The following is a 106,866-nucleotide window of genomic DNA, read 5'->3' on the forward strand; positions in this document are numbered from 1 at the left end:
GTGAATGACAATCAGATTTCTGTTCACTGGTCAGATCTACCGAAAGATGAGCTAACCCGTTTCTGGCAGGATGTCGATGCCGGCACTCAGGGTAATTTCCTCATTGCACCGATCAAAAAACTGACCCGCCGCAAACGCGGTGAGCATTCCACAAAAGCCAAATGTGAGAACCCGGCCTGGTATCGCCCGGAGCATTATAAAAAGCTCTCCGGACAGCTCGGTCATGCCTACAATCGCCTGGTAAAAAAAGACAAAGAAACCGGGCAGGTCAGCCTGCGCATGCATGTTTCGCGTCACCCTCTCTATGTCGCCGGCCGCCGTAAGGCGGGACGTAAATATGGCTTCCGTCCGGAACGTCAGCGCCTGCTCGATGCGCTCTGGCCAGTGCTCATCAGCTTCTGTGATGCCGGCAAGCATACCATTGGCATGTGTATCTCCCGTCTTGCAAAAGAACTCAGTGCAAAGGACGCAAAAGGCAATGTCATTCCGGAAACGGAGGTGACGGTGTCACGCCTTTCACGGCTTATTGAGGAACAGGTAAGGTTTGGCGTTCTTGGCCTTGCGGAAGAACGCACCTGGGATCGTGAATCCCGCTCCTGGCTGCCAACGTATGTCTATATCACCCCCGTGGGATTCCAGATGCTGGGCGTCGATATGGACAAGCTGTTTAAAGAGCAGGAGAAGAAGCTCCGTCAGAGCGCCGAGCGTGAGCAGCTGATCCGGGAAGGGGTGATGAGCGAACATGATGATGTTCAGCCCCACTCCGCGCGGAAATGCTGGTCTGACCGTAAGCGCCGGGAGGCACTCGTTTACCGCCGCAAAAAAGGCGCAGAGCGTAAACGTGCCAACAATCTGATTAAGCTGCCGGCAGATGAACGACTCCATGCAATGTCTGAATGGATTTACCGCACCCTGCCGCCTGACGAAGCGTACTGGTGCACATCTGAGCGCCTGAAGGCTCTGGCCATCCAGCATCTTTACCAGCTGGATCTGGCGCTTTCTCCACCGGACTAGTCACAGACGAAACAAATGTCTTTCTGTTTACAGGCCCCTCACCGGGGCTTTTCGTGCTGGTTTTTTTCGGCCATTATGCTCATTTTTTATCCTTCACTCCTTTCTTCTTCCGGTCACCATGACGTTCTGCCGGTCGTTATGGCCCGCAATGTCCACTGTCTCTTTTTTTTACACAGAAATCCGCAAACGAATAAGTGAAGTAACCCGGAAATGAATATAAGACATTCCGCAAAACAGTCTTACTTCACCTTTTTTATCTCTCTGTTCATTACATTCCAGAGTAGATCTTTGTCTTTGGCCACTCTGTGGATACCGTAAAATGCCTTCGCATGCAGCGGCCTCACGGCCGCGCGCTCAGAAGGAAATCAAAAGTTCCTCCCGTCGCAAGCGCCGGGCCCCGTTCTGGCCACAACCCGGCACCGCATACATATCTGACCCCTGCTAAACCGACGCCGCCCCGGCCCGCAGGGCCGGAACACCCTCGCTTTAAGAGGGATGTTGTAACTAGAAAAAAGAGCAGCTGCAGTTTGAGTCGCGGCAAGCCCGCTGTACACGCTCGTAAGCGCCTGACGGCGCTAACGCGGAGATACAGCCCGTCAGCGGCCTCTGGCCTCGACGTGCTCACTCCGACCGCGCACGTCACTACCAGGCGTGGCGGTTAACGGGTATGGCTTTGCAGGGTAAGGGATGGGACAGGCAGAACCTTTCAAACCGCAGCGGCTTACGCCGGTCACGGCGCCCGTCGACTTCCTCTCCCTGTCTGGCTTCAGCTGGCGCCTCCATGCCGCGATGCGGCATCAGTGAGTTCTGCAGGGCAGTGTGTCCTTTTTTGTTGTCAAAACTCGTATCGGGAATATGCTTTCAGAAACAGATAAGCGAGGCGATAAAATGGACACGTTGCTTTTACCCGGCCAGAATCCCCGTGCCTGGGCGGAAACCATGATCAACCTGGAGGCCAGAAAACTGGTTAACACGGCCAACACGGTGGCGGCCATGCATCTCCAGGATGGTTTTATCCGGATTCAGTTTGTGGATGAGATCAGGGCATTCATCATGGCCCAGTTTGAGGCCGCACGCCGGGCGAAAACGGATGATGACTGTATGGCCTGTTTGCGGGCCTTACGGGCTGAAAATACCAGCCTGCTGGAGCAGTCCCGTTCGCTCAAAACCGGCTATGCAAAACTCTATGCCGAGGTGAAGGTTGTCCGGGACGAGAACAAAATTGTGGGCTACATCATTTCAGCGGTCGACGTCGTGGTGGCCGGTGCGGCCATCTTTGGTGGGATCGTCATGATGTCCTCGATGACGCCGGTGGGCGTGGTGGCTGGTGCGGTGATAGTCGTAAATGGCTTTAACACGATTTCACGGGAAGCCGCGCACAATCTCCTCGGTGATAAACAGACGGAGGGGATATTTGCGGACGGATCGATGGAGTTCGCTGAATTTATGGGCTTCAGCCGGCAGCAGGGGCTGGGAACCTATAAGGCTGTCACACTCTTCAGCGAAGTGTACGGCGCTTATGGCCTGAGGCTGAAACCCGAAGCACAACGGCTGTGGTACTGGACCAGGCCCGATTTCTTCAGGAAAGTATCCGGCACGCCACGTCCCGCAATGGCGCTTAAAATTGCGGGATGGGGAGTTAAAGCCAAAGTGGCGCTTGATTTACTGACTATTGAGCCTTCCGGGAAATAGTCTTCTGCAGGCGGAATGCTTTCCAGCCCAGTACAGGTGGGAAGGTCACCCAGGCAATGATCAGGACGACAAGGGAACTCATGCCCCCGGAAAGAATGTGTGTCCGGCTGCCAGCAATGAGGGTGACCAGCATAACCAGAACCAGCGCGACAGTGATCCATACCGACACCCGGAAGCGCCGTGATAGCGCATCGATGAGATGCTGCATGGTGCCTCCGCCTGCTGCAAGCCGGCCCTGTAAATTGTCCACTTCGCTCTTGCTGAAACCTGCCTCAAGCAGCTCTTTCTCACTGATAGCCATCACGTCCTCCCTAATCAGGCGAAAGTATACTGTATCAGACCAATAATCCCCAGGTGACCGGCGTAAGCATAATAAAAGAAATTACGCGGCATGAAACGCCGGCGGCCGTCCGGACAGATTTGCCTGCAGAAGGAAACTACTGCCAGGGGGAATGCCAGAGTAGGCAGCGTGGCCAGTAATAATGTTTCTGCGGGCATATCCAGGAGATGCGATAACCCGTTTAAACAAATCAGTGACAGCACGGCAGTGATGGCCGCCAGCCGCTGCACTCCGGGTGTATAGCTGCCAGAAACCGTTGCCATACTGATAGCGAGCGTTATTCCTGCCAGCCCGTAGCTTGCCGGCTCCAGTGGCCAAATCATGAGGGCCAGGAGCAGATATCCGGCGAGCATTCCCTTCCGGCCGTGCCGGTACTGAAGGGCATGCAGCTGCGTGACGCCTGCAAACACGAACAGAATGTTCAGGGCCCACCAGGGCTGGTGATGCGAGAAGGCCAGGCTGAACACCGGCTGCGTGATGACTGCCCAGATCCACAGACGACTGGCTCTCTTCTGCAGTCGTTCCGGGGTGCGCTGTACGTTCATCGCCCATATAAGCGTAAACAGGGGGAAGGCCATCCGGCCAAGCGCATACATCACCGGCCAGGCTGGCGACAGAAACACCGTATTGGTGTGATCGATAATCATGGCCAGAAGCGCGAGAAGCTTGACCATATCGAGAGCAGCGGGACTGAGCTGGCTGGCGTTCCGGATAGCGGGAAGAACGTCGGGTACTGAACGATTCATGCTGTAGATTCCCCTGGCGACACGCGGTTAACAGCCAGCTCTGAACATAATGCCAGAATGCCCTGCCGGTATGCGTTGCGACCCTGATCTTAAGTTTCTCCAGAATCTTGCGCACCGCAAATTCTGATTTATCACGCAGCACGCGCATTGCGCCTGCCACATCCTTATTCTGAATACAAATACTTAAATTATGAAAATCGTTCACACCGCCCCCTTTCTTACACTCTTATTATCGGCCGCATGAATATTATATTTAGTGGAGTAGGAAATTTCCTAATAAATTTTTCATATTAGCGCATTAAAACTTAGTCAATTTATCGACTCATTTTAAGTAAGTTAAGACCGTTCATTAATTATCTGTATTGTTTGCTGAAGTCTTTGCTTTGACCAGAGCAAAATCTTCACGAATAGATTTTGCGGCAGGCTTCCACCCTTTAGCCCATTCCTCGCTCATACGACCTTCACTGACAATTTTCAGGGTGATGGCATAAGGGGTGCGCTGCAGCTTCTTCGACAGCCAGAGTATATGATCATCGATTCTGTCATCCGGAATATCAGCAATAATCGAATGAATAAGGTCCAGGTCCTCCGGTGCCCACGGTTTTCCAGAACGCGGAAACACTTCATCAGGAAGGCGTGGTTTTTTTTCCTTTTCTTCTTTTACCTGCTTTCTGGCTTCTTTTTCCGCAGTGATGAGGCGCTGCCGTTCTGTTAACCCACCCAGGGTTGCAACCGTCCTGACCATATTTTCGCGCTGCTCACGCGTAATATTTACTTCACCGCATATAATGGCATTTAACGTATCGACAAGAATTTCCAGTTTGCTTTCGGTTAATTTTAAAGTCATACAATAATTTCCTTAATTTTTATTCGTTTTTAGCTCTTCCTGATGCAGACTACGCCAGCGCCAGGGCTCTGTCTGACCCGGTTCTGACCAGAGTCCGACTGACTGACGGCGGGCTTCGGCCTCCAGAACAGCGTAGTCTGGCTGGACGGGTTTTCCGTGGTACCGGTATGCCCAGGCCATGCCTTTGCGTATCTGTTCGGCATTCACATCCGTCACGCCAAGCCACACGGTACCGAGCACACGTCCATAGCGATCCGTATCACTTCCGGTGACGGTTACATGCCGCTGGGCCACCATCGATGAGAGTTCCTGACGGGAACGCTGGCCGAAGGGCTGACTCTTTTCCGGCGCATCGATACCGGCCAGACGAATGCGCGTCAGTTGGTTTCCTGGCTCAAGCACCTCAACGGTATCCCCGTCCAGCACGCGCACAATCCGGCCGATGATATCTGCACTGGCCGAAAACGCCACAACGAACAAAACCAGCGAGCAGAACTTCCTTTTCATTATTCGTTATCCCCGGTTGTATACACTGCGGTTATTAAGCACGTAAATTTCAACTCGGCTTATCCTCCAACGAGGCTTTTTAAAGGAATACCGAACATTGAATGTAATTTCCTGATCATGGGCAGTGTCAGATTACGTTTACGGTTAAGCACTTCATAGACCCGGTTAGATTTTCCGATTGCCGGCTCAAGATCTTTTACCGTCAGCCCCTGCTGTTCCATCCTGAACTTAATAGCTTCAATCGGGTCCGGCGCTTCGACAGGAAAGTGTTTATTTTCGTATTCATTAATCAGCACACACATGATTTCAAAAAAGTCTCCCTCCGGGGTATCGGCAGGAGGTTCGTTATCAAACATAGGCTCTACGGCGCGTAACGCAGCTTCATAGTCCTGTTCAGTTTTAATTGGTTTAATCTGCATAGGGTTTACTCCAGGCTGACAGTCTCAGCATCTATTTTGTCATATTCTTTATGCGTACCAATGAATTTTATAAACATCCATCCTCGCTGGTATGCAATCGCAACAATTAACCGATAGTCATTTCCCTTAATATTAAAAACCACTCGCCTGTTTTTAAGAATACTGGCACTACGGTACTGTTCTTTGATTTCGGCCGGGGTTTTCCATTCAGCTTTACTGGCCTCATCTACCCAGGCTTTTAGCGGCTGCTCTGCATCGGGATTCGCCGTCCAGAAATCCCTCAGTGTCTTGATAGCGATTATCTTCATGTCATAATGGTAGTCCCATTTTAGGACTATCTCAAGTTTTTTGTCCCATTATGGGACTTTTATTTTTCTGAGGAGACATACCAGGGGTCAGGGCCGGCTATGCTTGCACTGAGTGATTTGATATTTTTTGTTGTCTGCCAGCAGTCGTGACATGACCCTAAGGTACACAAGGCTCAGGATACCCCTGGGCCACAAGGGCACTGTTGCAAATAGTCGGTGGTGATAAACTTATCATCCCCTTTTGCTGATGGAGCTGCACATGAACCCATTCAAAGGCCGGCATTTTCAGCGTGACATCATTCTGTGGGCCGTACGCTGGTACTGCAAATACGGCATCAGTTACCGTGAGCTGCAGGAGATGCTGGCTGAACGCGGAGTGAATGTCGATCACTCCACGATTTACCGCTGGGTTCAGCGTTATGCGCCTGAAATGGAAAAACGGCTGCGCTGGTACTGGCGTAACCCTTCCGATCTTTGCCCGTGGCACATGGATGAAACCTACGTGAAGGTCAATGGCCGCTGGGCGTATCTGTACCGGGCCGTCGACAGCCGGGGCCGCACTGTCGATTTTTATCTCTCCTCCCGTCGTAACAGCAAAGCTGCATACCGGTTTCTGGGTAAAATCCTCAACAACGTGAAGAAGTGGCAGATCCCGCGATTCATCAACACGGATAAAGCGCCCGCCTATGGTCGCGCGCTTGCTCTGCTCAAACGCGAAGGCCGGTGCCCGTCTGACGTTGAACACCGACAGATTAAGTACCGGAACAACGTGATTGAATGCGATCATGGCAAACTGAAACGGATAATCGGCGCCACGCTGGGATTTAAATCCATGAAGACGGCTTACGCCACCATCAAAGGTATTGAGGTGATGCGTGCACTACGCAAAGGCCAGGCCTCAGCATTTTATTATGGTGATCCCCTGGGCGAAATGCGCCTGGTAAGCAGAGTTTTTGAAATGTAAGGCCTTTGAATAAGACAAAAGGCTGCCTCATCGCTAACTTTGCAACAGTGCCTTCTAATCCGACCGCTCGCGTCAACCAGGCAAACGAGGCGGCACGAGTCCAGCCGGTGCGCGACGGCTTCATTAACTCGATGCAGGTCTACCCGTGGACTCAAGGGGCGCTTTATCAAGTCTATACCGCCGTCGGGCAGATCACCGACATCGCGCTCCAACCCGGGGAGCAGCTTGTCGGCGCAGGCCCGGTGGCCGCCGGCGACACAGTGCACTGGATCATCGGCGACACCGAGAGCGGATCGGGGGCAACGCGCCAGATCCACATCCTAGTAAAGCCCACCCGCGCCGACCTGATGACAAACCTCGTCATCAACACCAACATGCGCACCTATCACATGGAGCTGCGCTCGACAGAGCGCACCTATATGGCGTCGGTCTCATGGCAGTATCCGCAAGACCAGCTCATTGCGCTGCGCCGTCAGAACGCCGAGGCGCAGGCGGCCCAGCCGGTGGCGAGCGGCGTCGATCTCGCGAACGTCAACTTCCGCTATGCGATCGAGGGCGACCGTGCGCCGTGGCGGCCGCTGCGCGCCTTCGACGACGGACGCCAGGTCTTTATCGAGTTTCCGCGCGGCATCGGTCAGGGCGAGATGCCGCCACTCTTCGTCGTCGGCCCCGAGGGCAACACCTCTGAGCTCGTGAACTATCGCGTTCGCGGCCACCACATGATCGTTGATCGTCTGTTCGCGGCTGCCGAACTTCGCTTCGGCTCCGGCCGCGAGCAGAAGCGCGTCAGGATCGTCCGCACAGACGGGAGGCCGACCTCGTGAGCGAGAACCCGCCCCGGATTGAGGAAGTGCCGGACGACGATGCGCAGCCCCTGACCGGCGAGCCGGTCGGGCCTGCGCCGATGCGGCTGCGGGCCGAACCGCCCCGCGTCACCCGGTTGTCGCGGAAGGTTCTCGCCGGCCTCGGTCTTGTCGCCAGCGTCGGGCTCGGAGGTGCGCTGATCTACGCGCTTCAGACCCGCGACGCCGGTCGGCCGAACGACGAACTCTATTCGACCGAGAACCGCTCGACCGCTGACGGACTGGCCGGCCTGCCGCGAGATTACAGTGGCGTGCCACAGCTCGGTCCCCCTCTTCCCGGTGACCTCGGCCGGCCGATCCTTAGTACCCAGGATCGCGGACAGCCGGTGCCCACACCCGGGACGGCCACGCCCAATCCCGGCATCAGCCCGGAAGAGCAGCGCCGCCTTCAGGAAATCGAGACCGCGCGCACCAGCCGTCTCTTCTCCGGATCGGAAAGCCGGGGCACACCCGCTGCTGCGGGAGCTGCCCCAGCGCTCGCGCCGGTGCCGGATTTGGCGAGCATTGGCCTCGCTCCGCCGCCCGCCACGCCCTCGGCGCAGGACCGGCAGAACGCGTTTCTGAACGCCGCGGCCGATCGCAGGACGGTTGCGCCCGATCGCGTCGCTGCGCCAGTATCGCCGAACGTCCTTCAGGCGGGAGCAGTGATATCCGCGGCGCTGATCACCGGCATCCGATCCGATCTACCCGGCCAGATCACCGCGCAGGTCACCGAAAACATCTACGACAGCCCAACCGGCCGTATCTTGCTTGTGCCGCAAGGCACTCGTGTGGTCGGGCAGTACGACAACAACGTGCAGTTCGGCCAGAGCCGAGTCCTGCTCGTCTGGACTCGGCTCGTCTTCCCGAACGGGCGCTCGATCGTTCTCGAGCGCCAGCCTGGTGCTGACGCTGAAGGGTTCGCCGGGCTGCAGGATGGCGTCGATTACCATTGGTGGGATCTGGCCAAGGCTGCGGGATTGTCGACACTGCTGAGCGTCGGCGCCGAACTCGCGGTCGACAACGACGATCAGCTCGTTCAGGCGATCCGGAACGGTGGGCAGGACACCATCAACGACGCAGGGCAGCAGATTGTGAGGCGTCAGCTCAACGTCGCGCCCACGATCACTATTCGGCCCGGATTTCCCGTGCGCGTTCTCGTGACGCGAGACTTGGTACTGGAGCCATATGGAGGGTGATGATGTCGAAGCTTAAGCTAGGCCCCATCGCGGACGACAAGCCGCTTAAGGTACAGGTCGAGCTACCTGCAGCTCTCCACCAGGACCTTGTTGACTACGCCCACCTATTGGGCCGAGAGCAAGGTCAGTCCGCTGTTGACCCAGCTCGGTTAATCGTCCCGATGTTACAACGGTTCATCGCGACAGACCGTGGCTTCGCCAAAGCCAGGCGAACGTTGACGCCGGGGAGCGCCGATTAATCCGTGGTCCCCGCTCTAGAGGGGGTGTCGAAACACTTCAGCAGCAACGGCAGAGTCGGGTTGTCGTTGTCACTGGAAGAAATTATAGCGGCCGTCGGCGCCCGCGCCGATGGGAGCGGGATCAACGCGATATCCGGCCGGTAGATCACGCTGGTGATGGTCAAGCCGAAGCCCTGTTCGACCATCGTCAGCAGGGTTTCTCGGCTGACTTGTTGGATCGAGAGTTGAACCGCTCCGTCTCCGGCGCCCACCATGCGCCGGAGTATGCCAGCGAGCTCACGCCCAGCGCCATCCGAGCGAACGAGGAAGACTTCGTCACAAACGTCCTCCCACGACAGCTGTGGCCGTGCTGCCAACTCGTGAAGCGGGGACAATGCCACGAACAGATCTGGTTCGCAGAGACGTCGAACTTGGAACTGAGGGCTCTTGCTCGCACTCAGGCTGATTGCTGCGTCCAGTAATCCGCGCTTCACCCCCAAAGTGTTTTCTTCTGAAGTGCCTTCCTCAAGCTTTACCTCGATCGTCGGATGTCTATTTCTGAATGCCGAGAGAATGTTGATGATCGGGCACGCCGGGAACGCTTCAAGCATTCCAAACCTCACGAGCCCGGTCTTGAGTTTCCGCGCGGAGCGGATCTCCGTTGCGGCGTTACGAAGGTAGCGCGCTCCCACCACCGCTTGTTGAAGGAAGCGCTCACCTTCTGGAGTCAGCCCTGCCCCCGCTCGCGTACGCTTGAAGAGAGAAAAGCCAAGTTGGCGCTCAAACAGCTGCACACGTCGGCTGACGGTGGATTGCGATATCGATAGGCGCTCCGCCGCTCGGCGGAAGCTGCCGGCCTCGGCGACCTGAACGGCGTACTTCAGGTATCGGAGATCAAGAGTCAGGTCGGGCATGAGACCCGTCCGATCATACCGGCGGTCTCATCGGCGAACCGCCTGCGCCCGGTGAGCGGCACCCATGCACGTCCACTTTCATCGAGCCCACCCCCGCTAGCGCCTGGGGAACGAGCACGTCCGTTGATCTCAGATGTGGAATCCGAGCTGAGCCCCTCAATGAGCATGACCATGTCCGAATCTGTCATAGATGCATGCGGCGGTCATACATTTTCACACGCTTGAAGTCTATGCGCGAAGCATATATTCTTGCGGTATGGAGCCTGAGGTCGCCAAGTACCATTTAGGTGCACTCGCGTTGGCCGTTGCAGACAGCATCGCCAGTGTCTCGGCCTCGTTTTCACCAAGCGGCCCGGGGACCGCCGTGATGGTGTTACTCAGCATGGAGCCCGGACTGCCGATCAGCGTTTTGGCTACCTCGATCGGGCTTTCTCATGCCGGGACGGTGCGATTGATCGATAGGCTCGAGCGCGAACAGTTGGTGGAACGACGAAGACAAATCACCGACAGGCGGGCGCGCTTCATTCACCTCACCAATTCGGGGAAGAAGATAACGGACGCCTTGCTCAAGGCACGGGAGCAGGTGATCTCCGAATGTATTTCGCCCCTGTCGCCCAATGACCTCGACATTCTAGGCATGCTGTCGGAGCGGCTCCTTGTGGCAAACGGCTTCGACAAAGATGGCTCGGTCAGCCTTTGCCATCTGTGCGGCTACAGCAGGATCGCGCCTTCCCGTGGTAAAGCTAAGCCGGGGCGCTCGCCACGCTGGAACGTCGCATCAGAAGGCTGACGATATGATCAGGCAGGCTTGAAATAATGGGATCGTTTGCGCTCGAACTTCTTCTATGCGTACTTGCCTTCGGGTTCGGATATGCGGCGAACCAAGGCGGAACCTGTTTAGTGGTGGCCGCTCATGAGTTACACAGAAGACAGCCGCCGAAAATGTTCGTCGGATTTCTCGCAGCGTCGGCAGCGGCAGGCCTGGTTGCGGTCCCGATAGTCTGGACGGGAACACTGGGCGCAACACTCGCACCCTCGACCAGCATCAATTTCCTCCTGCTCATCGGCGCCATCGCCTTCGGCCTCGGCGCACTCATTAATGACACATGCCTGCTCGGATCGCTGGCGCGGCTTGGGGATGGGGAGATGCGACTTCTAGCTCTACCCTTGGGATTAACGATTGGTATCTTGGCTGCCGACCATGGCAGGTTCGGCTACGATTCAACATGGCCAAGCTTAATCTCCAAACCGAGCGCAACAGGCCTCGTTACTCTCCTAGCCTTCCTAGTTGTGCTCGTGCTGGCACTCGTTTTCGTTTCCACGAAGAGCGTTCTGCGAACAAAGCCGGGTTGGTCGTTCGGCGCTTCGATGATTGGACTCGGTATCACTGGCGGACTTCTATATGCACTCTCGCCGGCCTGGACCTTCGCAGACGTGATTCAACGCGCCCTTCCTCTCAGAATGTCCCCGGCCGGCGAGGTCGCGCTCACTGCGGTGATCTCTTCGATCGCAGGCGCCCTAACCGCCTCCTTTCGCCAAGGCAATCTGCGTCTCCAACTGCCGACAGCCAATGGCATTCTGCGATCTGTCGTCGGCGGCACATTGATGGGTATCGGCATCGCGCTCATACCCGGCGGGAATGATGGGTTGATCCTCGCAGCGGTTCCGACTCTTTCACCTGGTGGGATAGTCGCCTACCTTCTGATGACGACGACAATCGTCTTCGGATTTGCAGCGCGTGGTAAGTTATTCCGGCGCTGCCTTTCACGGCCATGATAAGGGCAACAGAGGACTTGCCCTCCTGACATGAGCATTTATCCCGACCGGGAATATCGGCTGACTAGCTCGTATGCCTTTGCAGGCCCTTGGACCATGATGACCACTTCAAAGGCCGCCGGCCCCAGAATCCTGTAGGTTGCATGGTAGGTGTCGTCTCCGCAGGCATAGACGCCACTCGCTTCCAACCCGGTATCCGTCCGCGAGAAACTCAAGCTGAGGAACTGCGTCCCGATATGAGGTCCGTCTGCGAACTCGACGACAACACTGTCCTCGCTCAAGCGATAGCGATACTGCCGGCACGCGGAGAATACTCTGCCATCTGCCAGTGAGAGAATGCCGCTCTCTCGATAAGCGAGCGCGCCTTCGCCGATCGCTGCTACGATTTCGGTGGGCATGGTTATCTCGTCCAGGGCCGCGTCCATCCGTACAGGCTGGACGTTTGCCAACGGGCTATAGGCCCACCTGGAGCGCCAGCCCCATCAAGTCAAAATCCCGCAAAGGTCGCGCGTTTGCTGGGTAAAGGCATCGCCGATGAGGATGGCTTCGTGAGGCAGCGAAGCGCGAGCCAGCCGCTCGACATATCTCGCTTATTAGTATATGGTATATGCGTCGCGCATATACTGCAACGCCTGCCCGAAGCACGTAGACGACGTTCGTGACGTTCCCACGGGACCACTGTTGAGGAATTTTAGATGAGCATTTTCGACCGTTATGAATTTCTTGTCCCCGAGCACGGTCGGAGGGATCTTGGCCTGCTTAGATGGGCTCTCGTGATCGTATTTCTGTGGTTCGGCGCGATGAAGTTCACAGCGTACGAGGCCTATGGTATCGCCCCGTTTATCGAACACAGCCCGATCATGAATTGGCTCGGCATGTTCGGGACGCAGGGGCAAAGCTATTTCATCGGCGTTATCGAGTTATCGACCGGTCTCGTTCTGATCCTTGGTGCATTTCGTCCACTCTTCTCTGCGCTAGGCGCACTAATGTCAGCAGCGACCTATCTGATCACGCTGACCTTTTTCATCACCACTCCAGGTGTCGCGGAGCAGACTGCCGGCGGCTTTCCTGCGATTTCGGCTGCACCAGGGCAGTTTCTACTGAAGGACGCAGTTCTGCTAGCGGCGTCCCTCGTGCTGCTGCGTGCTTCGGTCCGCCACAGAGGGGCGCTTGTGCTCTCGTGACTGTGGTCCTCTCGTGACGGCGGGCGTGCAAATCCTGCAGAACCTCCGCGGGGCATGGATGCTCCGTCGCGATATCGAGCCCGGAGGCGCTCAGCTACATGGCGACGCGGTCTTCGCCCGTTTCGCCGCAATCCCCGACGTCGTGGAGCACGGACTGTTCCTCAATGGGATTGATACAATCGTGATCGCGCGCGGTGACACGATGGAAGTGCGACGCCGGGGGCAAGCTAGGTCTCGCTGATCTGCACCTGCGCGGCCTGGATGACAGCGCTGACGCGGAGTGATTCTCGGGCGCGACCTACGGCGATTCCGAGCGAAAAGGCTTGCCCTATAGCCGCCAGGTATCAACGGTTCCGCGGCCTTAACGAGCCGGACCCGTTTTTTTCGGCGCGCTCAATCAGTCGAAATCCTCCGAAACCCTTCTAAAACAGGACATTTTCCACAAGCCGCGCGGAGGAAGAGGACCACGGTATGGCTTGCTGTCTATGCTCCGCGCACATATAGATGTGGCAATGGATGGACCTCGAGATCGAAACATTTTCGGGGCGTTCGCACTCATGATCAGCGACGACATCGTTCGCGCTAGTTCATCGCGGGCGCCGGAAGCTGGACCCGCCGCCTCAGCGCTGGCGTTGCTCGCGCACAAGCCCGGGCTCTCGATCCGTATGCTTGCGATCGGGGTGGGCCTTTCACATGCTGGAACTGTTCGCCTGGTGGATAGATTGGTAAGCGAGGGATTGATCGAGCGTAGGGAGCATTCGACAGACGGGCGCGCGCGATCCCTCTATCTTACTCCAACTGGCAAGGTCGCGAGCGACGAGGTCCTGGCCTCGCGCGATCAAGTGATTGCCGAAGGGCTATCGATCCTTAATCCAGACGAACTGAAAACCTTATCGGACATCGCTGAACGCGTTCTCCGAAATCGCTTGGAAAACCTCGAGCAGTCATACCGCATCTGCCGCTTGTGCTGCTACGAGGGCTGCACGAACTGCCCCGTCGATGCCGAATTGCATGAGCGAGGTGTGGACCGCGAGAAGAACGACGACGCGTAGGAGACTCGCAATTGCGGCAGCTCAACGCTGCTCAGATGGCGGGGCTTCATAATGTCAGCGAGCCTACCATCAGCCGCATTCTTTTGGCTACGCGTCAAGCCGGCCGATCGGGCATGGCGGTCTCATTCTAATATGTCGGTGATCGCCCCACTTTTAGCCGCTCAATTGATCGGAACGCGGTTTCGGAAGCGGCCGTTCAAACCACTCGCTGCATTCCCATTTCTCTATGTCCGATAGGTAGTTTCGGGGAAAAGCAGTCGGGAACAGGTTTCGGGAACGCATGCTCCGGCAGGAGCGCAGCGCGCGTCCCAAACGCGTTTTCCCGGTAGAGCTTCCCAATCGGCAAAGTGCGGGCCACCTCAGACTGCGAACGCGAAAAACCGCCTGGCTGGTCACTCAAGGCAGGGTAACGACGATTTTCGCTGCGGATACACCCGCCTTCAGGGCTTCCAAGGCAGCCTGGAGCATTTCAAGGCCCTGGCCCACGATCTTCGCCGGAGGGGCGGGGACGAACGTGCGCGCCGCGAGAGCCTGCGGCAGGAATTCGCGGTAGATCATTGGACCAACCTCGTCATCCTTGAGGCTCGTCCCGGAGATGTGCGTCGCCTCGACTCCAAATGAACGCTCGTCGGGCGGGGCCAGCGTCGCTGCCACCCGGCGCGAGCCCTCGCATCTCGCAACTACGGCAAAACAGTCTTTCATGTGACCGGTCGCGTGAAGCGTTCCAGCGAGACTGCGCCCGCGCATTGCCTCAATCACGTCTTCCACGATGGCTGGACTCGAGTGGTCAAGAACCTCGCTTGCACCCAGCTCCTTCAACAGGCCGACGTTGCGCGCCGAAGCGGTGGCGACGCACCTGTAGCCCGACGCCACCGCGAGCTGGATGGCGTTGCAGCCAACGCTCGACGATCCACCCCAGACCAGAACGACCTCTGGACGCGCGGTCGGCGAGTGTAACGGTGGCGCGAGAGCCAACTGTGTCCGTCCGTAGAGCCCGCTTGCGGCGGTGCCAAGGCCAAGCGGGAGGACTGCCGCATCAGCGAAGGCAATGTTGTTGGGGATCGGCGCCGCCATGTGGTCCAGCACGATCGTGTGGTGCTGGAACGCACCCTGCGCAGGTTGATTTACGGTTGTCCCGACCGCCTGTCCGATGACTCGATCGCCGACCTTGAACCGCTCGACCGCGCCACCGACCGCCGCGACCTCACCGGAGACGTCGCTGCCGAGAATCGCGGGATAGTCGAGCCATGGCAAAAGCGCGACGTCCTGCAGAATCCAGTCGAGTGGGTTGATCGCGATGGCCGCGTTGCGGATCAATATCTCGTTCGCCGCCAGATGCGGCAGAGCGGTGACACCGATCCTCAGTGGCTGCCCCGGCGCTTTCTGCCAGGCGGCCTGATTAGTCACGGTTTCGGTCATCATCAACTCTTTCTGTCAAGTATTACAGCTGGGCGTTCGTCTGAGCGGTCCAACCGCCAGGTCGGGCGCACGAAGTGGCAGCTATAGCCCCCAGGATAGCGCACCAGGTATTCTTGGTGCTCTGGCTCCGCCTCCCAAAAGGGTTCTTCTGGGTTGATCTCCGACACGACCGGGCCTGGCCAGCTTCCTGATGCCTCGATTTCCGCGATGGTTGTGAGGGCGACTTCCTTCTGCACTTCGGTGGTGTAGAAAATCGCCGATCGATAGCTCGGACCGACATCGCTGCCTTGTTGCTCGTAGGTCGTGGGGTCATGTATCTGGAAGAAGAGTTCCAAGAGCGAGCGATAGGCGAGAACGGAAGGGTCGAAGGTCACTTCCACTGCTTCCGCATGGCCGTAATGTCTCGCGTAGGTCGGATCAGGCATTTCTCCGCCTGTGTAACCGACACGCGTCGAAATGACTCCCCTGGCTCGGCGCAGCAAATCCTCCATGCCCCAGAAGCAGCCGCCTGCGAGAATTGCTCGCTCTGTCGCGGCCGCCCTATTGCCGGTAGGCGATTGGCTCACAGTCCGTTCGCCCTCCTCCGTGTGCGCCACGGTCAAGCCAGCCTCGCGGGATCCGCAGCCTGACTGGCGCTCAAGAGCTCGGTCTGCACGTCCGAACCCCGGATGAGACTCAGATCGACGGGACACCGATCAGCGATCGCGAGGATCCGAGCGCGCTGATCATCACTCAGCGGCCCATCGAGGACAATGGTGCGGGTGAACCGGTCGGGTGGCATCATGTCCGGCACCTTCTCGTGCTGCACGGTCGTGCTCGCCCGTTCGAGCGGAAAGCCCTTGCGGTTCGCATAGAGACGCATCGTCATCACCGTGCAGGCTGCGAGGCCGGCAGATACGAGTTCGTAGGGAGATAGTCCGGTCCCGAGGCCACCGACCGATGCTGGCTCGTCGGCGAACAGAGTGTGCTCGCCGCTGCGGACCTTGAGCTGGAACGTCCCTGCAAGAGTTTCGGTGGAGACGACGCCCTCCGCAACCTCGACCTGCGGAAGATCCGCGCTGAGTGGTGGGAGAAAGCGGCTCGCCCAAACCGCCACCATGGCCGCGGCGTAGTTCGCGTCCGCGACGTCGGTGAGAAGGTGATCCGCGTTGTCGAGCGAGATGAAGCTTTTAGGGTGCCTGGACGCGACGAAGATGCGCGACGCGTGGTCGATGCCGACCACCTGATCCAGCGGAGAGTGCATGACCAGCACCGGCCGTCGCAGGGAGGCAATGGCCTTCTCGACGTCGATCCCCTCAACCGCCTCAAGGAACCCTCGGCGAATGAGGAAGGGCCTACCGGCAATCTCCACCGAGGCCTCGCCCTCGCTCGCGATGGTGTCCAGATCATTCGGTCCGAAGAGGCGCAAGATATGCTGAAGGTCGGCCGGCGCACCAATCGTCGCTACCGCCGCAATATCAGGCATGTCGGCGGCGGCTACGATCGCAGCGGTGCCACCCAGGCTGTGCCCGACGAGGAGGGACGGTGACATGCCCGCCGCCGCCATCGCATTTGCGGCGGCCCGAAGGTCCTCGACGTCCGACGCGAAGTTCACAGGTTCTCCCGTCCCACCGCCGATCCCGGTCCCGGCGAAATCGAACCTCAAGACCCCGATGCCCGCACGCGACAGCGCGCGCGAGATGTGAACAGCGGCGCGACTGTCTTTCCCGCACGTGAAGCAGTGGGCGAAGATCGCCCAGCCCCGCGGCGTCCCTTCCGGCGGTTCGAGGTGCCCGGACAGCGGAGAGCCAGCCCCACTGACAAACGTAAATGATCTTCCTGCCATGTCCATCAAACCTCCAGCACGCGGCTTGGCGGTTGCGCTCTCAGAACCTTCGACGGAGCTGAGCGGAGCGCACCGCCAACCGGTAATCGTCATCTCAGGCTATCATTTATATGTCTGGCGCATATAGACAAGCCCCTATACCATGATTATATGCGCCAAGCATACTTCTGCGACCTGCTTTCCAAAGGCGGTCTCACGGAAGAGGTATCAGTCAGGCGCGTGGGCCAAAGGACTATGGAACTCAATCAAGTCAGCTATTTCATCAACTTGGCCGAGACGCTGAATTTCACAGCGGCCGCTCGCTTGAGCGGTGTGTCACAGCCAAGTCTGACCCGCGCGATCCGCCGCTTGGAAGATGAGCTTGGCGGGCCGCTGATCTATCGCGACGGGAAGAACAGCCGCCTGACTGGCCTTGGCCATGACGTCGAGGCAGAATTCCGGCGCATGGTGGTCGCGATGAAGAGCGTTCGCAATCACTCGGAGCACTGGGCGATGGGGGGGCACCGCGTGCTGGATGTCGCCGTCGCGCCCACCGTCGGACCAAAGGAATTTACGGCATTCTTCGAGAGCGCATTGGCGGAGATGCCATCCATCGAAATCAAGCTGCACTCGCTCCAGTCGAACGAGGACACATCGGAGGTGCTTTCAGGAAAATACCACGCGTGCATCATGCCGCGTGAAACAAGACCGGAACGCAAGCTGGATGTGCATCCTCTATTTCGGGAGCGCTTCGTGCTCGGCTGTTCTGCAAACCATCCCTTGGCTGCCAACGAGATCGTGCGCGGCGAAGACCTGCTCGAGTTTCCTTTCGTCGATCGCCTGAAATGCGAGTTTCGCGATCGGATCCTCGATCACTTCGCGCGACGGGACTTGCTCATGCGACCTCGCTTTCGATCAGATCGCGAGGACTGGGTGCAACGGGTCGTCGCTGACGGCCACGCCATATGCATTCTTCCGGAACGATCGCCGACCGTGCAAGGCCTCGTCACTCGGCCGATCGACGGATTTGTCTTGGAGCGCGAAGTCGTGATCGCGACAGTATCCGGCTCCACGGCAACGGTCGAGATACGGAACATCGCGCAGCTGGCAGCCCGGTATGAGTGGAACTGAATCACGACGTGAAGAGCTTCGGCGCTATGGAAACTATACGCGCAGCGTATTGGATAAATCTGGGGCGCACTGCTATAGTCGGCGCAATGACTGCAAAGATAAATGACAGTGTGTCGAGCTCTCTAGATTAATTATTGGAGACTATCATGAAGTTTGAGAAGTCACAGGCAGCAGTTGACCGCCTGACCCCCGAGCAACGCCGGATTACCCAGGATTCGGGGACCGAAAGGCCCTTCACGGGCGAGTACAACGACAACAAGGAGCCTGGCATCTACGTCGACATAGTGTCGGGAGAGCCACTGTTCGCTTCGACGGACAAGTTCGATTCGGGTACTGGCTGGCCCAGCTTCACCAAGCCGATCGTTTCGGCAAACGTGAACGAGGTGCGGGACAGCGCACACGGCATGGTCCGGACGGAGGTCAGGTCAGTACACGCAGACAGTCATCTCGGCCATGTGTTCCCCGATGGTCCTTCCGACCGCGGCGGTCTGCGGTACTGCATCAACTCAGCGTCCCTTCGCTTCATCCCGCGCGACGAGATGGAGTCCGAGGGATACGGTGAATATCTCGATCAAGTAGAGGAGGCTTAACATGCATCAGCGCGCTGTTCTCGCAGGAGGATGTTTCTGGGGCATGCAGGATCTGATCCGCAAGCGGCCCGGCATCATCTCGACCCGTGTGGGTTACACGGGCGGCGATATTCCGAACGCCACGTATCGTAATCACGGCACGCATGCCGAGGGGATCGAGATTGTCTTCGACCCGACAGTGACGAGCTACCGGAACATCCTGGAATTCTTCTTCCAGATCCACGATCCGACGACGCTGAACCGCCAGGGCAATGATCGTGGGCTCTCCTACCGGTCGGGCATCTATTATGTCGACGAGGAGCAGAAGCGCGTCGCCGAGGATACGATCGCCGATGTGGATGCCTCGGGGCTGTGGGATGGCAAAGTGGTGACCGAGGTCCAGCCGGTCGGCGAGTTCTGGGAGGCCGAGCCCGATCACCAGGATTATCTGGAGAAGCACCCGGGCGGCTACACCTGCCACTTCGTCCGTCCCGGCTGGGTGCTTCCGAAGCGCCAAAAGGTTGACGACGTACAGCCAGCGGCCGGGACCGCGGCGGAATAGGCTTCACTGCCGTTGCCACTGCGCCGGTCCGGTCCGCAATCTTCGTGACCGCGTCGTTCAGCGACGCGGTCATCGAACCCTACTTCAGAGTGACGGCTCGTTCCAGTCAGTCGCCATCGCAACACCAGGATCGCAGATTTATGCCAGACCTCTCGTCCTTTCCGATCACGCAGCGCTGGCCGGCATCTCATCCCGATCGCCTGCAACTCTACGCAGCCCCTACGCCCAATGGCGTCAAGGTCTCGATCATGCTTGAGGAGACTGGCCTGGCGTACGAGCCCCACCTGATCGACATCTCGAACAACGAGTCGAAGGATCCGGCGTTCGTGTCGCTGAACCCGAACGGACGCATACCGGCGATCATCGATCCGGCTGGCCCTGACGGTAGACCCATCGCCTTATGGGAATCCGGTGCGATCCTCCTCTATCTGGCCGACAAGACGGGTCAGTTCATCTCCACCGAACCAGGCCAGCGTTACGAGACCCTAGCGTGGGTGTTCTTTCAGATGTCGGCCATCGGGCCGATGTTCGGACAGCTAGGCTTTTTCCTGCGATTTGCCGGCAAGGACTATGAGGACAAGCGACCTCGGCAGCGCTTTGTTGATGAATCCAGGCGTCTTCTCGGGGTCCTGGATCACCGGCTGGAGGGCCGCGAATGGATTGTCGATGATTACTCGATCGCGGACATTGCGACGTTTGGCTGGGTGAATGCGCTGGTCGAATTCTACGCAGCGGGCGACATCCTCGGCCTAAGCAGCTATTCGAACGTGCAGGCATGGCTCGAACGCGGGCTGGCGCGACCGGCTGTACAGCGTGGCCTGCGAATTCCTGCGAGGCCTGCATGACCATTATCGCCGCATATTATTACAACGAAGGTAAGCGAGTCCGTGAAATCAGGCTCGATGAGCACGTCGAACTAAACGAGAATCGCTCGGGCTTCTGCTGGATCGCGCTTAGCGAGCCCACCGCAGACGAACTCAGCGCGATCCAGACGACGTATAACCTCCATCCTTTGGCGATCGACAACGCCATGCACCCGCTGTGCCCGCCCAAGCTCGAGGTCTACAACGATGAGTTGTACGTCGTCGCCCAGACCGCCGAGCTGGTCGGCGACCGGATCAGCTACGGCAAGATGGCGATCTTCACCGGTCACAATCACCTTATCACCGTGCGGCACGGCAATGCCGGAGCGCTGGGCAAACTTCGGGAGCAACTCGAGGCATCGCCGACGCAGTTCGGCAAGGGTGTCGACTATGTGCTGCACGCGATCTTGCACCGAGTGGTCGACCAGTATCTGCCCATCTTCGAAATGATCGAGGACGACGTCCTGGCGATGGAGCGACGGTCGCTGCACGATTTCCTCGGGCCAGAAGAGGTGGCGCGAATCTTCGAACTAAGGTCCGAACTCACGCGGTTCCAGCGCACGCTCGGGGCTATGGCCGAGCTGGTGCGAAAGCTCGTTCGCGGCCACTTTCCCTGCATCAGCGCCGAAATGACACCATATTTCCACGACGTCGCGGACCATGTCCACCGCGTGCAGTCCATGGTCGACGGCCTCCTGCTTGTCCTGTCCACGGTCTTCGAGGCCAGCAGCCTTCTGGAAGCGCAAAGGATCGGTGTGGTCACTCGCCAGCTCGCGGCCTGGGCGGCGATCTTGACGGTCCCGACGGCGATCGCTGGAATATACGGCATGAACTTTAAGCACATGCCGGAGCTGGACACGGCCTACGGATACTTTGTCGTGCTCGGAGTGATAGCGATATCGTGCGTTTTCCTATTTGTGCGCTTCAAGAAGGCTAAGTGGCTATGAGTAACGCACTTCGCGAGCTTCTCCGTCCGCCGAGTCACAGCGCGCTTTGTGCGCGAGCGTGTCCAATCCAGTTCAAGATGAAGGTGCTTCCATGACCTCCCAGGTGACCGACGTTCTAGAAGCAGTCCAGTCATTCATCGCCAAAGGCTATGACCGCGAATACCGCGTCAAGGACGGCAATCTCGTCGATCTCGAACTAGGGTCAACCCTCGATGCATGCAGCATTCGCGTCGATGCGGCGTTGCGCCTCGAGAGCGGGGACGACGGCGAAGATGCCTCCAACATCTACGCGATCACCGATCCGGCGACAGAGCATAAAGGGGTCGTCTCAGAAAACGGAATCTATGGTCACTCCCGTTTTTGCAACACCGATTTTGACGACAAGTTGGCTTGCTTGAATCTATCCGGCGTCTGAATGGGATTTTATTCCCGCGCCTCGATGAGTTCCGCGCCTGATGAACCTCCAGAAAATATACGGCTTCAATGAGCCTTTCCGTTTTACAGGTTCCTCAACAGGCCGGTGGGCCGTTAGTATCATCAATATCAGTATTCGCAAAACCAGATGAATGATTGTTTAAACTGGTGTATTTCTGCCTTTATGCTTCGTAAGTTTGCTGTCGCGCCGTCAGTGCCCAGGCTATTCTGGCCAGCTTGTTTGCCAGAGCACAGGTGACGACAAAGTTGCTTTTCCGACACAACAACTCCCTGACCCAGTCGGCCAACTTGCCAGACTGGTGTTCCAGTTTTTGTATGAATACCCTGGCACACTGAACCAACAAAGTTCGGATCTTTTTGTTGCCCCGCTTGCTAATCCCTAACAATGTCGTCCGACCTCCCGTGCTGTACTGTCGGGGTACCAGCCCTGTTGCCGCCGCAAAGTCACGGCTGCTGGCGTACTGCTTCCCGTCGCCAATCTCAGTTGAAATAGTACTGGCAGTCAGCGTTCCAACGCAGGGAATACTCAGCAAGCGCTGTCCAACCTCATCTTCGTCCAACTTTCGTTTCAACTGAGATTCCAGATCTTTAATCTGCTCAACAAGATAGTGATAATGCTGTTGTAATTTCAGCAGTAACTGGCTGAGATAAAGAGGCAAACTACTGTCCTCAAGAAGGGTACTCAGTCGACTAATAACGGCAGCACCTCGCGGAACGCTGATACCAAATTCCAGCAGAAAAGCATGCATCTGATTAGTTGTTTTCACCTTATCCTGAACCAGGGATTCACGGACACGATGCAGAGCTCGCATTGCCTGCTGAGATTCGGTTCTGGGCTGCACGAAACGCATAGATGGACGTGATGCTGCTTCACAGATAGCTTCAGCATCAACGAAGTCATTTTTGTTGCTTTTAACGAATGGGCGGACAAATTGCGGTGATATCAGCTTTGGAAAATGCCCTAACTCTGCCAGCTTGCGTGCCATAAAGTGAGAACCGCCACAGGCTTCCATCGCGATGGTTGTTGCCGGGCATGTCGCCAGAAATTCGATTAGCTTTGGTCGGGTGAATTTTTTACGGTAAACGGCCTTCCCACGATGATCCTGACAATGAATATGGAAAGAGTTCTTACCCAGATCGATACCAATAAGCGCAATGTTTTCCATGATGGTTCTCCGAATGAAAGCCTGTCCTCAGCATAGTACTGGGAAGGAGGGAGTGACCATCTCATTAAATAAAGCACGCTAAGCCGGTTGCAGCGGCCGTAGCGGCCTGAACTTGCCCGCGCCGATCTTGGCGCTGCTGCGCCAGAGGTAATCGCCGGTCAGGTTGATGTGCTCCCAGCCGAGCGGCGACAGGTACTGCAACAGGCCGTCATCGACGGCTTGACCGTGGCCACGCAAGGCGTTCGCGGCCCGCTCCAGATAGACCGTGTTCCATAGCACGATGGCCGCCGTCACCAGGTTGAGGCCGCTGGCCCGGTAGCGCTGCTGCTCGAAGCTGCGGTCGCGGATTTCCCCCAGGCGGTTGAAGAACACGGCGCGGGCCAGCGCGTTGCGCGCCTCGCCTTTGTTCAGCCCGGCATGCACGCGGCGGCGCAGCTCGACGCTTTGCAGCCAGTCCAGGATGAACAGTGTGCGCTCGATGCGTCCCAGCTCACGCAGGGCGACGGCCAGGCCGTTCTGGCGCGGGTAGCTGCCAAGCTTCCTGAGCATCAGCGAGGCCGTCGCCGTGCCCTGCTTGATCGAGGTGGCCATCCGCAGGATTTCATCCCAATGGGCGCGGACGTGCTTGATGTTGAGCGTGCCGCCGATCATCGGTTTCAACGCCTCGTAGGTGGCATCGCCCTTCGGGATGTAGAGCTTGGTGTCGCCCAGGTCACGAATGCGCGGGGCGAAGCGGAAGCCCAGCAGGTGCATCAACGCGAAGACGTGGTCCGTGAACCCTGCCGTGTCGGTGTAGTGCTCCTCGATCCGCAGGTCGGATTCGTGATACAGCAGGCCGTCGAGCACGTAGGTCGAGTCGCGCACGCCGACGTTCACGACCTTGGTGTGGAACGGCGCGTACTGGTCGGAGATATGGGTGTAGAACGTCCGCCCTGGGCTGCTGCCGTATTTCGGATTGATGTGGCCGGTGCTCTCGGCCTTGCTGCCGGTGCGGAAGTTCTGGCCGTCCGACGATGACGTGGTGCCGTCGCCCCAATGCTCGGCGAAGGGATGTCGGAACTGCGCGTTGACCAGCTCGGCCAGTGCCGCCCCGTAGGTTTCGTCGCGGATGTGCCAGGCTTGCAGCCAGGCCAGCTTGGCGTAGGTCGTGCCGGGGCACGATTCCGCCATCTTGGTCAGGCCCAGGTTGATCGCGTCGGCGAGGATCGTGGTCAGCAACAGGTTTTTGTCCTTGGCCAGGTCGCCTGACTTCAGGTGGGCGAAGTGCCGGGTGAAGCCCGTCCATTCGTCTACCTCCAGCAGCAATTCGGTGATCTTGACGTGCGGTAGGATCATCGCCGTCTGGTCGATCAGGGCCTGTGCGGTATCGGGCACCGCCGCATCGAGCGGCGTGATCTTCAGGCCCGACTCCGTGATGATGGCGTCCGGCAGCTCGTTGGCCAGCGCCATGCGGTTGACGGTGGCGAGCTGCGTTTCCAGCAGCGTCAGCCGGTCATGCAGGTACTGGTCGCAATCGGTGGCCACGGCCAGCGGCAATTCGCTGGCCTGCTTGAGGCTGGCGAATTTCGCGGGCGGCACCAGGTAGTTGTAGCGGCTCGCGTTTGAAAACGGGCGTGCTCGCATTCGACGCCGCTTTCGGCTCGAATTAACTGCAACTGACGGCGCGCTGATGCTCACGCTATCTGCAAACGAGCTTGCAATCGACGGCGGCGGCTCGCATTTCATGGCGGCGTGCTCGAATTAATTGCAAGTGAAATGCCGGGTTCCAAGCTATCCAAAATCAATAGATGCAGTGCCGGCTGCCCGCTAACGCCTCTGAGCGGTCAGACGGGGATTGACCTACGCCGCCTCTCGCACGAGACGGATATCGACTTCTCTGTCAACGTACTTCCATTCCTCTGTTGCACGCAGTTCGGAAAGCAATGCGTTGAACTCAGCCTCATGGGTTGGCGCGAACTCGAACCAATTGAGAAAATCGAACGGTTCATTTTCAGAGAGGTCGCGGCAGTGGTGGAGCTTGCGCGCTACTGCAGGCAAGTAGTTGAGCCCGATTTGGATGTGCTTTGACTTTTCGAAAACGCTCCGGCGCTCGTCTTGCGTGAATTCCCACCAAGCTGCGTTTTTTCGGATCGGTATCAACGCAGCGCAAGTTGCTTCTGGGCGCGCTAGCCCTTGCTGCTTCACCACAATTTCGTTCTTCTCTTCGCGCATGACATACCGTTCATTGCTTGTTATTCCGCGAAGTACCCAGGGTGCATTGGTTTCGGGCTGCAACTCTGAGGCAGATATTACGTTGAGCCTTTTGGCTTCAGGCAGTGACTTGCCAACTATGGTTTCGGTTCCAACGATCCGCCAAAGACCGCTGTCTCCGCCGACGAATGCAAATAATCGTGTATCCATTTTACCCCCTTCATGTGAGTGTGTTAACTTTTTTACAGCCTCAAAAAACCTATCTGCCCATCCCATGCTTGTGCATCATCGTCTCGCCTCGCTTAGCGTAGTATTGCATTACGCTTACCAGCGCCCCCAGTTAAATTGTAAATATAGCATCGAATTGGTCTGTGATACAACCGCCAGAAAATAGCCGTTTGTCGCCATTTCAAAAATTAATTGTACCGTATCGGTACGCCCTAACTAGGCGTCAGGCCGGAACCTTGGGCCGCGTCAGGATAGGGCCGATTCCAGCATTTTCTGACGCCTCGCCGGCAACCTCTAGGGCCTCAACCTGACAGGCCGTACGCTTAACGTACGATTTTTAATGAGATGGTCACTCCCTCCTTCCCAGTACTATGCTGAGGACAGGCTTTCATTCGGAGAACCATCATGGAAAACATTGCGCTTATTGGTATCGATCTGGGTAAGAACTCTTTCCATATTCATTGTCAGGATCATCGTGGGAAGGCCGTTTACCGTAAAAAATTCACCCGACCAAAGCTAATCGAATTTCTGGCGACATGCCCGGCAACAACCATCGCGATGGAAGCCTGTGGCGGTTCTCACTTTATGGCACGCAAGCTGGCAGAGTTAGGGCATTTTCCAAAGCTGATATCACCGCAATTTGTCCGCCCATTCGTTAAAAGCAACAAAAATGACTTCGTTGATGCTGAAGCTATCTGTGAAGCAGCATCACGTCCATCTATGCGTTTCGTGCAGCCCAGAACCGAATCTCAGCAGGCAATGCGAGCTCTGCATCGTGTCCGTGAATCCCTGGTTCAGGATAAGGTGAAAACAACTAATCAGATGCATGCTTTTCTGCTGGAATTTGGTATCAGCGTTCCGCGAGGTGCTGCCGTTATTAGTCGACTGAGTACCCTTCTTGAGGACAGTAGTTTGCCTCTTTATCTCAGCCAGTTACTGCTGAAATTACAACAGCATTATCACTATCTTGTTGAGCAGATTAAAGATCTGGAATCTCAGTTGAAACGAAAGTTGGACGAAGATGAGGTTGGACAGCGCTTGCTGAGTATTCCCTGCGTTGGAACGCTGACTGCCAGTACTATTTCAACTGAGATTGGCGACGGGAAGCAGTACGCCAGCAGCCGTGACTTTGCGGCGGCAACAGGGCTGGTACCCCGACAGTACAGCACGGGAGGTCGGACGACATTGTTAGGGATTAGCAAGCGGGGCAACAAAAAGATCCGAACTTTGTTGGTTCAGTGTGCCAGGGTATTCATACAAAAACTGGAACACCAGTCTGGCAAGTTGGCCGACTGGGTCAGGGAGTTGTTGTGTCGGAAAAGCAACTTTGTCGTCACCTGTGCTCTGGCAAACAAGCTGGCCAGAATAGCCTGGGCACTGACGGCGCGACAGCAAACTTACGAAGCATAAAGGCAGAAATACACCAGTTTAAACAATCATTCATCTGGTTTTGCGAATACTGATATTGATGATACTAACGGCCCACCGGCCTGTTGAGGAACCTGTAAAACGGAAAGGCTCATTGAAGCCGTATATTTTCTGGAGGTTCATCAGGCGCGGAACTCATCGAGGCGCGGGAATAAAATCCCATTCAGACGCCGGATAGATTCAAGCAAGCCAACTTGTCGTCAAAATCGGTGTTGCAAAAACGGGAGTGACCATAGATTCGTTTTCTGAGACGACCCCTAGCGGTGCGTACAATGAAGCCTTTATGTTAAATAGGGGCTTTTGTTGTCCGGAAAAGGCTGAGCAAAAATACGATAAACAGTGTCATACCGGTAACCAGCATGACATAGCCGGCTGTTGGGTTATAAGTCAGACAGAAGGCTGTGCAGGCACTGGGGGCGTGTATGCGAAAAAGCCCGGCAAAACACAGACTGGCCGAGAGTCCGTAAAATAACGATCCTGCGATAACGGTCAGCATAATTCTAAACATTGTCCCTTTGTCCCTTTGACCCTAATCATCCTCATCTTTTTTCTAATATGCCCCTTAAAATCAGGATGTTGATTGTTTTGTATGCAAGAAATGGACTAAAGAAATTTGTTTGTGATCCCATTCTCGTTTCTGCATATGAACAAAAAAGCCCCGCACATGGGCGGGGCTGAATGCTGCGAGTCTGCGACGGTGACTTATCCCGGAAGCGTCCAGTCAGGTCGTTCAAAATGGCAGGTATAGCCGTTGGGATTATGCTGCAGGTAATCCTGATGCTCTGGCTCTGCAGACCAGAACTCACCGGCCTGCTCTACTTCTGTCACCACGACTCCGGGCCAGACTCCTGAATCATCTATTTCACGGATAAGCTGGTTTGCCTGCTGCTTTTGCTCCTCTGTGGTGAAAAAGATGGCTGAGCGGTAGCTTGAGCCGACGTCATTACCCTGACGAAGTATTGTTGTAGGGTTGTGAATACTAAAGAAATATTCCAGTAGTTTTCGGTAGCTCAGTTTATCCGGGGAATACACCACCTTCACCGCCTCCGCATGTCCTGGGTGGTGCTGGTATGTCGGGTTATCATTACGTCCGCCGGTATAGCCCACTTCGGTGCTGACCACGCCATTGAGTTTGCGGATCAGCTCCTGGACACCCCAGAAACAACCACCGGCAAGGATTGCCACATCAGTTTTCATGCTTATCTCCTTTCTCAAACAGGGGAAGAAATTCACCGTATCCTTCTGTTTCCAGAGCGCCTTTCGGGATAAAACGCAGTGAAGCCGAGTTAATGCAGTAACGTAATCCACCGGTATCCTGTGGCCCGTCAGGGAAGACGTGTCCCAGATGGCTGTCACCGTGATGGGAACGCACTTCAGTACGCACCATGCCGTGACTGAGGTCGCTCAGGTTGCGGACGTTGTTTTCCACTGGTTTGCTGAATGCCGGCCAGCCACAGCCCGAATCAAATTTGTCCTTCGACGAGAACAGTGGCTCACCGGAGACGATATCCACGTACAGTCCGTCCTCAAAGTGGTCGTCATATTCTCCGGTAAACGGGCGCTCAGTGGCGCTTTTCTGGGTGACGCTGAACTGCAGTTCCGTCAGTGCCTGAATGGTCTGTGGGTCTTTTTTATACGGTTTGTTCATATCGCTCTCCTGACAAATCTCACTCACCGGGACGGGTCCTGCTCATGAATAAGATCCAGATAGTGTTTTTCAAAGTCCGGGTTGGCGGGGAGCGACTTATTTTCCAGGTAGCGCTCTAAAAAGTAGCGGGGAGTGATCCCCGCCCGAAAGGCGGCTTCCATGCCTCTCACCATGAACCCGGGAGTGGTGTCATATTTGCTGGCCAGAAATATCAGGCTGCTGCGTAATTCAGGGTCACCCCATGGCTGACAATGCGTCAGACGAGCGGGGTTTGTGCACGGCGCTGAGTTGCTTCGCCCTCCGGTTAATCAGTGTCCGTCGCAGGTCATGACGCAACAGCACCAGTCCAGCCCCAATCAGAAGAACATCCTTGATAATGAAGCTGTCAATGCGACCCAGCTGCGGCAGAAGGCTCAGGGTGACGATGCCGGTGCCTGCCACCATCAGGGCGCCTGCTGCACCCACTGCCGGCCGGAAAAATCCGGCAATCAGGGCCAGAAGGGTGATATTTTCCACCACGCCGAGTGCGTAGCTGAGCCCCTGAACGCCGAGAGCCGGATACAGCGCACCGAGCCAGGTGCCTGGCAGCAGGTGGTGAAGGGCATTGGCCTCGAAGGCAAACCATTTGTAGGTGCCAAACAGGGCGAAGATGAAAATCACTGACAGCCGCAGAACCATAATGTCCAGGCCTGACGTTTTACGAAGTAACCGGCGCAGTTGTGTCTCGACGTTATTTTTCATGGTGTGTGTCCTTTTATTTTCGTTTTGTGTTTATGCAAACAGCGTGGCGCGGGCATGAACGAAACGGGCCTGCTCAAGCTCAGAAATCAGATAAGCGGCAGCGCCATGTTCAAGGGCTTCGCGGATAACCTCCCGCTCCAGCTCATCCACGGAAGACACCCAGCCAACAGAGAGTGTACGGACCGGTACCAGAGCTGCTTTTTCTTCCTCAGTAAGATCGGATTTGATGATGACCGGTCCATGGGCTTTACGGGTGAAGACAGCGATAACGTCGTTGATAAGTGCTTTCATGATGATGCCCCCTGCATGTCTGTTTTATTGTGTTGTCGTGTTGTTAATATTTATTCTACCTACCAGTAGATAGATTGGCAAGGGGTAACTGGAAATTAAACGCAAGGAAAGTCTTAATGTCTTCTGAGGCCCCCGGAATACAGGCGTTGTCAGCGGTGATTTTTTTGAGTGCTGGCTGCCCCGGTTAAACCGGGGCAGCCACAGGCGTGGCTTTACGGGCGGGAGAGTAGCTGAATAAGCGCGCTCATGGTGCGGGAACAGGCATCATGAGGAGGGATCCGATTGAGCATCAGGGCCCCTTTAATGGCGCTGCCGATGATAATGGCCACGTCAGCCGGCTCAGCAGTAAAAGCCAGTTCACCGCTTTCACGACCCGAAACCAGCACACTGGTCAGGATGCGCAGGTCGGTTTGTGCCAGTCGTGAGGTGGCTTTCTGAAGAGGTTCTTCAAACAGGGCGCTGTCGGACAGCATGGCGTGAATGCCACACATCTGGCCGCTGTCGGCGCATTTGAGAAATGCGTCCATATAACCCTGCAGACGGGCTTTACCCGGTGGCAGCTGTAACAGGGCAGCTTCCAGTTTCAGCAGGCTGGCCTCCTTGTATTCACAATAGGCAAGCCCGAGGTCGGTTTTGGTCTGAAAATGGTAATGGATACTGGCCTTCCGTATTCCCAGACCGTCAGCGAGATCAGCATAGCTGAAGCCCTGGTAGCCGTTCTGCTGGATAAGGGTATCAGTCAGTTCAATCAGACTGTCATGGGTGGACATAATGTTCTCCTGGCACCTGCGGGTGCCTGTTATTCAGACACAACTGCGCCCGGAAACCAGAAGGGTTCCGGGCGCAGTTGCGAGGGTAACGGGTATTCAACGATACAGGACAGCGGTACCGGAAAGTTTATTCATACCGGTGGCACTAGTGATGCGGTAGTGTGTGGCCCCGGCATCAGCGGCTTTCATATCCAGTGAGGCCACCAGGTCATCCAGGGTGGTGAAGCCACCGGAAGAGACCACCCCAATTTTTTGCAGCGATGCTGCTTCGCTGCGGGAAACCATTTGCGGGCTGGCGGCATAGCTCAGTGCGCTGGCGGACAGGGCGATGATGGCAAGGGTGGTTTTGATGATGTTTTTCATGATGACGCTCCTGATGTTCTGTTGTGTGTTTTTGTTTGTGTGTCGTGTTGTTAAAATCAAATATACCAACCAGTAGATAGGTTGGCAAGTGTTAATTGGGGTCCGCTTGGAAAACGAATCTATGGTCACTCCCGTTTTTGCAACACCGATTTTGACGACAAGTTGGCTTGCTTGAATCTATCCGGCGTCTGAATGGGATTTTATTCCCGCGCCTTGATGAGTTCCGCGCCTGATGAACCTCCAGAAAATATACGGCTTCAATGAGCCTTTCCGTTTTACAGGTTCCTCAACAGGCCGGTGGGCCGTTAGTATCATCAATATCAGTATTCGCAAAACCAGATCAGTAATTCTTTAAACCGGTGTATTTCTGCCGTTATGCTACATAAGTTTGCTGTCGTGCCGTTAGGGCCCAGGCTATTCTGGCCAGCTTGTTTGCCAGAGCACAAGTGACGACAAAGTTGCTTTTCCGGCACAGTAAATCCCTGACCCAATCGGCCAATTTGCCAGACTGGTGTTCCAGTTTTTGTATGAATACCCTGGCACATTGAACCAACAAAGTTCGGATCTTTTTATTACCTCGCTTACTAATTCCCAGCAATGTCGTCCTACCTCCCGTGCTGTACTGCCGAGGTACAAGCCCTGTTGCCGCCGCAAAGTCACGGCTGCTGGCGTACTGCTTCCCGTCGCCAATCTCAGTTGAAATAGTACTCGCTGTCAGTGTTCCGACGCAGGGAATGCTCAGCAAGCGCTGTCCAACCTCATCTTCGTCCAACTTTCGTTTCAACTGGGATTCCAAATCTTTAATCTGCTCAACAAGATAGTGATAATGCTGTTGTAATTTCAGCAATAACTGGCTGAGGTAAAGAGGCAAACTATTATCCTCAAGAATGGTACTCAGTCGGCTAATAACGGCAGCTCCTCGGGGAACGCTAATGCCAAATTCCAGCAGAAAAGCATGCATTTGATTGGTTGTTTTTACCTTATCCTGAACCAGGGATTCACGGACACGATGCAGAGCCCGCATTGCCTGCTGAGATTCCGTTCTGGGCTGCACAAAACGCATAGACGGACGCGATGCAGCTTCACAAATAGCTTCGGCGTCGACAAAGTCGTTTTTATTGCTTTTAACGAACGGGCGGACAAATTGTGGTGATATCAGCTTTGGGGAATGCCCCAACTCTTCCAACTTGCGTGCCATAAAGTGAGAACCGCCACAGGCTTCCATTGCGATGGTTGTAGCGGGGCATGTCGCCAAAAATTCGATCAACTTTGGCCGGGTAAATTTTTTACGGTAAACAGCCTTCCCGCGACGATCCTGGCAATGAATATGGAAAGAGTTTTTACCCAGATCGATACCAATGAGCGCAATGTTTTCCATGATAGTTCTCCGAATGAAAGCCTGTCCTCAGCATAGTACCGGGAAGGAGGGAGTGACCATCTCATTAATTATCCCACGCTAAGACTGTTTTTTGTACAAAGCGGTATCGACTGTACGTAATGAGCGGTATTTTCCGGATCCCAGCTTAAGATTATTACGCCAGACGTAATCTCCACTCAGATTGATATGTTCCCAGCCCAGGGGAGAAAGATGAGAGACCAGTTGCTCATTTATCGGGATACCCTTTCGTTTTAGTGACTCAATAGCTCTTTCTATATATACCGTGTTCCACAACGTGATCGCTGCTGTCAGTAATGTCAGCCCGCTGGCGCGATAACTCTGATTCTCCAGCCCACGATCCCTTATTTCACCCAGACGGTGCAAAAAGACCGCTCGCGCAAGGGCATTACGGGCCTCACCCTTATTCAGCCCCGCCTGCACGCGTCGGCGCAGACCGGGATCACGGAACCAGTCCAGCATAAATAGTGTCCGTTCGATGCGGCCAATCTCTCTCAGCGCTTTGGCAAGTCCATTCTGTTTTGGGTAACTGGCTAACTTTTTCATCATCAGTGATGCGGTGACTGTCCCCTGCTTAATCGAGGTTGCCAGGCGCAATACCTCATCCCAGTGCGACTCAATGTCTTTGATATTTAGGCAGGTTGTTGATATGACAGACTGAAGCCCCGGATAGCGCTCGGCCTTTCCATGAATAAACAGCCGCTTGTCATGAAGATCACGGATCCTTGGCGCAAAAGCGAATCCCAGCAGGTGCATCAGGGCGAAAACATGTTCAGTGAAGCCTGCGGTATCGGTGTAATGCTCGGTAATTTCCAGATCGCTTTCATGGTACAGCAGGCCATCAAGCACGTGGGTTGAGTCGCGCACCCGGCTGATCACTTTGGCGTAGAACGGGCTGTATTGGTCTGAGATATGCGTATAAATCTGCACGCCCGGCTCCTGACCATATTTAAGATTGACCTGACCGGCATAACGTCCGTGACTGCCTACCCGAAAGTTCTGCCCGTCTGACGACGATGTTGTCCCGTCGCCCCAGAATGCGGCCAGAGGCCGCTCTTTCTGTGCGTTGACCAGCTCGGCCAGTGCCGCTGAATAAGTTTCATCCCTGATGTACCATGCCTGAATACCTTCGAGTGACGATCTTGTGGCCCCAGGGCAGGATTCCGCCATTTTTGTCAGCCCAAGGTTGATGCCGTCAGCCAGAATGGTGGTCAGCAACAGTCTTCCGTCTTTTGGTCTGACGTTATTATTTTTGAGGTGCGCGAAGTGACGCGTAAATCCCGTCCAGCTATCAACTTCTTCCAGTATCTCCGTAATTTTCGGATGGGGAAGCATGCCATAGACCAAATCTGCAAAGGGCGAAACACCTGAAGGAACGCTGTTCTCCAGTGGAGTGATTTTTACGCCTTTATCTGAGATATCTACATCGGGCAAATCACCGGCAAGCGCCATCGCGTTAACTTCTTCCAGCCGAGATGCAAGAAGAGTCATACGGGCCTGAAGGTATGCCTGGCTATCGGTCTGAACGGCCAACTGTAACTGGTCATTATGTCGGGATTTCTCAAACTCAGCAGTCGGGATGAGATAATCATCAAAATTTTTGTAGCGGCGCGATCCTTTTACCCAGATATCACCGGAACGTAATGCACCCTTGAGTTCATTCAGTACGCAAAACTCGTAGTACTTGCGGTCGATGCCTGAAGGCGTGAGCACCAGTTTTCGCCAGCTTTCAGGGATAAACCCTGTTGGCGCTGATGGCGGCACTTTACGAAGTTGTTTACGGTACATTTCCGTTATGGTGTCCAGCGCATCGCTGAGCGCCTGCGCCGCAGGTGTCGCCATGAACTGCAATGCTGACAGCATACGCGGGGCATATTTACGCAACGTACTGTATTTTTCGGTGATCAGATGAAGCGCGTCGAAATTGCCCTTACGGGAAAGAAACCGCGTTTCTTCCACGCTGTTGATGAATTCCTGCCAGGGAAGGACATCTTCTATTGCAGTCCAGGGATCTTCCCCGGATTCTCTGGCGTTAAGTAACGCCTGCCCGACGGTAACGTACTGCTTCAGCTTGCTCTGAATAAGCTTTCCCGTTTGCTGGAGCCGTTCGGCCTGCGTGCGTTTTGCCCTGCTGAACAGACTACCCAGGATACGCTCGTGCAGATCAATCACTTCGTCAGTCAGGGTGGCCCTGGCCTCTGTTATTATACAAACCAGCGTAGCGTAACGTCTGACATCGGTGAATTTTGCCAGGTCCCTGCTGCTCATTTTCCGGCCCTCACGCGCCAGTTTAAGCAACCTGTTCTGGTGAACGGAAAGTGCAATACCATCAGGCAACCCCAGCGCAGCGATGGAATTAAGCCGGTCGATATGTTGCAGCACATTTTTACCGTTTATTTTACCCGGAGGCTGTAGCAGCCATGCCAGACGGGAAGGTTGTTCACCCTCTGATATGAGCAGGCTGTCGAGTGCTGATTTATGCTGCTTTTCCAGTTGCGCGGTAAGTGTCGAAAATACCGATCTGTTAGCGAGCGTGACGACTTCGGCAAGCGTCCGTTCGATCACTTCAACAGAAGGGAAAATAACATTATTGTTATGTAGCCAGCTGAGCATTTCTTCCGCCAGCATAAATCCTTTGTCAGTTCGCATGGCATAGGGGTGCAGATGACGGATACAGTCTTTTTGCATTGACCGGCTGAACGGGGATAGTTCCAGGTAGCGATAAAGTTCGGTCAGATGTTCCCAGCGGGTTTGCTCTCTGGATGCATATTCCGGCCATAAATCAGGCTGAAGTTTCAGTCGGGAAGCAACCCTGGATACAACGCCATTGTGAGGAGCACTGCTTTTGTCCGGAATAAATCCAGGTCCACGCAGATAACAGAGTAATACAGCAAAGCCCAGGCGATTCGCTGGCCTTCGGTGCTTATTAATGAGCGCAATATCCAGTTCGTTCAGAAAACACATTCGGGTCAGAATAATTTCATCATCTGGTATAACCAGTAAGCGTTCCTGCTCTTCGCTGCTCAGTATCTGTCGCCGTGGCATAAATGCCTCCCTCGCGTATAGTTTTCATCTGTTATTTGTTCGCTGTGACCGAAACCGGTCGGTTTCGTACACCACTTACAGCACATGTCCGAAACTTAGTGAAATTAATTTCGGACACACGTTATAATTCGGACATCCATTTCGTACGGAAAGTTTCCCATGTCACGTGTTTTTGCCTACTGCAGGGTCTCAACTCTGGAACAGACCACAGAAAACCAGCGTCGTGAAATTGAAGCGGCGGGTTTTGCCATCAGATCCCAACGACTTATTGAGGAGCATATCAGTGGCTCGGTTGCTGCCAGCGAACGCCCCGGATTTATCCGGTTGCTAGATCGCATGGAAAATGGGGATGTACTGATTGTCACCAAACTTGACCGTCTGGGTCGTAATGCGATGGATATCCGAAAAACAGTAGAGCAACTGGCGGCTTTAGATATTCGCGTTCATTGTCTCGCACTCGGAGGCGTTGACTTGACCAGTCCGGCCGGAAAAATGACTATGCAGGTAATTTCTGCTGTAGCGGAGTTTGAGCGGGATTTGCTGCTTGAGCGAACGTATTCAGGTATTGCGAGGGCAAAAGCGGCTGGAAAACGCTTCGGTCGCCCCCCCATCCTGAGCGAGGAACAAAAGCAAACAGTGACAGAGCGCCTAAATGCTGGCATCAGTATCAGTGCTATTGCCCGGGAATTTAATACCACCCGCCAGACTATCCTTCGGGTAAAGGCTGGATTGCTGCAAGAGTGAGCGGCTGGGAAGATTATAAAAAAATCAAATGGTTATTATGAAATAAAAGGCACTGTTGCAAATAGTCGGTGGTGATAAACTTATCATCCCCTTTTGCTGATGGAGCTGCACATGAACCCATTCAAAGGCCGGCATTTTCAGCGTGACATCATTCTGTGGGCCGTACGCTGGTACTGCAAATACGGCATCAGTTACCGTGAGCTGCAGGAGATGCTGGCTGAACGCGGAGTGAATGTCGATCACTCCACGATTTACCGCTGGGTTCAGCGTTATGCGCCTGAAATGGAAAAACGGCTGCGCTGGTACTGGCGTAACCCTTCCGATCTTTGCCCGTGGCACATGGATGAAACCTACGTGAAGGTCAATGGCCGCTGGGCGTATCTGTACCGGGCCGTCGACAGCCGGGGCCGCACTGTCGATTTTTATCTCTCCTCCCGTCGTAACAGCAAAGCTGCATACCGGTTTCTGGGTAAAATCCTCAACAACGTGAAGAAGTGGCAGATCCCGCGATTCATCAACACGGATAAAGCGCCCGCCTATGGTCGCGCGCTTGCTCTGCTCAAACGCGAAGGCCGGTGCCCGTCTGACGTTGAACACCGACAGATTAAGTACCGGAACAACGTGATTGAATGCGATCATGGCAAACTGAAACGGATAATCGGCGCCACGCTGGGATTTAAATCCATGAAGACGGCTTACGCCACCATCAAAGGTATTGAGGTGATGCGTGCACTACGCAAAGGCCAGGCCTCAGCATTTTATTATGGTGATCCCCTGGGCGAAATGCGCCTGGTAAGCAGAGTTTTTGAAATGTAAGGCCTTTGAATAAGACAAAAGGCTGCCTCATCGCTAACTTTGCAACAGTGCCTATGCATCGGCCTAAGCCTTTATCGCAAAATCAGTCCAGCATAAACAGCGTCCGATCTCTGCAGAAAATCGCCCTCTGCGCTACGAGTTTGAACGCATTTACTCTGTTTATAGGTAACATTCGCTCCACGATATAATGATATCGGCAACGTATTCAGCATCCTGAGCATGAGTCAGAAGGTGATCCGCCTTACCCAACGAAATGAAACTCTTGGGATGCTTTGCTGCTTTGAATATTTTTTCGGCCTGCTCAATTAACACAGTATCATCTTCAGTCGCATGAAAAATAAGCAGAGGCTTGTTCATGGCGAACACCTTATGAGCGATTTTGTGTTCCTGAATATTGTCCAGCATCTGTTTCTTTAAGGTAAATACCCGCCCGGCCAGCTCAACGGGATAGGCTCCATGCTGGTTAATGTTTTCAACATCATCCTTAAAAAGACGTTTTACGTGTGTCAGTTCTCCGGGTGATCCTATGGTGACAACGGCCTTTGCCTCAGGAACTTCGCCGGCAATAGACAGAATGGCCGATCCCCCCAGGCTATGGCCGATGAGCAAAGAAGGCGCTTCGTACTGTCGGCGGAGATAATCTACCGCGCAAAGCAGGTCCGAAATATTGGATGAGAAGTTGGTGTTGGAAAAATCCCCTTCGCTGTTTCCCAGACCAGTAAAATCAAACCGGAGAACGGCGATAGCATTCTCTGTCAGTTTCCGCGCAATACGCGCCGCGCCTTTGAGGTCTTTGCCACACGTAAAACAATGAGCTAACAGCGCAAACGCTTTAGGATTTTCAGGAAGTTCAAGCAATCCGGCCAGTTCTTCACCAGCCGCATTTTTGAACGTAAATTTTAGTTTTTTCATAGGATATTCCAGGTCTTAAACTGATTTCATATGTTTGATCGCAGGGAAAAATAATCTTCTGCTCTGCATCTGGCATTACGCGTTTTCCTTCCTCTACTGGGGATGTGAAACAGAATTCATTCCGAATGCCTGTCCTCACCTTCCAGTTTGAAAGCTGATTATTGCTTCCTGTTCGGTGATCACTTACGCTATGCTACCAACTAGATGGTAGTTTACAAGAATTTTATGAGGTCTCACTGAATGGCCAATTGCGCGCTCATTCTTAAAATATCCCTGGCAATGCTGGCGTTTGCTGCAAACTCTATTCTGTGCCGTCTGGCCCTGCAGGGAGGCCACATTGATCCCCTTTCATTCAGCAGCCTCAGGCTGGCCAGTGGTGCACTCGTCCTGTCACCTTTCTTGTTTTATCACGCAAAAACTACATTATCGCTGTGGCGTCCGCTGAGCGGATTTTACCTCATGGTGTACGCAGTGCTCTTCTCTGTCGCCTATATCCATCTCGATACCGGGGCAGGTGCGCTGTTACTTTTTGGTGCCGTACAGTTTGCGATGGTGATCCACGGATTATTTAAAGGGGAATCACTCTCCGTTATGCGGGCTTGCGGTTTAGTTATTGCTCTGGCAGGAATTGCTGCCCTGCTGTTACCCGGGGCGAAGGCACCGCCGCTTTACAGTGCACTTATGATGATCGTTGCCGGATTAGCCTGGGCCGCCTATTCCGTCAGGGGGAGGGCGGGCCAGGCGGCCGGGGCTTCAACGGCGGCAAATTTTGTACTCGCCACGCCGATGGCTCTCGCTCTTTCGTTGCTGTTTATGAAGCAGGGTCACTATGATGCTGCGGGCATTGCTTTGTCATTGCTGTCCGGTGCCGCCGCCTCAGCCGGTGCATATGTATTGTGGTATACCCTTTTACCCTCTCTCGGCTCTATCACCGCCAGTACCCTTCAGCTCAGCGTTCCCTGTCTGGCAATGCTAGGGGGTGTGGTATTCCTGGATGAATCACTGACGGTCAGAACGATATTTTCTGCCCTGGCGGTGCTGACTGGCATTGTGATGGTGACACGCGAGAAATCCCCCCGTCAGTCGATGACAAAGGCGAGAGAACCTTAATAACGCAATTAATTCATGCAGTTGTGATGATTCTCTTATGTTAATCACACGAGCCAGTTTTCCCGCTCCGGCATCAGACTGACAGTAATACTGAGGTCGACGTTTCTGACTACACCTAAGGCAGGTTTATGAAATGAAATATGATTTTGATGAGTACGTAAGCAGAGAGAAAACAGACAGTCTCACCGTGGACGGCTGGCGGGAATACCTGTTTTCGGGACAGTCCGAATTTGCAATGCGGTATCCGGCAGAAGGGCTAATCAACCTCTGGGTTGCTGACATGGCTTTTGCCACACCAGAGCCGATTCTTCAGGCCATCAGAGACCGTCTGGATAGAAAAATACTCGGCTACACTAAAATCTACGACGAAGAATACTATGAGATCTTTGGCAGCTGGTGTGAGCGACAATATGGTCACCGTTTCAAAACGGAAGACATTGTGCTGTCTCCGGGCATTATTCCCGCGCTGAACCGTCTCGTCCCGCTTCTGACCGACATGGATGACAGTATTCTTATTATGACGCCTTCATATGGCCCGTTTAAAAAGGCGGGTGAATACAGTCAGCGTCGCGTGGTGTACTCGGCGTTAAAAAAATCAGCAGGCGGCTGGGAACCTGACTGGGAAGACTTTGCACGCAAAGCCAGTCAGGCCGATTTACGTGTGAAAATTCTTTTCCTGTGTAATCCGCATAACCCGACCGGACGAGTCTGGCGGCCTGATGAACTTAAGCGGATTATTGAAATTTGCCTGGCCAATGACATCTGGGTGATATCTGACGAAATTCACTGCGACCTGTCCCGAAGCGGTATCGGTCATACACCGGCCGCCTCTCTTTTCCCTGATTCTACACGCATTATTACCTGCATGTCCTCGAGTAAAACATTCAATCTGGCCGGGAATTTGTTGGCAAATATCATTATTCCGGATCCCGGTGTCAGAAGCGAGTGGCGTCTCAGACACGACGAGTTCATCTCTCCACTGAGCCTGGCAGCAAACAAAGCGGCGTGGAGTGAATGTGATGACTGGCTTGTCCATCTGAGGGAATATATTGACGGCAATTTCCAGTACCTGCACGACTATCTCAAAAGCTATTTACCCGAAACCAGGTTCTCGATCCCCGAAGGGACATATCTGGCCTGGATAGATATTAGCCGCTACCTGCCCGACACCGCAGGTGAGGATTTATCGCTGTATTTTGCCCGGGAGTCAGGGGTCCTTCTTGAAGGGGGCTTGCTGTTTGTCGACAATGGGGACGGATATATCCGGTTAAATCTGGCCTGCCCACGGAGTATGCTGACAGCAGGGATGAAAAGAATTTCACAGGTACTGCGGATACCGGCTCCTCATCGTGTATAACCCCTTTCTCTCTGGCCGTTTTGTCCTGTCAGGATGTCGTCAGAACCCGGCATAACACCCTGTGCCGGGAACACAAAAGGCACGGATGAACAGGTCGTGAATATTCTTAGTGAAGCCTGCTGATGACATGTCTGGCGACAAAAAAATGCCGCCCTTAAGGGGCGGCTTATGCCAGCGTCACGGGGTTATCGTCTGACCGCCATGATGCCCGCATCGACATCCCAGATAGCGCCCGTCACCCATGAGGTTTTGTCAGACAACAGGAAGAGAATAGTGTTTGCCACATCTTCGGCAGTTCCGACGCGTCCCAGCGGGTGGAAATCGTTCAGCGACTTCATAGCATCTGCGATATCCGCTTTGTCCATGAAGCCTTCGTATATCGGCGTATGAACAATCCCGGGAGACACCGCGTTGACACGAATACCCGCGCTGGCCAGCTCAATCGCCAGATTACGCGTCAGGGCATGCAGACCCGCTTTTGCCATTGAATAGGCCGAGGCCGGCGAGTCACCCAGTGCAGCCTGAGCACCAATCGAACCGACGTTGACGATAGACCCTTCGAGCTTCGCGGCGAGCATGTTCTTCACGACATCCTGTGTAATAAAGAACGTGGCTCGGTTCAGCGAAAGATACATGTCATAATCGGCAAAGCTGTGCTCGGTAAATCCTTTGGGCATGAAGATACCGGCGGCATTCACCATCAGGCTGATATCGTGATGGTGAGCATTAATTTCCTGACGGATAGTTTCCATACCTTCTTCGGTCATCAGGTTCGCCGCGATGACCGCAACCGGTCCCAGAGGGCTCAGTTCTTTTTGCACCGCTTCGGCTTTGTCTTTTTTATTCCCGGTCAGCACGACACTGCCGCCCGCTTCCAGTACCATGCGTGCCACGGCCAGGCCCATGCCGCTGGTACCGCCGACGACGAGCAGTTTTTTACCTTTGAAAAAAGTGTTCATTTTCTGACTCCATTACTGGTGGGTAAGACGTTGCCGGCAGCGTGAAACTGCCGGCGGTTGACGGATTAAATACTGCAGCCATCCGTTCCGCAGGTCTGACCCGCAGTGGCTGAAAATTCGGTTTGCTGTTCATCCCAGACCTGACGCAGGGCATTCAAAAAGTTATCTGCTGCCTGAGCCCCGCTGATGGCATATTTTTCGTTCATCACAAAAACCGGAACGCCGCTGAGGCCAATAGACTGTGCGTGGGCTTCATCGTCGGAAACGGTGGCGCGAAAATCGTCATTTTCCAGGGCGGCTTCAGCGTCAGCTTTCGGCATACCGGCTTCTACGGCCATGGCAACGAGCTGCTGACGGTCAAAGAGAGAGCGACCTTCGGTGATACTGCCATGATAAAAACGTTCTTCCACCGTGTCCGCAATTCCGGCCTTACGCGCGGCAACCAGCAGGGTGTGTGCATCTTCTGTATCACCAAACATCATGCCGTCGAAGTTGTAGATCAGACCTTCAGATTTACCGGCGGTGCCCACCTGATTCATCATCAGCTCCGCTGAATGCTGACTGCCCAGCTTTTTAACGATGGCATCCTTAAAAGGCATCGCGGGAGTACCACCGGCCAGACGGTAGCTGTGATGGCGGATCACCACCTGGTCGCGAAATTCAAAGCGATTCAGACCCTGTTCAAATCTTTTTTTAGCAATCCAGCACCACGGGCAGACCAAATCTGACCAGATATCGATGGTAAGGGTGGGTTTCAGCGTTTGCATAATGATTCCTCAAAGACGTTGGGCGGTCGGTTCTCACTTATCAGAGAACCGCGACCGTATGGGATTTATTGCGCCTGCCAGACCGGGTAATCGGTATAGCCTTTTTCCGGGGAACCACTGACGCCGTAGTAGGTGGCGCGGTCACTTTCTGCCAGTGGCCAGCCGTTTTGCATTCTTTCAACCAGATCCGGGTTAGCGATGTAGGGCACACCAAATGCCACCAGATCCAGCTCATCATCTTCCAGAGCCTGCTCTGCGATATCACGGGTAAAACCGCCGGCAGCGATGATGGTGCCTTTAAACGTGTTGCGAAAACGGCGGCGGAAGCCTTCCGGAAGTGGCGCTTTGGTGTACACCGGCTGATAGTAAAGGTGTACGTAGGCCAGTTCCCGCTGACCGAGCGCGTCGGTGATGGCTGACCAGGTTTGCTCTTCACCTTCATACGGCGCGAGGTCATAAATGCGGCCGAACGGTGACAGGCGCACGGCAACGTGGCTGTTACCCACGGCTTCCGCCACGGCGTCAATGGTCTCCAGCAGGAAACGCTGACGATTTTCCACCGAGCCGCCGTATTCGTCGGTGCGGGTGTTCAGTTCGCTACTGAGGAACTGGTCAAAGATGAATCCGTTTGCCGCCATGATTTCCACGCCGTCAAAGCCGGCTTCCATCGCCAGGCGTGCGGAGTGCACGAAGTCTGCAGTGATGCGTTTAACTTCATGCGTTTCCAGCGCGCGTGGCTGGCTTGGTACAACCGGGCCCGGTTCTCCGGATTCGGTCAGCGCAAAAACGGTGGTATTGACCGCCTGAACGGTGCCCGCTGAAACCGGCGCTATGTGGCCTGGCTGAAGAGAGACGTGAGACATACGGCCGACGTGCCAGAGCTGCGCGAAAATACGGCCACCTTTGGCGTGAACCGCTTGTGTCACTTTACGCCAGCCCTGGACGTGTTCGTCGTTGTAGATACCAGGGGTATAAAGGTAACCCCGGCCTTCTTCTGAAACCGACATCCCTTCGGTGATGAGCAGGCCAGCAGAAGCACGCTGTGCATAGTACAAAGCCACGACCTCATCCGGCACGTCATTCATGGTGCGGGTGCGGGTCATCGGTGCCATGACTACACGGTTTTTTAACGCCAGGCCAGACAGATTGTAGGGGGTGAAAAGCTTACTCATCGTATACCTCACAAAAAACAAAAAGGAGTATCCCGGCAGGGATTTGCACAGCCCGGCAGTATCATCGACTGGACGTCGCGCACTGGAGTTGCATAAACATCTGATGGGTGGCAATATGCCAACCATCTAGTAGGTAGGTCAATGGGTGTGTCGTATTTTTTTGTCATAACGCAGCCATTCCTGAATTGTCACTCATTTTGCGAGGTCATCACCATGCGTACATTAACAGCTTATAACGAAGATAATTTCCGCCAGATAGAGCAGTACAAAGGAATATCGGTGGTACGTTTCTCTGCACCCTGGTGTCCGCCCTGTCAGGCCAGCGAAGAAATGTTCAGTCAGTTTGCAGACCGGCTCGATAGAGATATTCAGGTGGGGAAAGTCAATGTAGATCAGGCGCCGGTGCTGACAACCAAATACGAGATCTGGGGGCTGCCGTCTGTGCTGATATTTCATGAAGGGCAATTAGTTAAACGCATACCGGGTGTGAAACCTGCATCGGTATATGCTCAGGCTATTGCGGACATAAAAAAAGGGCAGTAATGCCCTTTTAACGTGGAATTTATTAATGCTTAACCGCGTGCCTGACCGACGGCATCCAGAGTGCGGGCTGAATGAATGACCGCCGCGCCAGCGTTGAGGTTAATCGCCACGCCCAGCGCTTCAGCAATTTCAGCGTCGGTTGCACCGGCTTTCACAGCGGCGTCGGCGTGAAAAGCAATACAGCCGTCGCAGCGGGTTGTGACTGCGCACGCCAGGGCAATGAGTTCACGCACTTTTGCGCCCAAAAGGTCAGTTTTGTTACCTGCGTTGCCCAGGGCAACCACGCCTTTCATGGTCTCGGGGGTCAGTTTGCCCAACTCGCCTAAACGTTGCATTAACTCTGAGCGATAGTTGTTCCAGTCCAGCATAGTGTCATTCTCCTGAATGAGGGGTATTAAGAAGCAGTTTTATATACTTAAGGCTGTTGGCGAAGACTTCGGGTCTGGCCGTTGCATGCGCCACTACGCTTGAGCCTTCACAGACATTAATGATCATCAAAGCAATATCTGATGGTTCGGCATGGGATGAAAACTCACCTGACTCCATGCCCGCCCTGACGACTTTTGTGAGCCACTCGATTTGCATATCGAAATAAAGTGATGTCTGTACAGTAATTGCCTGAGGCAGATTGGCGGTCTCTGCTGACAACGCACAACACAGTGGCAGTAGCGAAGCTTTATGGCTTTGCGCGAAGATATCGATGTAAGCCGCAATTCTTCTCTCCGCGCTTTTCTCAGTCGCCTCTATCTGCTCAAATACGCGTTGTGTATCAGAGAACGCCTGTATTACCACCTGCTCACCCAGAATATCTTTGGTCGGGAAATGGTGATGAATACTGGCCTTGGTGATACCCACTATTTTTGATAAATCAGCATAGCTGAATACTGAATACCCTTTTTCGCGCATCAGGTGTTCTGCTTCGCTGAGCAGCCGTTCCCGTGTCATGGTTGTCATAATTACTCCATATAATCTACTAGTTGATAGATTATATTGTTGCTATTTTTCCGTAGCAAGTTGTATCACTGACTCAGTATCGTGCAGAGCTGAACGTCACTGCCATCCTGCATTCTGAATGGCAGCATTACATCTCTGACATCACGCCAGGCGTGTAATCATTTCAACCGGATTAGCCAGAGTATCGTGGATTGGCGAATTCTTTTGCATTTCGCTGACCAGCGCTTCTAACTCCTCGCGACTGGCGGTCTTGCTCGTAAGGTGAACATCGACGCGAATAGATTTCGCACCTTTACGCACGTTGCTGTCCAGCCCAAGGAAGCCGTTGAGGTTGATATCGAAATTAAGATCCAGCTCGATACCGTCCAGGTCGATCCCTTTTTCAGCAGCCATCATGGTAAGGGTGGCGGTATAACAGCCAGCCAGCGCCTGCATGATGTATTCAGTCGGGCTCATGCCGGTATCGGTGCCGAGTAAACCTGCGGGTTCATCACCGATATTAGAAAATTTCCCCACACGGCTGGTATCGATAACGCCGTTCTGGATTGTGGCGCCGGTCTCTGTGCGAACGGTTAATCCGCCGCTGGAACGGGCTTTCATCTGGAAAGTCAGGTTACCCAGGCCAGGCTGGCTGCGAACTGCTTCACGGGTATTGTGGATCGCAGCTGCGTCTGCAGAAGGTTTAACGGTAGTAGACATAATGGCTCCTGTAATTTCTTGATAAAAGGTATAGCTGGTGTAACCAGCACCAATCATCTAGTTGGTAGATTAGTGTCGCGAACCTCTTTTGTCTACTCTTTTATAAAAAATAGGGGGAAAAGAACCCAGCAGGCTGTTTTATTTGGCACTGTTGCAAAGTTAGCGATGAGGCAGCCTTTTGTCTTATTCAAAGGCCTTACATTTCAAAAACTCTGCTTACCAGGCGCATTTCGCCCAGGGGATCACCATAATAAAATGCTGAGGCCTGGCCTTTGCGTAGTGCACGCATCACCTCAATACCTTTGATGGTGGCGTAAGCCGTCTTCATGGATTTAAATCCCAGCGTGGCGCCGATTATCCGTTTCAGTTTGCCATGATCGCATTCAATCACGTTGTTCCGGTACTTAATCTGTCGGTGTTCAACGTCAGACGGGCACCGGCCTTCGCGTTTGAGCAGAGCAAGCGCGCGACCATAGGCGGGCGCTTTATCCGTGTTGATGAATCGCGGGATCTGCCACTTCTTCACGTTGTTGAGGATTTTACCCAGAAACCGGTATGCAGCTTTGCTGTTACGACGGGAGGAGAGATAAAAATCGACAGTGCGGCCCCGGCTGTCGACGGCCCGGTACAGATACGCCCAGCGGCCATTGACCTTCACGTAGGTTTCATCCATGTGCCACGGGCAAAGATCGGAAGGGTTACGCCAGTACCAGCGCAGCCGTTTTTCCATTTCAGGCGCATAACGCTGAACCCAGCGGTAAATCGTGGAGTGATCGACATTCACTCCGCGTTCAGCCAGCATCTCCTGCAGCTCACGGTAACTGATGCCGTATTTGCAGTACCAGCGTACGGCCCACAGAATGATGTCACGCTGAAAATGCCGGCCTTTGAATGGGTTCATGTGCAGCTCCATCAGCAAAAGGGGATGATAAGTTTATCACCACCGACTATTTGCAACAGTGCCGGGTAAACTGCCGATGTCACGCGTCTGGGGGATGGGCACGTCAGCATCGAGCGATGGTCAGTTTTTCCCGACAGCGCGGCATGGCGAAGCCATGAACATGGTCAATGCCAAATATGGTTCTGTTCCCGGCCTCAAAGCGTATACTCACGTAAGCGACCAGTTCGCGCCATTCGCTTGTCAGTCGATCCCGGCGACCGTGAGCGAGGCACCGTATATTCTCGATGGACTACTGATGAACGAGGTCGGTCGCCATGTTCGCGAACAGTATGCCGATACAGCAGGATTCACCGACCATTTGTTCGGAGCCAGTAGCCTGCTCGGCTACAATCTCGTTCTGCGAATCAGGGATCTGCCATCGAAGCGGTTGTACGTATTTAATCCCGATACGACCCCCAGGGAGTTACGCAAGTTGGTAGGTGGAAAAGCCCGGGAGGATCTTATCGTTGCGAACTGGCCTGATATTTTCCGTTGTGCCGCGACGATGACCGCTGGCAAAATCAGGCCCAGCCAACTCCTGCGCAAGCTCGCTTCTTACCCACGACAAAACAACCTTGCAGTTGCGCTTCGTGAAGTTGGTCGTATTGAACGGACCCTTTTCATTATTGAGTGGATCCTGGATACGGACATGCAGCGGCGTGCTCAGATCGGTCTTAACAAGGGAGAGGCCCACCATGCGCTCAAAAATGCGCTCCGTATCGGGAGGCAGGGGGAAATTCGCGATCGCACGACAGAGGGGCAGCACTACCGAATCGCTGGGCTCAATTTATTGACTGCGGTGATCATTTACTGGAATACCGTCCATCTTGGTCATGCCGTCACGGAGCGGCGGAACGAAGGGTTGGATGTTCCCCCTGAATTTCTTCCCCACATATCCCCATTGGGCTGGGCGCACATTCTACTGACTGGCGAATATCTTTGGCCCAAGGAACCGAAAGCTTAGGGTGTCATTTCGCCCTCAGCCGGAACCGACCCCTACAACGTGGCGCCGGGGACCCGGGTGCTGTTGCTCAGTGAAAGCAATGACCAGCTGCAGCTCGATCCTGTTCTGTGGGGATATTCCCCGCCGTGGTGGCACAAAGCGCCCCTGATTAATGCTCGTGCTGAAACAGCAGCTGAGGGACGTATGTTTCGTCCGCTGTGGGAACGCGGCCGCGCCGTTGTGTTTGCTGACGGGTGGTACGAGTGGGTGCGCCAGGGGAACAATAAACAGCCGTATTTTATTTACCGCAGGGACGGTCAGCCCGTGTTCATGGCTGCCATTGGCGCGCGGCCGTTTGGACTGAGGGATGACGGAGAAGGGTTTGTTATTGTCACGGCAGCAGCGGACAAAGGGCTTCTCGATATCCACGATCGTCGTCCTCTGGTGCTGACGCCGGATGCCGCCCGGGACTGGCTGCGCGAGAGTCTCAGTGGTGACGAGGCGGGCAGGACAGCCAAACAGGGGGCGGTGCCTGCTGAGGCATTCACCTGGCATCCAGTTTCCCCGGCGGTCGGCAACGTGCGGAATCAGGGAGCGTCTCTGACAGAACCTCTCTCCTGATGCTGGCTCCGCCAGCGCCAGGGTTCTGTCTGACCCGGAACTGACCAGAGCCCGATACCCTGTCGGCGGGCTTCGGCTTCCAGCTGAGCGTAGTCAGTCCGGGCCGGTTTTCCGTGGTACCGGTATACCCAGGCCAGCCCTTTGCGGATCTGCGCGGCATTCACATCCGTCGCGCCAAGCCACACGGTGCCCAGCCGCCGCCCGTAGCGATCCGTTTCTTCACCCGTGATGGTTACGTTACGCTGCGCCACCATTGATGTGAGTTCCTGCCTGGACCGCTGGCCAAAGGGCTGGTTCTTTTCCGGCGCATCGATGCCGGCAAGACGAACGCGCGTCAGGCGGTTCCCCGTTTCAAGAACCTCAACGGTATCTCCGTCCAGCACGCGAACGATCCGGCCGCTGATATCTGCGCTGGCCGGGAAGGTCACCACGAGCAGGAGCATGGCACTGAGCTGCCGGATCATGCATACACCTCACCTGCTGTACTGCTGTTCAGTTTTTCATTATCAATGATCTGCAGGGCGTAACTGACATTCAGTCCGGTCATGTTGGTATTCAGCTCTTTCATCATGTCTGCGCTCGTATACCGGGCACTGTCCTTCAGGCCGCCCTGGTAGCCTTTGGAGGTGACAACCTGCAGCTGTTCAGGCGTACGTAACGCGTCCCTCCCCGCGAGCAGGTCTGCTTCAACGGCACGCAGGTACACCGGAGAGGCGGCCACCACAAACCGATCGTCAGGCCTCGACTGCATCAGCGCCCTCAGGGAGGCATACCGTCGTTCCGCAGGCGGGCAAGCCGTCAGGCTTTCCCACAGTCTGCTGTGACTGAACGGCATCGAGGAGAATGTTGCTTCGTACGGGACTACAGCGTCTGATACGTGCAGCAGCCCCAGGCCAGCTGAAATTACCCACAGCTCAGCGCCGGTACGTTTTGCAGCCGCAGCTGCCCTGCTCCAGTGCTGGCCCGTATACAGCTCGCCGGCGGTCATGGAGGGCGATCCGCGACGGGCCTGCGCCAGCCTTTCCAGCCAGAGCCCGTAAGCTCTCTCCACGTCACGTTCATCCGGAAAGACCGCATCACCTGCAGGCACGGTTTTGCGGCGCGTGCAGGTGACTATGAGATGGACGTTGCCTGTGCTCATGACGGCATCCCCGCGCTGTGGTCGTTCCAGACGATCACCGTGGCCAGATGGTCCGCCACCTCCCGCCCCGTGTAGCCGGCCAGGATCGCCAGCGCCCTGGAGCCTGCGTCACGGGAGAGCGGACTCCGGAACCCGAATCCGTCCGTCATCAGGAGCCACTGCAGACGTTCCGTCCAGCGCTCGCCGGGTTTACGGGCCGGCGAAAACACAATCGCCGTCAGCTGTTCGCGGTTGCAGTACAGCTGGCGCTGCTCCAGTTCGTCCAGCAGGCTGTTCAGTTCGCGCCGGTCAAATTCTTCGTCGCTCATCAGCGGCCAGCGGATGCGGCGCCGCTGCAGCTCCTGCGCCTGGTCACCGGTGAACCCCGCGCGGGCCAGCAGGTCGGCCAGCGCGTCCTCCGTGTCTTCCTCGTATGTGGCAGCCGTGAGCGGGAACGCCTCCGGACGGTCGCGCAGGACGTGCAGCAGGCGCGCCGGCGCCGGCAGGTCGCGGAGCGCCCCGCCAGGCATGATCATTGCCATCCTGATCTCCTCATTCAGACCGCTGATCCCCTGCGCCTGCAGCGCGCCTTCCAGCTGGCGTAACCAGGAGGACGTCTGGTCTGCCGGCGCGCTACCGTCCGGTATACCCGCCTCCGGCGTGGTGCTTTCATTAACCTGCACCCGCACCGCAATCCCCGCATCGTGGCAGGCCTGCAGCCAGGCGGCGACCTGCAGGGGATCACCTTCCAGGCGCGTCACCTGCCCGGCCGCGCTCCACAGCTGCAGGCAGGTGGTCCCGTCGAGGCGGATAACGTAGTCGCCCCGGCACGCCAGGTGCCAGCGACCGTCGAGCGCCACCGGGCGGTCGTCAGCTTCCTCTGTCTGGCTGCGCGGGAACAGGGGCAGAACCCGGACCGCCGTTGCGCGCTGCTCCGCCAGGACGCGCGCCTGTTCGTCAGCGAGAAGCGGGGCGGCCAGCGCACGGCCGGCGTCCGTCAGCTCCACGGCCAGCTGCAGGTTCGGGGCGCGCAGGGTGCGCAGCCAGCCCGCGGCTTCCATGCGCCGGCAGGAGGCGCGGAGGTTCGGCCCGTACACCGGGGCGTCCCCGCCCTGCTCCAGCACCCGCTCAATATCCCGCGTGGCCACCGGTCCCGGACGTTTCGCACCGAGGGCGGCCAGCACAATCAGCACCCGCCGCTGAAGTGGTGACGGGCGGCGGCTTTTTTTCTCCGTCACGCCCGGATCTCCCTGAGAGTATGGATCAGCCCCTCAAGGCGCAGCCTGTCAGCGTCAATGCGCTCCATGTCCGGCACGCCCGGGTACCCGCTCATTGCGAGGATAAACCAGAACCGGAGAATGTCTGAGGCCCTGTTCAGCTCCTGGACGTAGTACGGGCCGTCCAGGCGAAGGTCGCATTTCCTGATTTCCTCCTCTGCCTTTTGCGTCAGCAGCTCATAGCTGAGTGAAAACGTCATTTCTTTATCCATCCTGCACGCTCCGTCTGATAATGTCCGGTCAGGTAAAAATCATACCTAGAATGATTTGTTACTGAGTTGGTTAACATCATATCAGATATGAATTTCTGGATTAACGATAAATATCACGCCTGATATGATTTTATGCACTATCTCATGTAATCATATCCCTTGCGTGTTTTCCGCCGCGCAGATCCGAAAAATGATTGTTCCGGATCTGCCTCAGGCGCACGGGCGCGCTGCGGCGCAGAAACACAAGATGTGCCACTCTGTCAGCTGCTGTTTCTTCTATATGTTGTGTTTACCCCCTTCCCCGTGACCCGTCGCGCAGGGGCAGATATTGCCGCTTTGCTTATTTCGTGTGCGTGGTACACTTCCGGAAACTGTTGAATACGCAAAAAATCGGATCACACCGAAACGGCCATCCGGTAATTTAACGACGTGGCTATATGGCTGCTTATTATCAGCCTGAAAATGATGACGGCAGGGGAAAATCCTCAAGCGTGACATTCAGGCGTGTGAGCAGGGAATGATTGCGCATGGTGATTATTTCCATGAGTATCTCTTCAAATGCTTCAGGAGGATCTTTGAATGCAGGTATCGAAATACATAACAGCTGACGCGTTAATTCAGGAACTCCATGATGAAGGACACGATGTCATCTATGAGCGAATTACTGAATATCCGGTTCTGAAAGGGGTCGCCCAGATCCCACCGGCAAAACATTTACTCACTCAGGAAGGATACGTCGTCGGGATCTTCGTTGAACCTATGGGAGGATGGCGCCGGCGTGAAAGCGATGACTGCGTCAGTGATGAACCTGGTATTGAAGACAACCCTTTTAAGGTGAAGCACGATGTTAATGCGTCCCGGAAAATAATCCGACGCCTGTAGGAAGACGCTTTCAGCAAGGCGGGATTTCTCAGTAAAGGAGGGATTATGTGTGATTTATGCAGGGCGGACGGGAATTACTTCCATACGCCGGAATGTGTGTATGGCCAGCTGGTCAGTGAGTACCCCGTGATGTGGCTGCGGGATTCGACCCGGATTGGCGCCTGCTACACCCTCCGTGAACTGCTGTCGCCGGAAGGGATGGTGCTGGCCATACAGAACGCACCTCCCGTGACGGGATGGCGGCTGCGTATGCGGTATAACGAGGCCACAGATGAAGAGATCGACCCGCAGCGCGGGGACTGTATCGAGCTGCCCTCCAGGACGGACGCCCTGCTGGCCTTTGAGTCGTTCCGTGGTAGCGCGGCGTCAGTATGAACGGCGGGATTTTTCATTTACAGAACCATACAGAAGGGTACTGGCATTATGGGAAGCATGAAAGACCAGATGATGGATATTGAATCTGAACGATTTGATAAATGGCTTGCGGAAAATTATCCGGATGTTGTCCCCGGCTCAGAAGAATGGGAACAGGCCGCTAACCTTTATTGCTGGGAACAGGAGTATCTCGCCGATCAGGCTCAGTGGGATCATGAACACGGGCTGTTTGTGGCTTCCCTAAACAATGTTCATCAGCGTTACCTACACGCCATGCAGGAGTTGAAGGGGCTGTATACCCTGCTCGATACAGAGCAGCCTGAACTGGTGTACAGGATGTCTTTCGTCCATGCCGTGACGGTCATGGAGGCGTACCTGATGTACTGCGCCAGGGCTCTGCTGGAAGAGGACTTGCCGCTTACACGGTTCAGGGATGAGTTTTATATGAAGTCCGATAAAATCAAAAATCCGGTAAAACATGCTGCCCGTGACATGGCTCTTTCTCTGTTCCGGCCTGCGGCGCAGAATTTTGTTTCCCGGATGACGTTTCATAACGTAAAAACCATTGAGCGCTATTTCGAGACTGTGCTTCATATACCGCCCGTCTGGCCAACTGAGCCGCTGGGTATCATCGCAGACTGGCGAAACGATCTGGTACACCGCAACGGTGTGGATGAGCATGATGTGCCACGAGTGATATCAGCGCCGCAGCTGCAGAGCGCCCTGCAGAAAGTGTCGGATCTGATAGAGGCTGCAGATCATTCCCTGCGTCTGGAAGTGGACTATTTTGGTAACTCGCGTACAGAAGAAAACCGGGAAATCATTGCGGCAGCACTGCGCATATCCCCGGGCAGAGAATCATCCTGATGACCGGACTCGTAACCCTGGGAGGGTATTCGGCCACAGGTACTCAGTTACCAGTTTCTATCGACTATCCGGCGGCGCTGGCCCTGCGTCAGATGGCACTGGTTCAGGACGAACTGCCGAAATACCTGCTGGCCCCGGAAGTGAGTGCCCTGCTCCACTATGTGCCCGACCTTCACCGCAAGATGCTTCTTGCTACCCTGTGGAACACCGGCGCCCGTATTAACGAAGCACTGGCCCTGACCCGGAGTGATTTTTCCCTGGCACCGCCCTACCCGTTCGTGCAGCTGGCCACACTCAAACAAAGGGCTGAAAAAGCCGCCAGAACGGCTGGCCGTGCGCCCGTCGGCAGTCAGACTCACCGGCTGGTACCGCTTTCTGATGCGAACTATGTCGGTCAACTGGAGATGATGGTGGCCACGCTGAAAATTCCTCTTGAACGACGTAATAAGCGAAGCGGCAGAACCGAGAAGGCACGCATCTGGGAGATCACCGACCGGACGGTTCGCACCTGGCTCAGCGAAGCAGTTGAAGCCGCAGCGGCCGACGGGGTGACGTTCTCCGTGCCGGTGACCCCGCACACGTTCCGTCATTCCTACGCGATGCACATGCTGTATGCCGGTATACCACTGAAGGTGCTGCAGAGTTTGATGGGGCATAAGAGCATCAGTTCGACTGAGGTGTATACGAAGGTGTTTGCGCTCGATGTCGCGGCACGGCACCGGGTGCAGTTCCAGATGCCGGGCGATGAGGCGGTAGCGTTGCTAAAAAATAGATGATTAAGATAGCAAGATAGTAATTTATTATCTTGCTATCTTAATGGGTTATTAAGTTATTAAGTTATTAAGTTATTAAGTTATTAAGTTATTAAGTTATTATTTTAATCTAGATTTTTCAATGAGTTGAGATATTTCTTCTCGCGATAAATTTTCTAACGCCATCACTGCAGCTCTAACTACATCTGATCTATTGACTCTCCTGTTCCCTGATAACATCTCTTCCCTTATGACATTATCAATTGAGCTAAGATTCTCTTCAGCAAGAGAGATGCTGACTGGTTTTGCTTTACTAGTCGCAGGTTTATTACTTGGTTCGTCAAGATTTTTTGCAGTAAGGCCAGCTGAACCTCCGTTTATAAACGAAGCTTCATCCTTTGGCGGCGTATGTGCTCTATTTCTCACAGAATGATCTCCTTAACCAGAGCTTCAATTTCTTCTTGGGCTTTGATGTTCTGTGTTTCAAAAATAGTCATTGATTCGGCCCAGGCATCCCTGTGAGCTTTTCTGTCACATACGCGAGCATTAGACAGATTCATTTCCGGAAAGTCTTTGAGAACATCCGCCGCCTGATTAGCTTCATTAACGAACATGTTAGTTGGTGTCATATTCAACACTAAATACCCACGTACAGACTCGTTGAAATCTTTAGCAGCAGTAAAAACAGAGCATGTATGAGGTACAACATCCAAATCCATTTGGGACGGTCGTAAAGGGGAAATAAACACATCTGCAGCCATTAATCCACTTCGCATCTCTGCACTGTCACGGCCAGCACAATCGGCGATTACAAAGTCATAAGACTTTTCATGCTCTTTAAGCATGGCTTTGATGTTGCCGGACGCTCCAGTCACAGGCATATGAGGCAAGTTCTCTGGTCGATTGTTATACCAGGTTAGCACTGATTTTTGATCGTCGGCATCTACAATGAGAACTCGCTTTCCTAATGCCATAAGATATGCAGCGATGGAAACTGCGAGCGTACTTTTACCTACTCCACCTTTTTGACTACCAAGAACAATGATCATATTCCGCACACCTTGTTTGTTATCTTATTAAGATAATAGGATAACAAGCATTAATTTTCAATATGCGCCTGAGTTGATATTTTGTTATCATATTAACTTAATATGTTAACAATTACATTAAATTCAATGCATTAAAATACAATATTATTATCTTACGATCTTAACAAGATATTACGATAACAAAATATTATCTTGTTATCGTAATCGCACTTTTGAGTGAAGGAGTAAAGCAATGGACCTGGTGTGGAAAAAAAATCCAAGGGGAAGGCTTGAAAGGAAACTGAATCTGGCAGAGAGAGAGGCATTGCTGCATGTGTTCAGCAACGGTCGAAAACCCGCTCAGGCTGATTTACGTATAGCAAATTCTGTGCTTGAAGAAATGGACCGCCGTAAGTTGTGGTTAAAATGCGATTGCGTCGAACATGACCCGAACATTGAAGGTCCTTTTAACTGCGAGGTTAACGTTGCCAGGTTACGCCACGTCAAGACGACAAGACAGCATGATGAACAGTGCCCTTTGTTCAGGCTAAAGAAAAGTAAGGATGCTGATAACACTATCACAGAAGGAAAAACCAGCCCACTAAATCCGGTTGGCGGGAATGACTGGTTACCTGACAAGAAGAAAGACACCAAAATCACCGCTGTGGAAGGGCCGGTAGTGCTCCGTAAGCGTCGACGCAAAACTCTTAAACCCATTCCGGCTCTGGGCCGAAAATTGCTGACTCTCATTCAGGCAGCTGGCCTGAACCAACTTGAACTAGTACCTGAATACAAAAGTCCGGGGTTAGTCGGTTCGGTCAAAAGAATAAAAGAAGTTCTGGATGAACATACAATGGGCAACGGAACACAGCTTAATATGCTGTTCAGTTGCGCACCCTGGCTGTCCCTCGAACGGATTAACGACATGCTGACTCAGCTGGAAGTCTCACTGCAGACTGATAGCAGTGATAAGGAGGCATGCGTGTATATCATTGGTATTGCGACCGATGCCAATCGGGAAGAAGTAACCTTTAGCGTTCGGAGTAATACTTTTATCCATAGGCCTGAAGCCCGAGTCAGTATCAATGGAGAAAGCACCTACAACACTGGCAGTCGGGCCCCATACTGGGCAATTCTGGAATACCGCAGAGGTAGGGATGGCAAGGTTTACTGCCATGAGGGCTATGCGCATGCTGCGTATACGCTTGATAATCCTGTGCCTGTGGATAGCAACAAAGAACGCGACACACTGAAGGTAATAATAAACGCCAGCAGCTATGCTGGCCGTCAGGAAAATCATCCGGATGCTATCAGCCTCAGCAAGCCACTTTTCACGTCTAAAAGCACTAAAAATGGGGTGGAGGAGGTCATTCATCCTGACTTCATACTGAATGTGGTTCCGAGCAAAGAAAACATAGTTACCACTTTCATCATCGAAACAATGGGCTCTGAATCCGAGGAGTATGTCGAGCGTAAACTGCAAACACATAGCTGGATGGAGCAGGAAGGTGTGCTCTTAACTGATCCTCCGGGTTGGCCAGAACCTTTAGACAGGACATTTAACAGCTTCCTGCTCAAACACATCTTTAGTGCAGGGAAAATGCACAAATAGTTCAGGCAGCGGTTTTGAATTCAAATAGTGACAATGCACCCTCAGCCAGAAGTGGAAAGGACGCACTTAAGTGTGACAAACGACACTCAGGGCTGAGGGGAGATGTGACAAGCTGCACTGAACTAAATGTGACAAATTGCCCTCATTAAGTGTATTTAAAGCACAAAATTGGAACCATGTAGTTCCAGAAAACCAGTCAGGGCAAAGGAAGACAAACTGTTATGTGACAAATCACCCTGAGAGCTTTAACTCTAGTGTGACAAACCACCCTGCTAATTGTGACAAATCACCCTCAAAACTCACTCAGGTGTAATCGACATTATGTCGCTGAAAGAAAAGACTATATGAGTCGTCTGGCGTCCTTTCTTTTTCTCTATATAAGACAGGCGCATTGGCGTTCTGCTGTTAATCTCATCGACACTCGCCTGCAGGAACCTACGGCGAAAGTCCGGCATACGCTGATAACTTTGCGGAAGCTGATAGCGCTCCATGATCCAGTCTATTTTCAGGGATACCACGCCAGAGCCATCCGGCTTACGGTACTGGCATAGTGACTCGTACAGGCGCATGGCATAGGGATTGGTGATCTCTTTCGTTTCACTTAGTCGGAACTGTGTGAAACGGTTCTGAAGGCCAATAAAGAAAGGAATGAGGTACGGGTTAATATGAACGCTGTAGAGCCCTCTGGAGGGACTATGGGCACGTTTGATGAACCAGGGAAAGGACTCATAACCTTTTTCTTCCCCGGCATCCTCTTCAGGCCGATAAAAGACCACTTCTTTACCCGCGAATCCCTTGAGAGCCTGACGGATATCTTTGCTTGCCTCGGCGGAGGTCAACCCGAAGGTTTCCGCATACTTGGCGACCTGAATTTCACATATACCGTCATGCTCCTGCAGCGTACCGTCAGATTTTCTGATCTGGTCCACAAAGAGATAAAGCATACGCTTTTGATCGCGAGATAGACTGTATGCCGCCTCAGTCAGTTCGTTTGACTGGACAATTCGCGGGCTATTCTTACGTTTTTTATGGTTGATAACCGCAACTTCCGTCATGACAGGTCCGTGTAAAGTGTGACAGGAATTTAGATTGTCACACTAATTGAAAAAGAGTCAACAGGTTGGGATAACTTTGTGGAATACAACAAATCATGAGGGCAATTTGTCACAGGGTTAAGGGCAATCTGTCACACTTTAAGATGGAGATTGAGGGTGATTTGTCACACTGAAAGGGCAGATTGTCACACAGATCCTTCTCAAACCCGCATGAATAAAGGGCTGAGAGGTGTTCTAAAAAGGTAAACCTAACAACCCTTTAAAAAGATCTTATAAAAATATGCCCGTGGATAAGTGGATAAACAGAGTGGGGTATCCATTAAACACCGAGCGTAAGCAGAATTTGTCCGTGCAGTTCCCTGGTGCTTCCTCGCTCACTCGCGGGCTTCGCCCTGTCGTTCGGCTGCGGCGAGCACTACTGGCTCTCTCTGAAAGGCGAAATTTAACCGATCCTCGCTATGGGGATATCTTTCCAGCGGGTGGTGTACGCAGGGGAGAGCATATCGCGTTTCATCTGCCATGCAGGCGCAATACCTCGTCCTGCAAACCAGACCTGTCCCAGCCCGGAATGATTAATGCCATCGAGAACCTTCATCAGCTCAGCGCTGTGAGGACGTGGAGGACGTTCGTCGAACAGCTGCAGCTGCGAAACGCCGGAGCCGGTGAAGTCATTCAGCATCACACCGGCTTTGGCATACCGGTGCCCATCCTTCCAGATACGCTCCAGAGCCGTTGTGGCGGCCGCAATGATGTCCCGGGTGTCCTGAGTGGGGGTAAGCAGTTTCTCCGTGGCCACGTTGCCATAGTAAGGCTCTTTAACGGCGAACGGAGACGTTTTGATGAATACGGAAATATGCCGGCAGTACTGGCGCTCTTTACGCAGCTTTTCTGAGGCCCGCTCTGCGTACTGACAGACAGCCTGGCGGAGCGAATCGTACTCCGTGATTTTCTCTCCAAAGCTGCGGCTGCAGACGATCTGCTGTTTCGTCGGTGGTGCTTCCTCAAGCGACATGCAGCTTTCCCCGTTCAGTTCGCGTACTGTTCGCTCGAGAACGACGGAGAAATTTTTGCGGATGAAGGCCGGGTTCGTCAGGGCCAGGTCGAGCGCGGTCTTAATGCCCAGAACATTGAGCTTGCGTGCAATACGGTTTCCCACGCCCCAGATCTCTTCGACCGGCTGCAGTGAAAGCAGTTTCCGCGTTCGCTGAGGATTACCCTGAGTCAGGGCGAGCACACCACGAAACTGTTTCCACTCCTTTGAGGCCCATTGTGCTGATTTTGCAAGGGTTTTTGTTGGAGCAGTCCCCACTCCGATGGTCAGACGGGTACAGTCATATACGTGCTGGCGCAGCTGCCGGCCGAAGTCCTCCAGAGCCATGCAGTGCTCCACGCCGGTCAGGTCGAGGAACATCTCGTCAATCGAATACTGTTCCACCCTGGGCGCCAGCTCCTCCAGACAGCTCATCACGCGCGCCGACATCGAAGCGTAAAGCTCATAATTGCTTGAAAAACAGTATATTTTTTCCGGGTAAAGCTCGTTCTTTATCTGGAACCACGGGGTGCCCATTTTTATCCAGGGCTTCGCCTCGGCGCTGCGTGCGATCACATTTCCGTCGTTGTTGCTCAGGACGACGATCGGCTTTCCTTTCAAATCCGGGCGGAAAACGCGTTCGCAGCTGGCATAAAAGCTGTTCACATCGGCCAGGGCAAACATCAGTACATCTCCCTCGGGCGGTGGATGATGTGCGTGACGACGCCAAAGATATCCAGATCGTCCGGGTCGGGATAAATCGGCGACCAGGCGGCGTTCATGGGCTGCAGCGTCAGTCGTGGCGTCAGCAGCAGCCGTTTGACAGTAAACTCCCCCTGCACGCTGGCCACAACAATATCGCCATGCCGGGGCTTCTCGGCACAGTCCACAACCAGCAGATCGCCATTGTACAGGCTGCCGTCGGCCATGCTGTCTCCGCTGGCGCGAAGGTAGTAAGTCGCGCTCGGATGCCGTATGCAGTAATCATGGAGATCCAGATCGGATTCGACATAGTCAGCTGCAGGGCTGGGAAAACCGCAGCTGGCCAGGTCTGCAAACAACGGATGGGCCTGTGGCGAGAGTTCTTTCCCGGTGCTGAAAAGCTGCAGTTTCATCTTTCCTCCTGACGTCTAAATATACTGGTTATGCATACAGTATATTTAACAGCGTGAGGATAATCCAGATCGCCTGCGCCATGAACAGAGTGAGTAACCTAAGCTACTCAAAATGTTCAGTAATATCATTTTGATTATTTTGTATTTCTCATTATGAGAAATAAGGCTTTTATTTTTCCATTTTGCTCTTATAATATGTATCAAATTGAGTGTAATTGACGGAGCATAATGGTGAATATTTACTGCGATGATGGTTCAACTAATGTTAAGCTGGCATGGTTTGAAGGAAACGAGCTGCAGACCCGGGTTTCTGCTAACTCCTTCCGGCATGGCTGGAAAGTGGCGGAATTCAGTGCTGCAACGTTCAACTATGAGGTGGGCACGCTGAAATATACCTGGGACAGCGTCAGCCGGGATGCCATCCCGACAACAAACGTGGAATATCAGTACGGTGATCTCAACCTGCTGGCCGTGCATCATGCCCTGCTGAACAGCGGACTTGAGCCGCAGCCGGTGAGCCTGACCGTGACGCTGCCCCTGAGCGAGTATTATGACGGGGACTGCCAGCGGAACGAGGAGAACATCCGACGCAAACGGGAAAACCTGATGCGTAAACTGGTGCTGAATAAGGGCAGGGCTTTTACCGTAACGAACGTGACGGTGATGCCGGAATCACTGCCGGCGGCGTTCTCCCGTCTCGCGGAGCTGAAGCCCGGTCCCGCAGAGACCACCCTGATTATCGATCTCGGCGGAACCACGCTCGATGCCGGCGTGATTGTCGGACAGTTTGACGATATCAGTGCGGTACACGGCAATCCGTCTGTCGGCGTGTCGCAGGTCACCCGCGCAGCTGCAGGCGCGCTGCGGGCTGCAGACAGCGAAACCAGCGCGCTTATTGCTGACACGGTCATCCGCAACCGCAACGATCGTCAGTATCTGCAGCGTGTGATCAACGATGCCGGAAAAATCGACGATGTTCTGAACAAAATTACAGAGGCAATCACTTCCCTGGGCGCGCGCGTCACCAGTGAGCTGACGGCCTTCAGGAACGTTAACCGGGTATTCCTGGTCGGGGGAGGGGCATCCCTCATTGAAGAGGCTATCCGTCAGGCCTGGCCTCTGGCTCCTGACCGTATCGAGGTTATCGGCGATCCGCAGCTGGCACTGGCCAGAGAGATTGCCCTTTACAATAAAGAGGACTAAACGTGCCGGACGGCCAGTATTCTTTCTATCTGCACAGCGACGATCGCACCGACATCGCGGCGATGGCGACCATCAGCACCATCTCACAGCCCCTGCGCGGTGACTTCATCCGGACCGCCGCCACCGCCGGGGCGGTGATGTACCAGACGGATGCCCGTTTACCGGCGCTGATCCCGGTGTTCTTTGACGGGCATCTGAGCGCCATCCGGCTTTGTGCCGTGATGGCGCTGGTCTCCGGCACCTGGTCTTCACTCTCAGGACTTCCTGATGAGCCTGACGGTGGCGTGGCGGCTCTGGCCATGTCACCGGATACTGAATACCAGCGCCGGCGTTACACCCTGACGCTTCTGGATGACCGGAGCAGTGAGCGGGTTGAACGTGTGCTGACGGGGGTGTCATCCCGCCTGCGCGGAGAGCTGCTGAGAAACCTGATTATCACCGGTCTGGCCCTGCATACGACCGCGCCGGAGCTGCCGCGTCTGCTGGCCAGCATGCCGGTACCGCCCGGCACGGTCAGCGAGCTGCAGGTTCTGGTCCAGCAGATGGCCGGTACGGCTGGCGTGAGTCAGGCTGCAGTACCGGAGAAACCAGCAGAGCCTGCTGCACCGGTAACCGGTGATGCGACCAGGATAAAGAAAAATATGCGCCGGGCATTCGGAGACTAAAACATGTCAGTGATTAAACAAAAGGCAGAGCAGTGCATTCATAACTTTCTGCGTGCCCGGAACGTGCCTGAATCTCAGTGGCCGGATCTGGTCAAAAAGACCGGCAGGGGAATGATACTGGCAGGCGTGGCCGTTGTGGTTCCCGGCGTTCTTGTTGATAACATCTCCCTGCCGGTGACAATCGCGATGCAGGTCTGCTATGCCTCACTGATCGGCCTCGGGGTTCTCCTGGCGTTTGACGAGAAAAAACCAAAGGGGCGGGGATGAATATGAACATTAACCTGAAGGAAACAGTATGCAGCTTGAAGAACTGACAGGAGACGAACGTACGCTGGTCGTTGTGGCACTGCAGGCGTTGTTCCGCGAGAGATTAACCGCATCAAATGCCGTCTTTACGGTATGTAGCCTGTCCGGAAAAGAGCAGCCGCCTGAGGATATTTTTGGACTGCGTGAAGTAGAGGATGCGCTGAGACGTATTGGTGCTGCTCCTGCGCGTTAAATCCGGCCCCGTACACTTCAGAAAAAAACGGCAGGGTGACATCTCATCCCTGCCGTCAAAACTAAACGCTTAATTTTTCGGCGATTATAATGTATTGTTTTGTGATGTAAATCACATTTTAATTTTATGTGAAATTATCTCGCCCTGTTTAACGTTGTCCCGGAAGATAGGCCGCCGTGCCTTCACGCTAACCCGGCCGCTTCAGCCGCCAGGGAAGCTGTCGCCTCCGTCCTCACCCGTTCGCGCCCTTCACGGGCTGAATGCACCGTGCAGGGCTTGCGCTGCGGCTTCGGCGTCGCCCTGGCGTCCTCCGCTTTTCGCCGGGTTTTTGTGGCGGCACGGCGCAAGAGGGTGCCGGATGCTGAGGACACAACCATGTTCAGACTGACCTGTATTGAACTCGATAACGGCGAGTTTGCCGTCTATATCAATCACCATTACCTGTGGAGTGAAGATGCCAGCGGAGAGCGACTTTCTCTGGGGGAGGTTCTGGAGCAGCTCTCCCGGCTGCCGGGTGTGGAATTACTGACCCTGCTGGAACCCGTACCGGACGACGATGACTGGTGCTGGAACGACATCGCTGATCGCGTCCTGCCGTCGCGTCCTGCATGTCGTGATGATGTGACGGTGGCAGGGCTCATCGCCAGGCTGAAGCAGTACCCACCGGATGCACTGTGTATGGGGACGTTCTGGCTGGAAGATGATTTTCTGTCCCTCGATGGCAGTCTGTCGGAGGAGGAAATTGCAGAAGCCATGCGTATCTGCGACCACAGCCACGATGCAGGCATCGGTTTTAACTGGGACACGCTGCAGTTTGCCATCGACAGGGTGAAGGGGGGTTGACGTAAAAAAACAGGACGCCTTCCGGGAAAAGAGCGTCCTCAAATGTGTCAAATTCGTTGTAAGTGAAAACCCATCAGATGTTTTCGACACAGATGATTGCACAATCACTTCTCACTTTCACCTGCCATATATCCTACTCAAAAAAAAGACGTCTCCGGTCGGGGACGTCCTGAAATCAAAGGCACACATGTAAGATAACGGCGCGGATCCATTATCAGTGTGTATTCTGCCATACCCTGCCTGACTCATCAGCTACCAGAACCGGTAACAAAGGATGTCGGTTCCCTCCGCCTTATTGCCGCCAGCCGGCGGCGTGTTCAACGCCGTGCCTTCACGCTAACCCGGCCGCTGCGGCCGCAAGGGAAGCTCATCGCCGTTCTCCTCACCCGTTCGCACCCTTCACGGTGCATTCAGCCCGTGAAGGGCTTGCGCTGCGGCTTGCGGGAACGCCCCAGCGTCCTCCGCTCAGAGCCGGGTTTTTGTGGCGGCACGGCCCAAGAGGGTGCCGCATATCAGAGAGGAGTGTGTCTATGTCCCGTTATATTCTGGGTGACTGCGTGCAGGTGATGTCCCGTTTCCCGGCGCGAGCCGTCGATTTTATTCTTACCGATCCCCCGTATCTGGTTGGCTATAAGGACCGTACCGGCCGTACCCTGGCCGGGGACAACTCTGCCGAATGGCTCCAGCCCGCCTGTCATGAAATGTACCGCGTGCTGAAAAACGACAGCCTGATGGTGAGCTTCTATGCCTGGAACCGCGCGGATCTGTTTCTGAATGCGTGGAAAGCGGCCGGTTTCCGGGTGGTTGGCCATATCGTCTTTGCCAAGTCCTACGCCTCAAAATCGACGTTCGTGGGTTACACCCATGAGAGCGCCTACCTGCTGGCGAAGGGGAGGCCGCAAACCCCGGACCGTCCTATCCCGGACGTGATCCCCTGGAAATACACGGGCAACCGACACCACCCGACGGAGAAGCCGGTGCAGAGCCTGCGACCGCTGATTGAATCGCTCACGCGTCCGGGGGCCATAGTCCTTGACCCGTTCGCCGGCAGCGGCTCCACCTGCGTGGCCGCCGCCGAAGCCAGCCGCCGCTATATCGGGATCGAGATGCTTGAGGAGTACCACGCCGCCGGCGTCCGCCGTCTGGCACAGGTTGAACGGGCGAGAAGGATGCCGGCGGCCAATGACGGCGCGTTTTACCCTGACTGGCCGGAGGCAGCATGAATTACCCGGGCCTTGAACACCTGCGCGCGGATGTGGCCGCGCTCAGCAATGCCATGTGTGATGTGCGGATGCTGCTGAACCGCCTCGAATCGCAGCACCGGCACGACGCGGCAACGCTTACTGAACGTATGGCAGCGCAGACCCTGCGCCGGATCAACACCCTGCTTCTGGAAGCCTACCGCGAAGCCCTGGTGCTGGACGAGACCTTTCAGGACTGACTGACCCTGCCGGGCGGAGGCCCGGCCTGTAACCCCTTACAAGAGAGAAAAAACAATGTACGGAACCCGCGAAGAACTTTGTGTACAGCTTGAAAACATGTTCACGTTTGACGAACCCCTGGTCCTGCTGGTCTGGACGGAAGATGGGATTAGCGTGGCCTGCCGTGAAGCCCAGCCAGAACCGGACGGGGCTGAAATCCGGGAGGTGATGAAGGCGCTCGGCGAAATGAAAATGACGCAATACCGCCAGGAGGGGGTAAATAATCAGACTGTCAGCGAGCTTCTGACCCGCCAGCGCGAAGCGGCAAACCGTGAGGTTAGTGTACCGGCGGTACTTCTGTCCCGCATCCTGCGCAACTATGAATGCGAGCTGGAAAACCGGATCGGTATGGCCTGGGAAGCCGGGCGGCAGGAGCCGGAATCCGTCAGAAATGAGCTGAATAACGTTCGCGCCCTACAGGAGGTGCTGGCCGCCTGAGAGAACGCCGGGGTAACGCCCCGGCAACCGGTGGCCATCCACAGCGAATAAGGACGTCAGTGCCTTCCGCTTTTATCCGACGCCGCCCGCCTGGCCACGTCGGGACAATGAAACTCCCCAGAAGCTCCGTGCGGTGACGGCATGCGCCGTGACTTCACTGTAGCCCGGCCGCATCGACCACAAGGGTTCGCTGACGCCTCCGTCCTCACCCGTTCGCACCCTTCACGGTGCATTCAGCCCGTGAAGGCTTTGCGCTGCGGCTTGCGGCGTCGCCCCTGCGTCTTCCGCTTTTCGCCGGTCTGTCGTGTCGTCACGGCGATGCCGGAACCGAGAATATGTTAACCGTGGAGGATCTATGAACCAGACCGTGACCTGTGATGCTGTTCGTCTTGAGGGTGCGCAGCGCCTGACTTTCCTGCCTGATTTGTTTGGCGGCGATTTTATGACGTCCGAGGCGTCCGTGTACGCCTACGCCTGGCGCTACTGCCCCGAGTATCAGGGGGGATTCTGGCAGTTTTACCGGCTGCCGGACGGGGGCGGATTTATGGCGCCTGACGTGGAGAGCCTGACCCTGTGCAATCCGGATAACTGGTTTGAGCAGACTGTCAGCGGGGAAGTGGCGGGGATCATCCTCACGGCGCTGGTACTGAATCACCGGAGCTGGCACCACAGCAACCATGACCATGAGGAGCTGTGCCGCCACTTCTGTCGCCGTTATGAGCAGCTTATGGCATTTGCTGATACCCACCCTGAAAGCGCCACGATCTGGCGTGCCCTTGACTGACTGACCATGGGCGGCGATGCCGCCCGACTAAAGGAGAAAAACATGATTGGTACAGCAAAAGAGATCGCCATCGAAATGCTGCGTGATGACGATAATGACGGCGAGAAATTTGTATTCGCCAGCTGGAGCCGGAACGATATTCGCGGTCTCTGCATTGACTGGGATCTCAGTGATGAAGAGATCGACGTGGTGATGGAAAGACTGGAGGCAGAGCTGTATCCCTCCGGGTGTGTCCCTCTCATCTACAACATTGTTGAGGTGATGGTGGAAGAAAAACGGAAACACCGTAATGTCACCATTCCGGCTGCGGCGCTTGCGGTGGTGATGCAGCTTGCAGGGAAGGAAATGGAGCGTATCGCCGTATGCGCTGAGGATGGCGGCGGATCGGCAGAAGAAACCCTGAAAGAAGAAAATGACGTCATGTTGAGCCTGCGCGCTGCGCTCGAGGCCTGACTGAGAAGCCGGAGGCATTGCCTCCGGAAACTGAAAAAAGGAGAACACCATGCAACTGTCACCGGAAACCCGCAGCATCCTGCGCCAGTATAAAACGCTCATCAACGAGCGACGTCGCGAATCCGGACTCAGCCCCGTAACCACAGCGAAAGTGCTGGATGAGATCTGCGAATCGGCTACCCGCCAGTGTGCCGTCTATCTTTGCGGCCACTTCATTCTCCAGGGCGGTCAGGGGGATGGAAAGTAAATAATCCGGGCGGGGCATAGGCGCCGCCTGTTCGCGCGCGAAAACCCAGTCATCCCTTCGGGCTGACGGGGCGGCAAGGCCAGCGCCTGCGGCGCTGCCCCCTCCCGCCCCTGGTGTAAGTCAGGAGAAATGCAGAGGAATGGCATTGTGGGGGCAAATTGTCACGGATACGGTCCTGCGTGGCGTGGCGTGGCGTGGCGTGGCGTGGAGGCTCTGAAACCCGATCAGCAAATTCTCTGAAAACACCAGAATCCCACTTCTGGCCCCCTTCGGCTCCCGGCCAGCGCTGCTGTCCGGTCGTCGAGCCCCACTCCGCCAGGGCGGCTGCTGACGCACCCGCCGGGCTCCGCCGAACCCCTACGGGTTTCGGGCTAACGCTAGGGTCTGATGGCGAAGGTCAAAAGCTGCGGCTTCTCCGGCCGTGCCGTCCGGAACGCCTTCACCGCGCCGGCTGATGCCGTCGCTTTAATGGCGCCACGCCGTTCCGACGTGTCGGGTGTGTGCATCCTGTTCCCCCGGTGAGGCCATCCCCCGTGCGTCCTCACGCGGAGGGCTATTCGTAGCACCGTCTGGTCGTCATCCGAAGGGTGAAATGCACTCCGCCAAAAGTTTTTGCGGGACGCAAAAACTTTTGTCTCCGCCCTTCTCCTGCCGCCCGGCCGTAGCTACTCGGCCCTTGCCGCGAGAGAACTCACCAGGGAGATGGACAACCATCACCACAGGAGAAAACCAGGATGCACACACGAAACGTCAACGTCAAAACCGCCGCTCAAGAATCTTCCAGGAAGATGGGGGAAGAACAAAACCCTGTTTCTGTCGCACGGGAGTGGGTGGCTCAGGCCACTTCGCTGAAGGCGGGGGTCACCGTCACCTTGTCCGACGTATCCCGATACGGCGACGTGCAGGTGGAGATCCGCACCAACGGAACGCTTAACTGGCGCGCCTGGTCGTTTGAACCGGATTTTCTTTTTGAACTGAAACGCAATCTGCAATACGTGCAGCTTTAACCGGAGGCCGGATGTCCGGCCTTAACCCAGAGAAGGAGGAAACATGCAGAACCTTAACACCCGTCCGGCGACCCGTAAGGTCGGGCAGAGCACCGAAATCGTGAAGCTGCTGCGCATTCAGGCCAGCGACACCCACGTGGTCGAGTTTGACAACGTGGACACCCGATTTAATGACTGCAACAACTGGCAGGTGATGGCAGGAGGCAAACGAGTCCTGTTCAGCAACCGCATGTATGAGCGTTTTTCAGATGTGAAATCGGGGATCGTGGCAACGATCAACGTGTGTGAAAACAGCGGCAGCGTAACGGATAAAGCGATGCTGGAAGGGGCAAAAGTCATGATGCAGCTTCTTGATGGCTATCCGTCCTTTGGAGCACTGGCAGCACACCCGAAACGCATTACCGGTTAACCGAGTGCCGTGACCGGATCGCACTCCGGCCACGGCTAACCACAACTATCACTGAGAGGTAAAAATCATGGTCGCCACCAATACTACGGCAAAAAAACCAGCCAAGACCACCCGTCAGACTAAATCTACGGAAAAAATCGCGCAGTCTACCGAGCAGAAGCTCGTCCAGCTGCTTGCTGATACGCCCGTACAAATCTTCCCGTACTCCCGCCTGTCACACACTGGCTTAAACACGCGCATCATTCCGCATACCGATCAGGAAGTGGAAGAGATGGCAGACAGCATTCAGGCAATGGGCATCCTGCAAAACCTGATCGGTGCAGAACTGCCGGACGGTACGATCGGCATTGTCGGCGGGGAAGGTCGCCGCAGAGGCACAGGCATTCTGGTGATGCGCGGTGTGCTCGATGCAGACACGCCGTTTGTTCCGGTGAAAGTCCTGCCCGTGGAGATGGCTGTGGCGGCCTCGATGATCGAGAACGGTCGACGTAAAAACATGCATCCCGCCGAGCAGATTATCGGTTTTCGTACCCTTCAGCAGGAAGGTAAAACGGCTTCTCAGATCGGCGCACTGATGGGCTATCACCCGCGCCACGTTCAGCGCTGCCTGAAGCTGGCGAATCTTGCCTCGTCCCTGCTGGATGCGCTGGCGCGGGATGAAATCTCCCTTGAACAGTGTGAAGTCCTGACACTTGCTGATACCCATGAGCGTCAGGAGCAGGTCTGGAAAGAGGCTGTTGTACAGTGGCGCGATCCTGCCGTACAGACCCTGCGCAAAATGGTGACCGACGACAAGATGGCCATCAGTCACCCGATGTTTGAGTATGTGGGCGAGGAAGCCTATACCGCCGCTGGCGGTACGCTGACCGCAGACCTGTTCAGCGACAAGGACAGCACCTTTGCCGATGCGGCGCTGGTGAAATCTCTGCTGGCTGGCAAGCTCACCGTGCTCGCCGCCCGCGTTAAGCAGGAGCAGGGCTGGGGCTGGGCTGAGTATCGTATGACGGAACTAAGCTTCAGTGGTGAGGACGGTGAACTTTACCGTTTTGCCATGCCGAAAGCTGTCCTGACGGAAGAAGAACAGAAGCGCGTCAGCGAGCTGGAAGAACAAAGGGACGCCACTGAAACCTGCGATGACGAATACGAGCTTCAGCAGCAGATCGATGACATTTACTGCGAGGCAGAGTATCGCGAAGCCACGCCGGAATTTCGCGCCGCGCACGGAATCTGGGTGTCATGGGACGGTAGCAATTTTCAGGTTCAGCCTGGTATCCGCAAGCTGACCGACGAAGACCGGGCAGAAGAAGAACAGGCGCGTCAGGAACGTGAAAAGAACGTTATCAGATACACCACGCCTGACATTCCCGCTGACGCCTATCCGGCAACGCTGGTTAAGGCCATGTCGGCGGAGCGCACTCTTGCCGTTCAGGCGGAACTGGCGGGTCGACCTGATGTATCGGTGGCGCTCCTGACGTGGACGCTGTGTCTTGCGCTCTTTGACCGCACCCACGGCAAGCGCAGCGAACCGCTGAAAGCCTATGTGACCTCGAATCAGTATCACCTTGCATCACTGGCTCCATCCGGTGAAGAAGGGAAGGCGCTGACGGCGCTCATTGCACAGAAAAAAGCGCTTCAGGCAACGCTGCCCGAAAACTGGCATCTCGATTTCACCTGGCTGCTGTCATGGTCAGCCGAGCAGGTGAACACACTGCTGGGATTCTGTGCAGTGCACGGTATCAACGGCATTCAGGAACGCCTGTATAACCGCACGGACACCAGTGAACTGGACGCGCTGGAAGCGGCGCTGGACTTTGACCTGCGCAAGTGGTGGCAACCGGGGGCAGAGAGCTACTTCGGCAAGCTTACCATCGCCCAGATCGGCAAGGCCTACGAAGAAGCCGGACTGAGTGCCCGCGCCGGAGAGATTGTGAAGCTCAAGCGCCGCGATGCGGCAAAGGCCGCCGAACAGGATCTGAATGCTCAGGGCTGGCTGCCTGACTGGATGGTGCGCCCTGCGCCAGCCGCTGAGGCTGAAGAAGCCACTGAATCCGACGCTGATACCACTGACCACGCTGCTTAATACCGGAGGCCGCCGCCTTCGGGCGGCGGAAAAAGACATGACCATGCAATATGACCTGAACCGAATCAACACCCTGACCGCCACAGACCTGGAGTTTATCCGTCAGCAGGGCGAGGACGCGCGCCGCGCCCTCAGCGATGCCGTGACCGGCCTTCTGTCGACACCTGAAGGATGGTGCGTCTGTGCCGAGTTCCGCACCGAGTTCGGTGGCTTCTTCCCCGTCCAGTGCCGCTTCAGCGCGGAAGGCAGCGATGACTGGCATCTGTGCGTGTGCAGCCCCGGCGAAGTCTCGCCTTACTGGCTTCTGGTGCTGCTCTCCTCCGGCGGTGAAGTGGTGCGTACCCTTTACCAGAGCGACACGCTCCAGCCTGACCGGATAAACCAGCTTATCGCGCAGCTGGCAGGTATGCGCCGCTTTAACTGCACAGCCAGCACTGTGGTGAACCTGATGAGCGTGGGGGTGACAGCATGATCCCGTCCTCACACGCGCTCGTTTCCCTGAAGCCTGCCCGTCAGGCTGCAATTCAGGCTATCAGCCATGTTGAGTCTGCCCGCGAACGCGGCGCACGACTGCCCGCCATGCCGTATGTGCGTATCTTTCTGCGCTTGCTCACGGGCAGCGGACGCCTCAACGCCACGGTGGCCAATAAAATACCTGGCCTGCACTGGGTGCCAAATAACCGTCATTCGAACCTGAAACAGGTCGAGGAAGCGCTTAACACGATGATTGCCACCTGTGGCGAAGCCTGCCCGCTGCCGCTCACGATTGACGTGCAGGCCGAGCTATTCCCTGAAGTCATGCACACCCGCACGGGGCGACGGCTGCACAGGTCCGGCATTAAGACCACGCGTCAGCTTCGCCGCCAGTCCCGTGAGTACGAACAGCGCTGGAAACTGCGCCAGAACCTGCTGGAGCAGGCGAAAATCGACCTGAATTTTCAGTCACCGGAAACCGTCTGCACCTGGTACACCCGGTGGAGCGACGAGTTTGACGCGGCAGAGCTTGCTGCACCGTTCTGGCGCTGGCAGTCGCGGTTCGCGTCGCTGAAGGAACTTGACTGGCTTCGCATCAGCGGTGAGCCGCTGTATGCAGTGATGTATGAAATCCCGTTTATTGTCCGGGAAACACCTGAGCATGTTCGTGTCGCTGAACGCTGGCAGGTGCCAAATAAGCTGGCTGATCGGAGCGGTGTATGAAGTGGCGCTATTCCCTGCGCTGGAAATTGCCACACATGCCCTGCCCTGGTCCACTGGAGCTGGTTTCAGTTGTCGTGGAGGCAGGGCAGGCGGCACCTGAAGAGGTAATGTCACGCTGGGTAGCTGGCTCAGGTTACGCTGTATGCGTGGATTTTCTCGGTCAGAAACAGATCCAGCGCTGGAGCGATGAACGGAAAGCAGCGGTGAGAAGGCGCAACATGCAGGCACGGATTAATCGTGTTGCCCCTTTGTTTGCCGATGAGTTAATCGAGCGGGAACTGGCAGCGCGTCCGGCGTATTTCAATGGCAAGTCTGCCCGATGAATCAGATACAATGCTGTCTGACTGAACAGATGGCCATACAAAAGGAAAGCAGGACTATGAGGTACTGGTTGCTCGTTATATTACTGTACGCGCTGTTCTTTTTAATCGTCAGGCATGCTGCGCCAGAATGGGAAGGCACGACAGGCTATTATGCTGGCCTGTTCATATGCAGTCTGATAGCGATGGTTATCACATGGCGTGATACGCCAGGCTGGTTCGATAAAGTCCTGCTCTGCGTAATTAAATACGGCGTTCTGAGTGCCGGGATTATCTTCTTTGTCTGGGGCGTCGGGTACAAGCTGGCATTCTGGGGGCAAGGTAATTCTGAGGCCGTATTTGTAAGTGCCGGGGACTGTTAACACCAAGCTGTAATGTCCCCTTTGAACCATTCTAAAATGTCCCCAGACAATTCTCTGGGGGATTTTTCATGATCAAAGAGACTGTTACGATGAGTCATAAGGAACTCCACCGACTTCAGATTATTCAGGAGTCAATTAATCGACATATTACTCAGGAACAAGCTGCGGCACGCATTGGCATTTCTATTCGGCAGGTTAAACGTCTGGTGCAACGGTATAGAAATGAAGGGCCTTCTGGTCTGGTTTCCCACCGACGTGGAAAGCGTCCTAATAATTCCTTTTCTACTGAATTCAGAGCAACAGTAATTTCACTCCTCAAAGGCCGTTACGCTGATTTTGGACCTACGTTTGCGTGCGAAAAATTGCGCGAGATACACGGTTTATCTTTATCCGTTGAAACTCTCAGAAAGTGGATGATAGAAGAGGGGTTATGGCGTGAACGCCGTCGTAAAATTGCCCGTATATATCAACGCCGCATGCGACGACCATCTTACGGTGAACTGATCCAGATTGATGGCTCACCTCATGACTGGTTTGAAAATCGAGGCCCCAGATGTACACTGATCGTTTTCATTGATGATGCCACCAGTGCGTTGATGGCGTTGCGTTTTGTGCCTGCTGAAACAACCCGGGCTTACATGGAAACCCTCCGGGGTTACCTTAATGATCATGGCGTACCGCTCGCTCTCTACTCTGATAGACACAGTATATTCAGGGTAAATAACCCAGAGCGGGAAGGTGAGCTGACCCAGTTCACTCGTGCGATAAAGACACTGGGCATCGAGCCAATCCATGCCAACAGCCCGCAGGCAAAAGGGCGGGTAGAGCGCGCCAATCAGACACTACAGGACAGGCTGGTCAAAGAAATGCGGCTTCAGAATATCAGTGATATTGAAACAGCAAATGCATGGTTGCCGACCTTTATTGAAGCCTATAACAACCGGTTCGCTACGTCGCCTCGTACTACTGATAATGCTCATCTTGATGTGCACCATTCTGAAGAGGAACTGGGTTATATCTTCAGCCTACAGGCGAAGCGCGTTCTGTCTAAAAATCTCACTTTCCAGTACAAAAGCAGTGCGTTTCAGGTACGCAGTGAGGGCCGGGGATATCGACTTAGGCATTCGGTTGTTACTGTATGCGAGAACTTTGACGGTGAAATTAACGTTCTGTATGACGGGAAAGCGCTGGGCTGGGAAAAGTATGTTGATGGCCCGGAGCCTATACCACTGGATGATGAAAAGAGTGTCCATGAACGAGTGGATAATGCCCGTATTGATTTACGCTCAAAATACTATGTTAAACCTAAAGCTGACCATCCCTGGCTTACGCGCCGAACGCAAAGTCATCAGCAAGTTAAGCCCCCGAAGTTACCTAAAAAGAAGCCTGATCCCGATAAAAAAGATTGAAACCAAGATCGATTCGGTTGAGTGCATATCCATTCATAGGGTAGATTCTTAAGTCGCGTTTCTGGTGTTCATTTTCGGGTGGTTTGTTACTTGTTTTACCGGGGATATGCCAGAAACGCGCTGAGTCAGTCTGGGCGGTGCGCGTAATGCGGCGTTATGGTAAATAGCCTATGCTAATGTCCGCTAAGAGCGAGAAGCGGACGTTTGGTTGACGAACTATATATATAAAAAAACATAGCCCGTCAGAATTGTGTTTTAGGGTTTGCTGATAACTGCAACATATAAAATTGAACCATCATTTTCATGGCTTACCGGTCCACTGACCCGTACCAGGTCCTGAGCATCGAAGTGCTGCCCGTTCCAGACTTTCTGCGGGATGCGGACTTTGATGGTACCGGTTGGGTCGCGGAACGTATACCACTCGTCCTGCTGCTGGCTGACAACATTGCCTTCCAGTGTGATCCACGCCCCTTCGTGCATTGACGATACGATCTGAATCCGGCTTTGACTATTCTCCTGCTGAACTTTATGACCGGCATACATGTGCTCAGTGACGACAGGCTCTTTCTCTGCGGAGAAGCCACCTTGCGCTGCCAGAGCAGGAATGGCGATGAACGAAGTGAGTAACACTCCGGTGACGAACTGACTGAAATATTGTTTTTGCATAGCAGATTCCATTTATAATTTTACATCCCCCATGGGGGATATTGTCGATGATAAATGAGCGGCTATAAAAGCTCAATTCCTATCCCCGGCAGGGGGATAAAAATATGATGGGCTTCAGAAATATAAAACCCACCGGTTGGTGGGTTCAGGCGTGAGATTCATACAGGAGAAAATCAGCTCGTTACGCCGATCCAGCCGTGATAGCCCATGTAAATGCCGACAAGTGCAATCAGTACGCTTGAGAAGTATGGAGCCCGCCGCGCCAGCGTATCCAGGCCACTCCAGCGTTTGGTTGCCTGACGAACGCTGAAAGCCGCCGCTGCGCCCACTGAAACCAGCGTGATCGCTAAACCGATGCTGAAACACAGTACCAGCGCGGCACCGAGCGTAAATTCCTTCACCTGGATGCAGAGCAGCAAAACGGTAATGGCTGCCGGGCAAGGAATAAGGCCGCCGGTCAGGCCGAACAGGATTATTTGTCCGGTGGTTACGCTGCGATTCGCAAAACGTTTTTTGATGTCGTTCGCATGCGCTTTTTCGTGAGCATCCTGATATTCGCGAGAATTAACATCCAGACCTTCCAGCGAGGAATGATCGTGGTCGTGTTCATGTTCACGGAATTCCACATCATAATCATGCACATGGCCGCGATGGCCTAAAGACAGGCGAACATCAAAGCTGTGTGGCTCCGGGATCGCCAGGGCCGATTCCATAAACCCGTCTTTTTCGACGAAATCAAATACCTGTGAAAATGTCCCTGGACCACGGTTGGTCACCAGAGAAATGTCGCGAGCTTCCCATTTCTTGCCGCTGAGCGAGCGTAAACGCCAGTGAGGGGGTTGTCCTTCTTCGAAAATCGAGAGTTCAACGCTGCCATGGCCCGTATCGATGATGCGGGTTTCGTCATGATCGTGATGACCGTGGCTGTGTTCCTCTTCCTGCTCCATCTTCCACAGCTTTTCGCCGCGCCAGGTTCGCCAGAACATCCATGCCGCCGTACCGAGAATGATGACGGCGGAAATCAGCTGAAACCAGGGTTCGGCTGATTCAGCAGTGAATTTCTGACTGATATACATTCCGCCGAACGCAATGAGCCAGACAACAGACGTATGAGAAATTGTCGCGGCAAGCCCCAGTAATACCGCTTGCTTGACCGTTCCCCGGATGGCCACAATAAAGGCGGCCATCATCGTTTTGGAATGCCCTGGCTCCAGTCCGTGAAGCGCACCGAGCAAAATAGCGCTGGGGATGAACAGCCAGGCATTGGCCACGCCTTGCTGTAAAAGAGTGGAAAAATCAGTCATGTTTCGCTTGCCTTAAAGATATTTAGTTATCTCTTTAAATTCGCTAAGCGTCTTATCAGACTCCGTGTGGTCAGCATGAAGGGCATCCTCCAGGCAGTGATCCAGATGGTCATGAATTAAGGTACGCTTCGCATTCGTTATCGCCTTTTCCACAGCGTGCAGTTGCTGGGCGATATCCAGACATGCTTTCTCATCTTCGAGCATCTGGATGGTACTTTTCAGGTGCCCTGCGGCACGTTTAAGTCTTTTAATAATGTCAGGGTGTGATGCATGAACGGTCATGGTTTATCCTCTCCAGGTGGAAGGGATAAGATAATGTGTATCAACGCCATGGTCACACTTTTTATCGGCTTATCCTCTCCTGATACGTTGTCTTTTTTTGGGAAATTACTTCTCTTTCTTCGGCCAGGACGGATGTTCATCGTCAATGACGAAATCATGCTCATGGGTCGATTCGTTGTTTGTTTCCGGGTCTTTGTGGCTGTGAACCTGAGCGTACACTTCATGCTCAGGACGCCAGATAAGTACGGCGGTGACCAGCGACAATGTTGCCACAACAGTCAGGGCGATGAATGAAGCCTGTGTCCCCCATGCCGCACCAACCCATCCGGCCAGCGGATAAGTCACCAGCCAGCATGAATGTGACAGTGCAAACTGGGCGGCAAACAGCGCCGGTCTGTCTTCCGCTGTTGACGAACGGCGCAGCAGGCGACCACCCGGTGTCTGAGAAAGTGAATAGCCCACCCCCAGCAGTGCCCAGAGCACAACCAGCGTGATGTAATCCTTCAGGAAAATGCCTGACCCCAGGCCAATGACTAAAAGCGCCGTACCTGCAAGCATCGGCATACGGTCGCTCATGTTGTCGAGGAGTCTGGGGAGAACCAGGGCCGATACCATGGACCCCACGCCGAAGAAGGCCAGCGCAATAGCGGTAGACCGCTGTGAGAAACCAAAGTCCGCCTGAACCAGAACGACGGTGTTGACGATAACCATTGCACTCGCTGCCGCTACGGCCATGTTGAGTGCCAGCAGGCCGCGCAGTCTGGGCGTTTTCAGGAAGATGCGCATACCTCGTGTAGTTTTGTCATAGATGCTGCGTTTGACCGTTAACGCTTTCATCTTCGGCAGTGTCACGGAAACAACCAGAGCTGCTGAAGCAAGGAACCCGACTGCCGTACCGGCAAACAGGTTGTGGAAACTCATGACCGTCAGCAGTGCAGCCGCCAGCATAGGGCTGATGACGCTTTCAAGATCGTAGGCCAGACGTGACAGAGACAGCGCCCGGGTATATTCACGTTCGTCAGGAAGAATATCCGGGATAGTTGCCTGGAAAGTAGGCGTAAACGCCGCCGAGGCAGCCTGAAGAATGAAGATCAGGATGTAGATTTCCCATATCTGGGTGACAAAAGGCAGCGTGATAGCCACGAGAGCGCGAACCAGGTCCAGTGTTACCAGCATGGTGCGACGCGGGAATTTATCGGCAAAAGCCGCCGCCACGGGCGCAACAAGAATATAGGCGCTCATTTTGATAGCCAGCGCGGTACCCAGCACTGCCCCGGCTCTGTCACCTGCGAGATCGTAGGCCAGTAACCCTAACGCAACGGTCGCCAGACCGGTGCCAATAAGGGCGATAACCTGTGCCATAAACAGGTGGCGATAGGTACGATTAGAAAGAATGTTGAGCATCAGGAAATCTCTTGGTTTGAAATCACATCCCCCCCAGGGGGATATTCAAAGCATAGAGGGACCTGAAAAAAATGACAAGCTTTATCCGGGTGAGGAGGATACTGATTCGTCTGTTATCTTGGATGTTAAATAAAAAAGCTTCAGGTATCCCAGCGTTATACCTGAAGCAGCATAAAAAGTGTCGAAGGTGTTATCGCCGCTTCCCTGCGCAGCCCCTCCTGACGAGAAGGGAATTAACTCAGTTGTCCCAGACAGGTTTTCAGGCTCAACCGGGTGGCTTCAATATCACTATGGATAATGGTGCACCAGTCATCACGGTTAGCCCGAATGACCTCCAGCCAGTTATTCAGTGCCTGATTAAACGCCATGGTTTTCTCGCGCTGCGGCCAGCTCATCTGGTTAGTGCTGTAAATGTCCTGCCCTGGCTGCGGCATTAGTACGGTTTGCTGCGTCGACATCCGGGAAGTCACCGGCCAGGTATCAGAGTTGCCATCCCAGGAAGGCATCACCGGGAAACCCGCTCCGCGCAAGGCCATATCCCAGGTGGCATCAAACAGGTATGTTTTGCCCTGTAGCTCAAAAGCCACAGTGTCATGAAATCCCTGTGTTTGCGGCAAAATTGCCAGAATATCCGCAGGTACAGGCAAATCAGCCCAGTCAAACCGCACCAGCTTTCGCTTTGCCGTAATGCCACCATCGGTCAGCAGTCGTTCGGCAGCAGCGGCTTTATGACGGCAGTCGCCAAAGCCCTGCTGAAACAGACTCATGCTTTCGCCATTCCATGCACCGAGCTGATAGGGTATCCGCCTGACCAGCTCAAAAATGGCTCTTCGCAGTTCAGTTGAGCCAGGTTTAAGCCCGAGCGACTGCAAAACCCAGCCCGGCGTTATCGCCTCTTGTTGATTGCGGCGGGTGTTTATTTTTTGCCATGTTTCACTGACTTTTTCAGCCAGAGAGGCTGCCAGGGTTTCCCCCGGCAGTAATGTTGTCATCAGCAACGCTCCTGTGGTGGTGAGAAAATGTCTGCGCGTCAACATATCGGGCGTTACACCTCTACGTTGCGACGAAGCGCCGACATAACCAGTGATTCACAGACCACTTCTTCATCCTCTGCCCGCTTTACGCCGGGGAAGACCATCTGACTTACCGGGGACGAACGAAGCCGGTGATAACGGGCAATCGCGCCATTCATTCCTCCCATTTGCTTACGTCTGACCAGCCGCAGTCCGTGCTCCCAGGCGACTTCATCCATCGCGCTCGCCAGAACAGGGTCATGGTTGAAGATCAGGACGCCATCCTCTTTCAGCAGGCGTGCAGCGCTGCGAAGGAAAGCCGTGTAATCCTGTTCGAAATAGGCCGCTGCCTGGGAGTAGATAATATCGACCTCACCTGCCTGAACACCTCTGTTTTCCAGCGCTCCCAGCCCGGCTGCTGTCACGTAAGGATGCTCAGTCACGCCTTTTGGCAGCGATGCATGCCACGGTGTGAGATTAGTGAAGTGCAGGAATACGCTTTCCCCAAGTTGCTCCCTGAACTCCCCGGAAAGCCCGGAAATCGTCGCCTGATGGCCGGCACATTCCTCAGCGCGAAAACCCGCCCAGGCGGCACCAATTTCCAGGAAGGTGACTTTCCCGTTTTTGTGGTGAATGTTTTTCGCATAGTGGGCGATGTCGAACCCAATTTCTCGCGCCAGGCGAAATGAACCGCCGCTGGATGTCCAGGGGCCATCAAAGCCAAAGGCAAGGATCGCTTTGAGCATCGAGCCCGTTTCCTGATGCATCATTTTCAGGAACGGAATGACTTTACGCCGTGAAGGAACCGGGACATTCGGACGCATTTTTTTGGCCTGAAGGTCGCGATTAACGCCCATGCAGAGCGTCTGCCAGTGCAGGGGATCAACACGATAATTGAGTGCAGTGAAATTACGCGCAATCTCTCGACGCGCCTGGATAGAGTCTTTATACATAGCCTCTCCGCTAAATCTGAAGTTGATTAAAGCCGGGCAGCAAAAACTGCCGGTAACAGCGATCAGATCTGGCGGATGCTGGGAGGACGGTAAATGATGTCCGTGGCCTTAACCGGGCTACGAAGATCGGCAAGCGGCAACCATCTGTCTGTTACAGGAGAGAGGGAAATCTCTACAGAGGGCGGCTGCTCAGGGGTTTCATGGAAATGGTCTGTCTGATGATGGCCTGCGTGGCCAGACTGAGGGATATCCGAATCGTGAGAGTGATCCTGCATTGACATGGTGACTTCTGCGTCATGCAGATTCATCTCGTAGCCTGTCAGGCCGTTTGTACCGTGCGACGCAAACGTCACCATCGACGACATCATCATGCCAATGGCCATGATGACGATCATCAGAACATAACGGGGCGAACGTTTAAACATCGGGTACATCGCTGATTGCTTTCCTCAATAGACAATGACAACGGTATAAAAAGATTAGCATCCCCCCGGGGAGGATGTAAGGGCTGGAATGTAAAGTCTTGTATTGGCGATATGAATAAAAAGGCCCGCATAATGCATCAGCGACCGGGGCGACCAGAATATAAGCAAGCATCTTCATTGCCAGCGCCGTTCCCGACTCCCCCTGCCCTGTCGCCCGCCAGCAGGCCCAGTGCAACGGTAGCAAGACCGGTACCGATAAGAGCAATTATGAGCACCATAAAAAGATAGCGATATGTACGGTTAGAAAGACTGAAAATATGTAGCAATCTCTACCATATGTATTAATCTCTACACTATGAAACTACATATCCTTATTCTGACACTGCCCACTGAGCAGGCCACATTACGTATGCGTGTCTGGCGGGCATTAAAAAATACCGGTGCCGCCATGCTGCGCGACGGCGTTTATCTGTTGCCTGAAGCGCAACAGAGCCATGAGATTTTTAACGAGATGAGTCGTGAAATCAGCGGTGAGGGAGGAACGGCCTTTGTTTTTGACGCAGAGACTTCCGACGAAGAGAAAATTCGCCCGTTATTCGATCGCTCTCAGCAGTACCTGATCCTGATGGAGAGCCTTCAGGTTTGTAAAAACGACCTTAATGAGGAAACCGCGGTCAGCCAACTGAAGATGGTAAGAAAACTTCGTCGCGAGCTGGATCGGATTGTGGCGATTGATTTCTTTCCTGGTGAAGCGCAGGCGCAGGCCATTTTTGCCTTGTCAGAACTGGAAGCTGGCATTAACAGGTTCATCTCTCCCGGAGAGCCTCATGCCGTCAGTGGCTTGCTGACACGGCTGAAGCCTGAGGATTTTCATAACAGGATCTGGGCTACGCGTCGCCGGCCATGGATTGACAGGCTTGCCAGCGCCTGGCTTATACGGCGTTTTATCGACCAGGATGCGCAGTTTCTCTGGCTTAAGGATGGCAACGATTGCCCGGAAGAGGCGGTGGGGTTTGATTTTGATGGCGCGACCTTCAGCCACATCGACAATCGTGTGACCTTTGAAGTGCTGATGGTCCGCTTCGGGCTGACGGGGGATGCCCTGAATGGTCTGGGGATGCTTGTGCATTACCTTGATGTTGGCGGGGTTCAGCCCCCCGAAGCCGCTGGCGTTGAAAGTGTACTGGCAGGATTGCGTGAAAGCATTACGGATGATGACACATTACTCACAGCGGCCTGTTCGCTGTTTGACGGTCTGTTAACGACGTTTGAAATGAGGTCCGGCCATGATGAACAAAACGGAGTTGCTGACGCTGGCAGAGGAAAACGTTAAGCCCAAGCCGGTCCCCCTGAAGGAGGCGTTCTGGTTCTGGATGAAGCTGGGTTTTATCAGCTTTGGCGGTCCTGCCGGACAGATTGCGATCATGCATCAGGAACTGGTCGAGAACCGGCGCTGGATTTCCGAGTCCCGTTTTCTCCACGCACTCAATTTCTGTATGGTGCTGCCCGGTCCGGAAGCTCAGCAACTTGCCACCTACATTGGCTGGCTGATGCACAGGACCTTGGGCGGAGTGATAGCGGGTTTGTTATTTATCCTTCCCTCACTTTTTATTCTTATCGCGTTGTCGTGGATCTATATCGCCTGGGGAGACGTTGCCATTATTGCCGGTATCTTTTACGGCATTAAACCCGCCGTGGCGGCAATCGTGCTGCAGGCGGCGCATCGCATCGGCTCCCGTGCGCTGAAACACGGTGCCCACTGGGCCATAGCTGCTGCGGCTTTTGTGGCCGTTTTCGCCCTGAACGTTCCTTTTCCCGTCATCGTTATTTCAGCAGCGATAACTGGCTTTATCGGCGGACGCATCGCGCCGGAAAAATTTCACAGCGGCAGCGGGCATAACAAACAGGAGAAAGCCGCCGTTGATGCTGCGGTTATTGACGATCATACGCCCGTACCGGCGCATGCCCTGTTCAGCTGGGCGAAACTGTTAAGGATTGTGGCAGCGGGTGCACTGCTCTGGCTTATTCCCATGACGGTGCTGACGCTGGGGCTGGGCTGGGCGCATCCGGTGACGCAGATGGGCTGGTTCTTTACCAAGGCTGCGCTCCTTACCTTCGGTGGGGCCTACGCCGTCCTGCCATACGTTTATCAGGGTGCTGTCGTCAATTTTGGCTGGCTGACTGCCGGGCAGATGATGGACGGGCTGGCGCTGGGAGAAACCACGCCCGGCCCGCTGATTATGGTGGTCACGTTTGTCGGATTTGTGGGCGGGTATACCCATGCCGTTTTTGGCGCGGATATGCTGTTTGTCGGCGGCGCCGTTGCCGCCTGCATGGTGACCTGGTTTACCTTTCTCCCGTCCTTCATTTTCGTGCTGGCAGGCGGGCCGTTTATCGAAACGACCCACAACAAGGCGGGTTTCACGGCACCTTTAACCGCCATCACAGCGGCCGTAGTGGGCGTCATTGTTAATCTGGGGCTGTTTTTTATCTGGCATACCGTATGGCCGGAAGGCGCAAAGGGAGGGATCGATATCCCTGCCGCCCTGATTGCCGTCGCCGCTGCGTTTGCGCTTTTCAGATTAAAATGGAAGGTTACGCACGTTATTGCCATGGCGGCTCTCGCCGGGCTGATACTCCGCCTGACCGGGCTGTCAGCTGTGTGAAAAGGGGCAGGTTATCCTGCCCCTGATTTATCAGATAACCCGTTTGATGTTCAGGTAGTCGCCGGTTGTATCAAGCTGGATCGTGATGGTCTCAGAACCACGATTTCGCCAGAACCAGCCATGTTTACCCTCGAACGCGGCCTGTAAAACGCCGTCTCCGGATGTGATCTGCCGGGCTTTACCATAGCCATGGTAGAAGCCTTTCGGGGCGTTGACCGGATCGCCGTGCGCATCCACGTTTACCGGTCCGGAACTTGTCCACTGATAGGTCACGCGGGCATCTTTGCGCATTTCCAGTTTAACTTCAGCAGCTTCGTTAGGCTTCAGGGTGATGAGCATCTGATGACGTTGCGAGCCAGCCGATGGTACTTCCGGCGCGCGCGTGGTCGCCGGAACGCTCAGCTCCGGGTAGGTGTTCTGCGTTATTGCCGGAGGATTATCCGGGATCGGTCGCTCATTAACTGGCGCAGCCAGCTGTCCTTGCTGAACAGCGCTGGCCTGATTATCGGCATCAGCTTCTTCGGCAAGCTGCGTTTTGATTTCTCCCATCTGCTTAAGCCCCAGTAAACGACCCACGCCAGTAGGATCAATGCCGTATTCCGAAGGCATGACGACGGTGATCAGCAGCGTCAGCGCCACGATGGCGGCGAGGATAGTGGACTGCATCAGTTTGATGGCAGAAGGTAATTCTGCGCGTGTTGGTAAATCAGTGTTGTACATTGTTTTGTCTCCCTCAGGCTAAAATGTAGCCACAAAGCTGGTAACTCATTAACAGAAATCCCGCGCTCATCATCACCACATTGGCGGTATAAGCGTGTCGGAAAAAGCTCGCCGTTTGCCGCCAGTAGCTCATAACGATCAGGATGGCGCTCAGCGCGAGCAGCTGGCCGATCTCAACGCCAATGTTGAAGGCAATCAGGTTGACAAACAGGCCATCGGGAGAGATTTCGAATTCCTGGATTTTGGTTGCCAGACCAAAACCGTGGAAGAATCCAAAGATGAGCGTCGCAAGCTTCGTGTTGGGCTGAACGCCAAACCAGCGCTGGAATGCCCCGAGGTTATCAAGCGCTTTATAGACCACGGACAGCCCGATAATGGCGTCAATAAGGTAAGCACTGACGCTGATATCAAAGAAGGTGCCGATGAGCAGCGTCGTTGAATGCCCGATAGCGAACAGGCTAACGTACAGCCCGATATCACGCATTTTGTAGAGAAAGAAAATCACCCCGAACAGAAACAGCAGATGATCGTAACCGGTCACCATGTGCTTCGCGCCAAGGTAGATAAACGGGATGATGTTCACCCCGGTGATTTCCTGGATGTACCCTTTGTCGCCTTCCGCCACGCCGTGCGCATACGCGCCCTGGCTGTAGAAAAGCAGTAACAACAGGAAAAACAGACAAGCCGAACGCGCCTGAGCTGAAAGCAGGCGAGCGCTCAACCGGCCCTGTGTATCAAGGCTGGTATACATAAAAATCCTTACATGTTGAATAATAACGAATTAGCAGAAGTTATTACGCAGACAGGATTCTCGGAGGGCGTTCGGGGGTGGACTGCGGCATTTGCAGTATTTGTTCTGAACTCAACGCATATATCACCCGCATGCCCGGATTCCATGCGTGCAGAGTAGGCAGAGCAAAGAGTTTATTCAGATCGTGGGAATGATCGGCATTGAGGTGATGCACGCTACCGTGGGAGTGAAACAACAATGGATCGTGCTCATTCAGTGGTTCATCGCTGTCGTGTTGATGGTCACTGATGGACGTTGTTTCCTGAACGCTGTATGCAGCCTGTGGCTTTGCCATAAACGAACTGCTCAGCACGGCAACAGCCATGATGATAAGCACGATTCTGGAAATGACTTCACGGCTGATAAACACAGTTAACGGCATCCTGATGATACAAAGTAACAACGTGCGTAATGTATCCGCTATGCTGGCTTGATTTCAATAGTTGTTTTGAGTTTGGTTTTGTCTGAAATGTTCAACAAATCCTGCCGTCCACTTCTGGCACAAAGCGGACAGTGATCACCGTTCTTACGACTACTTTCTGACTTACTTCGTGACTTGCCCTAAGCATGTTGTAGTGCGATACTTGTAATGACATTTGTAATTACAAGGGGTGTAAGACATGGGTAGCATTAACCTACGTATTGACGATGAACTTAAAGCGCGTTCTTACGCCGCGCTTGAAAAAATGGGCGTAACTCCTTCTGAAGCGCTTCGTCTCATGCTCGAGTATATCGCTGACAATGAACGCTTGCCGTTCAAACAGACACTCCTGAGTGATGAAGATGCTGAACTTGTGGAGATAGTGAAAGAACGACTTTGTAATCCTAAGCCAGTACGTGTGACGCTGGATGAACTCTGATGGCGTATTTTCTGGATTTTGACGAGCGGGCACTAAAGGAATGGCGAAAGCTGGGCTCGACGGTACGTGAACAGTTGAAAAAGAAGCTGGTTGAAGTACTTGAGTCACCCCGGATTGAAGCAAACAAGCTCCGTGGTATGCCTGATTGTTACAAGATTAAGCTCCGGTCTTCAGGCTATCGCCTTGTATACCAGGTTATAGACGAGAAAGTTGTCGTTTTCGTGATTTCTGTTGGGAAAAGAGAACGCTCGGAAGTATATAGCGAGGCGGTCAAACGCATTCTCTGAACCAAAGCATGACATCTCTGTTTCGCACCGAAGGTGACACTTCTGCTTTGCGTTGACAGGAGAAGAAGGCCATGAAACTGCCGCGAAACACCCTGCTCTGGTGCGTATTAATAGTGTGTCTCACACTGCTGATATTCACTTACCTGACACGGAAATCGCTCTGCGAAATCCGGTACAGGGACACGGACAGGGAGGTGGCGGCTTTTATGGCTTACGAATCCGCTAAGTAGCTAACCCCGGCGGGGGGAAACCCCCGCCATTCAGGGGCTGAGACTGTGTGGACATGCCTGAAGCGCCTTTATGAAGGGGTTGCCGGTTTACCGGTAGCCCCTTTTTCCATCCCGAAGGGTGCAGTCGCATGCATGAACAACCCGGAAGGTCTGTTCCCCTGCGGGGAACGGGGGAAGGGGGACGCGCCTCCGGCGCTGCCCCTCGGCTCCCTCCGTCTTGTCAAAACGCCTGCCCTTCCTGCCTGATTTTGCTGAAGTCAGAGCGCCATGAGTTACCTGCCTGTACCTGGCTTCAGCCTGGTTTTCCCTGTGTTCTTCATCCCGGGCGTCATATCCGTCGTCCTGCTGGTTATCTTTCTCCGCTGCAGCTCCGTGGCCATAACCCGAAAACAGGGCAGGGCGATGGCCCCCTTCGGCTCCCGGCCAGCGCTGCTGTCCGGTCGTCGAGCCCCACTCCGCCAGGGCGGCTGCTGCGCACCCGCCGGGCTCCGCCGAACCCCTTCGGGTTTCGGGCTGACGCTAGGGTCTGATGGCTAAGGTCAAGGGCTGCGGCTTCTCCGGCCGTGCCGTCCGGAACGCCTTCACCGCGCCGGCTGATGCCGTCGCTTTAATGGCGCCACGCCGTTCCGCCGTGTCGGGTGTGTGCATCCTGTTCCCCCCGGTGAAGCCATCCCCCGTGTGTCCTCACGCGGAGGGCTGCTTGTAGCACCGTCAGTTCGTCATCCGAAGGGTGAAATGCACTCCGCCAAAACTTTTTGCGTGCCGCAAAAACTTTCGTCTCCGCCCTTCTCCTGCCGCCCTGCCGTTGCTCCTTTGCCCTTTGCCGCGAGAGAACTCACCAGGGAGATGGACAACCATCACCACAGGAGAAAACCAGGATGCACACACGAAACGTCAACGTCAAAACCGCCGCTCAAGAATCTTCCAGAAAGATGGGGGGAAAAACCGTGTCGTACACGATCCTCGTCGCTGAGACGAAAAAAAACTCTGAGGAGGAATCGGACGTTCTGGAGTTCAGCAGCCTTGCTGAGCTGAAGAAACTGCGCAGACGTTGCCCCGAAACAATGCGCTGCACCTATTTCTACGCCCTCAGCAGCGGCGTCGATAAACAGTTCCGCCATATCCATGTGGCTGAAGCTGACCACTTCAAACAGTTTGTGCGCCTGATCGAGCGCGCAGGTATCGACATTTAAATCCGGCTCACCCCGTGCGGCAGCCGCCGCACGGAATCTCATCAGACAGGAGCATGAAGATGAACGTTAACACCCCGGCCGCTGCACCAATGGCCTTTTTCGTTCCGTCACATAACGCCGTTTATGACCGGGCAACAAAGCTGGAAGGGCAGTGGGTGACTCAGCGTGAAGCGATAACGCTGGAATCCCTGCGCCGCCTCTATCCGGATGCGGAGTTGATCCCCGCGACTCTGGTACAGGAAAAGCAGAATGACGGCTATCGCCGTCCCTGGGTTGAAATCACCGAGGCCCGGTACATCGACCAGATGGAAACGCTGCCGCCTGTGGACTGGTGCCGAGGTTTTGGCGGGGAGTCGTTCAAGTCGATGGAGTTTACGGGCGGGGACGTGACCGCGATTTTTGTACGGTACGGCGCGCGTTTCTTTGAGTGCCATGACCTGCACACCCGCCATCACCGGGAGCTGATTGGCGACGTGATCGCCCGTTTCTGTCTCGATGCGCCGCTGAATTCCGCGCATTAAAAAAGCAGGGTTGCCCCTGCTTTCTCAACGCCGTATCTGGCCTACCAAAACGAGATACGGCAATCACAACCAAAGTAAGGAGATTGATCGTGAAATTTGACCCGCAAACTGTCGCACAGGCGAAGGCATTTGTAAATGCCCTCCGCGCCGGAAAACGCGCACGCGTACCCGCGCTGCGCTTCTCACAGTGGCAGCCGTTCCTGTCCGTGGTAAATGCCGAAACGGGCTACGCCGCCGATGCTGACTGTGGTCTGGCTGTCAGCGTCTACCCGGCGCTTGGACTGGCATAACAGGAGACGGCCGCCCGCGGGCGGCCGGTAAGGAGAAACCATGTCACAACTGAGTTTTGAATCCCTGTTCCTGGCAGACCAGATTGATCCGCAGCCGCAGGGTTCTGCGCCTGCCCGGATGCTGTCGCCAGCTGAGGCGCGTAAAGAGTTCGCTAGTGTCTTCCGTCAGACGGCGAAAAATATGCGCCGTTCCGAAGTGTTCCGCGACTTCATCACCCTGGCAGCCAGCGAGCTGGATATGGCCCGTATTCGCTCGCCGGAGAACATCGAAAACAGCCGTCGCATCTGCGAACGGTATCAGCCGGACGATCTGGACGCCATGAAGCAGCTGTTCTGCCTGTTGGTGGAGGGGCTGGCGGGTGAAATTCATGATTTCCTCGGCGCTCTGTATATGGAGCAGGAGCTGGGCGCGGACGAAATGGGGCAGTATTTCTCCCCGTCCTGCATCTCCCGCCTGATGGCCGGACTACTCATGCCCGGCGCTCAGGAGACGATAAAGCGTGAGGGGTGGATAACGCTCGATGAGCCAGCCTGTGGTAGCGCCGGAATGGTCATTGCCTTTGCATACTGGCTGGCTGAAGCGGGATATAACCCTTCAGAACAGCTGTATGCCACCTGCACTGACATCGATCCAATGGTGGCAGATATGGCCTTTATCCAGCTGGCACTGCTGGGTATACCCGCGAAAGTCGTGACCGGTAATACGCTGACCCTGAAAGCAAACCTCGTGCGTTACACCCCCGTTTATTACTTCAATGACTGGCAGGGACGTCTGGTATTTCGCAGTCGTCTGGATGCAATGAAAAACTTTCTGGCCACCGTGGCCGCCTGACTGACAGAGCGGCAGGGCTAACCTGCCGCAGGGAGAGAGAAAATGACAAGCAACACACTGAACGCTGTTCCGGCGACCGTGCTGGAGACGATGGCAGAACGCCTTAACGGTCAGCCTGAACCGCTAAAAATCCGCAGCAACGATGATCACGCCGCGCTGGCTGCAGATGTGCTCTGGAAATTTGCCCGTAAAACCGGGCTGAACAGGGAAAGCGAAAGCGTGCAAACTGTTATCACGGATTTTCTGGCCAATCTGCTGCACCTGTGCGAACAGTGCGAGCCGGACGGGGCTGGCATTGAGGGATTTAATGCCCTGCTGAATATGGCCATGATGCACTATGAGCAGGAAAACGGAGGTGACAGCGAAGAACCGATCTGATCGGAAATCCTTGCCCCGGTGCATATCATCGGGGCAACCGCAAAAAAATGCTTCCCCTTCGGGGAAACGGGGAGGGCGAAAGCGCCTCCGGCGCTCCTGCCTTTCCCCGTTGCAGTGCTTCTCTCCTTACCTGCGATCATAACCGGCGTCCTGCTGGTTATCTTTCTCCGCTGCAGCTCCGTTATGGCCATAACCCGAAAACAGGGCAGGGCGATGGCCCCCTTCGGCTCCCGGCCAGCGTTGCTGCCCGGTCGTCGAGCCCCACTCCGCCAGGGCGGCTGCTGCGCACCCGCCGGGCTCCGCCGAACCCCTTCGGGTTTCGGGCTGACGCTAGGGTCTGATGGCTAAGGTCAAAGGCTGCGGCTTCTCCGGCCGTGCCGTCCGGAACGCCTTCACCGCGCCGGCTGATGCCGTCGCTTTAATGGCGCCACGCCGTTCCGCCGTGTCGGGTGTGTGCATCCTGTTCCCCCGGTGAAGCCATCCCCCGTGCGTCCTCACGCGGAGGGCTTGTCGTAGCACCGTCAGTTCGTCATCCGAAGGGTGAAATGCACTCCGCCAAAACTTTTTGCGTGCCGCAAAAACTTTCGTCTCCGCCCTTCTCCTGCCGCCCTGCCGTTGCTCCTTTGCCCTTTGCCGCGAGAGAACTCACCAGGGAGATGGACAACCATCACCACAGGAGAAAACCAGGATGCACACACGAAACGTCAACGTCAAAACCGCCGCTCAAGAATCTACCGGAAGATGTGATTCAAACCTCACCATGTCCCAGTTCATGGATCTGTTTTGCTGGGTCCTGGCAGCATCGGAAGGGGAGCCACAACCGGCAATTTTTACGCCGCCAGAGAATGCCACTGAGCTGACGTTAATTAATGACGAATGCCCGGATTATATCTCTGTTTGGGTTGCAGATGGTCGCCCGGTGGCAGCTGCAATGCCGCTGGATAATTTTCACCGCGTTATTCCTTCATCACTTACTAAATAATCAGGAGTAAATAAAAATGGTCAGTTTCGCAAGCCGCTATCGTATGCCTACCTCGATCCGTAAAGACCGTCCGTTGACGAATGAGGAATTACAGCTCATCGTTCCGAGCGCGTTTTCATCGGATAAACACGATTCACGCTCTGAACGCTATACATATATCCCGACCATAAACATACTTGATCGTTTACGTGATGAAGGTTTTCAGCCGTATTATGCAACGCAGTCACGTACACGTGACCAGGATAAACGCGACTTTACAAAGCATATGCTTCGCCTGCGTCGTCATGACCAGATTAACGGAAAAGAAGTACCGGAAATTATTCTGCTGAATAGCCATGATGGTTCAAGCAGCTATAAAATGATCCCCGGTATGTTCCGTCAGGTTTGCAGTAATGGGTTGGTTGCGTGGAAGGATTTTGGTGAAATCCGCGTACCCCACAAAGGAGATATTGTTGGGCAGGTTATCGAAGGCGCTTACACGGTGCTGAAAACATTTGACGCGGTTGATGAAAATATAGACCTCATGAAAAGCATTCAGCTGACTTTGCCTGAGCAACGCCTTTTTGGTGCGACCGCCCTGGAACTTAAGTACGATGGAAAACCAGCGCCGATTACACCGGAGCAAATTATTAACCCTCGCCGTGTGCTCGACAGAGGCCAGGATTTATGGACCACGTTTAACGTGGTGCAGGAAAATGTGATCCGTGGGGGGATTCGTGGCAGAACGGAAAAAGGGAAGATCACCAGAACGCGGGAAGTCACCGGAATAGATGGTGACATCAAATTAAATCAGGTGCTCTGGAAAATGGCTGAGGAGTTTGCAAAACTGAAGGCCTGAAAATTAAGCCGCTCAACAGAGCGGCTTTTTACTGTCCGCTGTTAAGCGATGCTGTTTCTGCAGTTTTTATCTCATGCTCCTTACCCGCAGCTGGCGCGAGACGTTCAGAAAGTATTTTTTTTCTGGCCAGTAATACGCGATATATATTCTTGATATTCTGTGCATAGGCCTTGCGCTGCGCAATGAGCTTTTTGCTCGGCCCCGTATTATACATCCCTACGCTGTCCCAGTTTTTTCCGTATGACCTGAAGTTGTGCGCCAGTACCCATGCACCCGTATAGACGCAGATACATGGATCATTCAATAGGCGCTCACGGGTAATATTGAAGTTTTTAAGTTTACCGTAATGGGAACTGTTCACCTGCATACCACAGACATCTTCCGTTCCATTCCTGTTTGATCCATTTATCGCATCCGGTACCAGATGGCTCTCTTTAATCGAAATTGACATAAGCAGTAGTGGATCAATTTGATAATCTTTCCCGGCCTGATCAAAGCACATCTGCGGAGTTGCGCCAGCAGATAGCGAAAGAGTCAGCAAAGCAGCAGGCAGTAACGATATTTTCATGGTTTGGCCTTTTAGCGAAATAAACGGGCCCTGGAGAGGCGCATTAAAAAATACCCCGGCGGATCGTCGTAATCAAGTAAATTCACTACAAACGCGCGTGAACGCTTTCCTGATGGGATTTTACATCTGTCCGAAATAAACATGTCAGAGCAGTAGGCGGTATTAACATGCCGCTCTTTACTAACCCTTTAAAACATCACACCCCACGCAAGACTTCGTCTTGCAGATTTTTTCTTTAATTTCAATTATATGAATGTGCCGACTTTTCGAGATGTTAAAGTGTATGCTCTTAATGTGTGTTGATTAACACACATTACAGTGCCTTTACCCCACACACACCAGTGCTTATTTAGGCACTGCTGTGTGTGTCAATCAAGCACTGCTCAGTGTGGGGATTGTGTGTACATAATAAATAGAGTAACTTAAAACGAAGCAGTGCCTAATCAGCACACTTGATGGTGCCGGATTAACACACATAATAGTGCCGAATTAGCACACTCCACGGTGCTGGATTAGCACACACCCAGGCAAGGTATTCATACTGAAATTCAATAGCTTGCCACAGGAACTAAACACATATGGTCACCACAGAACTCAATTGCAGTGCCGCATTAGGCACTGCATGAAATTCACGAGAAAATACCATGCCAAGAAAAAACATCTACTTCAAAGACAAAATCGACCGTGAGATACAGGATATTCTGGAAATAGAACTTCAGAAGGGCGCCACAACCTCAGATATGAATTATTCATCCATTGTGAACGAACTAGTCAGACTGGGACTCATGGTGTATAAATCGAAAGAAGAAGGCAACTCTTTCGACCTTGAAGGTTTCAGGCGGGACCTCATTAAAAAAGTATCAGGGTCACGTGAAGGCATTATGATTCTAACCGCCCTGATTTCCGATATCTTCGTAATGCTCAAAGGACCAGACTCCGGACTGAAACTTGAAGAACTTATAAACACGAACATTAGTGCAATTAATGATGCAGAAGATAAAGCTGAAAAGGACCATTTCCTCACAGAGTAAATCAGCACAACTGGCCGGAAAGCTCCGGCCAGAATCGATCACTGAGACGGCTTTTCATCCCACGGGAGGTCACTTTTTTCCACCTCCCTTATTTTTTCCTTCAGAAACACCTCGAATTCCATACAGAGAATTTTAAGCGCCTGCGCATCCTCGTTCTGTTCAAGCAACCTTTCCGTAAAATAACCCAGAGTATTCATCAGGCGGGTAAGCATTTCATCATTCAGACTACGGTTATGCACCTTCGCCATTGCTCTGATTTCATCCGCAAGATTCTCAGGAATACGCATGCTATATCCGGTTGTTTTTCCTGGAAGCAAAACCCTTTCACCCTCACGCCACATCCATAATTGCTCCTGTTTTGGCGGAGTTTTTACTTCACTCACGGCATCAACGGATTCACTATCAAGTAATTGCCCTAGCCATTCTTCAAATCTCACCGCCAGTGCAATAAGCCGCTCACCCTCCGCAGTTTTAATGACAGGTTTCCCGGGCTGATAATTCAGCGACAACAAAAGCCTGGCAATAATTTCCTCATTCACACTTCTATTGCCAGCCCTGGCACATATTCTCAGCTCCATAAGCAGATTATCCGGAGCACGCAATCGCCACTCCACCGCTTCACCTGGCTGGAACTTGCGTGGACGGCCGCGACCATCCCACATTTTCTCTTTTACTTTCATAGCTATAGATCCCGGAGGCCATTTCTGAACTTTCTGGTCAACAAAGCCTACCCACTTACATATTCGGATAAATCTGAATGATTCCAAAAAATGTGACATGCGTCACAGTTTTTTTTTTTTAGGGTCATGGGACAATTGCGCCCGCGTAAACAAGCACTTACGCGATTCACTTTTGTTTACTTCGGAGAAAACAAACATGTTAACCAAAGGCAGTGCCCTTAACGTCGGTAAGGGATGGGCGGTAGCGTCTTTATTCCGCAAAGCTCGCGAAAATCGCAAAGCTAAATTTTACTTAAAGTCAGCAGGTGCTTTTTTAATTGCACTCATGGTCACTCACCCGGCATTCGCATCTGGTACTGACCTTCTTTCCTCACAGAACACCACGGTTAATTCCACCTTCGGTTCTGGTTCCTCACTGGTTAAATGGTTCTACATCGCCGAAATCATCATGGGCCTGTTTATTTACATTAAGGCCCGCTCACCACTGGTGTTCGTCGGTATCGTTATGGCAATCATCTTTACCCGTGTCGCCTTTGGCATCGCGAGCTAAATGATGAATGGGGAAGGAGATAAATATAACTTCCCGGAAACAATGAACCAGCAGGACCGCTATTTAGGCTTACCGATTGACGAATTGATTGTTACTGCACCCCTTTTAGTTTTGGGGGTGCTTAACAATCTGTCACTCGAACTTGGTGTAATCGCGGGAATCCTCTGGTTTATCGTCAGATATCTGAAAAAAGGGCAGGGGTCATACTGGTTACTTAATTTCTGTTACTGGCACCTGCCATCACTTTTATTCAAAGTAACCTTTCGCCAGATACCTGATTCAAGTTTCCGGCACTGGAGGGCATAGTTTTTCATGAAACTGAATATTAAAGGAGAGCGCGATAAACAACTCCGCTATGCGTTTATTGGTCTTTCAGCTTTAACTTTACTCATGGGCGCAGGGAATGTACTGACAGGGTCACTGGCATGGTATTTCGCCACAACCCAGAAAACCATCACTACGCCATTAACGTTTAACCGCCCATTTGCATCAGATTCTAAAAGTGTCGATGCCACCGGCCTGACACAGTTCGCCGCTTCCTTTATTTACTGGCGACTGAACGTTACTCCGGAAAACATCGAACATAACCAGAAAATGATTCTTGGATTTGTCCCCTCCGCCGAACGGGACGTACTCAAGAAAGCCCTGGACATAGAAACTGAGCGCATTCAGAAAGCGGGCATCACCACTCAGTTCGACACGAAAGAAATTCGCGTCATGGATGATGGCTCCGTGCAGTACAGCGGGGTACTGAAATCCTCCACCACAAACGGCGCAATCATCACGCCACTGAAAGACCAGGAAAAAACCTACCGACTGAAACTGAGCTATGACAACGGTGTGATTAACCTCCACAGCTTTGAAGAACTCAAGCCGGTATCTCCCACTAACTGACAGGACTGCCCATGAAATTTCGCATTTCACCGGCAGCTGCTGCTGTGTTTCTGGCAGCGGGATTATTTACAAGCGGCCTTCGGGCCGCTTCCGCACCCGCAGCCATTCCGTTTGAGAACGACGCCGCCTTTAACGTCACTCTCAGCAACACCAACCCGAGCAAGGTTGTTGTAGACGGAGAACTCATTACCAGCATCAGCGGACCAACCGGTGCGTATGACCAGAGCCAGACCGAGGACGGAGCGCTCATTCTGTCTCCGCTTATCGGCCAGAACTTCACCCTGTTTATCCAGACTGACCACGGTTCATCGCTGAGCCTGAACGTCAGGCCGCAGCCGGGTAACGGCAAAACACTGCGCTTCACCCCGATGTCACCACCACTTCGCAAGAACGACGATGCGAAGGCATGGGAAGAAGGGCAGACCTATGAAAAAACGCTGGTTGCGCTATCCCGCGCCGTAGTCAATGGTCAGGTGCCGGACGACTACCGGGAATACCCGGTCAGCCGCATGCCGGCTTACTCACCCGCCAGTGATGTACGCCTGACGCCTGAACGCCAGTTCGTAGGCAACCACCTTCGCGTGGTTCGCTTCCGGATGAGCAACCCGGGCAGCATCACCCGCAGCCTCCGCGAGCGCGATTTCTGGCTCAAGGGCGTCCGGGCCGTAATGCTGTCACAGAATCAGCTCTACGCTGGCGGTGAGGGGTATGCCTGGATTGTGTTTTCAGATGACGGAGGCGCCCACCCATGACCATCAGCCTGAATGAAAACCTGAAAACCCGCCGCAAGCAGCTGGCCATCCTGGCCGCCGTCATCATTGGCGGCGCAGCTGCAGCAGGCGGCGTAATGTGGTATGGGCAATACCAGCAAAAACAAAAGCAACCCGCACCAGCTGCAACACCAAACCTGACCGGCGTGGTGACCGCGACGTTTAACGAGCAGGTCAACGATGCCGCACTGACGCAGCAGCAGGCAAAGACCTCCGCTCTTGAGCAAAACCTTGCCACGCTTGCCCAGCAGTTCGCGCAGAACAAGCTCACCACCGAGCAAAAGCTGGCCGAAAAGGACGCTGAAATTCAGCGCCTGAACGACCAGCTTACGAAAGGCCCCGGCAGCAACCAGACCACTGGCCAGCAGACACCACCTGCAGGTCCGAACGGAACACCACTCCCAGGTCCCGTTGCTGCCGGTCAGGCCCGACCACCGGAATACAATGTAACCCCCACAGGTGCACCGGCCGCCACCGGTGTGAATATGGGGCAAGGTGCAGCGTTTTACCCGGGCGGCTCCGGCCAGCGCATGACAGGCGGTCTGTCGACAACAAAGTTCAGCTACGACAGCCTGAAGAAAAAGCCAACCAAACTCCCCTGGATTCCATCTGGCTCTTTCTCTGATGCTGTTCTGATTGAGGGGGCCGACGCGAACGCCAGCGTCACCGGTCAGCAGAATACCAGCCCTGTTACTATCCGCCTGCAGGGCAACATTCAGATGCCCAACAACAAAGAGTTCAACGCTGACGGTTGCTTTATTGTGGGTGAGATGTGGGGCGATATTTCCAGCGAACGCGGAAACGTCCGCACTCAATCCATCAGCTGCATACTGAAAAACGGCAAGCACGTGGACATGGAGTTTCAGGGGCATGTCAGCTTCCAGGGTAAAGGCGGCATTCGCGGCAAGCCGGTCATGCGAAACGGCATGATTGTCGGCTATGCCGGCGCTTCCGGCCTCCTGTCAGGCTTTGGAGAAGGCATCAAATCTGCCGCCACACCATCCGTCGGCCTCGGTGCCACTGCAAGTGTTGGCGCAGGTGATGTGTTTAAGCAGGGCTTCGGAGGCGGAGCCAGCAAGGCGGCCGACACGCTGAGCCAGTACTGGATTAAGCGCGCCGAGCAGTACCATCCGGTAATTGATATCGGTGCCGGCAACCAGGTCACAGTCGTGTTCCAGAAGGGTTTCCGCCTTGAAACCATCGAGGACGCCGAGGACGCTAAAGCGAAAGAGGAACTACAGAAAGCCGGCAACGCCGCGCAGAACGCCGTGACTCCTCAACCGGCGAGCCAGACCACTGCATCCAGTACCACCTCAGTCGGCAACATCAACCCGGATGACGTTCTCCGTCAGGCCAGTCAGCTGCGCCTTGGTGACACCATCAATTGATGAGGAAATGCAGATGTCTGCTCGTAAAACAACAGCACAGGGAGGCGGTTACAACGGACCTGACATCCAAAGCGGCAGCAAAAAGGATAAACGTAATGCGTGGCGAAGAGCGTAATAACAGCCTGCTCAGGAGCATGCGGATACATATTGCTGAATGGGAGGCGGGACGCGCCACTCCGGAAGGAAGCCGGTTCATGTTTATCTGGCTTGCCATGTACCTTGGGACCGCGTGGCCGGCTCTCGCGTACTGCCAGCCACTTTTGGCGCTGGGTTTTCTGGTTATCTGGTTCTTTCCGAGTCAATGGATATGCAGGCGAATTGTCCCCCGCTACAACGAAAGCTGGGCGGAGGTATTCGACAGGAAGCTTTCTGATTATGAACCCTTGAATTTGCCCGCCTGGGAACACCTTAAGCACCAGGCCGAAACGGAGGGGCTGACGGTCAGCATTGTCAGCAACTGGTATCAGGAGGAAGCGAGGTCCGTCTGGCCAGAAAAGAAACCAGACCTGAAGTTTCTCCATAAAACTACTGACCGTCGCGGGAAAACGGGAGAGGAGTGAAACGTAATACGGCAATCCCCCTAATCACCCCACCTCCCGCATCAAAACTGAAATCAATATCAATGGTGGCTATATGAGATACACAACCGATTCAGAAATAGGTCTTAACCCTCGCGGGCTTTTCCTCATCATGGGGGGAGCTATCGTCATCGCCAGCCTGCTTATTGCCTGGCTCTCATTTTACAGTATTAACGAAGGTGAAAGGGGAGTGCTGCTGCGAAACGGGCGTATTGTTAAAGTCGCTCAGCCCGGCCTGGGACTGAAATGGCCGATCATCGAAAGCGTGGAGAAAATAACCGTAAGGAATGAGGCCATGCTTTATGAAGGTATGAGCGCCTACAGCTTCGATCAGCAACCCGCAAAAATGACCGTATCCGTGAACTTCCATGTTCTGCCGACCGAAGTGGAACGCGTCTACAGTGGTTATCAGACGGTTGAGAACATGAAAACGCGGCTGATTGCCCGGCAGATACCTACACAGCTGGAAAACGTTTTTGGACGATATACCGCAATAAGCGCGGTTCAGGACAGAGCGAAGCTGGTACAGGATATGCAGGCCGCGCTACGGAAAAGTGTTGATGGACCGGTGGTGATTGATACCGTACAGATTGAAAACATCGACTTCTCGCCGGCGTATGAGAAATCCATTGAAGACAGAATGAAAGCAGAGGTGGCCATTGCCACACGGACGCAGAACCTCCAGACAGAGAAAATTCAGGCTCAGATAGCGGTCACTCAGGCTCAGGCCCAGGCTGACAGTAAACTGGCGGCAGCAAAGGCAGAAGCTGAATCAATACGCCTTCGCGGAGCCGCAGAAGCTGAATCCATACGCCAGCGCGGCGATGCACTTCGGGATAATCCCGGCCTGGTCAGTCTGACGACGGCTGAACGCTGGGATGGAAAGCTTCCGGCATCAATGATCCCCGGAGGTACCGTACCTTTCCTTTCGGTGAAGTAACCTCTGACAGCCTCTAATTGTTCACCATCACAACCCTGTAATTCATTTCACTGGAGTGTCTATGTCTGCAATTAGGGCACGTTCTTCATTACTAAAAACCCTGCACAACTATCGCTATTTCCTCATTCCAGCACTGGTATTCACTATCGAACTGACAGTGTGGGCAGTGCTCAATCTTAGAGGCGTGGGTGATATGGGCTGGGTCTCCTGGCGAGTGTCCCTGCTATTAAGCGTGTTCCTCGTATGCTTTAGCGGCTCTGCCTTTAACAAACGCGATGACTGGTACTTTATGTATGGTTCAGTCGTTCCGTGGGGAGGAATGCTGATAGGGACCATTGTTTATGGCTTCATCCAGATGAACCTGAACTTCCTGACGCTGGACATGTTTTATGCCGGCGTGTTTTGTAGCCTTGCTGTGCAGTTGCTTTTCACTGTGATTCAGTGCAACTGCAAATAATCGAAATTGAGTATTACCCCTCCCTGAATACCCCTTAAATTAAAACCGGAGTTACCCCATGAAAAATCTACTGGGTGCTGCACTGCTGTGCAGCGCACTGACCGGCTGCGCCGGTCTCAATTCTGATTTCGACTGCAACAAGACCGCGACCGACCAGTGCCTGACCACCGGTGAGGCCAACAAGCTGGCCGCTCAGGGTAAAAGTCTGGATGACCTGACGGCAGAGAAAACCGCAAAAAAGCCTGCGGGTGAAACCCTGCCGGCACTGCGCAATTCAGCACCGGTCGTGAATCCCTTCCGTCCCGTCTCCGCCGCAGCAACCGGAACCACTGCCGCTAAGCCTGTTGCACCGCGCCCTCTGACCACTGCGCCGGCGAAATCGTCTGGCTCGCTGGTCACGCCGCTGACCACGTCCAGTCATGCGACCCCTGTGCCGGTTAACACTGCGGGCCGCGTTCCGGTTCAGCGTATTCCTGACGCCACGCAGCGCCTGTGGATTGCACCCTGGGTGGACACGGACGACAACTTTCATCAGCCGGCTGTGGTCGAGTTCGTGAAAAACAAATCCCACTGGGATGAGAGCTACCGCGTCATCGGGGAGGGAGGGGAATGAGCAGCCACTACATTTCCGGCAGGAACGGCATCGAATATCTGGCGAAATCGTTAGCCCATTCACGGAAAGGAACGACGCAAATCACCGCCACACAGTCAATCGATACCGACGATGAAACGCTGGCCGTTCTGAGCGTGAGCTGTGACTGGCAGATTAAAACTGCCGGTGATGCCCCGCACTCCGGCCAGATGAACGAAGAGAAGCTGCGTCGCCTGGAGTTGATCCGGGCCGCTGCGGAGGGCCGAAAATGAGTTTTGTCGACAGCCTGATGGATATGCTGAAAAACGGGAAAGAGGAAGACGGTGCAGCAACGGCCCGCAACAACCTTTCCCAGACCTGGGACTATCCGTCCCTGGTTGCTGCGCTGCCTTACCGGTATTACGACGACAAAAATGAAATTTTCGTCAATGCCGGCTCTGCGGGCTTCATTATGGAAGCCGCGCCGCTTCCCGGCGCGAACGAGCAGGTGATGGCCGCGCTCGATGACATGCTGCGTAAGAAGCTGCCCCGCCAGACCCCTGTGACCGTCATTATGCTGGCCAGTAAGTGTGTCGGGGAACGTATCGATCGCGGCGTGAGTAACGACATGTGGAAAGGGGGGATGGCCGATCACCTCAATAAAATTACCCGCGCGTTCTGGCAGCGTTCCGCTCTGCACGGCCTGGCCAACGAACGGGAATACCCGCTCTACCTGCGTAACTACCGTATCTTTATTGTCTACGGTCAGCCCATTAAGCGCGCTTCCCAGGTTCAGCGGGTGATGGATGACCTGATTCAGATACGTAACACCATCCGCGTCTCACTGGGGGCCGCGCGCATCGACAGCATGAACACCGATGTGCACGCTTTCCTGTCTGCGGTACGCGAGCAGATGAACTACCGTCAGGAGCAGGTGCTGACATCCTCCGGGGATTACAACGAGGATGAAAAGCTTAACCGCCAGGTGGTTGATCCGGGAATTGACCTTAAGGTTCATCCATCGCATATCCGGATGGAGCTGCCGGAGACCATAGACGCGCGCGGGACACGCCTGCCGGCATCGGCATGCCGCATCATCAACATGCAGCTTGCTAAAAACCCGCGTCGATTCGCGCTCTGGCAGGGGGCTGACAATCTGCAGAACCTGCGCTTTCCCGATCTCGGGATACCCTGTCCCTTTATGTTGACCTGGACGACGGCGCTGGAAGAACAGACCAAAAGCCAGAGCGAGGCTTTCCGTAAAGACCAGGACCTCTCGAAAAAAGCCAACTCAGCCTACGCTGCACTGTTCCCCAACACCAAAAAGGCTGCAGAGGAATGGCGGCGCACCCGGGAGCAGCTGCACAGCAATGAAATCGCGCTCTGCAATACCTACTTCAACCTGACCCTGTTCGCCCCGGATAACAATACCGAGGCACAGAAGTGTGAACTGGCCGCCGTGAACGTGTTCCGTAAGAACGAGCTGGAAATGGTGACGATACAGTACCAGCAGATGCGTAACTGGCTGGCCAGTTTCCCGTTCGTCATGCAGGAAGGGATGTGGGAAGACCTGAAGATGACGGGGGCAACGCTGCGCTCCAAGTCATGGAACGCGGTGAGCCTGATGCCGGTCGTCGCCGAGCGCCAGCTGTCCAACGTGGGTATGCCATTGCCCACCTACCGGAACCAGGTTGCGTTCTACGACATGTTTGGTGAGGAGAACGGCAGTACCAACTTTAATATCGCCGTCACCGGCACGTCCGGGGCAGGTAAATCCTTCCTGACGCAGGGCATCCTTCGCGATGTACTGAATGCCGGGGGGTACGCCTGGGTTATCGACATGGGGGACAGCTACAAGAACTACTGTCACCAGGCCGGCGGGGTTTATCTCGATGGCTCTAAACTGCGCTTTAACCCGTTCGCCAACGTTAAGGACATTAATCATTCAGCGGAAGGGATTGTGCGCCTGCTGACGGTGCTCGCCAGTCCGACGCAGCCGCTGGATGGCGTCTGTGAAGCGATCCTGCAGAAAGCGGTAATGGATGCGTGGGAGAAGAAGGCAAACAAAGCCCGTATCGACGACGTTCATAATTACCTGACTAATGAGGATGTGAATCAGGCGTCCGCTGACAAGCCGACCATCAACGCGCGTCTCGCTGAGCTGGCCATGCTGCTCGATACGTACTGCACCTGGGGACCTGACGGAGAATACTTCAACGCCGACACCCCGACGCTCGATGGTGAAACCCGCTTCGCGGTGCTGGAGCTGCTGAGCCTGGAAGACAAGCCGAAGCTGCTCTCGTCCATCCTGTTCTCGCTCATTCTGGCGATACAGGAAAAAATGTACCACAGCCCGCGCGACCTCAAAAAAGTCTGCATCATCGACGAGGCCTGGCGTCTGCTGGGTGGCTCCAACCCACACGCGGCAAGGTTTATCGAAACCGGCTACCGCACAGTGCGTCGTCACCGTGGGGCGTTTATCACTATCACCCAGGGCATCAAGGACTTCAGCGCCAGTAAGGAAGCAGAAGCCGCGTGGAACAACAGCTCCACCAAAATCACCCTCTTGCAGGATGCGAAGGCATTTAAACAGTACCTTGCCGATAACCCGGATCAGTTCTCGGACATGGAAAAAGAAGTTATCCGTGGCTTCCAGCCCGCCCTGCAGACCGGTTACAGCTCCCTGCTGATAAACGCCGGTGAATACAGCTCTTTCCATCGCCTGTTCGTCGACCCCGTGACGCGCGCCATGTTCAGCTCGCGCGGCGAGGACTTTGCTTTCATGCAGAAAGTGCAGAAAGAAGCGGGGGCGACTGCGGAAGAAGCGGCGTATCTGCTGGCGGAGAAAAAATACGGCAGTGAACTTCGTGAACTTGAAGAGTGGGTGAAAGCAGCATGAGTGAACAACAGAGCAAACCGTATGACGGCGACACCGTTCGGGACGGTGCAACTATGGCGGGATGGTTGACCTCCCGAAGAATGAAATTAGCAATCTGTGTGCTTGTCTCGCAGATGGTTATGACGGGGATAACATGGATTTACATGAAAAACACAGAGCCAGAGATTGTCGTTTTCGACATGAAGGGGACGGTGGACCTCTTCATGCAGCAGTCCGCTCAGTTACAGCTCGATGAAAACCGGGCTAAAGCGATGACCCAGCAATTCAACGCGGCGCTGACCGGCAGCCTGGATGCGTGGCAGTCCTCACACAACGCCATCGTTCTGGTGAAGCCGGCGGTGATGAGCCCGCAGCGCGATATCACGAATGAAGTCCGTGCTGATATTGCCCGACGCATCCAGGGGGGCCAGTGAAAAAACGACCGCAGCTGATGGCAATACTGCTGCTGATGTTCTCCGCCGGCAGCGGGGCGAAAGATCTCGGTACCTGGGGCAACGTCTTCGAGCCTGCAGAGCAGGACATGCTGGCGTTTATCCAGAATCGCCTAAAGGGAATGGAGCAGACGGGCGAGCTGGACCGCCTTCGCAAAGAGGCAACGGAAAGAGTGAAGGAGCATGCGGTACGTCCGACACCTGTGGAAGGGCTAACGAAAGCGAAGGAATACCGCAGCTTTGCCTGGGACCCGACATTTACCGTGAAGGAAACGATCACAGACATGCAGGGCAACGTGATCGCCCGCAAGGGCGATACGGTCAATCCTCTGGATAAGGTGCCTTTCAGCCAGGTGCTCTTTTTTATCGACGGCGATGATAAGGAGCAGGTGAACTGGACCCGACAGCAGCTCGCCGGCCAGACCAGCGTGAAGGTCATCCTGGTGAACGGCAACATCAAAGAAACCAGTGATGCGCTGAATGAACGTATCTACTTCGACCAGTCTGGCGTACTGACCCGTAAATTCGGTTTTGAACACATCCCCGCGCGGATATCGCGCGACGGCCACGTGATGAAAGTGGAAGAAATTCCGGTATCAGGAGCGAAAAAATGAGTGCAACAACGTTAGGTGACCTGTTTCCCGAAATGCGTCAGGCGGTCACATCCCATCGACGTTACGGCAGAAAACCGCGTAAACCCGCTGAGATAACGCCGCGCATGGGAACAGCAGAACGGCTGAAGACGCTGTATCCCGAAATTGACTCCTGGCATCCGGTACTGGTGACCAAAGCCTGGCTCCACTGGTGTGAGCAGAACCAGCAGGACAGCCGGGAGCCGTCCAGGCGTGATGAACGTTTCCCTGACTACATCATTCACCTCTTACTGGAGAACATGCGGGCCGAGGACAGCGCGAAACGTAAAAAGGGCCCGACGCTGTCACTTTCCGAGCGTCTCGACAGGTTGTTTGCAGGCGAAGGGCAGGAGAACGCCGAATGTCACTGATACACAATACCGCTGTGCCGCCAGCATCTCAGCATATGGCTGGTCACAATGCTTATACCAAAAGCTGTGACGAAACCGTAAATCAACTCTGTCAGCTATACCCTGAGATCGCTTCATGGCAACCGGCGCTGATCGCCGGTGCCTGGCACCAGTGGTGCGCGAATAACCAGCGTCAGCCTGTAGCGCCGGAAGAACGAGATGAGGCGTTTCCCCTGTACCTCGTCAGGCTTATCCGCAACAGAATGGAGGAGATGAACGCATGGCGTTAATCAGTTGCTTCACCGGACCTCAGGGGCTGCAGGGGATGCTCACCTGTTTGCGTGATACTGAGGGCATGACCGGTATTCTGGTCGTCATTGCGCTACTCGCTGGCTGGATTGTTGTTCAGTACGTGGCATGTGCCCGGCGTGAACGCCGGGCGTGGGAGAGCAGACCGGGAATACCTGTCCCTCTGGCGCAATTTGGCAGTGCCCGGCATGCCGATGCGGTTCACGCCTTTGCTAACCGGGAATACTATCAGATATTGCTCGCAGAGCTGGAAAAAGGCCTGACTGAGGCGGGCTATGCACTGACACGCGATGAATCACTGCGCGTGACGATCCCAGAGGCTGACCGGCTACAAATTAGCCGCCGGATTTTCCGGGCACGCCAGAACTATACGTCGCCGAGAGTCTCTGAGGAGGCGATGCAGGACAACTTAGATGCGGCAGTGAACGATGGGTACGCCGGCTCCTGGCTCAGCTTACTCATACGTGGCAGTGAGCGCATTGGCTGGTACATCACGAGACCGGCAAACAGCCAGTGATCAACCGCGCTGCCCTTCAGGATGTTCGGTGCTCACTGCGTTGCGCTCCGCCTCAGCCTGAATGTCATCCCGGTTTCCGATTAACCCCCGACCAGGTAACGCCATGAAAAAAGACCCTGTTACTGAAAAGGGCCGGAATGTCACCTCAGTACGTCACGATGAGGGTTCGGCCCGACAGATGGATGAAATCCTCAACGATAATCCACTGTACAAACCCTCGCATGTTCTGCGCGGAGCCATTCTTGCCCTGTACGAAATGAGCCAGGAAGAACGTCTGGCCATCATTATGAAAGCGGCCGGCAAAGCCAAAAACCATTAATCCTTTTATAAGCCCTCCCGCCGTCCGGTGGCTGCGGCACTCCCGGAGATACCCCATGACTCACCCTGAATCTGTCAGGCCGGTGACGGTTACCCGTGACCGCAATGGCTTCTGGACGCACCCTCATTATTTTGTACCTGCCCGTGATGAGGCCACACAGACTGAATTCGGCGACTGGATGCGCCAGCACAATCTGACCTGTGCCACCCGCTGGATGGAAAACGACGCGCCTCCGCAGGTGATCGCCGACTGGGAAAAGGGAAAACAAAACATCAGTGACTGGCTCCCTTCCGCGCCAGAGGGGGAGGGCTGGTTCATTGGCTCCATTCATGACACTGAGGACGGCCCGGTCTGTGTATGGCTGCGGGAGGTGAAATGAAGCGTTTCTCATGGCTTGCCGGCGTGATGCTGGTCCTGCTGTCCTGGATGCCAGCTCAGGCAACGGCTGCAGCCAGCAACGCGGGTGATGGCCGCTGGGTTAACCCGATAAGCGATGTCTGCTGGAAGTGTCTGTTTCCGATGACGCTCGGCAATATTCAGCTGGCCGCCGGTCCACAAAAGGATACCAACAACCCGGCTTCGCCGATCCAGATTTGTCCATATGGTGTGTTTTATCGTATCGGTCTGGCCATCGGGTTCTGGGAGCCAATGGCGATGGTGGACGTAACCCGTGAGCCTGGGGTCATGGTCAACATGGGCGGCTTTAAAATAGATCTCGGACGAACGGGAACGGGAACCGCAGGGCAGAGTGACCGGCCCGCTGCCGGCACGTTCTACCATGTTCACTGGTACAAATACCCGCTGATTTTCTGGCTGAACATCATCACCAGTCTGGGGTGTCTGCAGACCGGCGACATGGATATTGCCTATCTCTCCGAAGTCGATCCTCTCTGGAATGACAGCACACTCTCGATGCTGATTAACCCCGAGGCAGCGCTGTTCGGCAACCTGATCGCTCAGGGGGCCTGTGCTGCTGACGCAGCTGCATCATCAGCTGGCCTTCCTCTGTCACCGCTGTTCTGGTGCGCAGGTAGTCAGGGTTCTATCTACCCGCTAACAGGCTTTACCAGCGGTGAGTTTTCTCCGCTCGAGGCCTCTCTGCTGGTCGGAGAGCGAATGGCCTTCAAGCTGCATCGTGAGGGGCTGGTATGGAACTCTGTGGGCGCGGACGTCGCCGTATGTAACCAGTATCCATCCCCGATCATCCCGAAAGAGCGATGGCGATACCAGATGGTGAATATGTACCCCGAACCGGGCAACTGCCATCCCTTCGGGGCCAGCACGCAGCTCTGGGGCACAACGCATAACTCTCCATCCTCCAAAAAGAACTTCGGCTACCTCTTCTGGCGCAAACGTAACTGCGTATTCCTTTAAGGACATGACAATGAAAAACGCTTATCTCCGGGCGCTGACGATCAGCGTCATGATTGCTTTCGCGCCGCTGGCCCTGGCGAGCGCCCAGACCGATATCTCCGTCTCCGACCACAGCTGGATCAAAGGTCAGCAGGATGCGCTGGCAGCGATGAAGGAAGACCTGCAGGGGCATCCTGCGGCCGCACCCGTCTTACCGCAGCAGCAACTGGACCTGATTAACCGCCTGCAGGGCGATATCGCAGCCCAGACCAATAAGATGGGGGAAAAAGACACGTTCCCGGCTATTTACTTTGTGAGCCTCGGTATTCCGCGTGAAGGTCTGCTGCCGATGCTGAAGGATGCCCGTCGTTACAACATACCGCCGACGCTGCGCGGCCTGGTTAATAACGACATGCGACAGACCGCGGCGGCAATGTTTGAGCTGAGTAAGGAGGACAAGGACGCCGGCGTGCAAATCGATCCAACGTTGTTCACTCAGTACAACATCACCACGGTACCCGCCCTGGTGGTGACCTGCCCAGGCCGCTATGACGTAATCAGGGGAAGTCTGCCCCTGCAGCAGGCTCTCGAAAAAGTAGCTGAAAGTGGTGATTGTGCGGCAACGGCACGCCATCTTCTGGAGGCCGGAAAATGAAAAAACTGCTTTCAACGGTGCTGATGCTGTTTCCGCTTCTGGCTGGCGCAGCTGATCCTGCCTTTGAGGCGGGAGCGAGCTTTGGCAAAGGTAATGCTTCCGCCGGGACGGGAGCCCTGAAAAATCCGGATACCGTCACGGGGGCAATACCAGGCTATACCGCTAACCCACCGGAGAAAGGGTATTACGGCGGCGTGGATGGTGGTGACGGTGGGCTCGCCAACAAAGGGCAGGCCGCTCTGCAGGGCAATGACGCAGCGCAGTCGGTTATCAACTCCGGAAAAACGAACCCGACGCCCGCCATAGACCCGAACGCACCTTTCATCACTATCGGTAAAAATGCGGAAGCTGGCGCTGACGGTGTGCTAAACGGGACCGCGAACCAGTGTAAGGAGGTGACGGTATCGAAAACCACCTTTGAAAATTACACCTGCGATAAGGATGTGGCCTCAGTGGAAGCCTGTTCAAGAACGGCAACACCTGGCGGACATACTTCCACCACGACAGTGCAGAAAACTTTCACACTGACGGCGGCCAATGGCGATGTTGTTTTTACGAATAACGGTACTTCCTTAAGTTTTAGTTTTAAAGCGCCGGCATCAGGACCGGTGATCAGCGCGCATTTTTACTGGGCGGATCGCGATGTCAATGCCGGGAAAATCTCCTGGTGGGGCGTCAGTCAGACGATTGTCGGAAAAGCCTTTAACTGGGAAATGCCGGGCGCTCCGGGGACACCGTTGTCGCAGGGGGGCTCGTTACCTGCCGGTTCCTATCAAAGCACCGGATGTGTTAGCGGAAAGCAGGATGTTTGTAGAAAACATATCCGGGAGCAGATAGCTGACTTTCAGTCAGGCGCGTCAGGCTTCACGCTCGTGCTCGTTATGAATGCAGTCGAGACTACTTTTGTCCCGGAAGTGAACTGGTCCTCATCCTGTGGCCTGGATATGTCGAAGGCGCAAAAAACCACGTCAACCTGCACCTCTCCGGGCGGAAATAAAACCATTGTGAACAACGGTCAGAGCTATAACGTTTACAGCGACTGCTGGCAGTACACCGATAACTATGTCGTGCCGTCAGACTCCACCGGAACCTGCGGAACGCTGATGACGAACCCCTCCTGTACGGCGGCAGGCAACACCTGCACTGAATCGACCGACGGGCAGTGTACCCATATGAGCTACACCTACCAGTGTCAGACCACGCATCAGTCGGGCGGCCTGGTCTGCGGCGGCGACTACATCTGTAAGTCAGGCGAGTGTGACGACACCAATGGTGCCGGAAGCAGCGGTTTTGATACGGCCGTGGCCAAACTGGCAGGACTTGCCTCGGCGGCTGAAGACGCAAAAGACGCCAGCAGTACCATTGAGGTCAAAGCCTTCACGGGGAAAGCCATGCGCTGCCGTAAAGCCTTTGCTGGTTTCTCTAACTGCTGCAAAGACTCTGGCTGGGGACAAAGCGCCGGACTGGCCGCATGTGATGACGAAGAAAAAGCAATCGGCAAGGCCAAAGCAAAAAAAATCACCGTCAGCGTGGGCGAGCGGTGCGATCGCCAGGTGCTGGGTGCCTGCATCCAGAAAAGTCAGGTTTACTGCGTCTTTGACGGCAAGCTTGCCCGCATCATTCAGGAGCAGGGACGTCGCGACCAGCTGGGCGTGAAGTTCGGCAGCGGTGACAGTCCAAACTGCCGGGGGATCACGGTCCCGGAGCTGCAGCGTATCGACTTCGACAAAATCAACTTCTCTGACTTCTACGAGGATTTGATGAAGAACCAGAAAATCCCCGATACCAGCGCGCAGGTCCAGCAGATTAAGGAGCGTATTGCCGCGCAGGTGAATCAGCAGGGAGGTGGCAAATGAACCGTGTCCTCTGTGGCCTGCTCATGGTGCTGGCGAGCCATACGGTGCTGGCCGAGGAGATTATTACGCCGGCAGAGCCGTTCACCGGCTGGTCCTGGTACAACGAACCGAAAAAGCCGCCGGAGCAGTCCAGAAAGCCACAGCAGCCTGCACCGCAGGCCATTCCGGATCTCAGTAAAATGTCCCCGATGGAGCAGGCCCGGGTAC

Annotated in this window: 133 protein-coding genes and 4 pseudogenes (1 of these 137 only partly in view); 83 read left to right on the plus strand and 54 right to left on the minus strand. The window is 54.6% G+C overall.

What is annotated here, in order from left to right; translation table 11 throughout:
* The coding region (gene repA / locus ACQG2Q_RS25470) for a plasmid replication initiator RepA (protein ID WP_233443251.1) at positions 1–1,014 on the plus strand (1,014 nt) is incomplete at its 5' end.
* A gap of 888 nt (positions 1,015–1,902) precedes the next feature.
* A complete protein-coding gene (locus ACQG2Q_RS25475; protein WP_033488179.1) occupies positions 1,903–2,706 on the plus strand; it encodes a DUF4225 domain-containing protein in 804 nt (267 codons plus the stop codon).
* Here ACQG2Q_RS25475 and ACQG2Q_RS25480 read toward each other — a convergent pair.
* From ACQG2Q_RS25480 to ACQG2Q_RS25505, 6 genes are all read right to left on the minus strand, one after another.
* On the minus strand, positions 2,684–3,007 hold the full coding sequence (locus ACQG2Q_RS25480; protein WP_029403831.1) for a hypothetical protein: 324 nt from the start codon (positions 3,005–3,007) through the stop codon (positions 2,684–2,686). The genes ACQG2Q_RS25475 and ACQG2Q_RS25480 overlap by 23 nt on opposite strands.
* A 14-nt stretch (positions 3,008–3,021) precedes the next feature.
* On the minus strand, positions 3,022–3,792 hold the full coding sequence (locus ACQG2Q_RS25485) for a TraX family protein (protein WP_029403832.1): 771 nt from the start codon (positions 3,790–3,792) through the stop codon (positions 3,022–3,024).
* 349 nt (positions 3,793–4,141) lie between these two features.
* Positions 4,142–4,639 (minus strand): hypothetical protein, encoded by a 498-nt coding sequence (locus ACQG2Q_RS25490; protein ID WP_033488180.1) that lies wholly within the window; start codon positions 4,637–4,639, stop codon positions 4,142–4,144.
* 12 nt (positions 4,640–4,651) lie between these two features.
* The gene (locus ACQG2Q_RS25495) at positions 4,652–5,146 is read right to left on the minus strand and encodes a thermonuclease family protein (RefSeq protein ID WP_033488181.1); all 495 of its coding nucleotides are present in this window, start codon (positions 5,144–5,146) and stop codon (positions 4,652–4,654) included.
* A 59-nt stretch (positions 5,147–5,205) separates the two neighbouring features.
* The gene (locus ACQG2Q_RS25500; protein ID WP_032663667.1) at positions 5,206–5,565 is read right to left on the minus strand and encodes a helix-turn-helix domain-containing protein; all 360 of its coding nucleotides are present in this window, start codon (positions 5,563–5,565) and stop codon (positions 5,206–5,208) included.
* 5 nt (positions 5,566–5,570) lie between these two features.
* Positions 5,571–5,873 (minus strand): type II toxin-antitoxin system HigB family toxin, encoded by a 303-nt coding sequence (locus ACQG2Q_RS25505; protein ID WP_029403837.1) that lies wholly within the window; start codon positions 5,871–5,873, stop codon positions 5,571–5,573.
* A 259-nt stretch (positions 5,874–6,132) separates the two neighbouring features.
* Between ACQG2Q_RS25505 and ACQG2Q_RS25510 the strand changes: the two genes are divergently transcribed.
* From ACQG2Q_RS25510 to ACQG2Q_RS25525, 4 genes are read left to right on the plus strand one after another with little or no spacing between them, the layout of a single operon-like run.
* Positions 6,133–6,837, plus strand: a complete 705-nt coding sequence (locus ACQG2Q_RS25510) for an IS6-like element IS26 family transposase (RefSeq protein WP_001067855.1) — start codon at positions 6,133–6,135, stop codon at positions 6,835–6,837.
* 5 nt (positions 6,838–6,842) lie between these two features.
* A complete protein-coding gene (gene trbG / locus ACQG2Q_RS25515) occupies positions 6,843–7,661 on the plus strand; it encodes a P-type conjugative transfer protein TrbG (protein ID WP_207788772.1) in 819 nt (272 codons plus the stop codon).
* Positions 7,658–8,878, plus strand: a complete 1,221-nt coding sequence (locus ACQG2Q_RS25520; RefSeq protein WP_011191355.1) for a TrbI/VirB10 family protein — start codon at positions 7,658–7,660, stop codon at positions 8,876–8,878. Before trbG ends, ACQG2Q_RS25520 begins: the two co-directional genes overlap by 4 nt.
* A gap of 2 nt (positions 8,879–8,880) precedes the next feature.
* The gene (locus ACQG2Q_RS25525) at positions 8,881–9,117 is read left to right on the plus strand and encodes a DUF2274 domain-containing protein (protein WP_026227538.1); all 237 of its coding nucleotides are present in this window, start codon (positions 8,881–8,883) and stop codon (positions 9,115–9,117) included.
* On the opposite strand, the gene ACQG2Q_RS25530 is transcribed toward ACQG2Q_RS25525, so the two are convergent.
* Positions 9,114–10,010 (minus strand): LysR family transcriptional regulator, encoded by an 897-nt coding sequence (locus tag ACQG2Q_RS25530; protein WP_011191354.1) that lies wholly within the window; start codon positions 10,008–10,010, stop codon positions 9,114–9,116. The genes ACQG2Q_RS25525 and ACQG2Q_RS25530 overlap by 4 nt on opposite strands.
* Positions 10,011–10,377: 367 nt before the next feature.
* On the opposite strand from ACQG2Q_RS25530, the gene ACQG2Q_RS25535 reads away from it, so the two are divergent.
* Together ACQG2Q_RS25535 and ACQG2Q_RS25540 are read left to right on the plus strand one after the other, a co-directional pair.
* A complete protein-coding gene (locus ACQG2Q_RS25535; RefSeq protein WP_223296479.1) occupies positions 10,378–10,800 on the plus strand; it encodes a MarR family winged helix-turn-helix transcriptional regulator in 423 nt (140 codons plus the stop codon).
* 26 nt (positions 10,801–10,826) lie between these two features.
* Positions 10,827–11,786, plus strand: a complete 960-nt coding sequence (locus ACQG2Q_RS25540; RefSeq protein WP_004099025.1) for a YeeE/YedE thiosulfate transporter family protein — start codon at positions 10,827–10,829, stop codon at positions 11,784–11,786.
* A 38-nt stretch (positions 11,787–11,824) separates the two neighbouring features.
* Here the strand turns inward: ACQG2Q_RS25540 and ACQG2Q_RS25545 are convergent, their stop codons facing one another.
* Positions 11,825–12,184 (minus strand): DUF6314 family protein, encoded by a 360-nt coding sequence (locus ACQG2Q_RS25545; protein WP_166479491.1) that lies wholly within the window; start codon positions 12,182–12,184, stop codon positions 11,825–11,827.
* Between the two features lie 297 nt (positions 12,185–12,481).
* On the opposite strand from ACQG2Q_RS25545, the gene ACQG2Q_RS25550 reads away from it, so the two are divergent.
* Positions 12,482–12,970, plus strand: coding sequence for a YkgB family protein (locus tag ACQG2Q_RS25550; protein WP_004099027.1), 489 nt, complete (start codon positions 12,482–12,484; stop codon positions 12,968–12,970).
* A 557-nt stretch (positions 12,971–13,527) separates the two neighbouring features.
* On the plus strand, positions 13,528–14,022 hold the full coding sequence (locus ACQG2Q_RS25555) for a MarR family winged helix-turn-helix transcriptional regulator (RefSeq protein ID WP_004099028.1): 495 nt from the start codon (positions 13,528–13,530) through the stop codon (positions 14,020–14,022).
* Between the two features lie 396 nt (positions 14,023–14,418).
* Here the strand turns inward: ACQG2Q_RS25555 and ACQG2Q_RS25560 are convergent, their stop codons facing one another.
* From ACQG2Q_RS25560 to ACQG2Q_RS25570, 3 genes are read right to left on the minus strand one after another with little or no spacing between them, the layout of a single operon-like run.
* Positions 14,419–15,444, minus strand: coding sequence for a zinc-binding alcohol dehydrogenase family protein (locus tag ACQG2Q_RS25560; protein WP_004357654.1), 1,026 nt, complete (start codon positions 15,442–15,444; stop codon positions 14,419–14,421).
* Positions 15,444–16,133, minus strand: a complete 690-nt coding sequence (gene msrA, locus ACQG2Q_RS25565; RefSeq protein ID WP_425267728.1) for a peptide-methionine (S)-S-oxide reductase MsrA — start codon at positions 16,131–16,133, stop codon at positions 15,444–15,446. The genes ACQG2Q_RS25560 and msrA (ACQG2Q_RS25565) overlap by 1 nt, the downstream gene beginning before the upstream one ends.
* A complete protein-coding gene (locus ACQG2Q_RS25570) occupies positions 16,040–17,272 on the minus strand; it encodes a bifunctional alpha/beta hydrolase/OsmC family protein (RefSeq protein WP_004357650.1) in 1,233 nt (410 codons plus the stop codon). The genes msrA (ACQG2Q_RS25565) and ACQG2Q_RS25570 overlap by 94 nt, the downstream gene beginning before the upstream one ends.
* Before the next feature lie 228 nt (positions 17,273–17,500).
* On the opposite strand from ACQG2Q_RS25570, the gene ACQG2Q_RS25575 reads away from it, so the two are divergent.
* From ACQG2Q_RS25575 to ACQG2Q_RS25600, 6 genes are all read left to right on the plus strand, one after another.
* Entirely contained in the window at positions 17,501–18,376 is an 876-nt protein-coding gene (locus ACQG2Q_RS25575) for a LysR family transcriptional regulator (protein WP_011191349.1), read from the plus strand.
* A 146-nt stretch (positions 18,377–18,522) separates the two neighbouring features.
* On the plus strand, positions 18,523–18,966 hold the full coding sequence (gene msrB / locus ACQG2Q_RS25580; RefSeq protein WP_023338003.1) for a peptide-methionine (R)-S-oxide reductase MsrB: 444 nt from the start codon (positions 18,523–18,525) through the stop codon (positions 18,964–18,966).
* Between the two features lies 1 nt (position 18,967).
* On the plus strand, positions 18,968–19,507 hold the full coding sequence (gene msrA, locus ACQG2Q_RS25585; protein WP_023294902.1) for a peptide-methionine (S)-S-oxide reductase MsrA: 540 nt from the start codon (positions 18,968–18,970) through the stop codon (positions 19,505–19,507).
* Positions 19,508–19,647: 140 nt separating this feature from the next.
* Positions 19,648–20,352 (plus strand): glutathione S-transferase N-terminal domain-containing protein, encoded by a 705-nt coding sequence (locus tag ACQG2Q_RS25590; RefSeq protein ID WP_005006007.1) that lies wholly within the window; start codon positions 19,648–19,650, stop codon positions 20,350–20,352.
* On the plus strand, positions 20,349–21,317 hold the full coding sequence (locus tag ACQG2Q_RS25595) for a magnesium and cobalt transport protein CorA (protein ID WP_023338002.1): 969 nt from the start codon (positions 20,349–20,351) through the stop codon (positions 21,315–21,317). The genes ACQG2Q_RS25590 and ACQG2Q_RS25595 overlap by 4 nt, the downstream gene beginning before the upstream one ends.
* 91 nt (positions 21,318–21,408) lie before the next feature.
* Positions 21,409–21,732: a hypothetical protein gene (locus tag ACQG2Q_RS25600; protein WP_243452359.1), complete on the plus strand. Its 324-nt coding sequence runs from the start codon at positions 21,409–21,411 to the stop codon at positions 21,730–21,732.
* Positions 21,733–21,913: 181 nt separating this feature from the next.
* Here the strand turns inward: ACQG2Q_RS25600 and ACQG2Q_RS25605 are convergent, their stop codons facing one another.
* The 3 genes and pseudogenes from ACQG2Q_RS25605 to ACQG2Q_RS25615 form a co-directional block, all read right to left on the minus strand.
* On the minus strand, positions 21,914–22,918 hold the full coding sequence (locus ACQG2Q_RS25605) for an IS110-like element IS5075 family transposase (protein ID WP_000427614.1): 1,005 nt from the start codon (positions 22,916–22,918) through the stop codon (positions 21,914–21,916).
* A 78-nt stretch (positions 22,919–22,996) separates the two neighbouring features.
* A pseudogene (locus ACQG2Q_RS25610) lies at positions 22,997–24,505 on the minus strand (Tn3-like element ISPa38 family transposase); the annotation flags it as partial.
* Between the two features lie 252 nt (positions 24,506–24,757).
* On the minus strand, positions 24,758–25,318 hold the full coding sequence (locus tag ACQG2Q_RS25615; protein WP_002718009.1) for a chlorite dismutase family protein: 561 nt from the start codon (positions 25,316–25,318) through the stop codon (positions 24,758–24,760).
* A gap of 423 nt (positions 25,319–25,741) precedes the next feature.
* On the opposite strand from ACQG2Q_RS25615, the gene ACQG2Q_RS25620 reads away from it, so the two are divergent.
* The gene (locus ACQG2Q_RS25620) at positions 25,742–26,746 is read left to right on the plus strand and encodes an IS110-like element IS5075 family transposase (RefSeq protein WP_000427614.1); all 1,005 of its coding nucleotides are present in this window, start codon (positions 25,742–25,744) and stop codon (positions 26,744–26,746) included.
* A gap of 720 nt (positions 26,747–27,466) precedes the next feature.
* Here the strand turns inward: ACQG2Q_RS25620 and msrA (ACQG2Q_RS25625) are convergent.
* The 9 genes from msrA (ACQG2Q_RS25625) to ACQG2Q_RS25665 all read right to left on the minus strand — a co-directional run bounded on the left by msrA (ACQG2Q_RS25625) (position 27,467) and on the right by ACQG2Q_RS25665 (position 35,018).
* On the minus strand, positions 27,467–27,961 hold the full coding sequence (msrA, locus tag ACQG2Q_RS25625) for a peptide-methionine (S)-S-oxide reductase MsrA (protein ID WP_001567377.1): 495 nt from the start codon (positions 27,959–27,961) through the stop codon (positions 27,467–27,469).
* Positions 27,951–28,412, minus strand: a complete 462-nt coding sequence (gene msrB / locus ACQG2Q_RS25630) for a peptide-methionine (R)-S-oxide reductase MsrB (protein WP_001567378.1) — start codon at positions 28,410–28,412, stop codon at positions 27,951–27,953. The genes msrA (ACQG2Q_RS25625) and msrB (ACQG2Q_RS25630) overlap by 11 nt, the downstream gene beginning before the upstream one ends.
* A 23-nt stretch (positions 28,413–28,435) precedes the next feature.
* Positions 28,436–28,573, minus strand: a complete 138-nt coding sequence (locus ACQG2Q_RS25635; protein WP_021243014.1) for a hypothetical protein — start codon at positions 28,571–28,573, stop codon at positions 28,436–28,438.
* 73 nt (positions 28,574–28,646) lie between these two features.
* Entirely contained in the window at positions 28,647–29,153 is a 507-nt protein-coding gene (locus ACQG2Q_RS25640; protein ID WP_001567380.1) for a DUF417 family protein, read from the minus strand.
* A 30-nt stretch (positions 29,154–29,183) separates the two neighbouring features.
* Positions 29,184–29,444, minus strand: coding sequence for a DUF1471 domain-containing protein (locus ACQG2Q_RS25645; protein WP_001567381.1), 261 nt, complete (start codon positions 29,442–29,444; stop codon positions 29,184–29,186).
* Between the two features lie 212 nt (positions 29,445–29,656).
* Positions 29,657–30,214, minus strand: coding sequence for a TetR/AcrR family transcriptional regulator (locus ACQG2Q_RS25650; protein WP_001567382.1), 558 nt, complete (start codon positions 30,212–30,214; stop codon positions 29,657–29,659).
* A gap of 96 nt (positions 30,215–30,310) precedes the next feature.
* A complete protein-coding gene (locus ACQG2Q_RS25655) occupies positions 30,311–30,577 on the minus strand; it encodes a YdgH/BhsA/McbA-like domain containing protein (RefSeq protein ID WP_001567383.1) in 267 nt (88 codons plus the stop codon).
* 373 nt (positions 30,578–30,950) lie between these two features.
* Positions 30,951–31,955, minus strand: a complete 1,005-nt coding sequence (locus ACQG2Q_RS25660; RefSeq protein WP_000427623.1) for an IS110-like element IS4321 family transposase — start codon at positions 31,953–31,955, stop codon at positions 30,951–30,953.
* Positions 31,956–32,033: 78 nt separating this feature from the next.
* Positions 32,034–35,018: a Tn3 family transposase gene (locus tag ACQG2Q_RS25665; RefSeq protein ID WP_039188059.1), complete on the minus strand. Its 2,985-nt coding sequence runs from the start codon at positions 35,016–35,018 to the stop codon at positions 32,034–32,036.
* 159 nt (positions 35,019–35,177) lie between these two features.
* On the opposite strand from ACQG2Q_RS25665, the gene ACQG2Q_RS25670 reads away from it, so the two are divergent.
* Both ACQG2Q_RS25670 and ACQG2Q_RS25675 read left to right on the plus strand, forming a co-directional pair.
* Positions 35,178–35,762 carry a recombinase family protein gene (locus ACQG2Q_RS25670; RefSeq protein WP_012695450.1) on the plus strand — a complete coding sequence of 195 codons (585 nt, stop codon included), beginning with the start codon at positions 35,178–35,180 and terminating at the stop codon, positions 35,760–35,762.
* A 111-nt stretch (positions 35,763–35,873) separates the two neighbouring features.
* Positions 35,874–36,578, plus strand: coding sequence for an IS6-like element IS26 family transposase (locus ACQG2Q_RS25675; RefSeq protein WP_001067855.1), 705 nt, complete (start codon positions 35,874–35,876; stop codon positions 36,576–36,578).
* A 159-nt stretch (positions 36,579–36,737) separates the two neighbouring features.
* Here ACQG2Q_RS25675 and ACQG2Q_RS25680 read toward each other — a convergent pair whose 3' ends face one another.
* Entirely contained in the window at positions 36,738–37,490 is a 753-nt protein-coding gene (locus ACQG2Q_RS25680) for an alpha/beta hydrolase family protein (RefSeq protein WP_004729622.1), read from the minus strand.
* Positions 37,491–37,730: 240 nt separating this feature from the next.
* Between ACQG2Q_RS25680 and ACQG2Q_RS25685 the strand changes: the two genes are divergently transcribed.
* The gene (locus tag ACQG2Q_RS25685; RefSeq protein WP_001567390.1) at positions 37,731–38,600 is read left to right on the plus strand and encodes a DMT family transporter; all 870 of its coding nucleotides are present in this window, start codon (positions 37,731–37,733) and stop codon (positions 38,598–38,600) included.
* A gap of 133 nt (positions 38,601–38,733) precedes the next feature.
* Entirely contained in the window at positions 38,734–39,957 is a 1,224-nt protein-coding gene (locus ACQG2Q_RS25690; RefSeq protein ID WP_023287190.1) for a MalY/PatB family protein, read from the plus strand.
* A gap of 185 nt (positions 39,958–40,142) precedes the next feature.
* Here the strand turns inward: ACQG2Q_RS25690 and ACQG2Q_RS25695 are convergent, their stop codons facing one another.
* From ACQG2Q_RS25695 to ACQG2Q_RS25705, 3 genes are all read right to left on the minus strand, one after another.
* Positions 40,143–40,916: an SDR family NAD(P)-dependent oxidoreductase gene (locus tag ACQG2Q_RS25695; RefSeq protein WP_020277917.1), complete on the minus strand. Its 774-nt coding sequence runs from the start codon at positions 40,914–40,916 to the stop codon at positions 40,143–40,145.
* Positions 40,917–40,981: 65 nt separating this feature from the next.
* Positions 40,982–41,683, minus strand: coding sequence for a DsbA family oxidoreductase (locus ACQG2Q_RS25700; RefSeq protein ID WP_020277918.1), 702 nt, complete (start codon positions 41,681–41,683; stop codon positions 40,982–40,984).
* 65 nt (positions 41,684–41,748) lie between these two features.
* The gene (locus ACQG2Q_RS25705; protein WP_165731077.1) at positions 41,749–42,855 is read right to left on the minus strand and encodes an alkene reductase; all 1,107 of its coding nucleotides are present in this window, start codon (positions 42,853–42,855) and stop codon (positions 41,749–41,751) included.
* A 213-nt stretch (positions 42,856–43,068) separates the two neighbouring features.
* Between ACQG2Q_RS25705 and ACQG2Q_RS25710 the strand changes: the two genes are divergently transcribed.
* Positions 43,069–43,398 carry a thioredoxin family protein gene (locus ACQG2Q_RS25710; protein WP_002431133.1) on the plus strand — a complete coding sequence of 110 codons (330 nt, stop codon included), beginning with the start codon at positions 43,069–43,071 and terminating at the stop codon, positions 43,396–43,398.
* Positions 43,399–43,427: 29 nt separating this feature from the next.
* Here the strand turns inward: ACQG2Q_RS25710 and ACQG2Q_RS25715 are convergent, their stop codons facing one another.
* The 4 genes from ACQG2Q_RS25715 to ACQG2Q_RS25730 form a co-directional block, all read right to left on the minus strand.
* Complete coding sequence (locus ACQG2Q_RS25715) at positions 43,428–43,766, minus strand: carboxymuconolactone decarboxylase family protein (RefSeq protein ID WP_020277919.1); 339 nt, start codon at positions 43,764–43,766, stop codon at positions 43,428–43,430.
* 4 nt (positions 43,767–43,770) lie between these two features.
* On the minus strand, positions 43,771–44,352 hold the full coding sequence (locus ACQG2Q_RS25720; RefSeq protein WP_020277920.1) for a TetR/AcrR family transcriptional regulator: 582 nt from the start codon (positions 44,350–44,352) through the stop codon (positions 43,771–43,773).
* A 141-nt stretch (positions 44,353–44,493) separates the two neighbouring features.
* A complete protein-coding gene (locus tag ACQG2Q_RS25725) occupies positions 44,494–45,051 on the minus strand; it encodes an OsmC family protein (protein ID WP_000108589.1) in 558 nt (185 codons plus the stop codon).
* Positions 45,052–45,247: 196 nt separating this feature from the next.
* Positions 45,248–45,952: an IS6-like element IS26 family transposase gene (locus ACQG2Q_RS25730; protein ID WP_001067855.1), complete on the minus strand. Its 705-nt coding sequence runs from the start codon at positions 45,950–45,952 to the stop codon at positions 45,248–45,250.
* 70 nt (positions 45,953–46,022) lie between these two features.
* Between ACQG2Q_RS25730 and ACQG2Q_RS25735 the strand changes: the two are divergent.
* Both ACQG2Q_RS25735 and ACQG2Q_RS25740 read left to right on the plus strand, forming a co-directional pair.
* Positions 46,023–46,955, plus strand: a pseudogene (locus ACQG2Q_RS25735) (Tn3 family transposase); the annotation flags it as partial.
* A 33-nt stretch (positions 46,956–46,988) separates the two neighbouring features.
* Positions 46,989–47,555: pseudogene (locus ACQG2Q_RS25740) on the plus strand (SOS response-associated peptidase family protein); the annotation flags it as partial.
* Here the strand turns inward: ACQG2Q_RS25740 and ACQG2Q_RS25745 are convergent.
* Genes ACQG2Q_RS25745 through ACQG2Q_RS25760 form a run of 4 tightly spaced genes read right to left on the minus strand, consistent with a single transcriptional unit; the run spans position 47,522 to position 50,152 of the window.
* Positions 47,522–48,019 carry a thermonuclease family protein gene (locus tag ACQG2Q_RS25745; protein ID WP_032650450.1) on the minus strand — a complete coding sequence of 166 codons (498 nt, stop codon included), beginning with the start codon at positions 48,017–48,019 and terminating at the stop codon, positions 47,522–47,524. The pseudogene ACQG2Q_RS25740 and the gene ACQG2Q_RS25745 overlap by 34 nt on opposite strands.
* Positions 48,016–48,696, minus strand: a complete 681-nt coding sequence (locus ACQG2Q_RS25750) for a DUF6884 domain-containing protein (RefSeq protein ID WP_032650452.1) — start codon at positions 48,694–48,696, stop codon at positions 48,016–48,018. The genes ACQG2Q_RS25745 and ACQG2Q_RS25750 overlap by 4 nt, the downstream gene beginning before the upstream one ends.
* On the minus strand, positions 48,693–49,913 hold the full coding sequence (locus ACQG2Q_RS25755) for a hypothetical protein (RefSeq protein WP_032650454.1): 1,221 nt from the start codon (positions 49,911–49,913) through the stop codon (positions 48,693–48,695). Before ACQG2Q_RS25755 ends, ACQG2Q_RS25750 begins: the two co-directional genes overlap by 4 nt.
* Complete coding sequence (locus ACQG2Q_RS25760) at positions 49,910–50,152, minus strand: hypothetical protein (RefSeq protein ID WP_373276182.1); 243 nt, start codon at positions 50,150–50,152, stop codon at positions 49,910–49,912. Before ACQG2Q_RS25760 ends, ACQG2Q_RS25755 begins: the two co-directional genes overlap by 4 nt.
* Before the next feature lie 591 nt (positions 50,153–50,743).
* Here ACQG2Q_RS25760 and ACQG2Q_RS25765 point away from each other — a divergent pair.
* Genes ACQG2Q_RS25765 through ACQG2Q_RS25780 form a run of 4 tightly spaced genes read left to right on the plus strand, consistent with a single transcriptional unit; the run spans position 50,744 to position 53,064 of the window.
* The gene (locus ACQG2Q_RS25765) at positions 50,744–51,046 is read left to right on the plus strand and encodes a hypothetical protein (protein ID WP_033488145.1); all 303 of its coding nucleotides are present in this window, start codon (positions 50,744–50,746) and stop codon (positions 51,044–51,046) included.
* A gap of 45 nt (positions 51,047–51,091) precedes the next feature.
* Positions 51,092–51,421 (plus strand): hypothetical protein, encoded by a 330-nt coding sequence (locus tag ACQG2Q_RS25770; protein ID WP_033488146.1) that lies wholly within the window; start codon positions 51,092–51,094, stop codon positions 51,419–51,421.
* Between the two features lie 48 nt (positions 51,422–51,469).
* Positions 51,470–52,288 carry a hypothetical protein gene (locus ACQG2Q_RS25775; RefSeq protein ID WP_033488147.1) on the plus strand — a complete coding sequence of 273 codons (819 nt, stop codon included), beginning with the start codon at positions 51,470–51,472 and terminating at the stop codon, positions 52,286–52,288.
* Entirely contained in the window at positions 52,288–53,064 is a 777-nt protein-coding gene (locus ACQG2Q_RS25780) for a site-specific integrase (RefSeq protein ID WP_033488148.1), read from the plus strand. The genes ACQG2Q_RS25775 and ACQG2Q_RS25780 overlap by 1 nt, the downstream gene beginning before the upstream one ends.
* Before the next feature lie 96 nt (positions 53,065–53,160).
* Here ACQG2Q_RS25780 and ACQG2Q_RS25785 read toward each other — a convergent pair whose 3' ends face one another.
* A complete protein-coding gene (locus ACQG2Q_RS25785; protein ID WP_071530977.1) occupies positions 53,161–53,466 on the minus strand; it encodes a hypothetical protein in 306 nt (101 codons plus the stop codon).
* Positions 53,463–54,089: a ParA family plasmid-partitioning AAA ATPase gene (locus ACQG2Q_RS25790; protein WP_008502208.1), complete on the minus strand. Its 627-nt coding sequence runs from the start codon at positions 54,087–54,089 to the stop codon at positions 53,463–53,465. Before ACQG2Q_RS25790 ends, ACQG2Q_RS25785 begins: the two co-directional genes overlap by 4 nt.
* A 232-nt stretch (positions 54,090–54,321) precedes the next feature.
* Between ACQG2Q_RS25790 and ACQG2Q_RS25795 the strand changes: the two genes are divergently transcribed.
* Positions 54,322–55,680, plus strand: a complete 1,359-nt coding sequence (locus ACQG2Q_RS25795; RefSeq protein ID WP_033488149.1) for a hypothetical protein — start codon at positions 54,322–54,324, stop codon at positions 55,678–55,680.
* A gap of 299 nt (positions 55,681–55,979) precedes the next feature.
* Here the strand turns inward: ACQG2Q_RS25795 and repE are convergent, their stop codons facing one another.
* From repE to umuD, 3 genes are all read right to left on the minus strand, one after another.
* Entirely contained in the window at positions 55,980–56,735 is a 756-nt protein-coding gene (gene repE, locus ACQG2Q_RS25800) for a replication initiation protein RepE (protein ID WP_008502210.1), read from the minus strand.
* 442 nt (positions 56,736–57,177) lie between these two features.
* A complete protein-coding gene (locus ACQG2Q_RS25805) occupies positions 57,178–58,449 on the minus strand; it encodes a Y-family DNA polymerase (RefSeq protein ID WP_033488150.1) in 1,272 nt (423 codons plus the stop codon).
* Entirely contained in the window at positions 58,449–58,880 is a 432-nt protein-coding gene (umuD, locus tag ACQG2Q_RS25810; RefSeq protein WP_033488151.1) for a translesion error-prone DNA polymerase V autoproteolytic subunit, read from the minus strand. The genes ACQG2Q_RS25805 and umuD overlap by 1 nt, the downstream gene beginning before the upstream one ends.
* 231 nt (positions 58,881–59,111) lie before the next feature.
* Here umuD and parM point away from each other — a divergent pair, with 231 nt between their 5' ends.
* The 4 genes from parM to ACQG2Q_RS25830 are packed head-to-tail and all read left to right on the plus strand — an operon-like array spanning position 59,112 to position 61,247.
* Complete coding sequence (gene parM, locus ACQG2Q_RS25815; RefSeq protein WP_162489785.1) at positions 59,112–60,083, plus strand: plasmid segregation protein ParM domain-containing protein; 972 nt, start codon at positions 59,112–59,114, stop codon at positions 60,081–60,083.
* 2 nt (positions 60,084–60,085) lie between these two features.
* A complete protein-coding gene (locus tag ACQG2Q_RS25820) occupies positions 60,086–60,748 on the plus strand; it encodes a plasmid partitioning/stability family protein (protein WP_033488153.1) in 663 nt (220 codons plus the stop codon).
* Between the two features lie 3 nt (positions 60,749–60,751).
* Positions 60,752–61,015, plus strand: coding sequence for a hypothetical protein (locus ACQG2Q_RS25825; protein WP_033488154.1), 264 nt, complete (start codon positions 60,752–60,754; stop codon positions 61,013–61,015).
* Between the two features lie 28 nt (positions 61,016–61,043).
* Entirely contained in the window at positions 61,044–61,247 is a 204-nt protein-coding gene (locus ACQG2Q_RS25830; RefSeq protein ID WP_033488155.1) for a hypothetical protein, read from the plus strand.
* A gap of 182 nt (positions 61,248–61,429) precedes the next feature.
* Here the strand turns inward: ACQG2Q_RS25830 and ACQG2Q_RS25835 are convergent, their stop codons facing one another.
* Positions 61,430–61,624, minus strand: coding sequence for a hypothetical protein (locus tag ACQG2Q_RS25835; protein ID WP_074162140.1), 195 nt, complete (start codon positions 61,622–61,624; stop codon positions 61,430–61,432).
* Here ACQG2Q_RS25835 and ACQG2Q_RS25840 point away from each other — a divergent pair.
* From ACQG2Q_RS25840 to ACQG2Q_RS25910, 15 genes are all read left to right on the plus strand, one after another.
* A complete protein-coding gene (locus ACQG2Q_RS25840; RefSeq protein WP_033488156.1) occupies positions 61,623–62,090 on the plus strand; it encodes a hypothetical protein in 468 nt (155 codons plus the stop codon). The genes ACQG2Q_RS25835 and ACQG2Q_RS25840 overlap by 2 nt on opposite strands.
* Positions 62,091–62,620: 530 nt before the next feature.
* Complete coding sequence (locus tag ACQG2Q_RS25845; RefSeq protein ID WP_033488157.1) at positions 62,621–63,313, plus strand: DNA methylase; 693 nt, start codon at positions 62,621–62,623, stop codon at positions 63,311–63,313.
* Positions 63,310–63,531, plus strand: a complete 222-nt coding sequence (locus ACQG2Q_RS25850) for a hypothetical protein (RefSeq protein ID WP_013087144.1) — start codon at positions 63,310–63,312, stop codon at positions 63,529–63,531. The genes ACQG2Q_RS25845 and ACQG2Q_RS25850 overlap by 4 nt, the downstream gene beginning before the upstream one ends.
* A gap of 55 nt (positions 63,532–63,586) precedes the next feature.
* On the plus strand, positions 63,587–64,009 hold the full coding sequence (locus ACQG2Q_RS25855) for a DUF1380 family protein (RefSeq protein ID WP_033488158.1): 423 nt from the start codon (positions 63,587–63,589) through the stop codon (positions 64,007–64,009).
* A gap of 355 nt (positions 64,010–64,364) precedes the next feature.
* Entirely contained in the window at positions 64,365–64,793 is a 429-nt protein-coding gene (locus ACQG2Q_RS25860) for an antirestriction protein (RefSeq protein ID WP_033488159.1), read from the plus strand.
* Positions 64,794–64,835: 42 nt separating this feature from the next.
* Positions 64,836–65,246: a DUF1380 family protein gene (locus ACQG2Q_RS25865; protein ID WP_033488160.1), complete on the plus strand. Its 411-nt coding sequence runs from the start codon at positions 64,836–64,838 to the stop codon at positions 65,244–65,246.
* A 49-nt stretch (positions 65,247–65,295) separates the two neighbouring features.
* Complete coding sequence (locus ACQG2Q_RS25870; protein WP_023345621.1) at positions 65,296–65,493, plus strand: hypothetical protein; 198 nt, start codon at positions 65,296–65,298, stop codon at positions 65,491–65,493.
* 734 nt (positions 65,494–66,227) lie between these two features.
* Entirely contained in the window at positions 66,228–66,500 is a 273-nt protein-coding gene (locus ACQG2Q_RS25875; RefSeq protein ID WP_023337954.1) for a hypothetical protein, read from the plus strand.
* Between the two features lie 43 nt (positions 66,501–66,543).
* Positions 66,544–66,909 (plus strand): hypothetical protein, encoded by a 366-nt coding sequence (locus ACQG2Q_RS25880; protein ID WP_015572064.1) that lies wholly within the window; start codon positions 66,544–66,546, stop codon positions 66,907–66,909.
* 67 nt (positions 66,910–66,976) lie between these two features.
* A complete protein-coding gene (locus tag ACQG2Q_RS25885; RefSeq protein ID WP_033488161.1) occupies positions 66,977–68,989 on the plus strand; it encodes a ParB/RepB/Spo0J family partition protein in 2,013 nt (670 codons plus the stop codon).
* Between the two features lie 37 nt (positions 68,990–69,026).
* Positions 69,027–69,461 carry a conjugation system SOS inhibitor PsiB gene (psiB, locus tag ACQG2Q_RS25890; protein ID WP_033488162.1) on the plus strand — a complete coding sequence of 145 codons (435 nt, stop codon included), beginning with the start codon at positions 69,027–69,029 and terminating at the stop codon, positions 69,459–69,461.
* Positions 69,458–70,186, plus strand: a complete 729-nt coding sequence (locus ACQG2Q_RS25895; RefSeq protein WP_033488163.1) for a plasmid SOS inhibition protein A — start codon at positions 69,458–69,460, stop codon at positions 70,184–70,186. Before psiB ends, ACQG2Q_RS25895 begins: the two co-directional genes overlap by 4 nt.
* A complete protein-coding gene (locus ACQG2Q_RS25900) occupies positions 70,183–70,509 on the plus strand; it encodes a hypothetical protein (RefSeq protein WP_033488164.1) in 327 nt (108 codons plus the stop codon). The genes ACQG2Q_RS25895 and ACQG2Q_RS25900 overlap by 4 nt, the downstream gene beginning before the upstream one ends.
* 56 nt (positions 70,510–70,565) lie before the next feature.
* On the plus strand, positions 70,566–70,868 hold the full coding sequence (locus tag ACQG2Q_RS25905) for a hypothetical protein (RefSeq protein WP_033488165.1): 303 nt from the start codon (positions 70,566–70,568) through the stop codon (positions 70,866–70,868).
* Positions 70,869–70,936: 68 nt separating this feature from the next.
* Positions 70,937–72,277, plus strand: coding sequence for an IS1202-like element ISEsa1 family transposase (locus tag ACQG2Q_RS25910; protein WP_004196353.1), 1,341 nt, complete (start codon positions 70,937–70,939; stop codon positions 72,275–72,277).
* A 255-nt stretch (positions 72,278–72,532) separates the two neighbouring features.
* Here ACQG2Q_RS25910 and ACQG2Q_RS25915 read toward each other — a convergent pair whose 3' ends face one another.
* The 7 genes from ACQG2Q_RS25915 to ACQG2Q_RS25945 form a co-directional block, all read right to left on the minus strand.
* Positions 72,533–72,955 (minus strand): nickel resistance OB fold protein NcrY, encoded by a 423-nt coding sequence (locus ACQG2Q_RS25915; protein WP_032072095.1) that lies wholly within the window; start codon positions 72,953–72,955, stop codon positions 72,533–72,535.
* Positions 72,956–73,116: 161 nt separating this feature from the next.
* Entirely contained in the window at positions 73,117–74,247 is a 1,131-nt protein-coding gene (locus tag ACQG2Q_RS25920; RefSeq protein ID WP_004196366.1) for a Ni(II)/Co(II) efflux transporter permease subunit NcrC, read from the minus strand.
* 12 nt (positions 74,248–74,259) lie between these two features.
* Positions 74,260–74,529 (minus strand): nickel-sensing transcriptional repressor NcrB, encoded by a 270-nt coding sequence (locus ACQG2Q_RS25925; RefSeq protein ID WP_004196355.1) that lies wholly within the window; start codon positions 74,527–74,529, stop codon positions 74,260–74,262.
* A gap of 105 nt (positions 74,530–74,634) precedes the next feature.
* Positions 74,635–75,933, minus strand: coding sequence for an MFS transporter (gene nirA / locus ACQG2Q_RS25930; protein WP_004196314.1), 1,299 nt, complete (start codon positions 75,931–75,933; stop codon positions 74,635–74,637).
* 233 nt (positions 75,934–76,166) lie between these two features.
* Positions 76,167–76,925 carry a hypothetical protein gene (locus tag ACQG2Q_RS25935; protein ID WP_004196325.1) on the minus strand — a complete coding sequence of 253 codons (759 nt, stop codon included), beginning with the start codon at positions 76,923–76,925 and terminating at the stop codon, positions 76,167–76,169.
* Between the two features lie 53 nt (positions 76,926–76,978).
* On the minus strand, positions 76,979–77,899 hold the full coding sequence (locus tag ACQG2Q_RS25940; RefSeq protein ID WP_004196315.1) for a methyltransferase domain-containing protein: 921 nt from the start codon (positions 77,897–77,899) through the stop codon (positions 76,979–76,981).
* Between the two features lie 62 nt (positions 77,900–77,961).
* A complete protein-coding gene (locus tag ACQG2Q_RS25945) occupies positions 77,962–78,333 on the minus strand; it encodes a hypothetical protein (RefSeq protein ID WP_004196359.1) in 372 nt (123 codons plus the stop codon).
* 346 nt (positions 78,334–78,679) lie between these two features.
* On the opposite strand from ACQG2Q_RS25945, the gene ACQG2Q_RS25950 reads away from it, so the two are divergent.
* Positions 78,680–79,657, plus strand: a complete 978-nt coding sequence (locus ACQG2Q_RS25950) for a chromate resistance protein ChrB domain-containing protein (protein ID WP_004196334.1) — start codon at positions 78,680–78,682, stop codon at positions 79,655–79,657.
* Entirely contained in the window at positions 79,614–80,990 is a 1,377-nt protein-coding gene (gene chrA / locus ACQG2Q_RS25955) for a chromate efflux transporter (RefSeq protein ID WP_004196363.1), read from the plus strand. Before ACQG2Q_RS25950 ends, chrA begins: the two co-directional genes overlap by 44 nt.
* Before the next feature lie 30 nt (positions 80,991–81,020).
* Here chrA and ACQG2Q_RS25960 read toward each other — a convergent pair whose 3' ends face one another.
* From ACQG2Q_RS25960 to ydfV, 4 genes and pseudogenes are all read right to left on the minus strand, one after another.
* Entirely contained in the window at positions 81,021–81,710 is a 690-nt protein-coding gene (locus tag ACQG2Q_RS25960; protein ID WP_004196322.1) for a hypothetical protein, read from the minus strand.
* A 13-nt stretch (positions 81,711–81,723) separates the two neighbouring features.
* Positions 81,724–82,461: a HupE/UreJ family protein gene (locus tag ACQG2Q_RS25965; RefSeq protein ID WP_008460272.1), complete on the minus strand. Its 738-nt coding sequence runs from the start codon at positions 82,459–82,461 to the stop codon at positions 81,724–81,726.
* A 43-nt stretch (positions 82,462–82,504) separates the two neighbouring features.
* Entirely contained in the window at positions 82,505–82,870 is a 366-nt protein-coding gene (locus ACQG2Q_RS25970) for a hypothetical protein (protein ID WP_009651956.1), read from the minus strand.
* 127 nt (positions 82,871–82,997) lie between these two features.
* Positions 82,998–83,096: pseudogene (gene ydfV, locus ACQG2Q_RS25975) on the minus strand (protein YdfV); the annotation flags it as partial.
* 24 nt (positions 83,097–83,120) lie between these two features.
* Here ydfV and relB point away from each other — a divergent pair.
* The 10 genes from relB to ACQG2Q_RS26025 all read left to right on the plus strand — a co-directional run bounded on the left by relB (position 83,121) and on the right by ACQG2Q_RS26025 (position 88,911).
* Positions 83,121–83,360, plus strand: a complete 240-nt coding sequence (gene relB / locus ACQG2Q_RS25980) for a type II toxin-antitoxin system antitoxin RelB (RefSeq protein WP_004196370.1) — start codon at positions 83,121–83,123, stop codon at positions 83,358–83,360.
* Entirely contained in the window at positions 83,360–83,647 is a 288-nt protein-coding gene (gene relE, locus ACQG2Q_RS25985) for a type II toxin-antitoxin system mRNA interferase RelE (RefSeq protein WP_000323025.1), read from the plus strand. Before relB ends, relE begins: the two co-directional genes overlap by 1 nt.
* Positions 83,648–83,718: 71 nt before the next feature.
* Complete coding sequence (locus ACQG2Q_RS25990; RefSeq protein WP_013087178.1) at positions 83,719–83,877, plus strand: type I toxin-antitoxin system Hok family toxin; 159 nt, start codon at positions 83,719–83,721, stop codon at positions 83,875–83,877.
* 878 nt (positions 83,878–84,755) lie between these two features.
* Complete coding sequence (locus tag ACQG2Q_RS25995; RefSeq protein WP_023338051.1) at positions 84,756–85,070, plus strand: hypothetical protein; 315 nt, start codon at positions 84,756–84,758, stop codon at positions 85,068–85,070.
* 59 nt (positions 85,071–85,129) lie between these two features.
* Positions 85,130–85,591, plus strand: coding sequence for a DUF1419 domain-containing protein (locus tag ACQG2Q_RS26000; protein WP_048974901.1), 462 nt, complete (start codon positions 85,130–85,132; stop codon positions 85,589–85,591).
* Between the two features lie 89 nt (positions 85,592–85,680).
* Complete coding sequence (locus ACQG2Q_RS26005) at positions 85,681–85,881, plus strand: hypothetical protein (RefSeq protein ID WP_031494497.1); 201 nt, start codon at positions 85,681–85,683, stop codon at positions 85,879–85,881.
* 40 nt (positions 85,882–85,921) lie between these two features.
* The gene (locus ACQG2Q_RS26010; protein ID WP_032663722.1) at positions 85,922–86,713 is read left to right on the plus strand and encodes an N-6 DNA methylase; all 792 of its coding nucleotides are present in this window, start codon (positions 85,922–85,924) and stop codon (positions 86,711–86,713) included.
* Between the two features lie 42 nt (positions 86,714–86,755).
* Entirely contained in the window at positions 86,756–87,091 is a 336-nt protein-coding gene (locus ACQG2Q_RS26015; RefSeq protein ID WP_023345479.1) for a hypothetical protein, read from the plus strand.
* A gap of 688 nt (positions 87,092–87,779) precedes the next feature.
* Positions 87,780–88,073, plus strand: coding sequence for a hypothetical protein (locus ACQG2Q_RS26020; RefSeq protein WP_032663725.1), 294 nt, complete (start codon positions 87,780–87,782; stop codon positions 88,071–88,073).
* 16 nt (positions 88,074–88,089) lie between these two features.
* The gene (locus ACQG2Q_RS26025) at positions 88,090–88,911 is read left to right on the plus strand and encodes a DUF932 domain-containing protein (RefSeq protein ID WP_032663726.1); all 822 of its coding nucleotides are present in this window, start codon (positions 88,090–88,092) and stop codon (positions 88,909–88,911) included.
* Positions 88,912–88,939: 28 nt separating this feature from the next.
* On the opposite strand, the gene ACQG2Q_RS26030 is transcribed toward ACQG2Q_RS26025, so the two are convergent.
* On the minus strand, positions 88,940–89,479 hold the full coding sequence (locus tag ACQG2Q_RS26030) for a lytic transglycosylase domain-containing protein (RefSeq protein WP_032663727.1): 540 nt from the start codon (positions 89,477–89,479) through the stop codon (positions 88,940–88,942).
* A gap of 644 nt (positions 89,480–90,123) precedes the next feature.
* Between ACQG2Q_RS26030 and ACQG2Q_RS26035 the strand changes: the two genes are divergently transcribed.
* Positions 90,124–90,510, plus strand: a complete 387-nt coding sequence (locus ACQG2Q_RS26035; RefSeq protein ID WP_032663732.1) for a relaxosome protein TraM — start codon at positions 90,124–90,126, stop codon at positions 90,508–90,510.
* Between the two features lie 38 nt (positions 90,511–90,548).
* Here ACQG2Q_RS26035 and ACQG2Q_RS26040 read toward each other — a convergent pair whose 3' ends face one another.
* A complete protein-coding gene (locus ACQG2Q_RS26040; RefSeq protein ID WP_032663733.1) occupies positions 90,549–91,190 on the minus strand; it encodes an Arc family DNA-binding protein in 642 nt (213 codons plus the stop codon).
* A 196-nt stretch (positions 91,191–91,386) separates the two neighbouring features.
* On the opposite strand from ACQG2Q_RS26040, the gene ACQG2Q_RS26045 reads away from it, so the two are divergent.
* The 22 genes from ACQG2Q_RS26045 to traF form a co-directional block, all read left to right on the plus strand.
* Positions 91,387–91,740, plus strand: a complete 354-nt coding sequence (locus ACQG2Q_RS26045; RefSeq protein WP_032645467.1) for a type IV conjugative transfer system pilin TraA — start codon at positions 91,387–91,389, stop codon at positions 91,738–91,740.
* A 3-nt stretch (positions 91,741–91,743) separates the two neighbouring features.
* Positions 91,744–92,046, plus strand: coding sequence for a type IV conjugative transfer system protein TraL (traL, locus tag ACQG2Q_RS26050; protein WP_023338040.1), 303 nt, complete (start codon positions 91,744–91,746; stop codon positions 92,044–92,046).
* Positions 92,047–92,052: 6 nt separating this feature from the next.
* The gene (locus tag ACQG2Q_RS26055; RefSeq protein ID WP_033488175.1) at positions 92,053–92,634 is read left to right on the plus strand and encodes a TraE/TraK family type IV conjugative transfer system protein; all 582 of its coding nucleotides are present in this window, start codon (positions 92,053–92,055) and stop codon (positions 92,632–92,634) included.
* An 11-nt stretch (positions 92,635–92,645) separates the two neighbouring features.
* Positions 92,646–93,386, plus strand: coding sequence for a type-F conjugative transfer system secretin TraK (gene traK, locus ACQG2Q_RS26060; RefSeq protein WP_033488176.1), 741 nt, complete (start codon positions 92,646–92,648; stop codon positions 93,384–93,386).
* A gap of 2 nt (positions 93,387–93,388) precedes the next feature.
* A complete protein-coding gene (gene traB / locus ACQG2Q_RS26065) occupies positions 93,389–94,792 on the plus strand; it encodes an F-type conjugal transfer pilus assembly protein TraB (protein ID WP_033488185.1) in 1,404 nt (467 codons plus the stop codon).
* Between the two features lie 95 nt (positions 94,793–94,887).
* Complete coding sequence (locus ACQG2Q_RS26070) at positions 94,888–95,352, plus strand: hypothetical protein (RefSeq protein ID WP_032663619.1); 465 nt, start codon at positions 94,888–94,890, stop codon at positions 95,350–95,352.
* 130 nt (positions 95,353–95,482) lie between these two features.
* Complete coding sequence (locus tag ACQG2Q_RS26075; RefSeq protein WP_196481024.1) at positions 95,483–96,310, plus strand: prohibitin family protein; 828 nt, start codon at positions 95,483–95,485, stop codon at positions 96,308–96,310.
* A gap of 61 nt (positions 96,311–96,371) precedes the next feature.
* On the plus strand, positions 96,372–96,767 hold the full coding sequence (locus ACQG2Q_RS26080; RefSeq protein WP_032663621.1) for a hypothetical protein: 396 nt from the start codon (positions 96,372–96,374) through the stop codon (positions 96,765–96,767).
* A gap of 58 nt (positions 96,768–96,825) precedes the next feature.
* The gene (gene traV / locus ACQG2Q_RS26085) at positions 96,826–97,380 is read left to right on the plus strand and encodes a type IV conjugative transfer system lipoprotein TraV (RefSeq protein WP_032663624.1); all 555 of its coding nucleotides are present in this window, start codon (positions 96,826–96,828) and stop codon (positions 97,378–97,380) included.
* Positions 97,377–97,631 (plus strand): hypothetical protein, encoded by a 255-nt coding sequence (locus tag ACQG2Q_RS26090; RefSeq protein WP_032663625.1) that lies wholly within the window; start codon positions 97,377–97,379, stop codon positions 97,629–97,631. The genes traV and ACQG2Q_RS26090 overlap by 4 nt, the downstream gene beginning before the upstream one ends.
* Positions 97,628–100,237 carry a type IV secretion system protein TraC gene (traC, locus tag ACQG2Q_RS26095; protein ID WP_033488177.1) on the plus strand — a complete coding sequence of 870 codons (2,610 nt, stop codon included), beginning with the start codon at positions 97,628–97,630 and terminating at the stop codon, positions 100,235–100,237. Before ACQG2Q_RS26090 ends, traC begins: the two co-directional genes overlap by 4 nt.
* Entirely contained in the window at positions 100,234–100,650 is a 417-nt protein-coding gene (gene trbI / locus ACQG2Q_RS26100) for a type-F conjugative transfer system protein TrbI (RefSeq protein WP_032663628.1), read from the plus strand. The genes traC and trbI overlap by 4 nt, the downstream gene beginning before the upstream one ends.
* A complete protein-coding gene (gene traW, locus ACQG2Q_RS26105) occupies positions 100,647–101,282 on the plus strand; it encodes a type-F conjugative transfer system protein TraW (RefSeq protein WP_032663630.1) in 636 nt (211 codons plus the stop codon). The genes trbI and traW overlap by 4 nt, the downstream gene beginning before the upstream one ends.
* Positions 101,279–101,671, plus strand: coding sequence for a hypothetical protein (locus tag ACQG2Q_RS26110; protein WP_032638128.1), 393 nt, complete (start codon positions 101,279–101,281; stop codon positions 101,669–101,671). The genes traW and ACQG2Q_RS26110 overlap by 4 nt, the downstream gene beginning before the upstream one ends.
* The gene (locus tag ACQG2Q_RS26115) at positions 101,662–101,940 is read left to right on the plus strand and encodes a hypothetical protein (protein WP_032663633.1); all 279 of its coding nucleotides are present in this window, start codon (positions 101,662–101,664) and stop codon (positions 101,938–101,940) included. Before ACQG2Q_RS26110 ends, ACQG2Q_RS26115 begins: the two co-directional genes overlap by 10 nt.
* Complete coding sequence (locus tag ACQG2Q_RS26120; protein WP_072254587.1) at positions 101,931–102,476, plus strand: hypothetical protein; 546 nt, start codon at positions 101,931–101,933, stop codon at positions 102,474–102,476. Before ACQG2Q_RS26115 ends, ACQG2Q_RS26120 begins: the two co-directional genes overlap by 10 nt.
* 103 nt (positions 102,477–102,579) lie before the next feature.
* Positions 102,580–102,795 carry a hypothetical protein gene (locus ACQG2Q_RS26125; RefSeq protein WP_029403804.1) on the plus strand — a complete coding sequence of 72 codons (216 nt, stop codon included), beginning with the start codon at positions 102,580–102,582 and terminating at the stop codon, positions 102,793–102,795.
* A gap of 55 nt (positions 102,796–102,850) precedes the next feature.
* The gene (locus ACQG2Q_RS26130) at positions 102,851–103,174 is read left to right on the plus strand and encodes a hypothetical protein (RefSeq protein ID WP_032663634.1); all 324 of its coding nucleotides are present in this window, start codon (positions 102,851–102,853) and stop codon (positions 103,172–103,174) included.
* Positions 103,171–104,169: a conjugal transfer pilus assembly protein TraU gene (traU, locus tag ACQG2Q_RS26135; RefSeq protein WP_029403807.1), complete on the plus strand. Its 999-nt coding sequence runs from the start codon at positions 103,171–103,173 to the stop codon at positions 104,167–104,169. Before ACQG2Q_RS26130 ends, traU begins: the two co-directional genes overlap by 4 nt.
* A gap of 10 nt (positions 104,170–104,179) precedes the next feature.
* Complete coding sequence (gene trbC / locus ACQG2Q_RS26140) at positions 104,180–104,803, plus strand: type-F conjugative transfer system pilin assembly protein TrbC (protein WP_032663636.1); 624 nt, start codon at positions 104,180–104,182, stop codon at positions 104,801–104,803.
* Positions 104,800–106,659: a type-F conjugative transfer system mating-pair stabilization protein TraN gene (gene traN / locus ACQG2Q_RS26145; RefSeq protein ID WP_032663637.1), complete on the plus strand. Its 1,860-nt coding sequence runs from the start codon at positions 104,800–104,802 to the stop codon at positions 106,657–106,659. The genes trbC and traN overlap by 4 nt, the downstream gene beginning before the upstream one ends.
* Positions 106,656–106,866: the 5' portion of a type-F conjugative transfer system pilin assembly protein TraF gene (gene traF / locus ACQG2Q_RS26150; RefSeq protein ID WP_032663638.1), read on the plus strand. 572 nt of this gene lie beyond the right edge of the window; 211 of the gene's 783 nt are visible here — the first part of the coding sequence; its start codon is at positions 106,656–106,658; its stop codon lies beyond the right edge, outside the window. The genes traN and traF overlap by 4 nt, the downstream gene beginning before the upstream one ends.

This window comes from Enterobacter cloacae complex sp. 370H10, assembly GCF_050031535.1.
Classification (GTDB): domain Bacteria; phylum Pseudomonadota; class Gammaproteobacteria; order Enterobacterales; family Enterobacteriaceae; genus Enterobacter; species Enterobacter intestinihominis.

Excerpts from the sequence above, each read along its gene's own strand:
- ACQG2Q_RS25495 (WP_033488181.1), bottom strand. The coding sequence starts at position 5,146 with ATGAAAAGGAAGTTCTGCTCGCTGGTTTTGTTCGTTGTGGCGTTTTCG.
- ACQG2Q_RS25500 (WP_032663667.1), bottom strand. The coding sequence starts at position 5,565 with ATGCAGATTAAACCAATTAAAACTGAACAGGACTATGAAGCTGCGTTA.
- ACQG2Q_RS25675 (WP_001067855.1), top strand. The coding sequence starts at position 35,874 with ATGAACCCATTCAAAGGCCGGCATTTTCAGCGTGACATCATTCTGTGG.
- ACQG2Q_RS25725 (WP_000108589.1), bottom strand. The coding sequence starts at position 45,051 with ATGTCTACTACCGTTAAACCTTCTGCAGACGCAGCTGCGATCCACAAT.
- ACQG2Q_RS26080 (WP_032663621.1), top strand. The coding sequence starts at position 96,372 with ATGTCTGCAATTAGGGCACGTTCTTCATTACTAAAAACCCTGCACAAC.
- msrB (WP_023338003.1), top strand. The coding sequence starts at position 18,523 with ATGAAGTTTGAGAAGTCACAGGCAGCAGTTGACCGCCTGACCCCCGAG.
- ACQG2Q_RS26055 (WP_033488175.1), top strand. The coding sequence starts at position 92,053 with ATGAAACTGAATATTAAAGGAGAGCGCGATAAACAACTCCGCTATGCG.
- ACQG2Q_RS25850 (WP_013087144.1), top strand. The coding sequence starts at position 63,310 with ATGAATTACCCGGGCCTTGAACACCTGCGCGCGGATGTGGCCGCGCTC.
- trbI (WP_032663628.1), top strand. The coding sequence starts at position 100,234 with ATGAGTGAACAACAGAGCAAACCGTATGACGGCGACACCGTTCGGGAC.
- ACQG2Q_RS25715 (WP_020277919.1), bottom strand. The coding sequence starts at position 43,766 with ATGCTGGACTGGAACAACTATCGCTCAGAGTTAATGCAACGTTTAGGC.
- traN (WP_032663637.1), top strand. The coding sequence starts at position 104,800 with ATGAAAAAACTGCTTTCAACGGTGCTGATGCTGTTTCCGCTTCTGGCT.
- ACQG2Q_RS25660 (WP_000427623.1), bottom strand. The coding sequence starts at position 31,955 with ATGGAAAACATTGCGCTCATTGGTATCGATCTGGGTAAAAACTCTTTC.
- ACQG2Q_RS25840 (WP_033488156.1), top strand. The coding sequence starts at position 61,623 with ATGTTCAGACTGACCTGTATTGAACTCGATAACGGCGAGTTTGCCGTC.
- repE (WP_008502210.1), bottom strand. The coding sequence starts at position 56,735 with ATGACGGAAGTTGCGGTTATCAACCATAAAAAACGTAAGAATAGCCCG.
- ACQG2Q_RS25870 (WP_023345621.1), top strand. The coding sequence starts at position 65,296 with ATGCAACTGTCACCGGAAACCCGCAGCATCCTGCGCCAGTATAAAACG.
- ACQG2Q_RS25475 (WP_033488179.1), top strand. The coding sequence starts at position 1,903 with ATGGACACGTTGCTTTTACCCGGCCAGAATCCCCGTGCCTGGGCGGAA.
- ACQG2Q_RS25845 (WP_033488157.1), top strand. The coding sequence starts at position 62,621 with ATGTCCCGTTATATTCTGGGTGACTGCGTGCAGGTGATGTCCCGTTTC.
- ACQG2Q_RS25705 (WP_165731077.1), bottom strand. The coding sequence starts at position 42,855 with ATGAGTAAGCTTTTCACCCCCTACAATCTGTCTGGCCTGGCGTTAAAA.
- ACQG2Q_RS26110 (WP_032638128.1), top strand. The coding sequence starts at position 101,279 with ATGAGTGCAACAACGTTAGGTGACCTGTTTCCCGAAATGCGTCAGGCG.
- ACQG2Q_RS26090 (WP_032663625.1), top strand. The coding sequence starts at position 97,377 with ATGAGCAGCCACTACATTTCCGGCAGGAACGGCATCGAATATCTGGCG.
- ACQG2Q_RS26000 (WP_048974901.1), top strand. The coding sequence starts at position 85,130 with ATGAACGTTAACACCCCGGCCGCTGCACCAATGGCCTTTTTCGTTCCG.
- msrA (WP_023294902.1), top strand. The coding sequence starts at position 18,968 with ATGCATCAGCGCGCTGTTCTCGCAGGAGGATGTTTCTGGGGCATGCAG.
- ACQG2Q_RS25765 (WP_033488145.1), top strand. The coding sequence starts at position 50,744 with ATGCAGGTATCGAAATACATAACAGCTGACGCGTTAATTCAGGAACTC.
- relB (WP_004196370.1), top strand. The coding sequence starts at position 83,121 with ATGGGTAGCATTAACCTACGTATTGACGATGAACTTAAAGCGCGTTCT.
- ACQG2Q_RS25920 (WP_004196366.1), bottom strand. The coding sequence starts at position 74,247 with ATGACTGATTTTTCCACTCTTTTACAGCAAGGCGTGGCCAATGCCTGG.
- ACQG2Q_RS25905 (WP_033488165.1), top strand. The coding sequence starts at position 70,566 with ATGAGGTACTGGTTGCTCGTTATATTACTGTACGCGCTGTTCTTTTTA.
- ACQG2Q_RS25490 (WP_033488180.1), bottom strand. The coding sequence starts at position 4,639 with ATGACTTTAAAATTAACCGAAAGCAAACTGGAAATTCTTGTCGATACG.
- ACQG2Q_RS25860 (WP_033488159.1), top strand. The coding sequence starts at position 64,365 with ATGAACCAGACCGTGACCTGTGATGCTGTTCGTCTTGAGGGTGCGCAG.
- ACQG2Q_RS25895 (WP_033488163.1), top strand. The coding sequence starts at position 69,458 with ATGATCCCGTCCTCACACGCGCTCGTTTCCCTGAAGCCTGCCCGTCAG.
- ACQG2Q_RS25590 (WP_005006007.1), top strand. The coding sequence starts at position 19,648 with ATGCCAGACCTCTCGTCCTTTCCGATCACGCAGCGCTGGCCGGCATCT.
- ACQG2Q_RS25525 (WP_026227538.1), top strand. The coding sequence starts at position 8,881 with ATGTCGAAGCTTAAGCTAGGCCCCATCGCGGACGACAAGCCGCTTAAG.
- ACQG2Q_RS26025 (WP_032663726.1), top strand. The coding sequence starts at position 88,090 with ATGGTCAGTTTCGCAAGCCGCTATCGTATGCCTACCTCGATCCGTAAA.
- ACQG2Q_RS25700 (WP_020277918.1), bottom strand. The coding sequence starts at position 41,683 with ATGCAAACGCTGAAACCCACCCTTACCATCGATATCTGGTCAGATTTG.
- ACQG2Q_RS26115 (WP_032663633.1), top strand. The coding sequence starts at position 101,662 with ATGTCACTGATACACAATACCGCTGTGCCGCCAGCATCTCAGCATATG.
- msrA (WP_001567377.1), bottom strand. The coding sequence starts at position 27,961 with ATGAAAACTGATGTGGCAATCCTTGCCGGTGGTTGTTTCTGGGGTGTC.
- ACQG2Q_RS26035 (WP_032663732.1), top strand. The coding sequence starts at position 90,124 with ATGCCAAGAAAAAACATCTACTTCAAAGACAAAATCGACCGTGAGATA.
- ACQG2Q_RS25900 (WP_033488164.1), top strand. The coding sequence starts at position 70,183 with ATGAAGTGGCGCTATTCCCTGCGCTGGAAATTGCCACACATGCCCTGC.
- ACQG2Q_RS25720 (WP_020277920.1), bottom strand. The coding sequence starts at position 44,352 with ATGACAACCATGACACGGGAACGGCTGCTCAGCGAAGCAGAACACCTG.
- ACQG2Q_RS25635 (WP_021243014.1), bottom strand. The coding sequence starts at position 28,573 with ATGGAAGCCGCCTTTCGGGCGGGGATCACTCCCCGCTACTTTTTAGAG.
- ACQG2Q_RS26070 (WP_032663619.1), top strand. The coding sequence starts at position 94,888 with ATGCGTGGCGAAGAGCGTAATAACAGCCTGCTCAGGAGCATGCGGATA.
- ACQG2Q_RS25665 (WP_039188059.1), bottom strand. The coding sequence starts at position 35,018 with ATGCCACGGCGACAGATACTGAGCAGCGAAGAGCAGGAACGCTTACTG.
- ACQG2Q_RS26030 (WP_032663727.1), bottom strand. The coding sequence starts at position 89,479 with ATGAAAATATCGTTACTGCCTGCTGCTTTGCTGACTCTTTCGCTATCT.
- ACQG2Q_RS26020 (WP_032663725.1), top strand. The coding sequence starts at position 87,780 with ATGCACACACGAAACGTCAACGTCAAAACCGCCGCTCAAGAATCTACC.
- ACQG2Q_RS25605 (WP_000427614.1), bottom strand. The coding sequence starts at position 22,918 with ATGGAAAACATTGCGCTTATTGGTATCGATCTGGGTAAGAACTCTTTC.
- ACQG2Q_RS25730 (WP_001067855.1), bottom strand. The coding sequence starts at position 45,952 with ATGAACCCATTCAAAGGCCGGCATTTTCAGCGTGACATCATTCTGTGG.
- ACQG2Q_RS25750 (WP_032650452.1), bottom strand. The coding sequence starts at position 48,696 with ATGAGCACAGGCAACGTCCATCTCATAGTCACCTGCACGCGCCGCAAA.
- ACQG2Q_RS25695 (WP_020277917.1), bottom strand. The coding sequence starts at position 40,916 with ATGAACACTTTTTTCAAAGGTAAAAAACTGCTCGTCGTCGGCGGTACC.
- ACQG2Q_RS25555 (WP_004099028.1), top strand. The coding sequence starts at position 13,528 with ATGATCAGCGACGACATCGTTCGCGCTAGTTCATCGCGGGCGCCGGAA.
- ACQG2Q_RS25570 (WP_004357650.1), bottom strand. The coding sequence starts at position 17,272 with ATGGACATGGCAGGAAGATCATTTACGTTTGTCAGTGGGGCTGGCTCT.
- ACQG2Q_RS25535 (WP_223296479.1), top strand. The coding sequence starts at position 10,378 with ATGGTGTTACTCAGCATGGAGCCCGGACTGCCGATCAGCGTTTTGGCT.
- ACQG2Q_RS25885 (WP_033488161.1), top strand. The coding sequence starts at position 66,977 with ATGGTCGCCACCAATACTACGGCAAAAAAACCAGCCAAGACCACCCGT.
- ACQG2Q_RS25650 (WP_001567382.1), bottom strand. The coding sequence starts at position 30,214 with ATGTCCACCCATGACAGTCTGATTGAACTGACTGATACCCTTATCCAG.
- ACQG2Q_RS25530 (WP_011191354.1), bottom strand. The coding sequence starts at position 10,010 with ATGCCCGACCTGACTCTTGATCTCCGATACCTGAAGTACGCCGTTCAG.
- msrB (WP_001567378.1), bottom strand. The coding sequence starts at position 28,412 with ATGAACAAACCGTATAAAAAAGACCCACAGACCATTCAGGCACTGACG.
- traV (WP_032663624.1), top strand. The coding sequence starts at position 96,826 with ATGAAAAATCTACTGGGTGCTGCACTGCTGTGCAGCGCACTGACCGGC.
- ACQG2Q_RS25620 (WP_000427614.1), top strand. The coding sequence starts at position 25,742 with ATGGAAAACATTGCGCTTATTGGTATCGATCTGGGTAAGAACTCTTTC.
- ACQG2Q_RS25990 (WP_013087178.1), top strand. The coding sequence starts at position 83,719 with ATGAAACTGCCGCGAAACACCCTGCTCTGGTGCGTATTAATAGTGTGT.
- ACQG2Q_RS25640 (WP_001567380.1), bottom strand. The coding sequence starts at position 29,153 with ATGAAAAATAACGTCGAGACACAACTGCGCCGGTTACTTCGTAAAACG.
- chrA (WP_004196363.1), top strand. The coding sequence starts at position 79,614 with ATGAACAAAACGGAGTTGCTGACGCTGGCAGAGGAAAACGTTAAGCCC.
- ACQG2Q_RS25690 (WP_023287190.1), top strand. The coding sequence starts at position 38,734 with ATGAAATATGATTTTGATGAGTACGTAAGCAGAGAGAAAACAGACAGT.
- ACQG2Q_RS25775 (WP_033488147.1), top strand. The coding sequence starts at position 51,470 with ATGGGAAGCATGAAAGACCAGATGATGGATATTGAATCTGAACGATTT.
- ACQG2Q_RS25645 (WP_001567381.1), bottom strand. The coding sequence starts at position 29,444 with ATGAAAGCACTTATCAACGACGTTATCGCTGTCTTCACCCGTAAAGCC.
- ACQG2Q_RS25915 (WP_032072095.1), bottom strand. The coding sequence starts at position 72,955 with ATGGAATCTGCTATGCAAAAACAATATTTCAGTCAGTTCGTCACCGGA.
- ACQG2Q_RS25560 (WP_004357654.1), bottom strand. The coding sequence starts at position 15,444 with ATGATGACCGAAACCGTGACTAATCAGGCCGCCTGGCAGAAAGCGCCG.
- ACQG2Q_RS26045 (WP_032645467.1), top strand. The coding sequence starts at position 91,387 with ATGTTAACCAAAGGCAGTGCCCTTAACGTCGGTAAGGGATGGGCGGTA.
- ACQG2Q_RS25790 (WP_008502208.1), bottom strand. The coding sequence starts at position 54,089 with ATGATCATTGTTCTTGGTAGTCAAAAAGGTGGAGTAGGTAAAAGTACG.
- traL (WP_023338040.1), top strand. The coding sequence starts at position 91,744 with ATGAATGGGGAAGGAGATAAATATAACTTCCCGGAAACAATGAACCAG.
- ACQG2Q_RS25835 (WP_074162140.1), bottom strand. The coding sequence starts at position 61,624 with ATGGTTGTGTCCTCAGCATCCGGCACCCTCTTGCGCCGTGCCGCCACA.
- ACQG2Q_RS25685 (WP_001567390.1), top strand. The coding sequence starts at position 37,731 with ATGGCCAATTGCGCGCTCATTCTTAAAATATCCCTGGCAATGCTGGCG.
- ACQG2Q_RS25960 (WP_004196322.1), bottom strand. The coding sequence starts at position 81,710 with ATGTACAACACTGATTTACCAACACGCGCAGAATTACCTTCTGCCATC.
- ACQG2Q_RS26130 (WP_032663634.1), top strand. The coding sequence starts at position 102,851 with ATGACTCACCCTGAATCTGTCAGGCCGGTGACGGTTACCCGTGACCGC.
- ACQG2Q_RS25540 (WP_004099025.1), top strand. The coding sequence starts at position 10,827 with ATGGGATCGTTTGCGCTCGAACTTCTTCTATGCGTACTTGCCTTCGGG.
- ACQG2Q_RS25545 (WP_166479491.1), bottom strand. The coding sequence starts at position 12,184 with ATGCCCACCGAAATCGTAGCAGCGATCGGCGAAGGCGCGCTCGCTTAT.
- ACQG2Q_RS25910 (WP_004196353.1), top strand. The coding sequence starts at position 70,937 with ATGATCAAAGAGACTGTTACGATGAGTCATAAGGAACTCCACCGACTT.
- relE (WP_000323025.1), top strand. The coding sequence starts at position 83,360 with ATGGCGTATTTTCTGGATTTTGACGAGCGGGCACTAAAGGAATGGCGA.
- ACQG2Q_RS25745 (WP_032650450.1), bottom strand. The coding sequence starts at position 48,019 with ATGATCCGGCAGCTCAGTGCCATGCTCCTGCTCGTGGTGACCTTCCCG.
- psiB (WP_033488162.1), top strand. The coding sequence starts at position 69,027 with ATGACCATGCAATATGACCTGAACCGAATCAACACCCTGACCGCCACA.
- ACQG2Q_RS25925 (WP_004196355.1), bottom strand. The coding sequence starts at position 74,529 with ATGACCGTTCATGCATCACACCCTGACATTATTAAAAGACTTAAACGT.
- ACQG2Q_RS25855 (WP_033488158.1), top strand. The coding sequence starts at position 63,587 with ATGTACGGAACCCGCGAAGAACTTTGTGTACAGCTTGAAAACATGTTC.
- traC (WP_033488177.1), top strand. The coding sequence starts at position 97,628 with ATGAGTTTTGTCGACAGCCTGATGGATATGCTGAAAAACGGGAAAGAG.
- ACQG2Q_RS25950 (WP_004196334.1), top strand. The coding sequence starts at position 78,680 with ATGAAACTACATATCCTTATTCTGACACTGCCCACTGAGCAGGCCACA.
- ACQG2Q_RS26125 (WP_029403804.1), top strand. The coding sequence starts at position 102,580 with ATGAAAAAAGACCCTGTTACTGAAAAGGGCCGGAATGTCACCTCAGTA.
- ACQG2Q_RS25770 (WP_033488146.1), top strand. The coding sequence starts at position 51,092 with ATGTGTGATTTATGCAGGGCGGACGGGAATTACTTCCATACGCCGGAA.
- ACQG2Q_RS25615 (WP_002718009.1), bottom strand. The coding sequence starts at position 25,318 with ATGGATACACGATTATTTGCATTCGTCGGCGGAGACAGCGGTCTTTGG.
- ACQG2Q_RS26120 (WP_072254587.1), top strand. The coding sequence starts at position 101,931 with ATGGCGTTAATCAGTTGCTTCACCGGACCTCAGGGGCTGCAGGGGATG.
- ACQG2Q_RS25680 (WP_004729622.1), bottom strand. The coding sequence starts at position 37,490 with ATGAAAAAACTAAAATTTACGTTCAAAAATGCGGCTGGTGAAGAACTG.
- ACQG2Q_RS25505 (WP_029403837.1), bottom strand. The coding sequence starts at position 5,873 with ATGAAGATAATCGCTATCAAGACACTGAGGGATTTCTGGACGGCGAAT.
- ACQG2Q_RS26015 (WP_023345479.1), top strand. The coding sequence starts at position 86,756 with ATGACAAGCAACACACTGAACGCTGTTCCGGCGACCGTGCTGGAGACG.
- ACQG2Q_RS25485 (WP_029403832.1), bottom strand. The coding sequence starts at position 3,792 with ATGAATCGTTCAGTACCCGACGTTCTTCCCGCTATCCGGAACGCCAGC.
- ACQG2Q_RS25575 (WP_011191349.1), top strand. The coding sequence starts at position 17,501 with ATGGAACTCAATCAAGTCAGCTATTTCATCAACTTGGCCGAGACGCTG.
- ACQG2Q_RS25510 (WP_001067855.1), top strand. The coding sequence starts at position 6,133 with ATGAACCCATTCAAAGGCCGGCATTTTCAGCGTGACATCATTCTGTGG.
- ACQG2Q_RS26010 (WP_032663722.1), top strand. The coding sequence starts at position 85,922 with ATGTCACAACTGAGTTTTGAATCCCTGTTCCTGGCAGACCAGATTGAT.
- ACQG2Q_RS25875 (WP_023337954.1), top strand. The coding sequence starts at position 66,228 with ATGCACACACGAAACGTCAACGTCAAAACCGCCGCTCAAGAATCTTCC.
- ACQG2Q_RS25945 (WP_004196359.1), bottom strand. The coding sequence starts at position 78,333 with ATGTACCCGATGTTTAAACGTTCGCCCCGTTATGTTCTGATGATCGTC.
- ACQG2Q_RS25595 (WP_023338002.1), top strand. The coding sequence starts at position 20,349 with ATGACCATTATCGCCGCATATTATTACAACGAAGGTAAGCGAGTCCGT.
- umuD (WP_033488151.1), bottom strand. The coding sequence starts at position 58,880 with ATGAAACTGCAGCTTTTCAGCACCGGGAAAGAACTCTCGCCACAGGCC.
- ACQG2Q_RS25940 (WP_004196315.1), bottom strand. The coding sequence starts at position 77,899 with ATGTATAAAGACTCTATCCAGGCGCGTCGAGAGATTGCGCGTAATTTC.
- ACQG2Q_RS25760 (WP_373276182.1), bottom strand. The coding sequence starts at position 50,152 with ATGACGTTTTCACTCAGCTATGAGCTGCTGACGCAAAAGGCAGAGGAG.
- ACQG2Q_RS25795 (WP_033488149.1), top strand. The coding sequence starts at position 54,322 with ATGGACCTGGTGTGGAAAAAAAATCCAAGGGGAAGGCTTGAAAGGAAA.
- ACQG2Q_RS25670 (WP_012695450.1), top strand. The coding sequence starts at position 35,178 with ATGTCACGTGTTTTTGCCTACTGCAGGGTCTCAACTCTGGAACAGACC.
- ACQG2Q_RS25710 (WP_002431133.1), top strand. The coding sequence starts at position 43,069 with ATGCGTACATTAACAGCTTATAACGAAGATAATTTCCGCCAGATAGAG.
- ACQG2Q_RS25865 (WP_033488160.1), top strand. The coding sequence starts at position 64,836 with ATGATTGGTACAGCAAAAGAGATCGCCATCGAAATGCTGCGTGATGAC.
- traU (WP_029403807.1), top strand. The coding sequence starts at position 103,171 with ATGAAGCGTTTCTCATGGCTTGCCGGCGTGATGCTGGTCCTGCTGTCC.
- ACQG2Q_RS25780 (WP_033488148.1), top strand. The coding sequence starts at position 52,288 with ATGACCGGACTCGTAACCCTGGGAGGGTATTCGGCCACAGGTACTCAG.
- ACQG2Q_RS26040 (WP_032663733.1), bottom strand. The coding sequence starts at position 91,190 with ATGAAAGTAAAAGAGAAAATGTGGGATGGTCGCGGCCGTCCACGCAAG.
- trbC (WP_032663636.1), top strand. The coding sequence starts at position 104,180 with ATGAAAAACGCTTATCTCCGGGCGCTGACGATCAGCGTCATGATTGCT.
- ACQG2Q_RS25995 (WP_023338051.1), top strand. The coding sequence starts at position 84,756 with ATGCACACACGAAACGTCAACGTCAAAACCGCCGCTCAAGAATCTTCC.
- ACQG2Q_RS25880 (WP_015572064.1), top strand. The coding sequence starts at position 66,544 with ATGCAGAACCTTAACACCCGTCCGGCGACCCGTAAGGTCGGGCAGAGC.
- ACQG2Q_RS25550 (WP_004099027.1), top strand. The coding sequence starts at position 12,482 with ATGAGCATTTTCGACCGTTATGAATTTCTTGTCCCCGAGCACGGTCGG.
- ACQG2Q_RS25935 (WP_004196325.1), bottom strand. The coding sequence starts at position 76,925 with ATGACAACATTACTGCCGGGGGAAACCCTGGCAGCCTCTCTGGCTGAA.
- ACQG2Q_RS25480 (WP_029403831.1), bottom strand. The coding sequence starts at position 3,007 with ATGGCTATCAGTGAGAAAGAGCTGCTTGAGGCAGGTTTCAGCAAGAGC.
- ACQG2Q_RS25965 (WP_008460272.1), bottom strand. The coding sequence starts at position 82,461 with ATGTATACCAGCCTTGATACACAGGGCCGGTTGAGCGCTCGCCTGCTT.
- ACQG2Q_RS25805 (WP_033488150.1), bottom strand. The coding sequence starts at position 58,449 with ATGTTTGCCCTGGCCGATGTGAACAGCTTTTATGCCAGCTGCGAACGC.
- ACQG2Q_RS26075 (WP_196481024.1), top strand. The coding sequence starts at position 95,483 with ATGGGGGGAGCTATCGTCATCGCCAGCCTGCTTATTGCCTGGCTCTCA.
- traK (WP_033488176.1), top strand. The coding sequence starts at position 92,646 with ATGAAATTTCGCATTTCACCGGCAGCTGCTGCTGTGTTTCTGGCAGCG.
- ACQG2Q_RS25825 (WP_033488154.1), top strand. The coding sequence starts at position 60,752 with ATGTCAGTGATTAAACAAAAGGCAGAGCAGTGCATTCATAACTTTCTG.
- ACQG2Q_RS25655 (WP_001567383.1), bottom strand. The coding sequence starts at position 30,577 with ATGAAAAACATCATCAAAACCACCCTTGCCATCATCGCCCTGTCCGCC.
- ACQG2Q_RS25600 (WP_243452359.1), top strand. The coding sequence starts at position 21,409 with ATGACCTCCCAGGTGACCGACGTTCTAGAAGCAGTCCAGTCATTCATC.
- ACQG2Q_RS25830 (WP_033488155.1), top strand. The coding sequence starts at position 61,044 with ATGCAGCTTGAAGAACTGACAGGAGACGAACGTACGCTGGTCGTTGTG.
- nirA (WP_004196314.1), bottom strand. The coding sequence starts at position 75,933 with ATGCTCAACATTCTTTCTAATCGTACCTATCGCCACCTGTTTATGGCA.